Source organism: Legionella stuttgartensis (assembly GCF_977063405.2).
Map to the genome: position 1 here is coordinate 346,029 of NZ_CDRUHA020000071.1, position 115,343 is coordinate 461,371.

Genomic DNA, 115,343 nt, shown 5'->3' on the forward strand with positions numbered 1-115,343 from the left:
TAATACGCTCTTTCAATAATCTTGAGTAAATATCATATGAACGCTCACCACGTGAGGTTTGTTCAATAACCATTGGGACTAATCCACTGGCATTGCGAATTATGTTCTCTGAATAGCCCGACATATAATTACTCTCCTTTTTTCTCAGTCGCATCAGTCTCTGGCTTAGGATTCATGACTGAATCATAATCCTTATTCTTGTATTTAACTTTTGCATCCTCGGCAATTTTATCTGCAACCATCTCTTCCATAACAAGAGCTTCAATTTCCGCCATATGTTCTTTACTGCTTTGGTACCACGCACGTAACTCATCAGGATTTTCATAAGCGCTAGCAAATCGCTCAATAACTTCCTTAACTTTATCTTTATCAGCTACGATTTGGTGTTTTTTAACATATTCTGAAAAGAGTAAACCAAGATGAACACGACGTTTTGCTTGTTCTACGAAAAGTTCACGAGGGAAATCAGGAATTTGCTCGTTCTCATGATGTTCATGTCCAAAAAGACGATGATACATGTCATGTTTCAAATGTTCGATTTCTTTGTCAATTAAAGCCATTGGTAATTCAACAGTATTAACTTCCATTAATTTATCAAACAATTTTTCTCTATTCATCATGCTAACACGACGCTCTAATTCACGAGCCATATTCTCTTTAATATCTTTTTTCAGTGCATCTACGCCACCTTCTTTGATATTAAACTTCTCAGCGAATTCATCATTGAGCTCAGGAAGCTTTCCTTCCATTACATTATGAATAGTAATTTTGAATACAGCCTCTTTACCTGCTAATTCTTTATGACCGTAGTCTTCGGGGAAGGTTACTTTAATATCAAAAGCCTTTTCTTTCTTATTACCAATAATTCCATCCTCAAAACCAGGAATCATTGATCCAGAACCAATAACTAATTCATGGCCATTAGCACTTCCACCATCAAAAAGCTTGTCATCAAGAAACCCTTCGAAATCGATAACAACTTTATCGCCTTTTTTAACAGCTCGAGAAACATCATGCCATTCTTTATTTTGTTCACGAAGTTTATCCAGCATGTCATCAACATCTTTATCAGTGACTTCTGAACGTGCTAGCTCAACCACGGCTTGATTTAATTCAACAACCTCAAATACAGGCATTACTTCAAATATTGCTGAGTATCTGAAGTCTTTACCCTTCTCAAGTTGCTCAGGCTCTACAGAAGGATAACCAGCTGGAACCAATTCATTTTTTTGCAATGCTTCATATAAAGTAGATTGTACCATGTCGCGAGCGACTTCTTCACGGACACTTTGAGAATAACGACTAACAACAACATGCATCGGTACTTTACCAGGACGAAAACCATCCATTTTAGCTTTGCGAGCAAGATTCTTGAGACGTAAGCTCACTTCTTCCTCAACTTTCTCCGCAGGTACAGAAACTGTCACCTTACGTTCCAAACCTTCTAGGGTCTCAACAGAAACTTGCATTAATGTCACCTCTTGGAATTTATAATGATAATGGTGCGAAAGGAGAGACTCGAACTCTCACGGGTCGCCCCGCTGGAACCTAAATCCAGTGCGTCTACCAATTCCGCCACTTTCGCAAATCAGGTTGGATTATCAATCAGTAATTCGGTCTTGTAAAGACTCAGATAGAATCTTTAGCGATAAACCATTTGTTTCTCTCTCAAATGGGGTGAACGATGGGACTCGAACCCACGACAACCGGGATCACAACCCGGGGCTCTACCAACTGAGCTACGCTCACCATAAAAACTTTTACCAGAAATTCTTATGATAAATAAAATCTGGGCTGGCACGCCCGGCAGGATTCGAACCTGCTACCCTCGGCTTAGAAGGCCGATGCTCTATCCAGATGAGCTACGGGCGCAAATTTGGTCGGGGTGGAGGGATTCGAACCCCCGACATCCTGCTCCCAAAGCAGGCGCGCTACCAGACTGCGCTACACCCCGTTAACCCGTCCCAAGGACAGAGCGCAGATGATACTAGGTGCTTTCATCAAGGTCAATATCTTAAATCATTTAATTTTAATTAATTTTATTTTTGGGGGTTAGATATTTATTTGGCTTGAACAACTAGATTTTTTTTAAACCACATAGCCAATCATCGATACAAGTACCTTAATTTTCCCTACTCGTATCTTCATCACTTTTCAGCTAGCATTGGGAATTATAATTAACCTCCGAATGAATTTATGAAATTTAAACTGCTTCCTATCTTCGACAGCATGAATTTTCTTCATAAAAATCATGAACACGTCGTATTGCCTGATCCACGTTTTCGAAATGATTTTAATTATGCTTTGAATTTTCTGAAAAGTTATACTGGTAGCCAGGGAACATTTAATAGTTATCGCAGAGAAACGGAACGTTTGTTGCAATGGACGTGGTTAATAAAAAAAACCACATTAAATGAATTAAAACGTGACGATATTGAGCAATACATTCATTTTTGTCAGAACCCACTCAAATCCTGGATTAGTTTGAAAAAGGTGCCTCGCTTTATTGAAAAGGATGGGACTCGTATTCCCAATGAAGAATGGAGACCTTTTGTAGTTACGGTAAGTAAATCTGCAATAAAAAATGGCCATAAACCTGAAATAGACCAATTCAATTTGTCGCAAGGAGCCATTCAGGAAATCTTTGCGATTTTAAGTACTTTATTTAATTTCTTAATTGCTGAGGAATACCTGGTTTCCAATCCAGTTGCCCTTATTCGTCAAAAAAGTAAATTTATTCGTAAGAAACAACATAATGCCCCCATCCGTCGACTTAGTTTGATGCAATGGAGTGCCGTGTTGGACGCTGCTGAATCTCTTGCCGAAGAATCGCCTATGAAACATGAGCGTACTCGTTTTATGCTAAGCATGTTATTTGGTATGTATCTCCGTATCTCTGAACTAGCAGCCAGTGATCGGTGGATCCCCAGTATGAATGATTTCTCTAAAGATAGTAATGGCCACTGGTGGTTTACAACGGTAGGTAAAGGAAATAAAGAACGCCAAATCGCAGTAAGCGATGCGATGTTAGAGAGTTTAATGCGATGGCGATCTTTTCAAGGCTTATCCCCTCTTCCATCTCCCGCTGATAATAGCCCTCTTATTCCAAAAATTCGTGGCAACGGCCCCATGAGTGATACAGCACCAATACGTAGAATTATTCAAGGATGCTTTGACTTAGCTGGTGAGCAACTTCGAATAAAAGGCTATCAAGAAGAGGCAGATAATTTGGCTGCGGCCACGGTGCACTGGCTTAGACATACAGGAATCTCTGAAGATGTGAAAATTCGTCCCCGCGAGCATGTGCGTGATGATGCCGGTCACAGCTCCAGTGCTACAACTGATCGCTATATAGACATCGAGAAGCAAGCTCGTTATCAATCGGCCAGGAAAAAAACTATAGAGCCTGAGCCAAGTTAAACGGATTGTGATAAAATTCATAAAATGTTTGTGGTTCGTAGCCAGGATTAAGTATCTGTCTCTTGCCGTACTATCTACGCCCTGCCCACGACTTGTTCGCGCATTATCGCAGTTCATCTGGATTCCGCGGGCAAGTCGCAGAACGTCGGAGATCAAAATTAGACACTTTTTTTGAGACGTGTTTATTTTAGGTGCACTTGAGCAAATCTTTCCCTGCGAATTCATAATTTTTGTACCAACTCTATTTATGGCTAAAGATTTATCATGCTTACTCTTCGTCAAATTACTCTAAGTCGTGGCAATAAAGTTTTATTAGACAAAGTCAATGTCACCCTATATGAAAAACAAAAAATAGGTCTTATCGGTCATAACGGCTGCGGAAAATCAACATTATTTGATTTTTTATTAGGAAAATTGACTCCCGATACAGGTGAGTTTTTAATTAATCCGCAACTAAGCATAAGTCACTTATCTCAGCAATTACCTGACAGCGATGCAAAAGCATTAGATTTTGTCGTAGGTGGCGATGATGGTTATATGAAATTGCTCCAACGCTTACAGGAAGCAGAAGAAACAGGTAACGATGCTGAAGTATTAGCTTGTCATGAAGAATTAAGTCATACGGGTGGTTACAGTAAACCCGCTCAAGCAGCTACGATTATGTCTGGCCTGGGTTTTAGTAGTGCGCAGCAACAGGCTTCCGTAAATAGCTTTTCCGGAGGCTGGCGAATGCGTTTAAGCCTTGCGCGTTGTTTAATGAAGCCTGCAGATTTGCTTTTATTGGATGAACCTACTAACCATTTGGATATGGAAGCCATTTTTTGGCTGGAGCGTTTTTTAAAACAAAGCCCAAGTACGATTATTCTTATTTCTCATGACCGTGAATTTCTTGATGCCTTTGTCACGCATATTTTACATATTGAAAAACAAAATCTATCACTTTATGGTGGCAATTACAGTTGTTTTGAAAAAACGCATGCACAGCAATTGGCATTACAACAAGCTATGTATGAGAAGCAACAAACCCAAATTAATCATATGATGTCCTTTGTAAATCGTTTTAAAGCTAAAGCGACTAAGGCAAAACAAGCGCAGGGACGTCTTAAAGCCATAGAAAGAATGGAAATTATCGCCGCAGCTCAAGTTGACTCCCCTTTTTCTTTCGAATTCTTTCCATGTCCCCGTGCAGGAAACCCGCTAATACAATGCAACATGGTTGACGCAGGATATCAATCAGAAAAAACGATAATAAAAAGAATTAATCTTTCTCTCAATCCGGGTGACAGAATCGCGTTACTGGGTCCAAATGGCGAAGGAAAATCAACATTAATTAAGACCTTAACTGGCTCTTTAGCTCCATTAAATGGCATCATTCACCGTTCAGCTCATTTAAAGATTGGTTATTATGCACAACACCAATTGGAACAGCTTGATTGTAATTTAAGTCCAGTAGAAACGATCCAAGCCCTATCGCCAGAAATACGTGAACAAACCATTCGTGATTTTTTAGGGGGCTTCAATTTTACTGGTGATATGGCAGTTCAAACTATCACTCATTTTTCCGGCGGTGAAAAAGCACGCCTGGCTTTGGCCAAACTTGTTTGGCTCAAACCCAATTTGCTCCTACTTGATGAGCCGACAAACCATTTGGATCTTGGAATGCGCTCTGCTATTGAACTTGCATTACAAAGTTATGAAGGGGCATTAATTTTGATTTCTCATGATCGTCATATGCTTAAAACCACCGTAGATAATTTCTATCTTGTTTATCAGCAAAAAGTTCAACCTTTTGAAGGCGACTTAGACGATTATTATTCTTGGCTTCAAACTAAAGATTCAATTAAAGAAAATACAGTAACTGCGTCTACAAATGATTATAAAGAGAAGAAAGCATTACAAAATCGTCTGAAAAAATTGGAACAATTAATTGAACAATATCACAGTGAAATTTCCAAACTGGATCTACTACTCGGCGATGCCAGTCTTTATGAGGACAGCTCCCAACAAAATAAACTCAATCAGTTACTCCAAAAACGCACTGATTCACATACTTCATTAAACGAAGCTGAAGAAGAATGGTTAGAAATTAGTAGCAGCTTAGAAGATTTAAGTTAAATTTATAGCTTAAGTGTCGCTCTTTTGGGGCTTAGGATATCTAAATACCTTATTCCTAGACTCCAGAGCGCTGCATCAGACTAAGATTTGCCCCACAATTTGCCTTTTTAAACTAATCGATTTTTTATTACGCCCTGAAATTATTTTTTATAGCCTATAATTTAATCACATAGTATTTAATTGAGGCTATCATGGAAGCAAAACTACTCGAGAAACTCAAAAAAATAAATCCTTTAAATGAACATGGTATTCCCAAAAGCCAAGGAAATTGCCATTGGTGTGCTATTGAAGGGGCTCGCGTACTATTACAAGGTGTTGAACCCAGGGAAATACCCGATTATGAGGGGGGCAACGATCCTGTAGAAGGTCTAGTTCATAAAGTACATGACAGTGAGGAAGTAGAAGACTTGGATGAGTTTTTTAAGAAAATACAAGAATTAAATAAAGGTGAATTACTGTTGGTAAGTCTTGAAAGCACAAGTGAAGATGAAGATGACGATTTAGATCACACCTACATCATCTATGTAGATGCAAATAATGAGGCATATCTTATTGACGCAGATAGGCAAATTTTTGTTGAATTAGATGAGCGAGAGGATTTTCACCAACAAGTTAAAGGCTGGAAAAACATTAATACGATTAACTACTTAAATGGTCAGCTCAATTCCGATTTTTCTGACAATGTTAAAGTTTGCGTCTGCAAATTGACCAAAGAAGCTGTTCATGAGGTTCATGGCGAACCGTTACCTGAATATGGAACTGAGGTTCCAAGTTTTCGTTTTTACTAGATTTAATGAAGTTCATTTTCCAGCTAACTACTCTCCTTTTTAGTAGGTAGCTGGAAATCATCATGAGTGATTATAAATTTCAACGGCGACTCGGCTAACATCTTTTTGAATTAGAAAAGCATCCTCTAGCGTTTCCAAAGGCGTATTAGAGACTGCAATGATAAACGCAAGCAAATGCCCGTTCTTCGTTTCAATATATCCTGATAATACCTCTGAAAAAGAATAAAAACGTTGGTTTGCAAAGTCATATGATAGTGAGGTGCCTGTTTTTCCGTGAATTTTACCTACGGCAGGAATATTCTGAGCTGCTTTTGCAAGACTACCATCTACACCAAGTATGGGTAAGGCATTATAGAACACTTTAAATTGGTTATCCGGCAGCTTGTGCATATAGGTTAATAACTTAATAGCAGCCGAGGGAAGAATCCTGTTTGTATCCCCACCAGCACCGTCACCGAATACAAACTCATTTGCAGTCAATCCTACGGTATCACGCAAAAATTTTGCAATATGGGGCAAACCTTGAGCAAATGAAGTTTCGTTATAGTGTTGAGCTAATAAAAGCGGTAATAAATCGGCGCCTATGTTATGACTTAATTTTAGAATGACTTTAACATACTCAGAAAATGGTGGAGAAGTATATTGGGCAATGGGTGTAAGTCGATTATAGACTTCTGCGTTTGGTAACTGATTATTTTTATTATCGAGGTGTACAACAATACCTTGTTGTTTTAATGCTGCGATAAATGCCTGTCTGGCAAAAGAAGCGGGTTTAAGAATAGGCGATACTCTTAATAGTTCTTCGGAATTCGCAGCAATTTGTCCTTTTATAGTCAATACGGTGTCATCATTATTACTTGAGGTTTCAATATTGTTTTTTTCACCATCACTTACAGTTATAACCTGGTTATCAATAGAATAACCAGGAGCTTGTGGGCGCCATTTTATTAGGGCTTTCTGTCCCACAGTTGTAGGTTTAATTTGAAAATCAAATAAGTTCTCATTAATCATAATCGGAGAAATAATGTAATTGCGTAAATATTCAGTTTTGAATAAGCGGTTATCTACTAATACATCACCATTAATTTTTGTAATACCTTTGGCTTTGATTTGTTCAGCAAGACTAATCAATCCATTCAGTGGGTTTTCGGGAGTAATTCCTGCACCCGGTAAATCATTTGCATAAATATGATCAATATACCCATAAGTGAGTTTATCCTCATGAACACGGCCCCCTAATTCTAAATCGCCTTTACCAACGAGAATAAGGTTGCCGTTTAAGATGTTATTATCTTTCTGCCCTATAAAATAAACCGGTGTTTTAAAGCGATAGTCATTACCTAAAACATTCAAAGCAGCGGCAGAAGAGAATAATTTTGTAACAGAGGCGGGCATTAATAAATGGTTGGAGTTTAATTGGTAAATGTTTTCTTGGGTATTCAAATCTTTAACTTCAATCCACCATTGCGCATTTTGGTAACGGGGTTGGTGCATAACATTGAGCATGTCCTGCGGTAATAATTTAGTCGCGTTGGATGAAGTAACTGGTAACAAAATTAAAAGAATGGTGAGCTTGTTGAACAATATTTTTATTGTTTTAAGTTTAATGTGCACAATTTACTCCCTATCTAACTAATAGTCCTTTGAGAATAAATTGTCAGATATGAATCATTATATCAAGTTTCTTAGGATTTTCTTTTTCAACATCGTGTTAAAAATAAGAGGTTTTAGGATTTATCAAAACTAATTAAATGCATAGGAGTAAAGTAAAAATGAAAAATGAGCTTCTCTAATGCGGAGAGATCAGAACAATTAAGTGAGTTCCTCACTCAAGGTATGCCAATCCCAATGTTGGTTCTCAAATGACTTTGAGTCAAACTATGCAATGAAGTAAAGTGATTACGTAGAGCGTAATAGTTCCAACATTAATTTTGCAGATAATTGTTCTGCTTTTCTACGGTTAGAACCTTGGCCATAAGTTTGTTGTTTTGTCCCCATCACCGTACAAGTTATATAGAATATTTGATTGTGCTCATCTCCTTCCACCTTAGTCAAAGTGTATTCAGGAAGAGCCATTTTTTCAGCTTGCAAATATTCTTGTAATTGAGTTTTGGCATCTTTTAAACAATCGTTTAAATTAGAATCTTCAAGTCTGGAGCGATATAATTTTAAAATAACCTCTTTAGAGGCCTCTATTCCCCCATCCAGAAAAATTGCTGCAAAAACAGCTTCCATAGCATCAGAAAGGATCGAGGCTCGGCGAAAACCACCACTTTTCAACTCACCTTGTCCGAGAAAAAGGAAATCACCCAAATCAATTTCTTTAGCCAATTCAACCAGCATCTCGCCCCGAACTAAAAATGAACGCAAACGACTTAATTGGCCTTCGCTTTGTAACGGAAAACGATGAAACAATTCATTGGCGATCACAAAACTTAAAATTGAATCTCCAAGAAACTCAAAACGCTCATAGTTTACACTCCCAACACTACAATGCGTTAAAGCTTGTTTGAGATAGGCAATATTATTGAATTGATACTTTAATCGCCTGCATAACCTTTCTAAATCAACTTTCACTGCCAGCTACAACCTCTTCAGTATGATCAAAATCAAATAATAAGCTTATATTATATACTAAGGGCTTAATCACTTGATATTTCACTTTTACTCTAAATTTATTGGTCCCTATGGGCTCAACCATTAACTGATCATCCTTTAAACTTTCCACACCATTGATATTTAGGCGTTTATCCATGGTACTCTTTAGCACATTAACATCTGCCATGGGATCACCACTTAATGAGGACAGAGGCAATGCATTCAACCCTTTTACCGATTTGATAACTGAGTAATACTGCAAATAAACTGGAATAACACGCATTACAACGATTGCAGCCATAACAATCAAAGCTACTGTAAGTGTCATTCCTATGAAAGTCATTCCCTTTTGTTTCTGCATTTGCCATTCCTTTCAGCTTTATCGTCAGTGTTTTTGATCAGAACATAATTAAAAATACGATATTAATTTACGGGATCAATTTCCCTATTCTAGACCAACGAACGTTATCCGTTTTACCATTCCAACTCATCCAAACTAAAAACGCTCTACCTCGCAAATAGGATTCCGGTACAAATCCCCAGAATCGGCTGTCCGCGCTATCATCACGATTATCACCCATCATGAAATAATTCCCCTCGGGCACCACGATGTCAAAATCTACAGCTGGAACATCTGTTCTAACGAAAATATTATGTATTGTACCATTCAAGTCTTCTTGATATTTAGCTACAGCTTTTCCGGAGCTTTCATCAATAGTGTATTCAAGAAAAGTCTGTTTTGCTTTTCTTCCGTTAATGGTTAACACTTTATTATGATAACTAATTTTATCGCCAGGTACTCCAATTACCCTTTTAATGTAATCATATGAAGGATCTGGCGGCCAGCGAAATACTGCCACCTGTCCTGTTTTAGGGTCAGAAATCGAAACCACTTTCTTTTCCCAAACAGGAAGTCTTAATCCATAAATAAATTTATTTACTGCGACAAAATCACCAACAAGCAATGTCGGCTCCAATGAACCAGAAGGAATACGGAACGGTTCAATTAAAAATGAACGTAAAATTAATACAATGAAAAATACAGGAAAAAACGATCGTGAATATTCAATAATACGATTTGGTTTTTGATCCTCAGCACGTTTTCTTGCCCAAAAAAGCACATCTAAAAGATAAATAAAACCGCTGATGAACGATAGGACAACCAATATTAAAGCAAAATTCATAAATTATATCCTAAACTTAGTTTCGTAATAATACATCTACCAGCAATCATAATGCCCTTGTACTATTTCTTTTTATCTGTTTGGAAAACAGCCATAAACGCCTCTTGAGGTATTTCCACATGTCCCACTTGTTTCATACGTTTTTTACCGGCTTTTTGTTTTTCCAATAATTTTCGTTTTCGAGTCACATCACCACCATAACATTTTGCAGTAACGTTCTTACGTAATGCCTTTACTGTTTGTCTGGCAATAATATGGCTACCTAAAGCGGCTTGAATGGCTACATCAAACATTTGTCGTGGAATTAAGTCACGCATTTTTTCGGCGATTAATTTTCCACGAGTATGCGCTGAAGAACGATGAACAATAACAGAAAGTGCATCCACCCGTTCACTATTAATTAAAATGTCCATTTTAACTAAGTCGGCTTCTTGAAACCGTAAAAAATTATAATCAAGCGACGCATAACCACGGCTTACTGATTTTAAACGATCAAAGAAATCCGAAACCACTTCACTCATAGGAATATCATAAGTTACAGAAACTTGACGACCACTATACGTCATATTGACCTGTACACCGCGTCGCTCAACACACAAACTAATTATTGAGCCAAGAAAGTCCTGAGGCACCAGTATGTTTGCTCTCACAATAGGTTCATACATTTCTTTAATTTGTGGCAGTGGAGGTAATAGAGACGGATTATCAATCAACATAGTCTCGCCTTTTTGGGTCAAAATTTGATAAACCACAGTAGGCGCAGTAGATATTAAGTCAAGATTGTATTCTCTTTCTAAACGCTCTTGTACGATTTCCATATGCAACATACCCAAGAAACCGCAGCGAAAACCAAAACCCAATGCTTCTGAAGATTCAGGTTCATAAAATAAGGAAGCATCATTTAAGCTTAGTTTAGCTAGCGCTTCACGGAATGCCTCAAAATCATCAGAACTAATAGGAAATAAGCCAGCATAAACTTGGGGTTTCACACGTTGAAATCCCGGAAGCGGTTTATCTGCTTGAGTTTTTTCCAAAGTAAGTGTATCCCCAACAGGAGCTCCTTGAATTTCCTTAATTCCTGCTACTAAGTAACCTACCTCACCAGCGTTTAAAACATCAAGTTTCGTACGTTTAGGCGTAAATATGCCAACTTGGTCGACTTCATATGAGCGTCCAGTAGACATAACTCTCATTTTATCCCCTTTACGTATTGAGCCATTAACGATGCGTACCAAGGAAACAACTCCCAGATAGCTATCGAACCATGAATCAATAATTAAAGCCTGTAATGGTGCATGAATGTCCCCCTCGGGTGGAGGGATACGAGTTACTAAAGCTTCAAGGACATCGTCTACACCCAGTCCACTTTTGGCGCTGACTCGTATTGCATCATGGGCATCAACACCAATAATATCTTCAATTTCCGAGATAACGCGTTCGGGTTCAGCTTGTGGCAAATCAATTTTGTTAAGAACTGGCAAAACAGATAATGATTGGTCAATCGCGGTATAACACACAGCTACAGTTTGTGCTTCTACACCTTGGGCTGCGTCAACAACAAGAATTGCCCCCTCACAGGCAGCCAGGGAGCGAGATACCTCATAACTAAAATCTACGTGCCCTGGGGTATCAATAAAATTCAAGAGATAGCTTTTACCATCTTGCGCAGTGTAATTTAAAGAAACACACTGTGCTTTAATCGTGATACCCCGCTCTCGTTCTATATCCATCGAGTCAAGTACTTGAGCACTCATTTCACGTTCGGATAAACCACCACAAATTTGGATAAATCGATCAGCCAAGGTCGATTTACCATGATCAATATGGGCAATAATTGAAAAATTACGAATTCGCTTTAAATCACTCAACTGAAATAACCTTTTTGCAAATAGCGCATTCTAGCTTAAATATGCGCGACCTTAAAGTATTTGCTAATATAGTGCATTTTTAATAAGATTTATCATTTCATTTATTAGGGTGCGCTATGCGACGAATACCAGGTTTGGGGTTTATTGCAATAATACTGCTACTTTTTTCATTCTCAACTTATTCAAATAGCGCATTTACGCAAAGAAAAGATGTGCAGCTTTTTATCAAAAGTATGGTCAAAGAGCACCACTTTAATGCCAAAGAGCTTACAGCAATAATGAATCAAGTTGTTATTCAACCTGATATTATTGAATCAATGGAAAAACCATACGAAAAGAAAAATTGGGATGTCTACAGAGATTTGTTTCTCACTCCCGCACGTTTAAAAGGTGGATTGGACTATTGGATTGCTAATAGAGAAGCCTTAGACAGAGCACAAAAAAAATATGGTGTTCCACCAGAAATTATTATTGCAATTCTCGGGGTAGAAACCCTGTATGGAGAACGACAAGGGGATCATCGAGTTTTAGATGCATTGGCTACATTGGCTTTCAACTATCCCAAACGCTCCCCCTACTTCACAAAAGAGTTAAAAGAGTATTTGCTTTTATGTCGTGAACATGGCGTCCCTGCAACTCAATACAAAGGATCTTATGCTGGAGCCATAGGGCAACCACAATTTATGCCCAGTAGTTACCGTAATTTTGCTGTCGATTTTAATAACACCGGCAAACGCGACCTGGTTTCTAATAATGCTGACTCCATAGGAAGCATCGCAAATTACTTTCATAAACATGGTTGGAAACCAAATGATGGGGTTGCCCAAAATGCTAAATTAGTAGGTTCAATGCATAAACGCATTCAAATGAATCCTAAAAGGACAAATTATTATTATTCGCAACTCATTGCGCATGGAGTCAAACCAATAACCGCCGCGCACAATCATCCTTCTCGCGCTGCATTAATTGAACTGGTCACTGCAAAAGGAAATGAATATTGGATTGCTTATCCTAACTTTTTTGTTATAACTCGGTACAATTCCAGTCCTCAATATGCGCTTGTAGTCTATTTGTTAGCACAACAATTGAAGCAGCAGTGGACTGCCATGAATATAAAAAAACTTAGAGCATTTGCTTAGGAATGGACACTCTTTTTCTCTTTACAAAACATCTTGATGAAACAGGGTGTTTTTGCCTTAAACTAAATGAAGGTGGGACCTTAATTCTCCCACCTGCACAACGAAGTTTTGCTGAAATTAAATCATTGCAAACCGAATGTAACACGTTGGTGATTGAAACATGTGAGCAAGTTAGTCTTCTCAATCTGGAGCTCTCCTGGCTTCCTGAAAGAAAAGCAAGAGCTGCAATTCCTTATGCTTTAGAAGAAAAGGTAGCACAACCTGTAGATGAACTGCATTTCGCTTTTGATAAGGCAAGGTATCAAAACAATCAATACCTTATTACTGTGATAGGCAAACAGCGAATTCGATATCTGATGCAATTACTCAATGAACGAGACATTGAATTTATCACAATTACTGTAGATTGGTTTGCCTTGGAACCAGAGGAACTATGCATCAGTGAAACCACTTTACTCATTAATACAGAGGATTTCAAAGGTGCTCTTTCTGGGGAGTTAGCTGATATCTATCTAAAAAACCACCCACAGTACCACCCATTACTGTTTACAGATAGCGCAATTCAAATTGATACATCATCTACTAAAAACCAGGAAACATCGTATACCTGGATTGCTCAAAGACTATTAAGAGCAAAGTTGATGAATTTATGCCAAGGCGAAATGCAACATGGGAATAAAAGTGATTTAATTAAAAAAGGATATCAGCTCGTCGGTCTCCTTTTCTGTATCTGGTTAATTTCTCTACTCGTTGTTAATGGAATCAAGTTGCATTTATTAAATAAGCAAACTCAGAAAATTGATGAACAAATCGCAGTGATCTATCATGAGTTTTTCCCTAATGCGAAACAAATTATTAGTCCCAAATTTCGCATTACACAACTATTAAAAAGTAATAATGCAGAGGAACAGAATCGTTTTTGGTTTTTACTCAATCAATTGGCTAAAGTAATAAAGAATGATCGTAATACCGTAGAACAATTGCGATATCAAAACAAAACTTTATCTGTAACTATAATAAGCATGGATTTCGCCAGTTTAGAAGAGTTGGAAAATGAATTAAAAAAACTCCAACTCAAAGTAAAACAAACTCAAGCATCAACTCGTGAACAACAAGTTGCTGCCACTTTGGAGTTAATGTGAAGGCGTATTTAAGTACTCTTAATGAAAGAGAAAAATGGATGTTGATTGGAGCAGCCCTATGTCTTTTGCTCTATGTTTATTATTTGTTTTTATATAGCCCGTTGAGCCAAAAGGTATCCCAAAAATCAACTCAGCTCGTAGAAAAAACGGCTACATTGGCTTGGATGCAAAAAATAAGACAACAAAGTCAGGTTAAGCAAACAAAGAAACAATCAGTAGATAACAGTCAACTCCTAACTACGCTCGCAACCAAACTAAAAAATGATCCGACGCTTAAATTCCCTTATCAGTTACAACAAACTGGTTTAGGAGATATTCAACTTACGTTCGACGCCGTTGCTTTTAACTTATTTATTGCTTGGTTGGAAAAATTAAATCAACGCTACGCAATTACAGTGAAACAGTTTGAAGCAGACCGGTCAAAAACACCAGGCGTCACTCGTTTAATGATTCTGATTAGTTCTGCTTCTAAAGCAACATAGCCTCAATTGCCCCCAAATTAAGATATCAATTAATTTGGGGGCAATTGTTCCGCTTATTGTTGTACATTACTCCAGTTAATTACTGAAGCACTCCCTTTGATTTCAGGTGGTAATGAGTTTAACGCTTTTTGTGCTTCTTCTGCAGAACTGTAAGTTCCATATACACCCTTGTAACGTGTTTTGCCATCACGTTCATATTTGATCTGAGCCATCCGATCTTTTTTAGGAGCCTTATAAAGAACTTGTGCTACTTGAGATGGCTTTTCACCCTCTGTCAACTCAATAGTATAACCTTGTGGATTTTGGCTATTTACCCAAGTCTGATCTCTATCCTTAAAAGAAACAGGAGAATGTAATTCGCCAACATGATACGATTGAGGAACATTAACTTCACGTCGTTGTTGATACTTATAGTCATAATTAACCATACGGTAACTATTTATAGCATATGGTTCAGTAATGTCAGTGTATGAGTAAGCGGGATATGTGAGGTATTCACTGTCCTTGGCACAAGAAGACATAATAAAAGCACACACTACCATGAGTGCTAAGTTTATTTTCTTATCCATTGTCATTCCCCTAGTTTATAGTTCTTATTATTCACTTCTTGACTACTATATCTACATAATTAGAAAAAACTTTAGAAATTTGTGTTGTTAAAGAACAAATTTTGTCTTACAGTAATTATTTTTTTATTCCTATGGCAAAAACTTATGTGGACACATCGACGTTCTGGACAAACAAATCAAAGAGGGAACTTGGATCATCGAGATCCTTATGAACGAGATCGAACACGAGTAATTCACTGCCCAGCATTCAGGCGACTGCAAAGAAAAACTCAAATTTTAGGCACTGACGAAGGTGATTTTCATCGAACTCGTCTAACCCATTCTCTGGAAGTCGATTCTATAGGACGGAGCATAGTCCACAATCTATTGATGAACCAAGAAAAACACATTGGCCTGGCCGGCTTATTGCCCAATGATGATTTAATCTCTGTTATTTGTTTACTTCATGATATTGGTCATCCACCTTTTGGCCATGGTGGCGAAGTAGCGCTGAATTACATGATGCGCGATTATGGAGGATTTGAAGCAAACGGCCAAACTCTACGATTACTCACTAAAGTAGAAAGCAGCTATGGAACCTATGGTCTTGATTTAACCCGACGTGCACTGCTTGGTATTTTAAAATATCCTGTGAAACGTTCTACGGTTGTTGCCCCCAAACAAGCGCCCGTTCATGAATCCATCCATAAAACCATTAAGATTAACGATTGGTTACCGCCCAAAGCTTATTTTGATTGTGAACAGCCTGAGATCGATTGGTTGTTATCCCCTTTTTCCAATAGTGATAAAGAATTATTTCAATCGCTGTCACAAAAGCCTCAAGGCACAAAAACAGGAAAATCGGCTTATCATAGTTTTGATTGCTCTATTATGGACATCGCAGATGATATTGCTTATGGAGTTCATGATCTTGAAGATGCGATTCATTTACGTCTAATCAATCCCGCTCATCTAGATACACCTGAGTTTCGGCAGTTATTAAACAATACATTGTTAGCCGGACGTCAAAATCAATTAATTGAGTCATTATTTTCCTCAGATCTGTATTCAAGGAAACAAACGATCGGAGAAATGGTTAATTATTTTATTACTTCAACCCAAATCATAACAACCAATGAACACTTCGAAAATAATTTACTTAAATACAATCTAGCCCTTACTCCTGAAGCAAATGCACTTTTGAATTATTTAAAACAATGCATCTATAATAATGTCATCGACTCTCAAGAAGCCCGTACTTTTGAGTTTGGAGGCCAAACCGTGGTATTAAGGCTCTTCGATGCCATCAGTTCAAATCCCGGTAGTTTATTAGATAATAAAAACAGAGTTTTTTTTAAACAAGCTGAAGATGAAACGACTGCTTATCGAATCGTTTGCGATTATCTGGCTAATATGACAGATGAGTATGCCTATAGGATGCATGAGCGCTTATTTGGATTTAATACACGAACAATTTTCGAAAGACTTTAAAGCAGTATCAGAGTTGTTTTGTTCATATTAAAGGTGGACGAAATGACTCTTTGAACGCTTCAGAATAATTGAATAAAAAAAGAAACTATAGAATGAACAAATATGTGGCGTCCCCAAGGGGGTTCGAACCCCTGTTACCGCCGTGAAAGGGCAGTGTCCTAGGCCGCTAGACGATGGGGACCTGGATCTTTATATTTTATACTTCTTACTGCTAAACTACAACACCAATAATGGCGTCCCCAAGGGGGTTCGAACCCCTGTTACCGCCGTGAAAGGGCAGTGTCCTAGGCCGCTAGACGATGGGGACCTTGAACATTTCTCCCATCAACATCAGAGATGTTGATGGTGGAGCTAGGCGGGATCGAACCGCCGACCTCTTGCATGCCATGCAAGCGCTCTCCCAGCTGAGCTATAACCCCAAAATTAGGTTCGCAGTTTAATGAGCTACCTAAGATCTGTCAAGTAAATTTTGCACTTTTCCTAAAGAAGTTTATTTTGTAATTGAAAAAATTGAGGAATAAATTTTTTAAGTTGCTAATTAAAAGAAAAATCAAAACGCCTGGTTATTATAGACCGAATAAAAATGCGAACTTCTGTGCAATATAATCTTCTAAAATGCATTTATTAAAATAAAGCCCCTAATGAATAATTTATTTACATATCGCATTGTATATATTCGTTTTTTCTCACTATAATATGCCTCACTATTAGCTAAATAAAAAAATATTCATTGCATCTTTAACGCTTAATCTCCTGTTAATAATAACCATGTATTCTTTTATTTCTTTTAATTCTAGGAGTTTTGCTGTGCAACAATACTCACAAAACAAATACATTCAATCCTTACTAGAAAATCTAATTACTTCATACGAAACTGAAATAAACTACACTCCTTTACAAATTGAGCTTGATTCAAAACAAATCGTTGAAAATGATATTGATAGCCTGATCAATTTTCTTAACGATGATCGTAAACGACTATTTATTTTTAAAATTCCAGAAAACCAACAAACATCAAATCGACTCGGACTTCTTGCACGTCGAATAGTCTTAAATAAAACAGCAGAAACCTTGCTTAAAAACACATCAAGCGAACCCAAAATTAACCCATTAAAGTATGCGTTAAGTTCTAACTCCCCTGCCGTTCGTGCCCGCATCCAGATTCAAAAAAGCATTGTTTTACCTGCGCCCCCCAGTGCCCAAGAAGTGATTCATCTCGAACAGAGTGAACATGTAGGAGGCCCGGAGCTCAACCTTGTACCGATTGAATCAACTGAGCTTCCTGAATTAATCAAACAACTTAAGGCATTAGGGATTGACAACCTACAAGAATCCGCACTTCCTTTAATAAAAGAACATTCTTATGCCTTTGGTGACGGTATTATCCCTGGCAATCTTCCTAAAGGATTTCATATAAACAAAGACAAAAAAGCACTTTGTTATACTGATGCACCAAGAAAACTTCCCTCTGCTTTAGCTCCGGTACTAAAAAAACAAGAATCATTAACATTACCTTCAATTGAGGAAATAACCGCACTATTACCTCATCTTCCTCAAAATACTCTTTCTATGCTTGTGGAATCTAAGTATTCACCTGAACAAAAAAACACGCTTCTGAGTCTTGTCCCTGCAAATGAAAGCGAAATCAAAACGTTTTTACTTCAACTGTATAAATCAAATGGGTCGATCTCCGCCACGCAGCAGGATGAATTCATTATTCCATTACTTTGTAAGCAATATGTACTTGGAGGTGAGGCACATACTATTTTATTGGTCAGACTGCTTATTGCCTGTTTGAATAAAAAAATTGACATTGAGTTCCTTAAAAACCCTGAAACACAAAATTCACTTTTGAGTACACGTGGGATTAAAAATCTACAAAAATTAATTCAACTCCCTGCCGAACAAAAAGAATGGTGGAATACACTGGTTAAGGCGCATCTAGAGTATGACAAAAGCAGTTTTGATTTTAACACTTTTTTTGATGCCTATACTCAAACTGTTCTCCCTCGCATTGCAGAAAAAAGTCTTACACTCCCTAATCCGTGCCCGATTCATCATAAGGGGCATTTTCTCATTACATTAAATCGTGTATTGGATGTAATAGAACATGCTAAAAATCCACAAGAACAGTGTCTCTCTTTATCGGAACTTAATTGGGGCTCAACAGGCGTACATTATGCCATGTTACAAAAGCCAGCTTCAGAGCAATTTAAGCAAGTTGCTGGATGTATGTACATTGATAACCCTGAAGATACCATTACAGATCCTGAACCCATTTATCAGAAAATCGACACAGAACCCTACGATCTTAAACCTTGGCTATTTCGATATATGGGACAACATTGGAAGTCAGAAATAAGATTAACTGACATCCAGGCTCAACTTCGTGAAATTGAAAAACTTGCTTCGTGGACCTCAGTTCAGAAAAATCAATTAGCTTTTATTTTAACCTGTACTTTTGCAAATAATGCTACCTTAGAAGCGGTGCAATGGAAAGAAACTTTAAGTCACTGTATTCATTCATTACAAGGGCTGGATTCAAACGATCGTACTGATTTACTGCAAGCATTCTCTCGATGTTTTGCATTTAAACCTACCCCTTCATTGATGCAAATCAAAACATTAATGAAACAATGTATTGAATTTAAAACTGCGTCTCCTAATAAAAAACTCAAAGATGATTTCATTGTACCCCTGGTTTCCTGCTTGGAAAATGAAGGGTTTGAATTACTAAATACACTACAAGAGCGTATTCAAAAAACTGCACCAGACGAAGTAGATCAATTTTCTTTGGAAGTTACCGCATCCTTTTCTGCGATGCTGCAAAAAAATCGTCAAGACTTATCTCCTGAGATCATTAAATTATTTGCAAAACTTAATGAACCTGATTTAACTCAGGAAAATATTGATAAATTATTATTAACAATTAGAAGTATACAAGATAAGAAAGGCGACCTCTTTCATCACGTTGTATTAAGTACTTTAAGTCAAATTAATATTTCAAAGTCGCAAATATTACCTAAAGCAGAACAAATTCAAACTCTTCTGGAGTTACTGGCGAATTCAGCAGATGCAATCCCTCCTGAGTGTAAAACCTTAGAAAAGCAAGAAGCATGGTTAAAAGCACTCATCATTGAACACAATCCTTTTCCGGGCTGTGTCCTGGGAAATGGAGATATTTCTAAGCTCGATGATTTAATTGTTGATGCTTTAGTTGATGCAATTAAAAAAAGAAGTGCCGTATTCAAAATAGATGTACTTAAAGAGGCATTACAAAAAAACCTAAACAATTTCATTGTTCCTCAACAATTACGCGACCAACTGAATGCTGAACTAATACCACTTTTTGATGCAGTTAATGAGCTTGTCATTCTGCTCCAAACCCCCAACCCCAAATTTCCCGAGGTGATTGAAAAACTCCAATTTTTCGAAGAAAAAAAGCCTATATTACTCGAAGGAATGTATAAGCTATTCATTGGAGAGACTAAAGGGGAATATATTTTAAGTTTCCTCCTTACTGGAAAAAGAAAAGCTACCGATCAAACAACTAATAAAGCATTCGCTGCAGTTTTAGGCCCTGTGCATTCGCTGTTTGTATCTCAAATGAAATCCTTTTTTGACAATCCGCTGAATGAACAAATTGTCAAAGATTTAGATTTGAATACGTGTTTATCATGGATGGCCGCTTTTAATGATACTCACTCTTTAACGTTCTTCTTTAAAGAGGAACTGATTCAGAAAAAAGTATTACCTGCTCTGAAAAAAACATTGCAACAGTTAAATACCCAAGATGTTGAATTTGAAAAAAGCATCCTTGATGAAGCGGCTTTAATCGATGAAAATGCTCCGGCTGATCAAGCACTTCAAGGTTATAAAAATAAAATTGAGTCGATAGCAAATTATCTCAACTTACTTATTGAGATCAATGATCGCCTTCCTCAACAATTTATTAAAATCTACAAACAACTCAACACTGGAAGCCTAGCTCGTTTAAATTATCAGCAAAAGCATACTTTAGTTAATAAATTAATTAGTAACAATACGGAAAAACTCGATCTTTATTTAAAATTAGCAACCCAAACTTTAGAGGAACATCCTAATGCGGATAATGCTGCAATTGGACGGGCTGTAGATGGTCTAGTTGATCTCTTTAATCTTCCCGACCTTGAGCCCGAAACTCAAACAATGTTCTTCAAAATGAGCATGGCTCATAATTTGAAAAGTACTACATCGTTCCCACTTGCTGCATTAAATAAATTCAAGAATTCGGATCTCCCAGAACAGACCAAATCATTAATTATCAAGCAAATTATTCAGATTTTAGCGGGGCTATCCACTACAGACTCAGGACTCATTCAAGAGTTGGTTGAAAAGACCCAAGTTTTTTTAACTCATAATATCGATCAACCTGAACTTTGTATTGCTTTACTCAACAGAATCTCTCAGGATAACGCAGGACAAAACCTGAGCACCTACCCTCATATTCTCGAACAATTAGCCGAAATCAATCCTGGGGAAAAGAGAGCAAAAGTAGCTACGATTTTGACTGGCCTGGCTAAAAACAAAAAAGACTCAACCGTAAGTCTAGCTTCACTGTTGGAAATCACCAAGGGTTTAAAACGGCGTTTACCTGCTGATGTAGATCAAGTTCTTAAATTATTTACGACACCTCCCTACCCTAATGCACAGAGTCTCAACACTGCTTTGCTTGCACATGACTCAGAAAAAATTAATGCATATTACCTGAGCTTTGACACGAATCCTTTTGCTAAAACCGGTGAAAAAAGGGATTTGGTAAAGCAGTTTGCAACTGATCGAATAAAAGATGCCTTAATTAATCTGCAAGATTTGCTTCATGAAGAAGATTTACCTCACTCATTGCACATGAAGCTTGCCAAACAATTAACTTTTATAGAAACATTAGGCTATACCGATCCGCTAAACCCTGGTGATTTTACCGGTCTAAAAGGATTAACTGCTACCTCACGCCATGACTTAAAAGTAAAAGCTAACGCCTTACTCCAACAATTACGTACACAAGAATTAAGTCCCAAACAAAGAGAAGTAACTCATTTAGAACTTTTAGCGTATTTAAGAGAAATCTATTTCCGCACCACAGGCTTATTTCCAAACACAACACAAATGCTTGTCCTATTGCTCGCATTAGAAGATCCGTCCTCAAATTTATTAATGCGTATCAAAACGGGTGAAGGAAAAAGCATCAATACGCCAATGCTTTCTGTTCTACAATGGGCACAAGGTGGTACGGTAGTTCAATGGACCGCAAACCCAACGCTACTGATTCGAGATTATGAAAACAGCTGCGAACCTTTTTTTGATTTTTTAGGAATTAAATCAGCACTGATCAAAAGTAATAGCTCTATAGATACCTTCGTCCCGAATGGGATTAACTGTTCAACAGTTGAGGATATGGCCTGTTTTCACTTGACGGCAAATAATGGAAAACTTCTTGAAACTAATGGTCCAGTCCATATTGTGTTGGATGAATGTGACGATGCACTTTTAGATCAAGTAACGCTTTACAAGCTCGTCGCCGAAGCCGAAGCTGCGAATACGAACAATCCTGCACAGTGGATTTATCCACTTGCATATCAATTCATTAATCAGCCAGGATTTCGTAACCTCAATCCAGCCTGGGATGAAGATGAAGATCTGGACCAATTCCGACGCTTTCTCAACAAACAAATCAATGAACAATTTAATGGGGATGTTGACAAGCAAAATTATTTGATGGCATCAAGTAACACGCAAATGAAACAATGGATTCATGCCAGTTGTATCGCCGCAAAACTGGTTGAAAACAAGCATTTTATAATGCAACCACTCAAAGAGAAAAATGAAGCTGGCCACGAAATTACGAAGAAAATTGCCTGTGTCCCTTTAATTCGTAGTACTCCTAAAACAGGATCAATTTTTACTGAGTCAGTGCAACAAGCATTACAAGCTCGACTCAAAGCAGAACGCAAAGATCAAGCTCAATATATTTTTATTGATACAGTTCCCTCTGTACTTGGCAGCCAATCTGCACAAGGATTGGTCAAATTTTTCCAAAAAACCTTAGGACGTCTACTGGGAATATCAGCAACTCCGGGAGATAAACCTGAGCTGGAAAGTCTGGCTACATCAATAGGAACTCAGGCAATCAGTGTAGCTCCTTATGCAGGAGACAGACGCATAAATCATCCTCCGATCTTCACCCTTAATCGCGGAGAAACCATTAAGGCAATACATGAAACGCTTAAAAAGATTAAACTCCCTGTTACCAAGCCAACAATGGAAATTAATCCTGATGAAACAATTCTCCCCTATGATGAAACTTTAATTGTACAAAGAAAAATTGCCATTGAAAAATGGAGTCACACACAGACTCAACCCATTCTAATCGTTAATGAAGATTTTGATGAAGCACAAGCTATCGGCAACAGTTTAAAAATCTATGAAGAGCAAGGGTTCAAAATCCAGATTCTTACTGGCAAAGAATCCGCTGCTGAATTGGATAAAATCATTAAACAAGCAGGTCAAGCTAATACCATTACTGTAGGTACTTCAATGCTTGCAAAAGGGATAGACATCAATACGGGCGACCATCCTAAAGGTTTATTTGTGATTCAAACTTATCCTGATACCGAACGAATGACAACCCAAATTGCTGGCCGTGCTGCGCGTAATGGAAAACCTGGGGAATGGCTGCCAATTTATCAGGTAAAAGCGCCAGAGGATTTACTCAATAAGTTTTTTTATTATGTGTTCCCTTGGACTCGGCAACGTATCAATGAACATACAATTGAAGAAGTAAGAGATAAAATCAAATTACAAGCAACTGTTGATAGAACATACACTCAAGCTATTGATGAAGCACAACAAATTTTGATGTCACAAATTGAAGCGTGGGAAAGCTTACTCCTTGAACTATATCATGATGATCCTAAAATCCGATATGAGCTCTATCAATGGCGTGAGCTGCTTTTAAGTGAATTAACTCGTTCTCAAGACACCAGTGTATCTGAACACTCTCTCTATGAAAGTATTGCTCAGTTTAAAAAATCAGCATGCAAATTTTGGGAGTCTGCTCGCGAAGAAAAATGGGCCGCTAAGGCAGCAAAAGCTCCTATGACTAGTGAGCAAGGTCTAAGATTTAAGTATTTAAAAGAATTAGATTTTTTCCAAGAATTAAATATTCAAACCAAGCTGAAGCAGAAAAGTAAACACTTTACTGCAGGAACAACAGCATTAATGCACCAAAACATTGAAACCGTGATTGCTGATAAAGCTGGAGCAGTTCTGGAATATTCTAATCCCTCAGAGGAGGAAAGAAAAAATTTAGAATTAGCACAAAGCCGACAAATTTTACCGAATTTGATTGGAGAATTTTGTGCTGTTTGTCCCAGCGCAATAAAGGTGTTTTTCCCTAAAAATTCATCACAAAACGCTTCCTATATCCCCGAAATAGTTAGAAACGGAATTGACAAGCTCATTGAACAAAAAAATAAGGTACTCCATGGTGACGTACAACAAGAAGTTTCTCAAAGCATTATTCAGTTTTATCAAAAGAAACTAAAAGATGGTGACAGGGAGCAAATTAGAAAATTATTGACTCAGATGAAACCTTTAATTCTAAATCGTTTCTCCGACTTTACAAAGTTTTCACTGGTTGAACAATTTAAAATGCAGGGCCTAATCCTTTCTTTTTCCACTCTTTATCGAAATTTAGATATGCCTGCAGATGCCAATTTAAATGACCTGCAAATGAGCTATGATGCAGAAATTATGAAAAAACTGGCTGAATATTTACTCCATGAATTTGCATGGGTAAAGGAAAATCCAGTTCCTTTTCACGCGCTTTTTGAGCGAAGTGAAGCCAAAAAAGCAGCCTTGGATGTTTATAACTTAGCGAATAACTTAAAGGATTCGCCTCAAGACCAAGAGAAGATTCGTGATCTTTATACCGCGCTTCAACAACATAAAGTCAATTTAAAAGATAAGTATTTGTTTTCAATAAGTCACTCATCACCTCGAAAGGTAATTAATAATGCACTTGATGCTATTGACTCATTAAATAATGCCCCTCACTGTGATCTTGGTTTTCGACAAAACTGTCATGATAAGGTGGTCTCAGAGCATCAGATTGCTGCATTTCGTAAACTGTTAACGAATACCTCTCCTTATTTCTTTAAAACTGATGATCCCACTTGGGAGCATATGAAACAATCTCTACTCAAGATAAGTAATCAGAGCAAAGAGAATCCAAGTCATATTATTCATGAATTATATGAAGCAACCGTCCGCTTTAGCACCTATAAAGCATATCAGCCCTACTTAAATCAACTGAGTGCTTTGCAAAAACAACTTTTACGCTCTGTAGAGGAGTTAGGTAAAGACGATGGACTTAATCAAGACGTTCAGGAAAGTTTATTTACCCAAAAACAGTCTCAATTTGCTGCGTTACTAAAAGTTGATCCTCAAAAAATACGTATTCAAAATGGTACTGATGGCATTCAGTCTTATATAGAACTGCAAATTGAAGATGGAGCATTACAAGAAGGCTTTACTGGATATCAATCCTCTTTTCTAACCCGAGTAGATTCAGAACGAAATAAACTTAAAACCGCCCAATCCACTCTTGAAAGGAATAAAGATGCCCTGCTCAAATTAGCCGATGAAAAAGCAATTGAAGCTCTTCCTGAGCGAAAACATGCCGAATTTAATCAACTATTTAGATTAAAAGCTCTTTCAACTCAAAATTGGAATAATATAAATATTGATCGTGAAGGACTACCTGATTTAATTCGGCAAAAAATGAAATATGTCGATGAAATGAAACAATGGAATTGGAAAGAAAATCCTGTAGATCAAAATCGACTTAGAGTGATTTTTGGCAAAATACCTAACGAACGTTTTTCTATTCTTATGAATAAACAAGCGAGAATAAACGATGAGCTGAGTGAGATTCGCATTCGCATACAAGATATTAAAGAAAAAATCAGTGCAAAGGAAAAAGAAATTGCAGATATAGATAATACCATTAAAGATGCAGAAAAACGTATGAAAGAGAACACCTGTTCTTATCTGGAAAAAGGTAAATTAACCCTTCAAAACATGTCCAGAGAAAGATCCATAAGTTCAATGAGAGAGTATATCAGGGAATTAATTGAAGAGAAAAATTCTATTATTCGAGAAGAAGAAACGGAATGTCTGAATGCGTTAAAAGATCATAATGATCTATTAGATAAAAGTAGAGCACAACTCATAACTGAACTTCTAGAACAAACCAAACTAGATCTTGCATCCTACCTTGATCAAACCGCACAAGAACAAGTTGCTTTAATAGAAAAAGAATTCAGTGAAACTGAGCCTGTTATTGAGAGAATTGAAAAAGAAGAACGTCAAAAAACATGTTATCAAACACGTCGATTCTTCAAAACAAGTGAGTTGTTACGTTATGAGGCAAGCTTAGCTGAAGAAGAAGCCAAGATACTGCTTTCTGAACAACAAGAAGAAGCTCAAATCGTTGAGGCTCTTGTTTATTAATTGCTCTCTCTTTAAGCAACACATTAAAAGAGCCTGGTTGCACGCAACCAGGCTACCTTACTGTTTCTAGAGTCAACTAATTCCGATCTAACTGACGGATAAATCCCCTTTGTCTAATACCCAATACATTGCTAATATTAAATACTCTCTTTCGAGTAAAAAAATATGATCCAAAAAATCCTAATTATCATAGGAATTATTTTACTTATAATTGGTATTTTTTGGCCGTTTATAACAAAATTAGGTTTGGGTAAATTACCTGGTGATATCATCATTCACAAAGGTAACTTTACTTTTTATTTTCCTATTACTACATGCATTTTAATTAGTCTAATCATTACGCTTATTTTTTGGTTTTTTTATAAATAGTATTTTTTAAAACCATTGACAATGCTTTAATATCGATGTTACAAACTTCTCACCCAAACTGATTAGGCATAAAAAATGATAAAATTCTATACTTTTCTTTTAATGGGTTTAGTCGCAGGGACGTGTTTTGCAAAACCATGCATCAGTACTCATAGAAGCTGTTTAAAACTTAAAAATCAACACGCTCAATCGGCTAAAATAGAGTGTAACTGGTTGAATGAAGTGGCTTCTGCAGGTAGATCGCATGGATCAACCCAATTGGATCTTAGCTATGGGGACGGTCTTGGAGCTCCTGAACCCCGGCAAGTTTCGTGCAAGTTAACCACGGGACAAACCAAACAAGGCTTTGAATTTCATAATCCCTATTGGGGTTCATTAATTGAATTTAGTCTGATCTCTGAACGTCAGCTCGAAGTACACATTACAGATGGATGGAGCTCGAGAGAAACACGATATACATTTACCTGGTAATTATCAGAATTTCTACGAGGTATTCACTACTACGTCATCCTGAGGAGTTTACGAGGAAGGATCTCCTGATTTGAATCATACCCATCTGGAGATCCCTCACTGCGTTCAGGATGATGTATCCTCCGCCTGGATGAAGCGATGCGGAACGCCGACTACATAGCATAGGTTCTAAGCGGGTCTTGTCGATAAAATTGAGTAAGTAAATCATAAATATCAGGATAGTAATGCTTGATTACTTCAGGCTTTTCGAAAAATAATTCAGAAAATACTGCAAAAAATTCAGCTGGTGATGTAACCGCATAGGAATCAATTGGAATGGGATCATTTTGCTGGATAAGGCTTATCAAATTGTCATATCCATTGCTAAACGCTTCAGCCCAATGTTTCGCCGACATTCCTTTGTGGAGTGGAGGAAATCCATTCGCTCTACCATTTTGCATATCCAATTTATGAGCAAACTCATGAATTATCACATTTCGTCCTCCCCATCCACCATGATGCAAAGCATCATTCCAAGAAAGAATAACAGGTCCCTGTTGCCACGACTCGCCACTTAAATAAGATCTTCCTGAGTGTTCTATACCAAACTCATCGATTGTTTTGCTCTCACGTGCGTAAGCACCAGGATAGATTACAACCGAAACCCAACCCTCATACCAATCGAGACCCAGATTTAAAATGGGAAGACATGCTTGTAGTGCAATATTTAATTGCATATCAGGTGTTATTTGCAGGTCCCCTACCCCTTCCAATGATTTATAGTGAAGAAATAAAATGGCCAGGTGTTTAAGTCTTCTTTGTTCCTCATTACTCAAGCGTTGTAGTAAATGCAAGTTTTGAAATACGTCATTCCATTGCTCTTCGGTTATCGGTGAATGACGAATTATGCGGTTGTACCACCATTCCTTTAGCCAGTGAAACATTGTCCGTACCTTGCTGTAACTAAAAAGATAAAATTACTTTTAACAAGAATATCAATGGGTCGTTTGTCTTCATAGACAAAATGAAGTACTGCTCTATTTTCTATCCTTAATTTTTTTGGCATACGGTCCTTTACTGAATTACTGCATCAAAAGATTGTTTTGGTATGCCAAAAAAAGTAGCTATTCATCTAAATTAACATTCTATACCCATCTTCGCCAAGCCGATGCTCCTCTAATCGAGCAAAATTTACGTCCATATCTTGGCTATTAAAATGTGCGGACTCATTTCGGCCCAAAACATAAGTAGTCAAATCAGAGTATTCAAGTGGTTTATGATCCGATTGGAGTAGCTCTTTAATTGCAATAAATTGGGGTTGATTTAATGCAGTAACCAATGCGAGTCCAGAAGTGGTTGTGCTGTAAAAACTATAGCTGTAGCGATCGCGTTGTAATGCAACCGAGAGAATATCTCTGAGGATAAAACTCAGTCGTTCCTCATTATTAAGAGTAGCCTCAGGTTCTCGTTGTATACCATTTTTTATTTTAAGTAATAACCTTCCTTTTCCACCTTGTTTACTTGTATTAGTCATTTTATTTTCAATTAATTCAATTAAATCTACCAATACTGCTCTTGTTAACGGAGTGTTTTTCTTTTCCGAATACGTTCGCACTGGCTCTACTTTTAAGCAGAGTTCCTCTGGATCATCAGATTCCGTATCGAGAAGTTCACGATGTGTCTTATTTAAATATTTTGCTGAGTTCGAGACTGTGATCTTAGATTGATCCTGAGAATGTAAAGCTCTACTTCTAGGAATAATACTGGCAATAATTTCAGCTAAAATACGCTTCCATTTTGCTCCTTCTCGTTCGAATTCGTTGAGGAGCTCAGCTTGCTCTATATTCTCTCCGGAGTTTACTATGCTGCCAACCCTATCCAAAAACTGATACATAATCGCTTTGCTCAATTTTCTGATTACAGGAATTACATCAACTCCATAACGTAGATGAGGGGCATCATTTTCTTTATCAAGATCCTGGAACGCTTTTAAATGCGCGCCTAAAATAACTTCCTCTCTAACCTGACAATGTGGTGGATAAGTAGGTCTAATGGGTATATGGAATTTTGCAAGTATCTGATCAAGCAACTCTTCAGTATCCTCACCCACTTCAAGATAAGGATAAAGCGTTTCAACATAATTCAAATTTTTAGAGCTAGATAAATCAATTGAGCTATTGGTTAAGGTATAATTGAAGAAATCTAAAAAAGGAACATAAAATAAATTACCTGGTACGGGATCTAAAAGAAGTAAATTCGTTTCCAAGTGAAAACGATCAACATGAGCCAACTTGAGAGCCGCCATAATAGCAGCAATCCCACCTCGACTTAAACCAATGCCGTTAAACTTTACTTTATATCCGTCTTTAATTAACTTCTTGATCACTTCTACAACTTGATCACTCTGTTCTTTTACCCCCGCTCCGAATAAAAGCCCTTTTACCCCATAATCAACGCCGCATCCATTAAAACCCATTTTAAAATGAGTAGCATCTTTATGTTGCTCAACCTCATCAGCAGAGCTAATACGTACACCCTTACAATCTCTAGATAAAACTTGGTGCAAATGAGTATTGGGTTCTTCAATACTGTAAATCGTTCCTTCAAATATTGCGGTCAGAGTTATCTCTTTCATTAATTAAAAACCTTTTAAATACAGATTGTAAAAAAACGTATTCTAACAACATCGATCATGATGAGCAATTAACAACCAAGAAAAGAACTTTATTTATCCAGTTGTTTTATTTTTATAAGTCTGATTTAATCAGCATCTGTATTTTAAATGCAAACCATGGATAAAATGAAATCCTTGTGTTGATAAAGCAAGCGCTCTACGTACGTACGAAATTAATCGAGATCGAACGATAACCTCATAATGAACCCGTCTCTCACTTCTCTAATAGATAAATTAAACAGACAACTCCATGAACTGGACTTAGATTTATATTCAGCGCAATGTAAGAAACAAGAGCTCGAAGAACAAATCCAACATATTGAAGAACAGGTTAATGAAAGCACCCACTCTCTTATCGTTAATCCAGTAACTGAAATATCTTGGCTTAATTTCATCACCCAACAACAAGAAAAAAAAGAAGCGATAACTCTGGATCTTAAAAATTACCAAGATATAGAAAATAAATTAAAGGAAAAAATCAAACGCACTAAAATGGAATTAAAAATGTTAGCAAATTATTTGGAGCGGCGACCAACCAATCAGCAGAAAAGCTCCTTAGGTTAATGTCTTATTATAGGTACACTAACCTCTGAGCGTGTTTTTGTCTAGATGCATCGTAAAACACACTCATCTGTATCAGTCTCTGCTACCTCATCCTGAGCTGCCGGCGCATCAATGACATTGCCTGAACATAAAGCATCTATAGAAGCAGCAGAACGAGTAACTACAGAAATTAAGCTATGAGGAACGCTAATGATCGCCAATAAAGCACTCACAGCAGCTGTCAAAAGTGCAACTCCGACAAACTGTATCATAAACCCAGTAAATTCTAGTGCATCATCACGAAGCGTTGGAGCATCAAATAAAGCACTACCAGCGGCAACAAGCAAAGCTCCAATGCAAATAACGGTTGAAAGAACTGAAGCATATACAGAAAATCCAGCAGTCACAACTCCTGCGAATGGATATATACCTGGAGCAATTAATTCGCCTATAAATTCATACCTATTTTTATATGCAGTGAAAAAACCAGGACGACCCCTATATGTGTTAATTGCTCTACGGGCGATTTCTTCAATGGTTTCTCCTTCTAAAATGAAATTTACTTCTTTTTCACCTAATAAATAAAGCATAAGATCCTTCGTATTTCAGGGCCCATAAAAATAAAGTAGAATTTTTATTTCAACATACTTGTTTGTACTTCAGTAGTAGTCTCCATATTATTCATACATTCAAGTACTTCAGCACCGACAGAAGCCAAACTACGAGTGCCAAGTGTAACTAAAGCACATGGAATGCTAAGAGCTGCAAGTAAGAGACTCGCTGCTGTGAGTAAAATTGAATAGCCAGTTAAATACAAAAAAGTAGAAGCACCCGCAAGTGCTGTATTACACAGATTTGTGTTTCCGAACGCAGTAGCCCCCAGACCAACAACCAAGGCTCCAGCGCAGGCAAGCGGGGAAATAACACCTATAACAACTCCCATGATACCCAAAGCAGCAAACTCCAAGGGATGCACAACTGGAGCGAGCACACCACCAAGAAACTCTTTACGGTCTTGGTAAGGTTGAAAAAATCCAGGACGTTTTTTATATAACTCAATAAATCGTGCTCGTTCATAAGAACAAAATAAAGAATCATCTGGGTCCTTCATATCATTTAATACATACCAGATATCATCTAAACTTATCATTCCCAACATTTATATCCCTCATTTCGCCTAGTTTTTGCCCATGCTAAAGAGATGACGTAGGGATGTCAATCTATTTAATCCTCTGAGCACGGTCGTTAAAAATTCTTGTCATTCAGATGACGATGTTAAGTTTGTTGTCATTCCCGCGAAGGCGGAAGTCTATTCTTAAAAAGGTACTGCGATTACTGGAAATGGGCTCGCCTTCGCAGAATCGACAGTAATAGAGGATGTTTGTCACCACGAGGTAGTTAGTTTCAACTCAGAATGGAGAGAATACTCTCACTAAATATCAGATAATCTTATTTAAAAGGTAGCATCAAAGTTAGAGCATACTTTTTAAAATATAGCCTCATTCAAATTGAGATTAAGTTTTATACTTTGGTGGTAGATGGGCAACCCAACCGCCTCCTAATGCTTTAACCAACCCTACAGCAGAGGCCATTTGCAAACCATCTATTTGTATGGCAGCCTGCTCCAGTGTAAAAGCACTAATTTGTGCCGTAAGTACATTTAAATAAGGAACAGTGCCCGCTTTATATTGATTTATAACAAGTTTAAGTGCGTATCGCGCATCCTTTGCTGCTTTATCTTGGACTATGCTCTGATTTGTTAAAAAACGTAACGAAACCAGATTATCTTCAACATCCTGAAATGCAGTTAGGACTACTTGACGATAATTGGCAACTTGAGCCATATATTGTTCTTTGGCAGCCCTTACCCCTGCCGCCCGGTAACCCCCATCAAAAATAGTTTCTGCCAATTGCATCCCGGCAGACCAACTGATTGCAGGTTTATGAATCAATTGATGAAAACTATTTCCGGCGGCACTAACCGTTCCATTTAAAGTCAAATTGGGGAAATATGCAGCAATCACCACTCCAATTAAGGCACTCGCTTGTTGAACCAGACGTTCAGCTTGAGCAATGTCTGGCCTACGTTCCAACCAAACTGAAGGGACTTCCAAAGGAATCACCGGCGGTTTTAAATTAATAATGGCAGGTTTTAATGAAAAATCGGCAGGAGGACGCCCCATTAATACAGCAATTGCATGTTCATATTGGCCACGTAAGATTCCATTATTAATGGCTGATGCCTGCGCTGATTCGACCTGGATTTGTGCCTGAACCACATCAGCACGCGATACAACACCTGATGCATATTGATTTCGGGTGAATTGTAATACTTTGCTGTAAGCAGTTACCGTGTCGTCCAAATATTTTTGAACTCGATCCAAGGTGCGTAATTCAAAATAATATTGCGCCAAAGCCCCTTGGGCTGATAAACGAGTCACCCCAATTAACGCTTCATTGGATTGTGCTAAAGCCAGATCGGACTCAATGGTTCGCCGAACAAGTCCCCAAAGATCAGGTTCCCAACTCGCATTCAAAAATGAGGTATAAATTGTAGTGGTTGATGCTGAAGACACGATATTTGTCGTCGCTGTGCCCGTAGTACCAGAAGTGCTGATAATTGATGTAGATCCTCCGGCCTGTCGTTGTCGGAACAAGCTAAATGCACCCACTACAGTTGGATATAAATTTGCGCGTGCTTGGTCTACAATTGCAAGTGACTGCCTGAAATTTGCCTCTGCATTCACAATATTTTGGTTGAAATAATTTAACTGGCTTTCCAAATCATTCAATACTGGATCATTGAAAATCTTCCACCATTCGCCACGGTTCATATCATCTTGAGGCTGGATGGGTTTCCAATTTTTACGCTTAACCCCTATTACCTCTTTACCTTTGGCTTCTTTGAATTGAGTTGGAACTACAACTTTTGGAGGCACATAATTGGGTCCAACCATACAAGAACACACTAAAAAAGAACATAAAATTAAAAATTGTAATCGATTATGAGTGGCCATGGGCACCTCGTAACTTAAACCGTTTCATAAAATTGCGCAATCGTATTCCAGCATTATCCATTGCTAAATAAATCACTGGTGTCGTGTACAGTGTTAATAATTGACTCATAATTAGCCCGCCAACAATAGTTATACCTAATGGGCGACGCAATTCTGAACCTACTCCAAAACCAATAACCAGAGGCATAGCACCTAAAATAGCGGCCATTGTCGTCATCATAATTGGTCGAAAGCGTAATAATGCGGCTTCATAAATTGCTTCACGTGAGGATTTATTTTCTAACCGCTCCGCTTCCAAGGCAAAATCAATCATCATAATGGCATTTTTTTTCACAATACCAATCAGAAGAATCATTCCAATCAAAGCAATAATGCTCAAATCGGATTTAAATAACAATAAAGCCAATAATGCACCCACCCCAGCCGACGGTAGAGTAGACAAAATAGTTATTGGATGAATCAAGCTTTCATAGAGCATCCCCAGCACAATATAAACAGCCAAAATAGCTGTCATTATCAAATATTTCTCTTTTGCAAAAGATTCTTGAAACGCTTGTGCCGTCCCCTGAAACGTACCCCGCATGGTTGGTGGTAAATTCATTTTATTAATTGCACCAGTGATTTGTTTCACTACCCCCCCTAGCGATACTCCAGGAATCAAATTAAATGAAAAAGTAGCCGCCGGAGCAAGACCTAAATGATTTACGGATAATAAAGTAGAACCAGTCTCAAAACTGGCAAATGCGGATATAGGCACTTCGTCACCAGTTGAAGACTTAACGTAAATTTCATCCAATACAGCAGGATATTGCCAATATTTGGGGGCAACATTCAAAACCACATAATATTGATTCATTGGCATATACATAACCGAGATCTGACTTTGGCCAAAAGCATGATATAGCACTTGATCAATCTGTTGTGGGGTAATCCCAAAACGTGATGCAGTGTCATGATCTACATTCACATAAGTTTGCAAACCATGATTAAGCTGGTCATTATTTAAGTCAGTAATACCATGAATCTTTGCCAATTGCTCCATAATTCGCGGCGTCCACGTAGCTAGATCATTTAAATTATCAGCAGTTATAGTATATTGGAATTGAGCTGCTGTTTGTCGCCCACCTATTGTTAGATCTTGGGCTGCCTGCATATACAAAGTAGCACCCGTAATTAAAGATAATTTGCTTCGCAATCGTTCTATTACCTGGAAGGTAGTTATATTTTGGATAGGCTTCAACGTAATAAACATTGAGCCTGTATTGGCTGTATTATTGCTCGGACCACTGCCAATAAAGGCACCAACATTAGCTACAGCGGGATCCTTACGAATTTCTGAAACAAATTGAATTAATTTCCTTTGCATCGCTTGAAATGAAATATTTTGATCTGCTCGTAAAGAACCTGCGATTCGATCCGTATTTTGTTGAGGGAAAAATCCTCTAGGTATAACCGCAAACAAACTTGCAGTAAGTAAAACAGTTGCAAAAGTAAGAATTAACATGACTCGTGGGTGAAACAACGCCCAATGCAAGCCATTTGCATAACTCAAACGCACCTTTTCTGTAAAGCGCATAAAAAAATTGCTGTTATTGCCTTCATGCTCATGCAACATTTTGGAGCACATCATCGGTGTCAAAGTTAAGGAAATAACGAGTGAAATCAAAATTGCTACAGAAAGGGTCACCACAAATTCACGAAATAAACGTCCTACAATGCCACTCATAAGAAAAATTGGAATAAATACGGCAATTAATGAAATGCTAATGGATAACACCGTAAAACCAATTTCTTTTGATCCATCAAAAGCAGCCTGCAGCGGTTTTTTCCCCATAGCAATATGACGAGAAACATTTTCCAGTACTACAACTGCATCATCGACAACAAAACCTGTAGAAATGGTTAAAGCCATCAGCGATAAATTATCCAAACTGTAATTTAATAATTTCATTACTGCAAAAGTCCCAAGTAATGATAATGGAACTGCAATGCCCGGAATCATCATCGCCCTGAAACTTCCAAGAAAAAGGTAAGTAACAAAAATTACCAAACACATAGCAATAAGTAGAGTAAGCTCCACATCATGTAATGAAGTACGAATTGAGGTTGTTCTATCCAGCAAAATATTTAATTTAATATCCTTTGATATAGAAGCCTCAATTTGAGGTAAGATTTGTTTTATATGATCCACTGTTTTTATCACATTGGCGCCGGGTTGCTTGAATAAAACCAAGAGCACGGCTGGTTTCCCGTTTGCCAAGCCCGCAGTATGAACATCAGCAACTGAGTCGAATACATGAGCGACATCAGAAAGACGTACTGGCTGGTTATCGAAATAGCTAATAATTAGTGGGGCATACTCACTTGCCTTATTCATCTGGTCATTACTACTGATTACTGAAACAGTATCATCATGAATCAATTGTCCTTTTGCCAAATTCACATTGGCATTGTTAATTGTTCCAGCAAGTTGGTTTAATCCAATTCCATATTTATTTAAAGCTGTAGGATTAATTTCAACACGAACTGCAGGTAATGAGCTCCCACCCACGGCCACCTGCCCTAAACCTTCAATACGCAAAATCCTTTGTTGCAATATAGTTGATGCGACATCATACATCTGTCCTGGAGTATATTTATCCGAAGTCAATGCAAGAATCATAATCGGCGCGTCAGCAGGATTTACTTTGCGATAAGTAGGATTATTAGTTAAGTTAGCCGGTAATTGACTTAAAGATGCATTAATTGCTGCTTGGATGTCTCGTGCAGCGCCATCAATATTACGTGATAAATCAAATTGTACAGTGATGCTGGTTTGTCCTAAGGTACTTGAGGAAGTAAGTTGAGTGACACCTGCAATTCGCCCTATCTGCCGCTCCAAAGGCGCTGCAACTGAGGTCGCCATAATTTCTGGGCTACCCCCTGGTAACTGAGCTTGTACCATAATGGTTGGGAAATCAATTTGAGGTAAAGGTGCTACAGGTAATAAATCAAATGCAAGAATTCCTGCACAGCTTAGTCCAAATGCTAATAGGATTGTAGCAATGGGTTTTTTAATAAACAAAGATGATAAATTCACGCCCCACTCTCCCTAACATTGGGATTGTGTTTACCATAACTCATTACTTTACGTGATATGCGATCAAAAGTCAGATAAATAATAGGAGTCGTATATAAAGTCACCAACTGACTTACTATTAGTCCCCCAATTATCGCAATACCTAATGGACGTCGTAACTCACCACCTAGCCCATGACTAAATGCCAAAGGAACTGCACCAAGCATGGAGGCCATAGTGGTCATCAAAATGGGTCTAAAACGTAATAAAGCTGCCTCATAAATTGCATTTTCAGGTTTGAGTTTGTATTCACGTTCTTGCTCAAGAGCAAAGTCGATCATCATAATTGCATTTTTTAACACAATTCCAATCAATAAAATAATCGCAATCAAAGCAATGATACTCAGTTCATTATTTGTTATATACAATGCAAATAATGCTCCCATAGAAGCTGAGGGTAAGGTAGATAAAATAGTAAGTGGATGAATGTAACTTTCATAAAGCACACCTAATATGATGTAAACAACAACTACGGCAGCAATGACCAACCACCCTTCATTAGCGAGGGAGTTTTGAAAATTTTTTGTTGTTCCTTGAAAACCTGCCTCTATATTAAGAGGCATATTGAGACTATTTTTTACAGCGTCAACCTGAGTCACTGCATCACCCAAGGATGCATTATTTGCAAGATTAAACGAAAGCGTCGCAGAGGGAAACTGATCCTTATGCGTAATGACTAAGGGACCAACCGCTTGCTGCAAATGAGCAAACGTCTTAATGGGTACAGAGCCACTTGATACCACTCCCGATAAAGGATTAAGATTTTGTGAATTACTCGCTAAGTTATTTATACTATTATTATTTGTTCCAGTAGCATTCACAAAAGAGTTAGTAGCAGAGCTTGTAGAAGAATTAATCACCGAAGAATTAATATAAATGTTATCAAAAGCAATCGATTCTCTTTGTAGTGGAGGCAATACTTCCAATACAACTCGGTATTGATTTCGTTGCGTAAACATAATAGATATTTGCCGCTGACCAAACGAATCATATAAAGTTTCGTCAATCATTTGCATGTTAATACCCAGACGGTATGCCGTATCGCGATCAATATTCAATAATGTAACCAAACCCCTATTTTGCTGATCGGTATTTACGTCTTTCAAAATGGATAATTGGCGCATTTTCTCTAACATTAACTGTGACCACTTAGTAACGTCCTCCCTATCAGGGGCGCTAATACTGTACTGATATTGTGTGCGACTGGTTAACGTATCGATCGTTAAGTCTTGTACAGGTTGCATGTATAAAGAAGCCCCAAAAACTTGATTGATTTTGGATTGCAAACGATTCATAACTTCGATAACGCCTGGACGTTGTTCAAAGGGTTTTAAATTGATCAAAATACGCCCGCTATTGAGCGTGATATTCGTACCATCAATACCGATAAAGGACGATACATTTTCAACTGCCGGATCGGAAAGCACTGCATGCACTAGAGCTTGTTGTCGATTAGTCATTTCTTTAAATGAAACCGATTCAGAGGCCAATGATACTCCTTGAATAATTCCTGTATCCTGAATGGGGAAAAAGCCTTTAGGAATGAGATACAATAAAATGCCTGTGATTAATACAGTAATCAAAAAAATCAGTAAAATAAAAGGTTGGCGTGAAAGAACCCAATGCAGGGAGATTTTATATCGCTCACTAAGATAATCTGATTGACGCTTTAGAAAGCGCTCTAAATCGGTCACTTCATTTTCACTTTGCATCTTTAGAAGTCTAGAACAAAGCATGGGCGTTAACGTTAACGAAACAAATGCTGAAATTGCAATTGTCATGGTTAAGGTCACTGCAAATTCGCGGAATAATCGACCAACTATGTCCCCCATAAATAATAAAGGGATCAGTACCGCAATAAGAGAAATAGACAAAGAAACAATAGTAAAGCCTATTTGAGCGGCTCCTTTATGAGCCGCATCCAAAGGTTTCTCACCCATCTCGATATAACGTATGATGTTTTCAATCATCACAATCGCATCATCAACCACAAATCCTGCAGCAATAGTTAATCCCATCAAAGTAAGGTTATTAAGGCTAAACCCGAGTAAATACATTAGACCTAATGTGCCTACGAGTGCCAAGGGTACTGAAATACTAGGAATTATTGTTGCTGATAACCTACGTAAAAACAGGAAAATCACCATCACAACTAAAACAACTGATAAAAGTAATTCAAATTGGACATTTTCTACGGAAGAACGAATACTGGTCGTACGATCGGTAAGTACTTTGATCTCCATCCCAGACGGAATTGCCAATTTCATTTGTTTCAACAGATTTTTGACTCGTTCTGCTACCTCAATAACATTTGCTGCGGGTTGACGTTGAATATTGAGGATAATCGCTGGCTCTGTATTCATCCATGCCGCTTGCATTGTATTTTCTATACCATCAATAACATTCGCTACATCAGATAAACGGACGGGAGCTCCATTCTGATATGAAACAATTAAGGGACGATAATCTGCTGCAGACAAGAGCTGGTCATTGGAATTAATCGTATAGGCTAAACGTGGGCCATCGAAATTTCCTTTAGCAGCATTCACATTTGAAGCCACAACGATGGAACGCACATCTTCCATAGTTAATCCATACGCAGACAATGCATTTGGATTAGCCTGAATACGTACTGCAGGTCGATGTCCGCCGCCAATACTTACCAACCCTACACCCGATAATTGAGAAATTCTAGGGACAAGACGTGTTTCTGCATAATCCTCTACTTGAGTTAAGGGTAGAGTACTTGTAGTCAAAGCCAAGGTTAGGATGGGTGTATCTGCCGGATTGACTTTACTGTAAACAGGAGGATTGGGAAGATCAATCGGCAAATAATTACTTGCTGCGTTAATTGCTTGCTGAACCTGTTGCTCCGCTACATCCAAACTCATATCCAAATTAAATTGCAAAGTAATAATGGATGAGCCACCTGAGCTGTTTGAGGTCATTTGCTCCAAACCTGGCATTTGTCCGAATTGACGTTCAAGTGGTGCCGTGACTGTAGTGCTCATTACATCTGGACTTGCTCCAGGATAAAATGTTGATACTTGAATGGTGGGGTATTCCACGTCAGGCAGTGCTGAAATAGGTAATAGTTTGTATGAAAGGACGCCAGTTAGCAAAATAGCAAGCATCAATAATGAGGTGCTTATAGCTCTTGCGATAAATGGGCCTGAAATACTCATGAGAGACTGTGCACCTTTAAGCGAGACCCGCTTTTGCGAACTGAGACACTTGGTGAATGCTCTTTTTGGACAAGTACTCTGGAACCATTCATTAATTTATCAGCACCGTTTATTACTATTCTTTGATTGGGTAATAAACCACTTTTGATTACAGTATCATCTTCACTAGTAGGTCCAACAATTACAGTTTGAATTTTTACTGTATTATCTTCCTTAATAACATAAATAAAATCTTCTGTTGTTGTATGTTGTAGAGCAGCTGTTGGCACAACTGTCGCTAGGTGCAACGTTTCAGCTAATATTTTCACATTCACAAATTGATTAGGGAACAATGTGTTTTTTTCGTTATTAAATATCGCTCTAAGTCTTACGGTTCCTGTAGTAGTACTAATTTGGTTATCCAAAGCCAGTAATTTTCCTGTTGCGAGTAAATGGTTTTGTTGTCTATCAAAAACATTCACTTGCATCGCTTTACCACCATAAGCTTGGGGTGCAATAAGTGGTACATAATCTTCTGCTATAGGAAAAATTACCGTAATGGGATCGTGAGTAGTTATTACTGCAATACCTTGGGTATTTGAAGTCTGCACAAAATTTCCTGGGTCTACCAAACGCAAACCGATTCGTCCCTCAATAGGCGAAGTAATATTGCAATAAATAAGATTGACTTTGGTACTCTGAATGAGACCCAGATCTGTTTTAACATTTCCTTCATATTGCTCTACAAGTGACTGCTGTGTTGCTAATGTTTGTTGAGAAATAGAATCTTCTTTCCATAATTTTTGATAACGTTTTAAGTCAATTTTTGCATTCGCTAACAGAGCTGAATCCCGCTTGAGATCTCCTTCATATTGAGTCAGTAATGCTTCATAAGGACGTTGATCAATTTGGGCAAGTAACTGGCCTTTTTTAACCAATTGGCCTTCCTTGAAGAGAACCTTCATTAATAAACCATTTATCTGAGTTTGCACTGTAACAGTATAAACTGGAGTTACTGTGCCAAGTGCCGCGATATAAATAGGTACATCCCGAGTTGTAGAAATTCCCGCTACAACTGGAATAGGATTAGGACTCACAGTATGCGTTTTTTTAGTGGAGATATAGAACCATAATACAGCAACTAGGGTAACTAAAATGATGAGTAAACCTAAATAATTTTCTGCCGGGAAACGCTCTCGCCAACGTTCAATAATCACCATTTTTTTATTCCTGGTAGGTGATTTTTTTCCTTCCATAAACACTACGTCCCTTAAGCAAAAATAATGAAATTCATCATATCGAATTTTCATGTGGGTAGCAAAAAAATCTAGATTACTCCACAGCCCCCTTTATTTGATCAAAAACAACCCACTCAATCAAGAAAAAAGCCAAATTTAACACTATACTAATAAAAAACATTTTTTTCATTGTCCTACATAGCTACAAGGAGTGACCTATGGAAATAAAAGCCTTTCAATTCCTTAGAAATAAAGGATGGAGCTTGAAAGAATTTCCAGATCTTGATTCTATGAACACCCTGGTGCTTATTTTTGCAGCACCCGAGTTCTTGGAATATCAAGAGCCAATAATGCAATTGGCTAACTTTTATTCCAAATCAAAAATCATCGGTTGCTCTACTGCTGGAGAAATTTTTGGGGACAATCTTTTTGACAGCAGTATTACAGTGGCCGTAATCAAATTTGCTAAAACATCGTTAAAAATTGCTAAAGCTGAAGTAAATCATGGTAAAGACTCCGAAAAAGCCGGCAAGCTAATTGCCGAACAATTAAAAGCGGACGATCTGCATAGTATTTTCATTTTGTCTGATGGACTTAATGTAAATGGTTCCGAATTAGTGCAAGGATTAAATACAGTTAAGGGTAACCACAAACTCATTATTACCGGTGGCTTAGCGGGTGATGGCAGTCATTTCGAAAAAACATGGGCCATTTTAAATAATAAAATTCTTGACCATTATGCCGTTGCAGTAGGTTTTTATGGTTCTGATATACATATTGGACATGCATCTAAAGGGGGGTGGGATATTTTTGGTCCAATTCGTCGAATTACCCGTTCTGAATCAAATGTATTATATGAACTTGATTATCAACCGGCTTTACAGCTTTATAAAGAATATTTAGGTGAAAAAGCCTCTGAATTACCTTCTTCAGGATTACTTTATCCATTGGCTATTAATAATCCTCAGGCACATGATGATACCCAATTGGTACGTACTATCCTTGCAATTAATGAGAAAGAACAATCCCTGACTTTTGCAGGGGATATTCCAATAGGATGGTATGCACAATTAATGAGAGCGAATTTTGATCGATTAATTGATAGTGCTAATGAAGCAGGTCTGCTCGCAAATAAATTGATGCTCAATGATAACTTAGATCAGTTAGGGCCCGTTTTGGCGATTGATATCAGTTGTGTAGGCAGGCGATTGCTTTTGGGGGAACGAACAGAAGAAGAAATTGAGTCTACTATGTCTGCTCTACCCAAAGGCTCAACTCAAGTTGGTTTTTATTCATATGGGGAATTATCACCTTTTTCTGTGGGGAATTGTCAATTACATAACCAAACCATGACGATTACAACTATTTATGAGACATAAAAATTTAAGGTTAAAATAAGACAATATGGAAATTCATAAATTATTAAAGCGACAACTGGAACATTCAAACATTGCTGAAGATAAAAAACCAGAATCTGACGAGCAATGGAAAACTTTTCTCCAGCGCATCAATAATACGTATATGGAAGCAGATCAAGAGCGTTATTTGCATGAACGTTCAATAAAAATTTCTTCACGAGAAATGATGAGCTTGAATGAAAAGCTTGAATTTGCTCAACATATTGCAGGATTAGGATATTGGTCTTTTGATGGCAATACCGGACATACTATCTGGTCCAATGAGTTATTCAATCTTTTCCGCTTAAATCCAAATAATAAACCACCTTCTTTGCAGGAGTTTCTAGAGTTAGTTCATGAGCAAGATCGGTTTGAATTACTCCAAAAGGTAGAGTGTGCTTTAAACGATAATATTGATTATGAATGTGAAATACGTGTCAGAAACCCTAGTGGAAATTACCATTGGTATAGAACGATTGGCCAATGCCAAAAAGAAAATAAACAGCTTGCGGGCATTGTTATTGATATTCATAAAAGTAAAATTGCCGAAGAAAAAATCAAAGAATTAAATCAACAAATATCATCTACGGCTCGTCGTGCGGGAATGGCAGAGGTAGCAACAACTATTTTGCACAACATTGGAAATATCTTAAATAGCTCCAATGTTTCCATCACTTTATTAAAAAATAGTTTTAAACAAGATTATGATAAAAAATTATTAAAAATTATGGAAATGATGGAGAAAAATAAGCTCAATTTAGCTGATTTTTTATCCCATGATCCCAAAGGTAAAATTATTCCCCAATATCTATTAACCCTGGCCAAAATTATTTTGGAAGAAAATAAAAAAAACAATACAGAAGTAAATAACCTTCAAAATGATCTACAGCATATAAATCAAATTGTAGATACTCAAAAATCAATTAGTGGACTATCGAGTGTGAACGAAAAAGTCTATCTTCCAGAATTGATAGATACTGCAGTAAATATCACTATGAGTTCCTCAAAAAATGGTGGTATTAAGATAATTAAAGAGTTTCACCCAGCACCTTTAGTTATCGTCGATAAATCCAAATTACTGCAAATATTAATCAATCTAATTCAAAATGCCAAAGAATCGATATTGGAAAACAACTCTATTCCCATTAAAGAAATCAAGTTAATAGTACAAAAATCAGAAAAAAAATCAGTACAAGTTATAGTCGAAGATAATGGAGTTGGAATTAATGCAGATAATTTGCAACGTATCTTTGCTTTTGGATTTACAACAAAAACAAATGGCCATGGTTTTGGATTACACAGTTCTGCATTATCAGCCCGTGATATGGGTGGGTCTCTTTTGGCAGAGAGTAAAGGTGAAGGATATGGGGCGCAATTTGTATTGACTTTGCCGATCCGCGACAGCTTAGATAAATAGGGGGAGCCCATGAATGATATACCATTACATATTATGATCATTGATGATAATCCCTCAATTCATCAAGATTTTATTAAAGTCTTGACTGCTTCGAATCCAAAGTCAGAACTACATCATTTAGACCAACAATTATTTGATGATGAACTCTCTTTAAACGAATCCTATAGTCCCGATATCGAATTTTTTTTACCAAAATTTATTTTTAATACCGCGTGTCAGGGCCAAGAAGCAATTAAAAAAATTAAGGGTGATGTAGAAAAAGGAATACATTATGCCCTGGCCTTTGTCGATATACGAATGCCACCAGGGTGGGATGGGATTGAAACCATTAAACATATGTGGGAGATTGATTCTGATATTCAAGTGGTCATTTGTACTGCTTATTCGGACTACAGTTGGGAAGAAACGGTCAAAGAATTAGGTGTGGGAGATAATTATCTCATCTTAAAAAAACCATTTGACGTGGTTGCGGTAAGACAACTCGCTTGTGCATTAACAAGAAAATGGATTTTGGCCAATGATGCAAAACATCATGAGCAAATATTGCAACAGACGGTGAAAGAGCGCACCGAATCCTTGCAACAATCATTATCCCTCTTAAGATCCACCTTTGAATCATCCGCCGATGGAATTTTAGTCATCGATTTAAATAACAATTTAATCGATTGTAATTCCAAGTTTATCTCCATGTGGAATATCCCGAAATCCATGTTAGAAACTAATGATGGAAGCATCTTTTTATTTTATATGCTGAATCAGATTGTTAAGCCCCGTGAATATTTAGCGGATATAGAGCGTCTAAGAAAAAACATTAATGAAATCAGTAGAGAGATTATTACTTTTAAGAATGGCAAAATATTGGAGTGCTATACTCTTCCCCACCGATTAAATAAAAAAGTCATCGGTCGAGTATGGAGTTTTCGTGATATAACGGAACAAGCAAATCTTGAGAAACAACTAAAATATCAGGCCCTACATGATCCATTAACCAAACTACCTAACAGAGCTCTATTAATCGATAGGATACAAGCCAGTATTGATTATGCAAAGAAACATGGACATCAATTTGCCATCCTGTATTTTGATTTAGATCGATTTAAATTAATCAATGACAGTTTGTCACATGAAGTGGGGGATCAATTATTGCGCATGGTTGGACAACGATGGTCTTCTCTAGTTCGTAAAGAAGATACTTTAGCGCGTATGGGTGGCGATGAGTTCGTGATGATTTGTCATGTATCCGAAAATGAGGATATTAGAGCCATTGCTAACAAAATTATAGATTCTATGAAAGAACCATTCAAAATTTTAAAACGAGATATAACGATTACTACCGCAGCAGGAATAAGTATTTACCCTAAAGATGGAGAGACACCCAGTGATTTGTTAAAAAATGCAGATTTAGCAATGTATCAGTCTAAGGGATTGGGAGGAAATCAGTATTCTTTGTATGCTACTCAATTACATGAATATTCTGATCAATGCTTTAAACTCGAAACAGAGTTACGGAATGCCCTTAAAAATAAAGAGTTTTTTTTATTATATCAACCCCAGTTTAATCTTGATAAGGAAGACTTATTGTCTGTAGAAGCCTTGATTCGTTGGAATCATCCAGACAAAGGATTAATGCTACCTATGGATTTTATTCCTTTGGCAGAAGAAACGGGTTTAATTATACCTATGGGTGAATGGATTATTGGCGAAGTGTGTCAACAAATTAAAGCCTGGCGTAAAAAAGGTCTTCCCTATATACGCGTTGCCATTAATATTACTACTCGGCAATTACAACAGCACAATTTTATTTCCGTAGTAGAGACAATTTTAAAGGAACATTTACTTTCTCCTGAACATATAGAATTTGAAATATCTGAAAATGTGATCATCACGCACCGAGATATTATAAAAACACTGAATCAACTCAAACAACTTGGTATTCGAATCGCATTAGATGATTTTGGAACGGGAAACTCCAGCATCAATTATCTAAAACAACTTCACATTGATTGCCTAAAGATAGATCAATCTTTTATCCAAAATATATCGGCGTCTCGTAGCGATGAAGTAATTATTGAGGCGATCATTTCCATGGCGCGAAGTTTTAATTTTAAAGTTCTTGCTGAAGGTGTAGAAAGTAAAAAACAATTGGATTTTTTAAAACAACAGCGTTGTGATGAAGTTCAAGGCTTTCTTTTCAGCAAACCTTTAACACCCAGTGCGCTTGAGAAATTCTTAAAGCATCACATTTAATCTTCATTGGGTGATTTAGATATAGCGGTACTATTTCATGCTTAAACTACACAAACAAACCTGTCATTGGAATAAATTAGTTCCTTGAAATTAAGTCCCCAAAGTTCTGAATTCGTTTAGAACTTTGGGGGACATTATAAACATATTAACGTGAACAATTCGTTTCATCGCAATTGTTTAGGCTTCTGTAGGAAAGTCTTCAATAGGAGGGGCTATCCATAGACTGCAGTTGGGAGATGGCATGACGTAAGTCGTGACCACGTGTGAGTTCATGCTATTAAGCATCGCTCTTCTGGTAGAATGCATCGTATTTTTGACAGTACAGACCATATTTTTTTGTGCCAAAAAAGCTGCGCACCCACTATTTCCTGGAGAATTAGTGTAATCAATATCACGAGTTGTCATGAGATACACCCGTGTTTTTAAGGATGCTGATTCAGAAATAAGCTTAAAGCTGAAAGGCCCCGCGATGTGATGTTGTCCCCAAGAAGTAATTTGTTCTGAGGCAGCAACAACTACTTGTGGAAGTCCTTGCGCTGTCACTGTAACTGTTTCTGTACTATTTGGCTCGATTGGGAGATTGTTAATCGTTAACGAAAAATCTTGAGAAAGCAAGTTGGGAAATTCTTGGTTAAACACTACCGCCTGTGCTTCCGGGTCTCCTCGATACTGAGCCTTTACGCTATCGAAAACATGCCAGAGCTTATTATAAGCATTAGTACAAAGTTGAGCATCTTTTGCGCTAGGAAGCACTCCTGCGGAAACAGAATTTGAGGCTCCAGCAAGTAAACAAATGGATAGAAATGTATATTTCATAACAAACTCCTTGTTATTTAGTTAAAGAATCATTACCCAATTAAGGCCTTGATTCTGATAATGAAGCCTCTTCATTAACATTTTTGCCGTCAATGATTACAATTGTGACTTCACACGTGCCATTCCATGGCATTTTGTATAATTACATAGCTAAAAAACAATTGTCAAAAAAGCGGCGACTGTTTGGCGAGATAGTAGAAGTTGATGATTTTATTTTAAACCTGTGGGTGAAAAGTCCTTAACACTTCATTAGTGTAATGGCATATCTAATAATAAATAATGCACATTACACCGCGATACCACTAATAAGATCTTATCTCAGGTCTAATTTTCTGCCATTGATTTAATGGTGAGTAATCAGGCGTTGTCATTTTATCGACAGGCAAGTAGAACGTTTGTTCTAACAAATGCTGACCACTCAATGCTGCATGCGACACATGATCGGTAAAGACTATCCAGGTACTTTTAGCCGGAAAATCAATTTGCATCTTCTCAACATTTGCCTGATAACTATCATCCAGCTTCATCGTATCATGTAAATGCAGCATGTAATGATCGTAGGGAGGTCTTAAAGTTTTTGTTGCTTTAACCCACTTCAGCATTTTGGCTTTTATTTTACTGTAGGGTGCGATTTTAGGTGCAAACCGATTAAGAACATTTTCAAATGGCTCACCAAGATTCCAAACTCGAGGTTCACTAGGATTGATATTACAAAAAACCCGTAAAATTCTTAAGCCATGGACGGGACTGGCCGAAAAGGAATCCACATGCAAACGCGTATCATCTTTACGTTTTGAAGAAACACGACCGTTAATTTGTGCAGGCCTGAAACTGGTCCTTCCCCATTGCAAATGAGGTGCGTAAGAAGGAAGAGTAGTCTGAATTAATTGATGGGCAAATTCTGCATAACCATGCATCATATCCCTCAGTTTACCATCCAGATTACCAATATCTTTGTTAAAAGCGCTTAACTTTTTATTACGAATATCGTAACTTACATTTTTACGACTACCATCCAAGACATTTTCAGATAATAAAAGCGCGTCCACAGGAGCAAAAAAATATTCTGGAAAAAACAAAACCTTGCCTGCTTCTAATAGATTAACACTCTTTTGGTGGTCAATTTGCTCAATGTTTTGTGTAAATAAATAGGAATTCATTATTTTTACCTTAAATAATGTGTAATTTAGTAAAAATTTCATGCTACATCGAATATAATTCAAAAAACCCAATTTTTACTTTTAGCTGCTGGATCATACCATGTCACTTTGTCCTTGTGGATCACAAAATAAATATGAATTATGTTGTGGTTTATACCTTGAGAAAAAACAACACCCAGAAACTCCGGAGCAATTGATGCGGTCACGATATACTGCATACAGTATGGGCAATATTGATTACATCAAAAATACAATGAAAGGCAAAGCCTTAATAGGCTTTAATGAATTTGAAGCGGATCTATGGGCTAAAAGTGTAACCTGGATTAGTTTGGACGTGTTGAATACAAATACACCAGCTCCTGATAAAAGTTTTGTTGAATTTGCAGCACGTTATTCCGAGGGTAATAAAGTACAAATTATTCATGAGGTAAGTGAATTTCACAGGGAAAATGACCGTTGGTTCTATGTCAGTGGAGTACACAAACACAGTTTAGAGAAAATCAGAAAACCCAAAGTTGCCCGGAATGCCCCCTGCCCTTGTGGTAGTGGTAAAAAATTTAAGAATTGTCATGATAAATAACAATTAGAGTTAAAAATATGAATGGTCACTTAATGCTTAATATCTTCATCTTTCTTGCCGCCGCCAGCATTATGGTTCCTATTGCCAGTCGTTTCAAATTGGGCTCAGTTCTTGGCTATCTTACCGTGGGCATTCTTATTGGTCCTTTTGGATTAAAACTGATAGGAAACTCGCAACAAATTATGAATTTTGGTGAATTTGGCGTGATTATGATGTTGTTTCTTATTGGTTTGGAATTGGAACCGGCCATGTTATGGAAACTTCGAAAAATCATTGTAGGCCTAGGGGGGTTACAAGTACTCTTAACTACAAGCATCTTAACTGCCATTGGACTTCTCATTGGTTTTGATTGGCGAGCAACTTTAGCAGTAAGTATGGCTTTGTCGCTTTCATCAACAGCTCTTGTCTTGCAGATGCTGCAAGAAAAAAACTTACTCAAAACAGCAGAAGGTGAAACCTCTTTCGCTGTTTTATTATTCCAAGATATTGCAGTCATCCCGATCTTAATCATTATTCCCTTACTCGAGCAACATGCAAATATAAAAATCAATCACGAAACAGCATTTATAATGAATCTTCCCCGATGGTTACATGCAATTTTGGTGACTGGAGTAATTGGAGTGGTTATTTTAGTGGGCCATTACCTATCCAGACACTTGTTTTCAATTATTGCCAAAACCAATTTACGCGAAGTATTCACCGCCTTTTCTCTTGCTTTAGTAGTAGGCGTTACTTTATTAATGGAATCTATAGGCGTCTCTCCTGCTTTAGGCGCCTTTATTGCTGGTGTTGTATTGGCTAACTCTCAATACAAACATGCGGTTGATGCAGATATTCAACCTTTTAAAGGGATTTTACTTGGATTGTTCTTTATCTCTGTAGGAATGGGGATGAATTTCTCTCTTTTTTCTAATAAAGCCCTGCTGATTATTGTTGCTGTGCTTTCCTTAATTACCTGCAAAGCATTTATTTTGTTTCTGTTGGGACGTTTCTTTGATTTAACTAAATTACAAAGCTTAGGTTTTGCTTTTGCTCTATCGCAAGGAAGTGAATTTGCCTTCGTGCTCTTTGAATATGCGGGCGTGACCAAGGTAATCAATCAAGAAAGCGCAGCCTTTTTTACTCTAGTTGTCGCATTATCCATGCTTGCAACTCCCTTTTTAATGCTTTTTTATCATCGATTTGTCATACCCAAATTTCTAAGTTTTTTACCTGAACGTGAATACGATTCGTTTAATGAAAAAAATGGGATTATTCTTGCAGGTTATGGACGTTTTGGTCAAATCATTGGCCGCTTGCTTAACGGTGAAAATATAAAAATGACCGTATTGGAAAAAAATCCGGAGCAAATTGAGCTGCTCAGAAAATTTGGTTATGTCGGATATTTCGGAGATGCAAGCCGATTGGATATGTTAAAAAGTGCAGGGGCAGAACACGCAAAACTGCTGATAGTCGCCGTGGGAAATGTAGAAGCTAATCTAAAGATCGTGAAGTTAGCCAAACAACATTTTCCCCATTTAAAAATTTATGCCAGAGCCCGTAATCGGCGCCATGCTTATGAATTACATCGAGTAGGCGTGGATTATTTTATTAGAGAATTATTTGATTCTTCTTTGACTATGACCCAGGAGGTCATGAAATTCCTAGGATATAATCACGAGGACATTCAGAAAAAAGCGACAGCCTTCAAAAAACACGATGAAACAACATTAGTTCAATCCTTTGATTTTTTTGAAAAAGAAAGCGATTTAATTAGTTTCTCACGACAAGCAAAAGGTGAATTAGAACGCATTCTACAATCAAATTAAAAGGCATCCAGGTTACACCAAATTACATGGCGAACAGGAGTATTAACTACGCATGATTAATTTTCAGCAAATTTCTTTAGAAACGTTTCTTAGTGAATATTGGCAAAAAAAACCGTTAGTAATTCGCAATGCATTGCCAGAATTTATTAATCCCTTATCTCCCGATGAGTTAGCTGGTCTCGCTCTTGAAGAAGATGTTGAAAGTCGTTTGGTTTTTGAAACTCCCCATGAAAAGCCACATTGGCATTTAAAGCGCGGCCCATTCTCTGAACATGATTTCAACATTCTCCCCCCAACACATTGGACTTTGCTCGTTCAAGGAGTAGACCGATTAATTCCTGAAGTTTATGCGTTGCTTGAGCATTTCGATTTTATTCCTCAATGGCGCATCGACGATATCATGATTAGTTATGCTGCACTTCATGGTAGCGTTGGACCTCATTACGATAATTATGATGTTTTTTTATATCAGGGTGTAGGGCGTCGAGAATGGTTTCTTACCACTAAAAGATGCAATAATGAGAATTACCTCAAAGATCTTGAACTTCGTATCATGGAGCAATTTGATGTCGAAGAGCGCATCATTCTCGAAGAGGGAGATATGTTATATCTCCCTCCACATGTGGGGCACCATGGAATTTCACTTACACAAGACTGCATGACTTATTCTTTTGGTTACCGTAGCTATCAAGGACAAGAGTTATTAGATAGCCTTGGTGAATATTTAGCTGAAAAAGATACATTCAAAACATTATATCAAGATCCAGACTGGTCTCATTTACACAATACCTCTGAAATCACTCGCCCCGCCTGGCAAAACGCGCAAAGACTATTACAACAATTAATCAGTGATGAAACAATAATGAAATCATGGTTTGGATGCTTTGCAACACAGTTGGATCAACAAGCAGAGCATCAATTACCTTTACCCTTAGAGGAAGATGAATTAATTGATTTATCAAGTTTTATTAACGAATTAAAAACAGGATTAAATCTTACGAGAGATGCCTCATGTCGTTTTGCTTATCAAAGTCCAGATGAACAATCCGAATACCAACTGTATATTAATGGCTGTGAATGGGAAATTAATGGTGTCTCACACGATTTACTAAGCTATGTAGCAAATAATCGTTTCTTAACCCACAAAGTACTTACGACTCATTTAAATACTACACAAAATCAAATATTTATTTATAATTTATGGAAATTGCAATGGTTACAAATTGCAGGGGATTAAAGTTTGTTGGCTTATTTTTTCTCAAATTGAGAATAGTTAAAAGGTCAGGAAACTTGAATAATTGGTTAAACTTAAAATCGTAGAGTATAGTTAATATACATACCATAACAAGGATAGGTAATGAAAAAAATAATACTGGCTGTAATCCTAGTGTGTTCAACTGGGTTCTTAGTCAACTGTTCTAACGGTAACCCATGTTGTGGAACTTGTGCGAGTGATTGTGGGGGCTGCGGTGGTTGCAATGGAAGTTGGTATTAAAAATATCCGACAACTGCAGTATGTGTCGTAACCCGGGGTCTCTCGCAGATTTTCCCGGTTTACGGCAACACCATCATCCTGGCGAAACTAAGTATCTTAATAAGACCGTTTCACTTTCCAACCAATACTACCCAACATCTTCGCTGCGTCGCATAAGCTGAAATTTCAATTGGCCAAAATTAATTCTATGGCTAAATAAAGTAATAAGTGCACCAGTTAATACCAAAATAACTCCCGCAAGGCCCCACAGACTCACTTCTTCACCTAAGAGAAATACTCCAAAAATGACCACAAACACGGGTTCTAAAACAGATAAAATGGAGGCTTTTTCTGAACTGATGTATTTCAAGCTGTACAACAACAAAATAATAGGAGCTACAGTTGCAATAATTGAAATTCCAAAAAGATGATACCAAACATCCATAGAAGACGGAATTGAAAAGGAGTGATTAAAAAGAGAAACAATTAAACTGGTTACCATGCATCCCAAACAGACCATAAAAGTAGACATATTTGGAGAGAGCTCATTTCGTTTACTGCCGATCACATAACACGCATAAAAGAAAGCAGAAGCAACGCCTAACAGAATGCCCCATAAGTTAAACGACAATGCATTGAAGTCCACCATAAGCACCATACCAATTAAAATAACTAGAATAGCGAAATAATAAACGTGCGGAATAGACTGCTCATAAAAGAAATAGTTGAGCAACATAATCAGGACTGGATAAGTAAAAAAGATAACCATCGCCAATCCAGAACCTATGTATTGAGAGGCTAAAAAATATAGCCAGGTTGATATACCGTAAAAAAAAGCACCTGTTAAAAAGGCAATACATATATTTTTATATGAATCGGTTCTCTTTTTTATTTTGGGCAGCATAATAAGCAAAATAATCATGCTAGAAATTAAAAAGCGCCAAAATAACATTGTGCTGGCGGATAGGTTGCCATTAATCGCACTCAAACCAAAATAACCAATAAAACCATACAGGAATCCGGATAAAATGGCATAGATAGAACCACGATATTCTTGATTTATCATTATGATACTGCCTGAAAAAACTGACTTAAATAAAGCAGGTTAGATTATTAATCCAACCAGAAAGCATGGAGGTATATTCACCTGCATGAAAATATAAAAAATAGTGTATCATTTTTTCGACATAATATCATATTGAAAACAAAAGATACATAATGTATCATTTGTTCACTTTTTATTGAGATTTTTAACTATGTTTCGATTTTTGCTCTTTATCTCCTGTCTTTTTGTAATAGTTAATGATGGTTATGCTGATTCTGCTGTCTGTACTGAACATCAATGCATCGCCGTTGTAGATGCAGGGAGTACCGGCTCAAGACTTCATATTTTTGCTTATGATCTTGATGAAACCAATACCCCATTCGGTATTGCAGAAATATGGTCCAAAAAGATCAAACCTGGATTTGCTACGATTGAAGCAAACCAAAATACTATAGATGCATACCTCACTACCCTTTTCTCCGGAGCTCCAGCACAGCATATTCCTGTTTACTTTTATGCAACAGCAGGAATGCGTCTTGTACCACAAACCAAACAAAAAATTTACTATCAGGAAGTACAAAAATGGTTTAACCAGCAATCTGCATGGCAGCTTATAGATGCCAAAACCATTACTGGACATGATGAAGCATTATACGACTGGCTTGCTGTAAATTATCATATAGGCGCACTCAAATCGGCCTCTAGTACGCCCGTAGGAGTTATGGATATTGGCGGAGCTTCAGTACAAATTGTATTTCCAATACAAAAAAATACTGAAGAGAAAGGAACACAAGTTGAATTGGATCTTTACGGCCAACACATCAATTTATCCGTCCACAGTTTCTTAGGACTTGGACAAAACGAAATGGCCCATCAACTTCTAGATACTGCTTCTTGCTTTTCAGAAGGTTACCCACTTTCGGACGGACGTTCTGGACAAGGTGATGCCTTACTTTGTGAGCATGAGGTATCTCCTTTAATTAAAATGCATAAGGTCAAAAAAGAAGTACAGCCTATTCTTTCAGCGAGTCATATCAGCTCATGGTATGCCATTGGCGGTTTTCCAAATCTTGCAGAAAGCAAACCGTTTCAATTTCAAAACAATCAATTGACTATTCAAGATTTGTTTCAACAAGCAAATAATCTGATTTGTCATCAACAATGGGAAAGTCTCAGTAATCAGTTCCCAAACAATGAATACATTGAGTCATATTGTCTCTTACCTGCATTTTATTATGCATTGATGGTAGAGGGTTATGGTTTAACAGCCAGTCAACAGGTAAATTATGTTCCTTCAGCACAAAACCTGGATTGGACTTTAGGTGTTGTATTACATCATTGATGCGTAGCCTGGGTGAAAGCCAAATCTTAACCCAGGTTTAATTTGCCTCACATTTCCAAGTCCGCTTCATTGAGGCCTGTCTATATGGGTTCTATACGAAACTCATAGTTCTTCTAAAGAAAAATCCTCAATCCTTAAAACTTTTGATTGCCCATAAAAGGTACTTAGAGCATCATGAAATTTTTGTGCACGTGGTGATAATCCATGCTGACAATAATGAAGTACTTGTTTATAAACCGCTTGTTTAAAAGCAACAGTATCCGACTCTGCGCCATTTAAATTATCAATACTGATATGAAATTTATGCCCGGCAGCTTTTGAAAGAATCCACTCTATTGCTTGTGGCTTTACTTCAACCTGTTGAAATAAAGCTTGTTGCTCTGCACTACGCCCATCAGGCATATACCAATATCCGAAATCTACTTGTTTTCTGCGCTCTTCTCCAGCAATAAGCCAATGAGAACACTCATGCAACGCGCTGCTAAAAAAACCATGAGCAAAATATAACGCGTTATAGGAATGTTCTTCATTCGCAGGTAAATAGATTGGTTCATCATCACCTTTAACGAGCTTGGTATTAAATTCTTTGCCGAAGCATTGATCAAAAAGAGTTATTAAATCCTGATATTGATGCACAAACAGCTTTTCACTCATTAATTTACACATAATGTCTAATTTATACTAATATATTTAAAGAGTCATTATATTTTATGAGTTTCCGGAACTTGGAGTTTCGACGATAAATATGCAAAAAAAAGCACTGTCGTATCGATTAGGAAGATTTATAAATAAGCTTCGATGGCCAATAATAGGTTTATGGTTGCTTGCAATTTTACTCTGCATTCCCTTTTTACCGCACATTATTACTCCGTTTAAAACGACTGGTTTTGTGGATGAGAGTTCTCAAAGTGCCCGTGCCGAAGAGTATATGAATAAACAGTTGGGGTATAATGATAAAAATAAATTTCTTATCATGTACCACAGCAAAAAACTTTTAGCGACGCAGCATAAATTTAAAGAGAAAATTAAAAAATCATTGTCTGATTTAAAAGATTTTCCAATTAAACACAAAATAATTTACCCTGATGGTACACATCAAATTTCCAAAGATAAACATACAGCTTATGTTGGAGTGATCATCAAGAGCAATAAGCCGCTTAGTAATGATCTATTAAAGCAGTTTAAAGAATCTATAAAAAAACCGAGCAATATGACGATGTGGATTGGAGGTGAGCCGCTTTTCGTAGAAAATGTGAACCAACAAACACAAACTGACCTTTATAAAGCTGATATTGTCGCCACCCCGATAGCGATTATCACCTTAATTCTTGTATTTGGATCGGTAGTCGCTGCTACCCTTCCAATTATTCTGGGTGGCGGATGTGCGATAATCATCCTGACCACTCTTTATTTCTTTGGGCATTTATTCACACTTTCTATTTTCACCATTAACATCGCTTTATTGCTCGGTCTGTGTCTTTGCCTTGATTATTCATTGTTTTTTATTAATCGATTTAGAGATGAGTTAAAGAACGGACTAAATATTGAGGAAGCGATAGCAACAACTCAAGAAACTGCTGGCAAAGCGATTTTTTTTAGTGGTTTAGCCGTTTTTGTAAGCCTCAGTGCTTTATTTTTATTCCCGGTCAACATTCTTTTCTCAGTTGCTGTGGGTGGCTTGGCTGCTGTATTTTTTGCGGTATTAATCTCTACTATATTCCTCCCTGCGATTCTTGCCGTATTGAAATCAAAAATTAATTTTATGTCAGTACACATAATATTTAAAAACAAAAATCATTCCAGTTCCTGGCGATGGCTTGCGGAGCGAGTTGTTCATCATCCTTACTATTTTTTCTTTCCTATTCTTATTTTTTTATTAGTGCTTGGATATCCATTCTTAGAGGCAAAATTTGGCATATCAGACTATCGTATTTTCCCGGAGAAATCAGCAAATCGTGCTTTTTATGACAACTATGCAAAGAAATTTCAGATTGAACAATTAAGCCCTATAATCTTGGTGATTGAATCCCCCTCTTCATCCATCTTATCGCGTCATAACTTGTCCAAAATATATAATTTGGTCCAGAAATTGAAAGATAATCCACGCGTCAAAGAGGTCAATGGTATTATAAGTAGCAATTCCGACCTAAAAAAGAATCAATATTACACTCTTTATCATTTGAATAAAAAACTACTTGACCCACAGGTCAAACAACTATTGGATACGACAACAACCAAACATTTGGCAGTCATTAATGTAATTAGCAAGTATCCAGTTAATTCACAAGAAACTAAAAAACTGGTAAGTGAATTACAGGATATAAAATTAGGATCAGGATTAAAAGTACAACTTACTGGGGTAACGGTGAGTAACATTGATGTACTACACAGCATTTATCGTTATCTACCTTATGCCATCATATGGATTATTGTATTTTCTTATCTGATACTGCTTTTATTATTAAGATCTCTATTCTTGCCTTTGAAAGCAATTATAATGACTTTATTAAGTCTATGTGCCTCATATGGCGCATTGGTTTTTGTGTTCCAGCATGGATATTTATCCAGCATCCTTAACTTCCAACCACAAGAAATGCTCGACATCAGTTTATTGGTAATTATATTTTGTGCTCTGTTTGGTTTTTCGATGGACTATGAAGTATTTTTGCTCTCTCGAATCAAAGAAGCGCATCAATTAACTAAAGATAACAACAAAAGTATTATTTTTGGGATTGAAAAAAGCAGTCGTATTATTACCAGTGCTGCACTGATTGTTATTGTGATTAGCTGCTCGTTTTTGATAGCAGATGTCTTAATGGTCAAAGCATTTGGGCTAGGCATTGCAGTTGCTATTTTCGTCGATGCCTTTTTAATACGAAGCTTTTTAGTCCCAGCAACCATGGCCATCTTCAAAAACTGGGTATGGTATCTACCTAAATGGCTGGATCGAATTCTGCCTAAATTATAATCCTAAATGCTAATTTGAATATACCAAAACCGTCTACTATACTGAATTTAAAGGTTTTTTAATTATAGTAGATGAAGTAATTCAAATAATATTTGAAGCGGTGAACACTTCATCATAAATAAAATATAACGATAAGACGCTCAAATTCAGCATGAAATTTTAGTTTTAAACTATTCCTTAACTGCCGAATTTAGGATAAAAAATGGCGAATAAGAAAATAATACAAGCCTTATTTGAAGAGCATGCACATCATTTCCCTAATCATGTTGCCGTTCTAAAAGGGAATGAAAAACTGACTTATAGCGAGCTAAATCAAAGAGCAAATCAACTCGCTCATTATTTACAAAACTCGGGCTTAAAGCCGGACACCCCTATTGCGCTTTGTTTAGAGCGTTCATTTGATTTTCTTATTACGCTTATAGCCATTTTAAAAGCAGGCGGTGCTTATTTACCTATAGATGCATCCCAACCCGAAGAACGTTTATTATTTTTACTTCATGATAGCCAAGCATCGCATTTAATTACTAAATCTATATTCAAAGATAAATTTAAACCATACCAGGGCACTCTAATTGTATTGGACATCGATGATAAGGTTATCAACAAACAAGCAACGCATAATCCCTCTTCAACTAATGATCCAGAGCATTTAGCATATATAATTTATACATCAGGCACTACTGGAACCCCGAAAGGCGTATTGATTGAACACCGCTCTGTCGTCAATTACTGTCAGTGGTTTGCTAACTATACCCAATGCAAACCCCAACAACGAATCGATTTTTCTGCAAACCCTATTTTTGATATGTCAGTCACGACTACCATTGTTCCATTAATGCTTGGGTTAACTGTGGTTCTTTGCGAAGAGATGACTAAGAAGGAAGTTCGCTCGTATTTGCATTATCTAGCAAAATCACGCATTAACATTATGAAGTTAACTCCAAGTTACTTTAAAGTGCTTTTGCATGAAGCAAAAAATAATTTCATAATATTGCCACAGTTGCATTCTATTGTTCTCGGAGGAGAAAATTTATCTTCTGTTGAATGCCAATCTTGGCTTGCATCATACCCTAATCACGTTCTATTTAACGAATATGGACCAACTGAAGCAACAGTCGCTGTCTCAACTTATAAAGTAACTCATTTGAACTGTACCCATCTGGATACGAATGTTCCTATTGGCATTGCTGGCAATAATATGAGTTGCTTCATTCTCGATGCCAATAATCAACTTGTGCCCGATGGCGAAGTAGGTGAACTATTTATCGGTGGAGCTTGTCTGGCTCGTGGTTACTTAAATCAACCCAAACTTACGCAACAACAATTTATTACAACAAATAACATTCGTTTATATAAAACAGGTGATTTATGCAAAAAGCGTCCTGATGGAACAATTGAATATCTGGGACGAATTGACGAGCAAGTCAAAATACGTGGATATCGTATTGAGCCAAGCGAGATAGAAAAATACATGATGAGTCATCCAGGTATTAAAGAAGTTGCATTACTTGCTCAAAAAGACGCTTTGGGTGAACAACGACTAGTAGCCTACTACATCCAGAAGGATTTTGATGCCACTTTAAATGCGAATCAAATACGTCAGTATTTACAAAAAAATTTACCAGACTATATGGTTCCTACAGTTTTTGTACAAGTGGATGCATTTCCCATGAACATGAATGGGAAGTTGGATAAGACTGCATTGCCAGTACCTTTGTTAACTGCAAGCCATAATTATGTTGAGCCAGTTACGGCACTAGAAAAAAAGCTTGCGCAAATCTGGTCCGATGAATTGGGCGTTCAGCTCATTGGCATTCATGATGATTTTTTTGATTTGGGGGGACACTCCTTATCAGCAGCACGTATCATTTCAAAAATAAATGGTGAGCTAAACAGAAATATCAACCTACATGACTTTTATAAAGCCACAAACATTGCAACATTAGTCCCCATCATTAAGAATACAAAAAAGAACAAGAAAAAACGAACAAATAAAATCCCTAGTTATCATAAAGTAAGTAATCTTCCTCTGAGTGATTTTCAGTTTTTACTTTGGATGTCGAACACATTTGAACCCCGAGCCCAAAAGTTAAATATTGTCGCCAGAAAGCGACTCAGAGGTCACTTAAATGAACAGGCTTTAGAATTTGCTTTTCATGCGATTTTAAAAAAGCATGAAACATTAACTTATCAAATCTTCAAATTAAAACCCGCTCAAAAAACACAAAAAAATTGGTCGTTCAGACTGGAAGCTACTGATCTTAGTACGCTTTCTTCACAAAAAAGTGAGCAAGAATTGCAAGATTCAATGACACAATTAATTGATTTTTATCCGTGGCCGAAAAAAACCGCTTTAATTATTGGCAAATTATTTTACTTACATGAGAACGAATCCGAATTGCAAATTTGTATACCGCATCTCATTTCAGATGATCACTGCACTGATATTTTATTCGCTGAGCTATCTCATTTTTATGAACAATACACTCACTTAAGACTTGATGAAATTGAACCGGATTCACACTTTAAAGAACATATTTTTAATGAGCGAACCACAATGAAAATGCACATGGAGGAAGACATTTCATTTTGGGAAAAGTATCTCAGTGATACCCATTTATTTACTTTTCCTGAAGAACATATAATTCATGATATGCAAGCTGCACAGGTTCCTTATTCAACGTACTCGGTCATACCAGAGGACTCCTTAAATCATCTCAAGCTTTTTTGCGAACTAAATCATATTAGTATTAATAACGCATTAGGCGCTGTACTTGCGTTGGCATTACGGAATTGCTGTGGCAGCTATAAAAGCGAAACGCCTTATACGTTCATGAATATTATTCAATCAACACGCGACAACTCAATTTATGATAATACAATTGGCTGTTTCCTTAGAATTGAACCGACTAAAATTATTCTTGATGACAACGCAACTTTGACTGGCCTATCCCAACAAATACGTAATGCGATGATTGACACCAGTAGCTATCAGCACTGTTCAAATTTAATAAAACTGTGCTCCATAAGTTCTCTTAAACCCAATATACTTGAAAAATTAATTACCCATTTAATTACTCCGCTTTATGTAAAACTACTCAAAATACCTTCCATTTATCGTAAGATTCTAAAGCGATGTGGTAGCCACATGATTTCATTTAAGCGAAATACCAAATTTGTTATTAACCTCAACATACGAACTAATTTTATTGACCCGCCTAATAAAAACTTAAAATTATTTGGTTTGAATACAAAACAAATCACAAATAGTAATGATGATTTGCTATCTATTGATCATATTTTCGAAGCCAGTTTTATTCGAGATGACAATCAAAATGTTCACCACCTAGTTATTTCCGCCAATCTAAAACCCGAATTTCGTGAAAAAATTGCTCTGGAAGCAATTCAAATTATGAATTCAGTAGCAGTTGAAAAAAATGTACACGAAGCCTCGCTCAAATATGAACAGGAGGAACAATTGCTTTCATAAGTAATGAAATCAGAAATATTTTTGGAGTTTTCAATATTCATAGCATTAAAAATCAAATATTAATACCGATGTCTTTTGCAGCCAGATTAATTTTCTGATACAGTAACTTGCATAGAATTTCGAGTTAAATAGAGGATGTTAAAAAATGATACGAGGATTTTTTGCGGGTTTAATGTGCTTACTCAGTTTCTCTGCTTTTTCTTATGGTAGTTCTTGTGGGAATGCTGTTCCTACTAATGATGTAAATTTTTGTTCCTCATTTAAGAAAGTTGCAACCTGCTATTGTACTTCTTCAGGTTTGCCTTCTGGTATGTGCCAAGATATGAACATGCTTTATGCACGTATGGTGAGTGTCTATGGCTCATTGGATAAAGCTTGTGCAGCTCAACCCTATACGACAAAACAAGATTGTCTTGATAACTGGAATTGTTATCGTCTGGGAGGCTCTGATTCTCGAGGCAGAATATGTAGTTCTACCAAAAAACCCTGTCAGTAATTTATATTAAATTAGAGTTATAAAATGATTAAGGTTGGGCTACGGCCCAACAAAATGCTAATGATCAAAGGAATCTTGGTAGAGTAATTATTGTGCGTAATAAAAAATCTAAATTATTTTTATTCTCATTCTTATTTCTTTCTACGTCTTATTGTCTGGCCGAAACAGAGAATCTTCCCCACCACCCTTTTTATATTGGTGCAATTGGAGGGTTTGGCTCAACTACATGGACTGGTTTGGTTCCTACTAAGGAAAATCAAAATGTTGCCCTGATGTTATCCACACCTATAGATGTTGAGGAAGGTGGAAGTGTTTGGGGTGTACTGGCTGGATACGAGTTTACTCGATATTTTGCAATTGAAGTAAACTACACGCACTTTCCTGAAGCAAATGTTTTTTTCGATCCTATAAGTTTGTTCAGTTTCGAGCATGATGGTTTAGAAACGTTAGCATCTCAAACTGAGACCCTAACTTTGATGGGAAAACTTATGGTCCCTATTCCTCATTCCCAGATGAAAATTTTTTCTGGTGCAGGAGTGGCCGGTGTGCATCGCAAAGATATAGTTGTTGATGATTGGCGACCAGGACCGGCTTTTAGTGTGGGTGTAAATTATAATTTTACTGAGCGAATTATGGGTGAAATTGCTGGTAGCTTTACTGCTGGTTATGGAGAATCGCAGCTTAACCCAGCAGACGCATATTACCCATTTCTTTATTCGATCGCCGCTCACCTGATTTTTCGTTTTTAACGAATGATTTACCCTAAATATGTTCGCCAAATGTGGGGGATACCCTAACGGTAAAGCATAGATACTATCTAATAGTTACTGCTTACCTAAACGATATGTTTCGTAGTGTTTCTCTAATATAGATTTCAATTTCTCTTTATTATCCAATCCCAATTGGTGAACCAAACTTAAAGTATGGAATATATGGGATGCTTTAGCCTTGGTTGCCTTAAAAGAGACCTGTAAATGAGCATTTTTAGTATCATCACTTTCAGCTAGTAAAGTTTGTTTTGTAATTCCTTGAACGTGTCTACTTTCCTTTTCTTTTCTGGATAAAAAGTTTTTATCCTTTATCAAGCAACGTGTTATTCGATAATAAGTATTTATTTGTTGATAAGTAAGTTCGATTTCAACCATATTATTTTCATGATACATATCCATTGAAGAATTTCTAAGAAGAGAAGGATCATGTATTTGGGCTAATCCAGTGATGTTCTTGGATGATAGAGTCCCAGAGCTTTCAGGAAGCAACTTGTTCAACATATAATATCCAAATGGACGAACTGCATACGTGTAAGGAACCAACACGTAATAATAAATAAAGGATCTCACAATCGCATTCAATAAAAGATGATGTGTTTTACGTTGATAATTATCAGCTTCTGCAGAAATATATCGAAACTCAGTATCAGCAAATCCTGCATAATTTAAACAGTGATCAAAAAAAGCATTAGGACCTTGTTTATCTTGAGGGGGTACAACCTGAAGAATCTCCCAATCCTTTTTCCAAACTCCAAAAGCCGAAACAGGATCATTACCTTGTTTTTGCACTACCACCCGGGGTTTGTCTTTTAATTCATCCCAATGATCATAACCAGTTCTAAATAGAGGATCATAAAGCCCAGGAGGATTTAATGCATCCACACGTGATAGCTTATAATTTCCTTTATCAATGGCAAGTAATAAACTTAAAGCGCCCCCCAGACTGACCCCACATACATGAATAGCGTTTTTCTGTTGGTTTAACCACGCTCTAATTCGCTCGCGCCCACTACGATATAAAGAGAGACCAACCGTTTCAAACCCCTTAGAGTCAGTCTTTACTTGAGTAAGAAAACCTTGGCCTGCAGGATAAGTAGTACCCATAAAAATTAAATGGGATTCTGCATTCTCATGAAAAATTGGCTTAAGCCCATAAGCAAAAACACGATCATTATCATAGGTAAAAAAATTCTTCCACCAATGTCGCTCTGTTAATTCAATTGGAGTAACTTGGTATTCAACCAAGTCCCAATGACCATCAATACATTGGGGGATGGAAATAGATTCATAAGGAGTTAAATCACCATAAGGAAGCATAGACAAACAATTACTTAAAAAAAGCTGTACTTGTTCCCCCTCATCCGAACTTAAGTCTTTACCTTGCAATTGGTTAAAGAGTTCCAAAAATCCTTGTTGCATGGCAAAACGAACTTCTCTTAATAAATCAGTATCGCGTTGAAGAAAAAACGAATACAAAACAGTCGGGGTTAAAAATTGAGTCCAGGATTCTGTCCACCCCATAGTGAAAAAACGCAATATATTTCGCGCTAAAATAGGGGTTTGTTCAGAACGGTCGACACCCTCAAGAGATTCAAACTCTTGTTGGTCAAAAAACTTTAGTTCTAAACCCCCTTTAAAAACAGTTCCTTCTGTCAAAACTTATCTCCTTATTCCTAATAATCATTGAATGATATACCTGGTACAAAGAAGTGTAAGAGCAAATTCAGCTATGTGTGCTTGCCAATGCAATACTCAGTGTAGCATTTTTCTAAACTTGGCTTTAATTTTTCATTCTCAATTCCCATTTGTTCCACTAAAGTAAGAGTATGGCGAATATGAGCTGCTTTGGCTCGAGTCACTTTAAGCGGCAATACTAAATCGTGTTTTTTGGAATCTGAGCATTCTTGGAGTAGGGATTTTTTGGTAACTCCATCAATATGTTTGCTTTTCTTTTCTTCGCTCGGCAAAGAATGCTTATTTTTTACAAGACGACGCATTACATTATAATAAGTATGGATTTGTTGGTAAGTCAAACCTACTTCCACTGCATTACTATCATTATAAATATCCATAGTCGGGTTACGAGCAAGAGATGGATCATGTAGTTTAGCAAGCCCTTCTTTTTCTACGAGCTCAGCTTGGGCTGACGGCGCTTTTGAAATGCCATTTTTAGAAAAAAAACAAGAGGATATAAAAATACCAGCCAATATACTGCCAACTATGCCCACAAAAGCAAGTAGGGGTAAAACACCAGTAACTGTAAGAGGGGCACAAACTAAAACGCCTAAAACTGGTACAGTAATTTTCCAGTTTTGCGCGAAAAAATAAAAAAGTGGACGAACCAAATAAGTATAAGGAAGTAAGAATAGGCCGTAAATTAAGCTCCTACCGACATTATAAAGCCAAAAATTACGTGTTTTTCGTTTAACATTATCTTCTTCCGCGTCAATATAAACGAATTTTGTATCTGCAAATCCAGCGTAATTTAAAAAATGATCATAAAAACAATTAGGACCCTTTTTATCATTTGGAGGGATTACTTGAATAATATACCAATCATCCTTCCAGATCCCAAAAGCTGAAACCGGATCATTACCTTGCTTTTGCACGACAACCAATGGTTTATCGGTTAACTCATCCCAATAATCATACTTTCGTTTGAAATCATGAAGTCCTGCGGGGTTTAATGCGTCAACGCGTGAGAGTTTATACTCTCCTTTATCGATAGCAAGCAATAAACTTAAAGACCCTCCTAAACTAACCCCGCACACATGTATTTTATTTTTTTGTGTATTCAGCCATTCGTGAATTCTCTTCCGACCCATTATGTAAAGAGATTCACCAACTGTTTCAAAACCATTCGAGTCCGTATTAATCTGAGATAAGAAGCCTTGCCCTGCTGGGTAAGTTGTTCCCATAAAGATTAAATGCGACTCGGCTTTTTTTTGAAAAAGAGGTTCCAGTCCATAAGCAAAAACGCGATCGGCATCATGGATAAAGAAGCGTCGCCATCCTGAGCGTTCTGTTAATTCAATGGGCTTAACTTGATACTCGACAAGCTCCCAATTTCCATCAATACATTGAGGAATTTTGATTGACTCATAGGGAGTTAAATCGCCATAAGGAAGTAATGTTAAGCAATTACTCAAATAAAGATGAACTTGTTCTTCTTGCTCTTTAGTTAACTGTTTATTTCTTAATTGCTCAAAAAGCTCTAAAAAACCTTGTTGAAAAGCAAAACGTAATTCTCTTACTAATTCAGGATCACGTTTTACAAAAATAGCTTGAGCCACTGATGTGGTTAAAAACTCAGTCCACTGTTCCGTCCAGCCCATCATTAAAAATCGTACGGCATTGCGGGCAATAATAGAAGCTTGCTTGTGTTGGGCCACTCCTTCAAGGGGTTCAAATTTACTTTGTGACGAAAAATTTAGATCTATTCCACCCTGAAAAGTAGGTTTTATAGGCATATTTTACTTCCAAAAATAATTACAGTGGGTAATTATCTTATCCCTGAGTAACAATTGAAGAACGTTCGGATCGATACCGATAAAACACAAAAATGCAAAATACGAACGTTCTTAATATAGGATAAGTACTTATTATAATTGTTCCTGTTGCAGCGAAGTCACCACAGCTGGACGCTCTGCAACAACTTTTATGAATTGCTCTACATGTTTATACGCTGAAAGATCCATTTTAAAATAATGAGTCCAGCGAAGTATGACAAATAAATAAACATCTGGCAATGTAAAATCCTTGCCCATTAAATAAGGTCCTTTTGCAAGATGTTCATTAACAAACTTTAATTTCGTATTAATTACCGACATAAACATATTTTTTGTTTCTTCATTAAGATTAGGATTGAAAAACATTCCTAATGTCTTATGTAATTCAGTAGCAACAAAATTGAGCCATTCAAGAGTATGATATCTTTTTAAATCTCCCACTGAAGGTAGCAGGGTTTGACCCGGAGTGATATCCGCCAAATATTGTAAAATGACCTGATTTTCCGTAAGTAAGTCCCCATTATCTAGGCGAAGTGCTGGCACTGCACCTTTAGGATTAATGGATAGATAATTTTCGTCGGATTTTGTTTTTTTTGCTTTTAAATCAACTTCTTCATCTTGAAAATTACGACCTAATTCATTAAGAACAATACGTACAGCTAATGAGCATGCTGATTTAGCATAATAAAGTTTCATATCCACTCCTTTGATTAATCGTCAATTATCAGGGGCTATGATATGCTTTTTAGGTTCACAATAGAACACCTACAAATAAAATGCCCTAGCAATCTGGTGTCAGCGTTTGATTCCTCTCAAGCTCTGCTTCTATTTCAGTGATTAGTTTCATCGTAGACGATTGTCTGTGGATAAAAGGGAGATTATCCCAAAAATATGTTTTTCTTAAAACCTTTAAGGTATCTACATGTTGATCTTTCCAAGACTTAATTTCTTTAAGCAATTGATTAAGCGATAAATTCTTATTTGGTCCAACTATTTCTAAATATAACTCTTTCAATCGCAAAAATTTTTTCTGAGTATCAGAGGAGTATGGCTCAAGAAGTAGCATATTCTCCATTCTCTCATATAGTTTTGTAATTACTTTCTTCTTTATCTTATCTGATTCAAAAAACGCTGTTGGGGGCTGTGGAAGCACATAAAAAGGGATATCCTCGCTTGGCGTGCCAAATTCCAACGTTGTTTCATAAGGTAAGTCCATGAAAAAGGTAGAAGAAACCTTAGAAGATACCGGTGCATGCTGGGTTGCCTCAACAAGCGCTATTGCTGAATGCCTGCATGTATTACCAATATGCAACTTCTTAACACTACCTTTTATTCTATTTGCATCGATATTATTTGTTTTAATTTGAGTTACATCGAGGGGAGGTAAAACTTTCTCGCTACCCAATTTTAATGTGACTTCATCATCAGTTGTTGCATTTGGTTTGTAACATCTATATTTGTTATACAATGACTGTGAGGCTTCTAATACTTGCACAAACTCTACATATTGCTCATATGTAATATCATAAGCTTGATAAGTAATTTTAGTGCTTCTATTATTTTCGCGCCAGATTCTTTCGTCCATCAATACGCCCTTGTTAGCGAAAAAAAGCGCATTGCACAAAAAACCCATTTGCATGGAATAATCTGGTTCCATATCCTGAGTGTGACCACCATTTGATTCGATCATTTCCTCAACTTGCTTACCGCTAAGATGTAACCGGCTAGCCTTTTGCGGATTAATTTTATCTATATCCTCATCAAGTTGATGAAAATCAGCTATTTTAACTTCTTCAACGATCCCCAGGTTGTGTTTTCCATTTGCTGTAATGCACGAGTGAACTTCCTCAGTAGTGAGATGCCATTGGTTATCTCTTCTCTGTTTAATTTTTTTTAAATTATTCTCAAGTTGTTGAAAGCAATTAATTGTTACTTCTTCAGATGTTCCGTCTGACTTAATATAATATAACTTTTTAATGTTTCCATTTTTACAATAAAGATAACTTTCTTTGTATTTTTTAAGATTATCAGGTAAGACAGATAGTAAATGAAGGTCACATCCTGATTTAATGTAATACAGTTTTTTCTCATGAGAGTTATCATTATTGCAATAGATATAACTCCCTTTATATTGTCTAAGATCAACAGGTAAATGAGCCTTCAAATGGAAGTCACATTTTATGGCACCAGTATTACCAAACTTACCTACACGACAAAGTAAATGACGGACTTTATTTTGGTGATACACTCCCAGCATTACAAAAGAATGCGGCCCTTGTTTGTTAATTGAAACAAAAAAATGATCCGTTTTTTTATTAACTGTTAGCATCCTGGGTGGTGTTCTTTTTTCTTGCATAGATATCATCTTTTGATCTTTGAGCGCAAATAATACCACAGGAAATGTATAGATACTACAAATCCGCTAGGATCCAATTCATAATAGAATTTAAGACGTTTTTGTAAGCATAAGCCCCCCTCTTCAGGAAGAAGAAGAGAGGCAAAGAACAGGATTCAAGACAGACACTGTAATTCAGGATAATTTTTCAAAATTACTTTATATAAATTTTGGTTTGCTTTAATAATTTCATCACCCAGTTTAGACTGAGTATTTCCTTCGCCTCCCTTACCATTTAAAGCCACCACGGTAGTCACATTATTACAAGGTTGCCAAAAATACATGACACGAAACCCTAATGTACTACCTTTATACACCCAAAAGCGTTGCTTCAGTTCCTTATCGTAAAGCGCTCCTACTCCCAATCCAAATCCGTAAGGATCTTCTTCCGTCACTGTAGGAATAGTTTTTCCAGTTTTCATCGATACAACGGACTCTAACTCAGCTAAAATTCGTTCTCTAAAAATTGGCTTAATTAATGTGCCATGATAAAGTTGTTGGACCCAACGTACGACATCTTCTGTAGTACCAACAATAGCACCAGCAGCCCCTGCCCAGGATAAGTCATTGCTTAAGGTATCTATTAATTTGTTGTTTTGTTCATCATAAAAGTATCCATGAACCCTACGATCCTCAATCGATTTTCCTAGAGATTGACCCTCAGGACCTGCAAGATAAAACATATCATGTAACCCATTTTGAGAATTAATGATTCGCAATTTTAATTGATTGGCAAACGTATCATTGGTAACTTTTTCTATAACTAAGGCAGCCAAAATATAATTAGAATTCGAGTACTCATAAAGATTACCCTTTTTCTTTTCGAGTGGTTTTTCAGGATGAGCAAACTTTAGTAACTCTTCATCCGTCCAAACAGCATCTAAATGAGCCTCCATTTTCTCAGAAAAGGCATCATCCGCAGAATAATTTGGAATCCTGCTGGTCATATTTAATAACTGTCTTAAAGTAACATTTTTCCAATTGGGATATTGCGGCAACCATTTACCCAATGGATCGTTTAAGGACAATTTATCTTCGGTTTGCAGTTGCAGTATAATTAATGCGGTAAAAGATTTAGTAATACTACCAATATCAAATAAATTGCTTGGAGTAATAGCTTGGGATAAAGGAGGATATCCCATGGTACCATGCACTACAGTTTTAATTTCTTTTTTGTAATTGGTTTGATTCTGAGGAATCAAGACTGAAGCCGCAATAGCAGTGAATTTTTCCTTTTTACTATACTTCGTATAATAATCATCAATTACTTTCTGCAATTGATTTGTAATATTAGAAGAAGTCTCTGAAGCCGCAGCGCATATTGGGGAAATCAAAGAAGTAATTAACGCTAACCCCAGGAATTTTGATTTTAATTTCATAAGATACCATCCTTGTTACATAAAATTTTTTATCCCATAGATAGGACATGAGCTCACATCTGCAGGTTGTTACTCTAAATCAACCTGCAGTTCATGAGATAAATATTAGCTATTTGCTTGAGCTCTAATTTTTAACTGTTCTAAAGCATTTTTAAGGCGGGTTAATACCCTATCTTTGCCTAATAAAGTTAATGTCATATCAATTGATGGAGACATACTCGACCCTGTTACGGCTACCCGCAAAGGTTGTGCGATCTTTCCCATATTGATATCAAATTGTGCGCTCACATCATTAATACATTCTTGCAAATGATCTTTTTCCCAAGAGCTTACCTTTTGTAAATGTTCATAAAGGGCCGTCAAGGGCTCCAGAATCACTGGACGTAAATGTTTTTTAACCGCAGCTTCATCATACTCAATCGAATCAGTAAAAAAATATAAACTCATTTGACACATTTCAGTCAAAGTTTTACACCGTTCAGCTTGAATGGAAACCAAATCAGTTAACTTAGGTCCATTGGATAAATCAATACCCGCCTGTTCAAAATGCCAACGTAACGACTCAGCAACCTCCTCAACAGGATCATTTTTTTGATAATGTTGATTTAACCAATACAACTTCTCATAGTTAAAACTTGAAACACCTCGACTTACATTTTTTAAATCAAAGCGCTCTATCATTTCATTAATACTAAAAATTTCCTGATCTCCATAAGACCAGCCCAAACGCACTAAATAATTTAATAACGCATGAGGTAAAACACCTAACTCTTTAAATTGCAATACGCTGACGGCACCGTGTCTTTTAGACAAACGTTTACCATCTTCCCCTAAAATCATGGGTAAATGAGCAAAGACGGGAATAGATGCATTCAATGCGTGAAACAGATTAATTTGTCGTGGTGTGTTATTAATGTGATCATCCCCGCGAATTACATGAGTAATGTTCATATCCGCATCATCAATAACCACAGCAAAGTTATAGGTTGGGTGACCATCAGAACGCACCAAAATCAAATCATCCAACTCGCTATTTGCTACATGGATTTCTCCATATACCTCATCGTGAAACGATACGGTTCCTTGTTCGGGGTTTTTAAAACGTATTACAAAAGGCTTATCCGATAAAGGCAAGTTTTTATCGCGGCAATGACCATCATAACGGGGTTTTTCCTTAGCAGCTAATTGTTCGGTCCGCAACGCTTCTAAACGTTCTTTGCTGCATTCACAACGATAAGCCTTTCCTTCATCCAAAAATTGTTGCGCAACTTGATTATATCGCTCATAACGTGCGGTTTGATAAAAAGGACCTTCAGAATAATCCATACCCAGCCAAGCCATTCCATCCAGAATAGCTCGAACTGATTCTTGGGTAGAACGCTCCTGGTCGGTGTCCTCTATGCGCAAAATAAATTCACCTTGATGACGCTTTGCATAAAGCCATGAAAATAAAGCAGTTCTCACTCCACCTACATGTAAAAATCCAGTGGGGCTTGGTGCAAATCGGGTTCTAACTGTCATAATCTGTTCCACATTGTAAGGAATAAAATAATCGGGCTATAATAACTGACTTTGCAGCCTGGGTGAAGCAAGTCACTTGAGATATTGTACAAATCATTTCAGGTTACACTGTGCTCTACTCAGGCTAAAATAAAAGTATTATCCGAACTATTTGGTGAGTTATCTTGAAAAGCATTGGTATTAAGTATCAACTGAGAATTACCACCCTGATTCCAGCCTTTCTAGTCGCCCTACTTCTCGCTATTTTTTATAATGGACTGTTTGGTAATGACTTAAAACAACACATGTCCCGCTTAGGAGAAGCATACATCCGTCAATTACTACCTGCAGCACAATACGCGATGCTCCGGCGTGATGATCGTACTTTGCAGGGCCTAATTAATGCATCCACTATCAATCCCGAAGTAATCGCTCTAGCCTTCTACAGTAGTGATGGGCAATTGCTTGCTTATCGGGGTGGAAAACATTCTTTGAATAAACCGTTTGATCCGCCTAAATTTACGGGCGATTACATTGAAAGTAAGCAAATAAATCCTTTTACGATTAATTTCATCGCACCGGTCACCATTCCAAAATTCAATCTTTATTCAAATTCACCCTTCAAGAAGCTTCTAAGCCCCATGGCAACCCGTGCGGATGATATTTTAGGGTGGTTATCTATCGATATTGATACGCGTTCGATGATAATAAAGCGCTATCAAATGCTCATAGTCACCATCTTCATTACTTTGTTTGGTTTACTTATGGGATTAACAATTCATTACTTTCTTTCCAAACGTATTTATTTACCTATTTCCCGTTTACGTCGAAGCATGAAGCAAATTTTGCGAAATGAATTTGAAACAGAAATAAAAACAACAAGCCCAGGGGAATTAGGGATTATTGAGCAAGGCTGCTCTCATTTGCAAAAAAAATACCTCGAAACAATCCGGGATTTGAATCAACATATTGAAGTAGCCACTGAAGATCTACAACAAAGTCTCGAACTCCTGGAAGAAAAAAATATCGAGCTCTCACTTGAGAAGAAAAAAATAGAAGAAAAAAGTCGACAAAAATCTGAATTTATTGCCAATATGAGCCATGAAATCCGTACCCCTATGAATGGAGTGATTGGTTTCACCAATGTTTTATTGGAAAGCAAACTGGATCCATTACAATTGGATTATGTAAAAACGATCAAAGCCTCTGCTCAAGATTTATTAGGAATTATCAACGACATTCTCGATTTTTCCAAAATCGATGCTGGAAAACTTCACCTAGATTGCATTCCGTTAAATATTCGTCATTGTATAGATGAAGTGCTTACGCTTGCCGCACCAAATGCCCATAAAAAAGGAATTGATTTAATCCCCATAACCGATGTCAATGTTCCCAAAATTATTTTAGGTGATCCCTTCCGAATTAAGCAATTTATCACCAATTTGGTGACAAATGCGGTTAAGTTTACAGATCATGGTTATGTGTTAGTTCGTACAAAAGTAGAACAGGAAACGGATAAAGACTACACCTTAAGTATCACAATTACCGATACTGGTCTGGGCATTTCTCCTGAAGATCAAAGTAAACTCTTTACAGCCTTTAACCAGGCAGATACAAGCATTACTCGTCGTTATGGTGGATCCGGTCTTGGTTTGGTCATTTGCAAAAAACTTTGTGAGGAAATGCAAGGCCGTATTTCTTTTACAAGTGAACTCAATAAAGGGTCAAGCTTTACTGCTCAGGTCAAAGTTGAAAAATTGGCTGCCTATGAAATAGAAAGAAATCAAATACACCCTTTCGCTCATTTTAAAATGTTGTGCTTTGACGATAATTCACTGCACTTAGAAGCCCTATGCAATGGCCTAGGTTATTGGGGAATACAATGTGTCGCGGTAAACTCATTTAACCGCCTTGCGAAAGCTTTGGAAAATAACAAAGACTGTAAAATTGCTTTTCTCAACATCAACAAGGGCTATGAACAACAAATTTGCAAACTCATTTCAACACATAATTATTTCCCCTATGTATTGATTTCCAAATGGCTCATTAATGATTATACCGCTCTTGGTGCTCAGGGATTTTTATATAAGCCCATTAGTATTCAAAAACTTCAAGACGTGATTGAATCACTTACCAGCATGGAAAATGTTGAAAAACCAGTAAACCATGAATTGGATAGCCTAAGAGAACAACTGCGTTTTATGCGGCTTAATTTGCTTATTGCCGAAGACAATCCAGTGAACAAGATGCTTCTTAACTCTTTATTAGGCACTCATGCAAACATGACTGGAGTTGACGACGGCGAGATGGCTGTATCCGCTTGTAATGACAAAAAGTACGACCTTATTTTACTTGATCTACAAATGCCTAAAATAAATGGGCTGGAAGCATCTCGACTCATTCGCCAAAAATCACAACTTAATCGACATACACCCATCGTTTTAATTAGTGCAAATGGAAGTGATGTGAATAGTATTGATTTAAAAAAATCAGGCGTCGATTTTTGCTTGCAAAAGCCTATAGATGAAAAACAATTACTCACTCAAATCATCCGTATTGCCGATAAAGCAAAACATGCTGCGATCGATTGGCAATTGTGCGTACAAAAAGTATCAGGAAATCATGCGCTGGCTGAAGAGTTTCTTGCCCGCTTTGTCGAAGAGTTACATAAGAACCGTGAAGAATTCATTCAATTAATGCATGACAAAAATATTAAAAAATTAGGAGAGGCGGCACATAAGCTTCATGGAGCCTGTTGCTTTTCCGGCGTGCCAACATTACAGAAAAAAGTAGTGCATGTGGAAAAATTAGCTACACATGCTGCTTCAATCGAAGAATTAGCGACTCCTTTTGCAGAATTAATTCAAAGCATTGATGCAGTAATCAGTGAATACGAAAATCAAAAAATAAGAATTTAAAATGTCTCAGTCCCTATTTTGTAACGCCACACGAGGGTGATGGAGATGAGAATGACCTTTAACCAGGAGAAAGAATGACTATAAAAAATGCGATATATGCTCAATCAGGTGGTGTAACCGCCGTAATAAATGCATCTGCATGTGGTGTGTTACAAACCGCTCGGTTATATCCGCAACAGATTGGCAAAGTGTATGCAGCTAAAAATGGAATTATTGGTGCGTTACATGAAGAACTTATTGATACCTCGCTTGAAAGTGACGCAGACATTGCCAAATTATTGCAAACTCCTTCTGGAGCCTTCGGTTCATGTCGCTACAAACTCAAAGATGAAGGTGCAGAATATGAGCGTCTGATTGAGGTGTTTAAAGCGCATAATATAGGTTATTTTTTCTATAATGGTGGTGGTGACTCACAAGATACCGCTCATAAGATATCGCAGTTAGGAACCAAAATGGGATACCCACTCACCTGCATTGGAATACCCAAAACTGTTGATAATGATCTTCCCTACACAGATACTTGTCCAGGATTCGGCTCGGTAGCTAAATATGTAGCTGTCTCCACCAGGGAGGCGGGTTTTGATGTTGCTTCAATGGCAGCCTCATCAACCAAGGTTTTTATTCTTGAAGTAATGGGCCGTCATGCAGGCTGGATTGCAGCAGCAAGCGGATTGGCAAGTCAACAACCTGATGAGCCTCCCCACATTATTTTATTGCCTGAAGTTCCTTTCCACCAGGCAAAATTTCTGAATAAGGTTGATGAATGTGTCAAGACCTATGGCTATTGTGTGGTGGTCGTTTCAGAAGGCATTCGTAATACAGAAGGTAAATTCTTAAGCGATGCAGGGCTACGTGATGCGTTTGGTCACGCTCAGTTAGGTGGTGTGGCACCGGTCATTGCTCAGCTCATCAAAACCGAACTGAATTATAAATACCACTGGGCAGTTGCAGATTACTTACAACGTGCTGCTCGTCATATCGCTTCAAAAATGGATCTTGAACAAGCTTATGCTCTTGGCAAAGCTGCAGTAGAGTATGCCATCAAAGGGCATAACGCCATTATGCCCATTATTATCCGTGAGCAAGATGAACCCTACCAATGGTCCATCGGCCATGTTCCCTTGGCTAATGTTGCCAATCAGGAAAAAGCGATGCCTGCTGAATATATAGGGGCCGATGGAATGAGTATTACCGATGCATGTAGAAGATATTTGTCACCGCTGATACAAGGAGAGGCATACCCGGAGTACATAAATGGACTACCTGATTACGTCCGATTAAAGAATCAATTAGTCCCCAAGATTCTGAAATAATCGCACTCAAAATCCCTATTTTTAAGTTCAACAAACTCCCTTCTCTCCCAAGGGGAGAAGGTGCCCGTTCAGGGCGCATGAGGGACATTAGCCCCCCTAGCCCTCTCCCATTACTGGGAGTGGGGAATTTACTTTTAATTTAAAACCCGAGAGTTGAACTACGCATCACCAGACCACAGAGAAACAAATTATTAAAAATAGTCTTAGTTATATATATCAAGCAACCCACTACACATCTGCTACAATTAGTATAGAGGCAAGTAAAGAGGACTTCCTTTTCTAGCCATGGCAGGTTGTATTTGGCCTATTTGGGTTGTAAGCTATTGATAAATGGCATTTTATTTGCATATTTATCGTTGTACCAATCATTAGGAGCAGATAATGAAAGAAAAAGGCTTTACTTTAATTGAATTAATGATAGTGGTGGCAATCGTAGGTATTCTTGCAGCAATTGCTATACCTGCGTACCAGGATTACGTCGTCAGAGCACGAGTTACCGAAGGGTTAAGTATTGCCTCTTCAGCAAAAACTACTGTTTCTGAAAATGCATCGACTGGGGCTAACTTAGACTTGGGTTGGAATTTTGCAAACCCGACTGCTAATGTGCAAAGTATTATTGTTACTCCCGCTACCGGTGTAATCACAGTCACCTATACAGCTCAGGCGCAAAACGTGGTCCTTACCTTAACCCCAACAGCGAATGGAGCAGCCCTTGTTCCTGGAACACCACCAACAAGTCCGATTGAATGGACTTGCAGGGTAAATAATGCCGCCAATGATCGATACGTCCCTGCAAACTGCAGAGTTTAATCGTATCATATTTAAAAAGCCGCTTTATGGCGGCTTTTTTATTGTAAGTTTAATTTAAAAAAGAGTTGAATATGTCACGTAAAAATCGTATTGAACAATTAGTAAAGCAAGAGTTGGTTCCAATTTATTTAAATGTCGAAGATGAATCAGGGAATCATCATGTTCCTGAGGGGGCCCAAACTCATTTCAAACTTACTGTTGTTTCTTCACAATTTACCGATTTATCGCGAGTTGCACGACATAGACTTTTAAATCAATTGCTCAAAGAAGAATTTGAGCTTGGGTTACACGCCTTAAGCATGCATTTATTTACTCCCGATGAATGGAAAAGCAGAGGTAACAGTGTATTGAACTCTCCAGTATGTAAAGGTGGTTTTAATAAAGAAAGTAACAATACCTAATTTTGGTTTTAGTGATCTTAAAGAATCTATAACCTATGCTATTTAATCCAAATGCTTTATTTAAATCGAGATGAAAACGGCATGTTTTTTGCTTTTTATTCATGAGGTTAGGATACCTTCTTCATAATCTAAAAAGGATTAAACATGAAAATAGAAGCATATAAAGCGCAATTTATCGAATTTACCGAACAAGCTATGAAATTACGCGACCATTTCAAATCAACAGCTGATTTACAACAAAAAATAACGAAGCTCAGCGGCCAAGCCGTAGAGTTTTATAAAGAGAACAGCGATCACAAAGAATCCGATTATCAATTAAAAATAGAAATTTTTCTTGAGTTCGATAATTTTTTAAAAACAATTAAACGCGAGTTTTTATCTGAATCCAAAGAGAAAGGGAAATCCTTTTTTAATAGTACGAAACACCTTAAAAAAGATGATTCCCATGAGACGGTGTCCAGTTTAGAAAACTCTATAACGCTTTGAATTTAAATATTATTGACAGGTTTTTAGCTATTTATATCACTTAAATTTCAACTGTCAAAAACCTGTCAGTGACAATAAAAAAAAAAGAACAAAGTGTAATCCGAAGATATAAAAGAGTTCCATAGTTTGTTACTTTACATAAAAGTAACAAAGGTTAACTCTTTATGATAAAATAAACAGTAACGTCCTTCACCAACTTCCTATATAATGCCTTCCATTTTTAATAAGTCGTTTTAATTAATGAACAATTGGTCTTCTGAAAAAATATCTGTATTTGCTTTGGTCTTACTCATAACGGGTGCAATCGACAGCATTAGAAATCTGCCGGGAACCGCCCTATTCGGTTCTTCATTAATTTTTTTCTTTATCTTTTCCGCAATTGTTTTTTTAATTCCTGTTGCGCTAGTAGCAGCTGAGTTATCCTCAACCTGGTCTGATGAAGAAGGTGGAATTTATAGTTGGGTAAAACATGCCTACGGCGAAAATTTAGCCTTTTTTACCATTTGGCTACAATGGATCAATACATTAGTCTGGTATCCCACTATTTTATCCTTTATTGCAGGGGTGTTGGCCTATTTAATAAATCCTGAATTAGCCCAAAATAAATACTATTTAATCACAGTAATCCTAGTTATCTTTTGGTCATTAACTCTAATCGCCCTATCTGGCTTAAGGGCCTCGGCTCACTTTGCAGGTCTTTGCGCCATATTGGGAATGATATTGCCTATGGGCTTTATTATTGTTCTAGCACTGATTTGGGTCCTTAAAGGGAATCCAATAGCAATTGATATGAGTTTGTCCCATTTAATACCGCACTGGAAAGACAGCCAATCTTGGGTATCACTCACTGCTATAATGACTTCGTTTTTGGGTATGGAACTCGCTGCAGTGCATGTTCGTAACGTACATAAGCCACAAACTAATTTTCCGCGAGCAATGTTTTGTTCTGTGCTGCTTATCTTAACCACAATGATTTTTGGTTCTTTAGCTATAGCCTTCGTACTACCCAAAGAAAAAATTAGCCTTATTGATGGAGTACTCCAAGCCTTTACTAACTTTTTCCATGCTTATAATCTAGAATGGCTTTTACCAATCCTTATAGCCTTACTTCTATTAGGAAGTTTAGGAAGTATGATCAATTGGATAATTTCACCTGCTAAAGGGCTACTCATGGCAGCCAATCATAATTTCCTTCCAAAGTTTATGTGTCAATTAAATAAACGAGGCATGGCGTCGCGAATATTAATTACACAGGCTATTCTAGTAACGCTCCTATGTAGTGGCTTCCTGCTATTTCCTAGTGTGAATGCCATCTATTGGTTATTTACTGCTTTAAGTACCGAACTCTACATCATGATGTATGTTCTGATGTTTATTGCAGCATGGAAATTAAAAAGCAAATATGCCCACATTGAAAGACCTTTTGCGATACCAGGGAAAAAATTCGGTTACTATTTAACCTGTATTTTGGGCTTATCTGGATGTACTATGACTCTAATCGTAGGCTTCATCCCGCCCGTAGAATTTATGAACTTTGGTAGTGCCTCACATTTTCGCTTGGTTTTTTCTGTGGGCATCGTGATCATGATGATTCCTGCATTTTTACTGTACTGGCGTAAAAGATATATTACAAAATCATAAAATATGCATAGCCCGGGTTCTCCATGCTGCACCCGGGCTACAATGCTATAAAATTAAGCGATAATCTTCTGTTACAACTCATCCTTTTCTTCTAATGGAATAACTCGAGCTTCATGCTCCAACATCACAGGAATATCGTCGTGAATAGGAAAGGCCAAGCGATCGAATTTACAAATAAGTTCTTGCTTCTTAAGCAATAATTTTCCCTTACATAAAGGACACACTAATATTTCCAATAATTTTTTATCCACAAAATTCTCCTATGAGCTTAAGTCACTTTATTTCGTACATATACAGGCTGCGCTTGAGCAGCTGAAAGAGGTTTCAGTCCAGAACATTTAACAAACTGAATCATGGCTGCCGCAGAAGGATTAATCGTTATTTTATCACTTATTAGTGATTTAATTTCTGGGGTAAAATCATTCCAATATGCATCAATTCCAACTCCTGCAAGAATTACAGCGTGCTTCTCGGGGACGCGAAGTTCTTGCACTGAATTAACATGCTCCTCAGCGTTCCATTGATTCTCGTCAAAATAAGCCCAGTACATCTCGTGCATACGGGCATCTAGAACCGCCAATACGGCTACATTGTTCGTTTGCTTTTGTTGACGAACTGACCAAACAATCGCAGCCAGACTACTCACTGGAATCAATTGCAAGTCATTCGCATAAGCCAGACCTTTTGCAATACTGCATGCGATGCGTAAACCGGTAAAACTACCAGGGCCTCGACCAAATACTATGGCGTCTAGCTGGTTCATGTGTAAACCTGCATTCCCCATCAACCTATCGATCATCGGTAAAATAAATTGCGCATGTGTTTTTTGATTACTTTGTTCCTCACAAAGTAACTCTTCTCCAGTAAACAAAGCAACACTGGCTGTTTCTGTAGATGTATCAATCGCTAGCAGTTTCATAATCCAGCTCTAATTCTCTAATAAAGTTAAGCACTTTTTGTTCATCACGAGTTTTCGGTAATTGAGGCAAGCTGGCCAAGATACGACCACCATAATCTCTACTGGTTAGACGAGGATCCGCAATCATTAAAACACCTTTATCAGTATTGTCGCGAATTAAACGTCCTACCCCTTGCTTTAAAGCAATTACTGCTCCAGGTAAAGATAACTCATCAAAACCCGACAAACCTTTTTCCTTTAAATAAGCCATTCTCCCGCGAACCACCGGATCCGCTGGACTAGAAAAAGGTAATTTATCAATAATAACACACGAAAGAGCTTCTCCTTTAACATCCACTCCTTCCCAAAAAGTTGCTGTACCTAATAAAACAGCATTGCCAAGTTGCCTAAAACGCTCCAGTAAAATGGGTTTTGCCTCGGTACCTTGAATCAATAAGGGGTAGTTTAAGATATTGCCCATCATTTGAGCAACTTGTTTTAACGCTTTATGACTGGTAAATAGAAAAAAGCAGCGACCACCCAAAGCTTCAATTAGAGGAATCGCCCGAGAAACTAATAATTCATAATAAGTTAAATCCTTAGGATCAGGTAATCCCCTGGGCAAATACAGCACCGCCTGTTGTCGAAAATCAAAAGGACTCGGTAATAATAGAGTCTTAGCGTCAACCAAGCCTAAAGGTTTACAAAAGCAATCAAAAGAGTCAGCTATAGTTAAAGTTGCTGAAGTAAATACATAAGTACACTCTTGGCGTTTGAGTAAATCGCTAAATGGTTCAGCCACATCATAGGGAGTAACATGAAAAACTAAAGTATGTTTAAAACGCTCGAGCCAACGTATTCTATTATTACTTTCTTGAGTAAAAAATAATAAGACCCGCGTTAACTCCATCAATCGCTCTTTACAACGCGCAAGACCAGGAATTTCTGCAAGTGAGAGGTCACTGAAGCATTCCATCACTTCGTCTTTTAATGCCAACCACTCATTCCAAACACTCATAAAGGATTTGTTATATTTTATTTCTTCCCAGCTGATTCGGTCATCCATTCCGGGCAAATTACTCAATAACTCATCCATTAACTTATCTGCTTTATGGCTTAATGCTTTTAAAGGTTGATTTGCGAGATCTACAACAGGCCATTCTTTAATAAGATCATCCAATAAATCACGAAATTGGCGTGTGCCAATTCGCTCGCCATTAAAATGAGTGGCTATTTCAGCAAGCTGATGCGCCTCATCAAAAATAATTACATCCACTCCAGGCAATAACTCCCCAAAGCCCTCTTCCTTCAAGCGTGAATCAGCAAAAAAAAGATGATGATTAATCACAACTACATCAGCATCCAATGCACGTTTACGAGCCTTGAGTAAAAAACATGTATCATGATTGGGGCATTCAACACCCAAGCAATTATCTACTGTTGACGTCACATAAGGCCAAACCGGAGAATCTTCACTTAACTCAGGTAACTCCGATCGATCACCGTTTTTCATTTGCGATAATTTGCTGCGTACATGCGCAACTTCATGGGCACATTGTGGGCTTTGAAATTGCCCTTCCTCGGAATGTAACTCAACGCGGTATTGACATATATAATTCGAGCGTCCTTTGAGATTTTGGATCCGCGCAGAAAGACCCAAAGCTCTTACTAAAGTGGGTAAATCTTTTTGATAGAGTTGATCTTGTAATGTTTTGGTTGCTGTAGAAATCAGCGCTTTTTTTCCACTTAACAAACAAGGGAGCAAGTAGGCAAAGGTCTTACCGGTTCCTGTCCCCGCCTCAGCAATTAGAATTGATTTCTCTTCAATTGCCGTAGCAATTGCTACAGCCAAATCGGACTGTGGCTTTCGCGCCACAAATCCAGGAATGGCAGTGGAAAGTCGACCATTCTCACTAAGAAACCGCTGACACGATTCAGCAAGCGGCGTGATTTCTACCACTCTTTTTGTAAATATTGAAGTTTATCCTTAACCTCTTCCCAATCTTTGGCATCGGGCGGTCCATCTTTTTTAGCAGTAATATTAGGCCATGTTTTAGCAAGTTCAGCATTTAATTCTTTAAATTGCTGTTGGTCGGAAGTTAAATCATCTTCAGAAACAATCGCATTGACCGGGCATTCAGGTTCACACAAGGCACAATCGATGCATTCATCGGGATGAATCACTAAAAAGTTCGGTCCCTCATAAAAACAATCCACAGGACATACTTCAACACAATCAGTGTACTTGCACTTAATACAACTTTCTGTTACTACAAAAGTCATGATAACCCTTTCTTATACTGGAAATAATCAATATTAAATCATAAAACAGACTATTTAAGATAGTAGTTTTCTTAGTAATTAAATCATCTAAAATGGTCTTCATAAACTAAAATGCCCTTATGGGTTTAGATATAAATTTCGAAAAATCAGCATGTTGCAATTATCCCTCTTCTGTTCAATTGTATTTCTTGAAAGATATATAGGACTATGTTGTAATTTTACCCAATTTTTAAAATTACTGATGCGATTGATATTTAAAATCTCACTAATTTTTTTCTTAGCCAGAAAAAATGAAATCCCCTAGTGAAAATAAATATTAACTCCATTTTTCTGATTTTTGACGTCGGAGTACCCATGGGATTAAAAATAGAACCAATTAGTGCGAAACACCGAAAGCTAAGAAGACTGATACAGGAATTTAATAAAATATCGGACGAAGATGTAGTCCAGCGTTTATACTACTTACAAAAGATCAATTATGCCATCAATTCAACCCCTATATCTGAGGGGGAGTTTAAGTGGCTTTCAGCAAGGGATAAGGATAGTTGGCAAGCCCATCTGGAGGCCTATGGAATAAATCCTGATGGTTCGTTCCTTTTAAAAGGGTTCCAATTTGCAAACGCTGTAGCGAAGCAAATCGCAGCGTCTAAGTTTAGAGCAAGTGAAGGCGAAGACATCTATCAGTTAATGCAAAAGCGAGACGCATTATTAAAAAGCACCGAACCTTTTGAACAAGTGAAAAACGAATTTTTGGCCATAAGTTATCGTCTTAATCTATTGGCTGAGAAGAATGCCATTCTGAAAAAGGAACTGGATGAACATAAGCAAATTTTACACTTGGCTAAAGAGAAAATTAGTGCCATTAAAGGTGAAATTGATCTAAGTAGTTCCGAATATATGACTGAACCGCTCGGCGAAAAGCAAGTCAATAATCATAATTATAAATTCAAAATGAAACGTTGGGAAAAGTACCTGGTTTTTCGCGTAGAAGACCGAAATGATTTGAGTTTTGAACAAGACCTTCATTCTTTTCCAGTAGCAAAATATTTCGTCAATGATGCTGCTCTATTTATGATGCAATTCGAAAGCGAACACAGTAAAGAAATTGAATACAAGCCTGTAGTAATAAGCCAATTTGCCGAGCAAGGAAGTTTAGTGAATGTCGCAAAAACACTGAAGGGTGAGTCACAACAAAAAATCGCGGCAACAGCACAATTTTATTTTAAACAAATTAACAATTTTTTACTTGAACTCGAAAAAGCAAATGCTTACCATCCCGATATTAAATTAAGTAATTTTTTGGTGCACCAGAACAAATTACTGGTCAGTGATCGCAAAACGTTTGTCCGTTCCGCCCAACCACTTGCCAGCGACCTACGTAGTACTCCGCGTTATGCACCACCTCAGTATCTTGCTTGTCTCGATGACAAATGTGAGGATTACAGGCCTAAAGCACGTACAACGCACATCGACATAAAGCAATTAATGTCATATCAACTGGGGAAAATGCTCAAAGAATTTCTGATCGTGACCCAACTTGGTGAACTACCCACAAAGTCTGGCAAAGAACACCGTAATGTACTTGCACATTTTCACAAACCCAATCGTGCCATTACCAACTTTTCCATACTTATTGATGAACTAACACGTTTTGATGAGGGGAAACGGCTTACAATAGAACAGTTCAATAGATTACTCCCCTTTCTTAACCATAAAACTGACTTTTTCTATCAACAAATTGAACTGCAATTATCTTCAGAAACATTAGACATTGATGGTGAATTAAAAGAGGTGAAAAAACTCCTAAATTCCAATAAGTTCAAAGGTATAAACTATTTGGCGCGAGCAAATGTAATTTTTTCTGCCATTTCAGAACGCACTCCTAGTGAACCACGTCTAAACTATATTGCGGAAAAGTTAGCAACTAAATGTTATCAAAAATATTCGAAGAACTATTTTTCTGGAATTTCTCAGGAAATTGAAGCAGCCCTTCTTACAAATGATTGGAACTCTGCGAGCTGGTGGAGACAAATGGTCCAAACTCTCTCATGGGGCTTTTTCAGAGTTCCAAGAGTAACCACCGCAGACCAGATAAAGATTTCACTTGATTATAATGATCAAAACTTTCAAACTCATTTTCATCAATTTGAATTCTTGCCTGCAGAAGAACTTGATAGTTTGGGCATCACTGAAGCAGATAACTTTAAAGAGTACTTTAAGGTACATTTTGATGAGATAAGAGCATTAAATAACAAGGAGGCAAACCGTGCGGAAGAGGAGCTTGCTGCTCAAGCATCAGGAGTTTCCAAGGATTCAGGTACTATTTCCTCCTCCCGAAAAAAACAAAAGGAAGATGAGTCATCTGAGGAGTTCTTACCATCTGATACGATGGTTGTAAAGAACGTTACTGAAGAAAAAAATACTAAGACATCAGAAGAAGGATCCTCTCCTTTGAAAAGCTCTGCTGATGCCCCTCCTTCCACTGAGCCACAAAAAACCACCTCTCAAACTGAAGAGAAACCAGGACATCAAAGAAAAACATCAGTTACTCTTGCAGAAAACTATAGATTTTTTGCGGCGCTTGCAAACGGCTATAAGGACATAGATAACCCGGGAGTTAGAAGAAGGTCTATTCGTAAAGTCGGCCCCACTCTTTTCAGGGGAGAGATAATATCACGGGTTGACGAGATTTTTCAGCCCCCATCACATTCCAAACCCACTGAATCAGAAGCCCCAGGTATTGGCTTCTAATGAAGAGCTCAAGGAAGAGCGCTCACTTCCAGAACTTATTTTTTAGCCTTTAAACTTAATAAGAAAAATCAAGCACGCTAAGTGATTGTATTTTTATGTGGTTTTCATCTGTATTGGTATTGATTATTATACGTAAAATCCCTAATGTACTTTTTGACCAAAAATAAAAAAGTTGTCTATATTATAAATAGGTCAAATTGGTTTTATAAGGATATAACCAATGGAGTTGGAGCAAAAAAACAGGATTATTAAACGTTTTTTAAAAGAAAAAAGTGAAGATCCTGTTGCAGTAGAACTGCAAGACACCGATCTGGCTCTTTATGCCGATCTGGATAAGTTATTAGATCATATCGATCTTCATAATAATGGATTGTTTAACCTGCAAACTCTTGAAGCAGACCAGGACCAATGGCGAGATTTTTGTAGTGTCATTAAATATTCTGCTGCTTTTGAAAAAGGAGGATCCCCTCCTGTATTAAAAAGCGTTGATCTCAAAAAAGCAGAAGAAGGCTTACGTTATACTTTAAATGCACATGAAATTATTCAATTACCGAAAGATAATTACTACGACCGCCCAACCAATATACCTCAAGATATTGATGTTGAGTTGGATGATTTGATAGTTAATAGCAGAGCAAAGCTTTATACCCTGACCCAAACCTTTCCAGAAGCTAAACCCTTTGAGGCATCCAACTCAATACAAATTTCAGCATTAATTCAGCGCTATGAAGAAGAGATAGCACGGCTCGCTAATGATAATTCAGAACGAGAAAAGGCAGAAAAAAAATTAAATATCCTCTTGGATCTTAATAAAATAAACGAATTAAAGCGAATTAATATTCCCCAAGACAATGGACCAGACCTTTGCTATTGCACCTTACAAGAAAACGTAGGGGGCGTCACAGAAAAAATCTCCTTAATCAGTCTGGAAAGAGTAAAAAAACAATTGGGGCGTCTATGTAGTAATTTGGATGATCTCAGCATTGAGAACTATCATACTGGACGAGAGCAATATAAGCTCAGTACGCAAGCCATTATAAAATTACCCAAACGTGGCGATATTAAAGAAATACAACATGAAGCAATGGCACTCAATATTTCTCGACTACTGAAATTAGATACAACCGACGCGACTACAATTTGCCATAATGGACATCCTGCATTATTTATTCCTTTTGAAGAGATTCGTTTGCTTAGTGAATTTTCTTTAGGGAAAACATTTTACTCATGGTTAGCAGGGAAAACCTATACTCATTACTCAACCATTAAAGCCTTAGGTGAAGGGATTCAAGCTGATTGTTTTATTAATGATTTTGGCGATGTCCTTGGTTTGCTTTATCTATGTAGCGATACCGATACAATAGGCGGCAACTGTCAAAACAAGGCATTAAGAAATGCGAAATCACTTTTTATTTTTGACCAGTCCCTTATGGATACCCACAAATTTATTCTTGATTCACGATTATGTCTGATACCTGGGGAATTTCTTAAAAGACATACTCGCCATGGTTTGGGACGCAATCGCACCATCATTGAAGACTCGTCCATGTGTTCCAAATTTCATAGCATCATGCAATTACGCGCAATAGGCGATAAAATGATTCAATACATAACTCATATCGCATGGCAGCATCACAAGCAACAAGTCCGAATTAAACGACAATTTAAAAAGCAACTAAGTATTGAAAAACAAAGCCAATTAACTACATATTTAAGCGACTTGATCATTCTTGAAAAAGATGCAGAGCTACTACGAACTCGAATAACGGAGCGTCTTAAGTCTATCGACGAGGTGCTGCCACAAACAACAGGGAATATAAGTTTTCTTGATATAAGACAAGCCTTAATTTTTGAAAAACTACTGCATAACCCCATATTATTTAGTGACGATAGCCGCCCTTTTAAATATCCATGGACTTATAGACAGCAGAATAAAATTAAGAAAATAGAAGAGTTCGGGGATAACTTAATCCAACTGACTTTTAGTGACAAAGTTTCTTCGGCCATGCTGGATTTTATTAAACGCCGTGGTGGGGGTGAATCGATTACGAGTACCTCTGCTAAAACAATAACCCTAACTAAAACTCATTTGGCAGCCTTAAGAGAAGACTTACTTCATCCTGAGCATCAACTAGTCCTGGATCTTTCTACAAACTATTTAGATCCAGCTGATTTGGCGATAATCAAAGAAGCCTATAATGCCGGAAATAGAACTTATGTTATGAACGCGATTACAACTTATCGTGAAAAAATGAATTCTTCGATTTCCACTGATGAAAAATTGAAATGCATTGTTGAGACAGAGAAACAACTCAAAGAACTCATTGATGCGGCCTATGATAAAGGCTTTGGTATGCATGTCATTAAAAAATTCTTTTTTGACGCGCAACAACAATTACAAAAGATGATGCCTCCTTTAAAAACCCCAATGAATCTCAATGAAGCATTTATTGCTGCATTGAGGCTGGATAGAGTATCTGAATTTAATGCTGTAGTATTAGAAGCAGTAAGACAAAATAAAATAACAAATTTACAATTCACCGACTTTCTGGACGAATGCATTCTCAGAGTGGGAGCCGCGACAAATTACACTCAAGCACAACATGAAAGTCGAATGCTCTCAAGCTCTGCGAAAAAAGTACTACCCCAATTAGAGGCATTTTTAATGCCTTGGATGCAAGTTTTAACAACAAGTTTGCATAAAAATGGATTGAATCAGGCTGAATCAATAGATTTTACTGAAGCAAAGCAAGAGAGAAGAGAAGATGAGTGGATAGCAAAACCATCACCGAACTCATCATTGGATATGTTACAAGAAGAACAATTAAAGATATCATGTAATTGATAAGTCAAGGAGACTTTTTTACTAAAATGCAGTTAATGGAGCTACTATGCCTATACATGAGAGACGTCAACATTTTCGGGTAGAAGATCATATTTATTTTAACTACCGAATTATGGAACCGGGGGAACTGTGTCCTGATCGCGCAGTTGTGGACCAACTTTTAGGAAAAAATGGACAACGATATCTTGAGGCAGCACATTATTTTCAAGAAATTGATTATGAGTTGGCTGAATTGACCCAAGTCATTGCCCTTAAAGAGCCAACCATAGCCCATTACCTTAACCTGCTCAATGCTAAAATAGATTATTTATCACGACAAATGTTGATGACAAATACTATTCAGCTACGTAAGGTTAACATTAGTCTAGGTGGAATGGCATTTAAAACACCCGATCTCGTTAAAGAGAGAACCCTGTTAAAATTGGTGATCTATACTAAACCCAAAATGATACCCATTATCGTTGAAGGGACTGTAGTCTATAGTCAATACCAAAACGAACATAATTACCGAACAGCAGTATCTTTTAACGGTTTAACCAATGAACAGGAGCAAATTTTATCCCAGCATATTTTATTGGCACAGGCAAAACATCGTTCAGACTAAAATAAATATTTAACTACACAATTGCCGAATAACACGTAAACTATATAACGTTTATAGGTTGGAAATAAGAGGCAAAACATGAGCAGAATAGTACATTGTTGTAAGTTAAAACAAGAAGCCGAAGGCTTATTAAAAGCACCCTTCCCAGGCGCGTTAGGAGAACGAATTTATAATGAAGTATCAAAACAAGCTTGGAATATGTGGTTGTCCCATCAAACCATGATCATCAATGAATACCGTCTGAATTTAATGGAAGCGAAAGCACGTGAATTTTTAAAAGAAGAGATGCAAAAATATTTTTTTGGGGAAGGCTCCGAAAAACCAGCAGGTTACACTCCTGAATAAATTTAAAAACAAATAAATATTAAAAATCAAATAAAATGAGCTCGTATACCCTGAGGTATCACCAGTTTTATTCTTCATTATTTGTTAAATTTTCAGACTCCTATATCCCGCGGTTTGTCCGCGGGATCCAGAAATTCCCTAAAGTTGCACTCCATTTTGTTCTTAACGAGCTCATGGTTCCCGCGGGATGTGGCGAGAAGAGATTTAAGAAATCTAATTAGACTACTCAGTTAAAACTTAAAAAAATCAAAAAAAATAAAAAATTTTCAAAAAAACGATAAAAAACTGAACAAACACAATACAAATAAAAACATATCATCCAACTTGAACAAGTAAAACACATAAAGCATTGATTAAGAACTGAAATTATGACAAATATTAACCATTAGTGTATAAAAAGCATATGATTTAAACGAATGAATCCATTAGCACTTAAAAGGCAAATCCCATCAAAGCAAAAAATAATGTTTTTTTTAAAAAAAATTGCATTCAACACTTGACTCAAAACGCTTCTAGGAGTCTAATAGCAACCCTCGGGGCCAGATAGCTCAGTCGGTAGAGCAGAGGATTGAAAATCCTCGTGTCGGTGGTTCGATTCCGCCTCTGGCCACCATGTAAATCAAGGACTTACGTGGTGGTTGCCCAAACATCTGAAATCTCATTTAAAATCATCATATCAAACGTATTCTGGTTATTAGTTCCAGTTATCCTCTAATGCATCTTAAACAAATATTAATCTGTCATAACGCTACACCCTTCTACAATTTTCACTACCCCCCACAATTTTGTAGCTAATTGAACTGCCTTGAAAGTGATTTATTACTTCATCTTCAAAACGCAACTATATCTGATTGCACCCTATTTTCATTAATATCTCTCCATGACTCTTTTCTCAATAAGAGAAATAGTTCCTTAGATCTATATCCATATAAACATCAGGCTTTAGATTAACTGGAGATCCTTGTATCAGTTGGCCCATATTTTTATTTGTATGGAATTTATTAGTAACTCTATTGCGAGTTCATTCACAAAATAATTGAACAGAATTGATTTTCAATTAAACAAAGATATAGCCTATAATTAAAAAAGGCTCACCATGATTAAAAAATATGGCTAGAACAATATCAGTAGCGATTGGCAACACCCAATGTGGGTAATGGTTCAATTATTCGCTGGAATCCTTCCCCAGAAAGTAAAAAAATCACCAACGCCCCATCGCAATTGGTTTGGCTCATGAACTTTGCCATGCTTATTATAACGCTTTGGGCATGCAACCTGGAAGGCAAGATTCTGATGAGAGCACCGTATTGTTTGAGTTTTTAACTACTGGACTTGGTCCATGGAAATCCGTCGAAGTCTGCGAAAACAGATTCAGGGAAGAATGGAATGACATTTTGTCAAACATACCTAATGAAGATAAATTAAATAAAAAAACAGTCAAAGAAAGAATCTTTTATGACCTGGATGCCTCTTATAAAGGAGAAAAATATTCATGTACATTAATTTAAACCTAGTAATCATGTGACAAGACATCAAACTTGGTTTCATAAAGAATTTTTTCTTGGAACTTTGGGAGTAATTTATAGACCAGGGCCATTCTGCGCTTGCACTAAGTATTCAATGGATGGGTTCTCTATGGGAGATTTTTATGGGTAGATGGGATGATGTTAAGGACAGAGCACAAGCTTATGATGAATATCATAGTAATTTACGAGCGATTCTAGACGAAGAGAATGTGCCGGCACAGAAAAATCAGCTCGATTGTGCCGTAGAGATTCTAACTGCGCTGCGTCAACATATTGATAAGCAAATAAAACGTTATGGGAAAGGGGAAGAAAAATTTAACACTTACTCCAACTTAAAGCAGGATCTGGAGAGTGTATCGAGTAAGATTCTATTGACTAACCCTAATTCAGAAGAAAGGGAAGAAAATATAAACAGTGTTATTGAGATTATGAAAAAAACGGGGGAAGCGTCTCAACAACGCCGTGAAAGCTTTTGGGGTTCTGTTTATGAATTTATTTTTGGCAATAAGGTGGAAGTCAAATCATGGACCAACTTTAAAAATACAATAGACACTGTTAAAGACATGATTGCAGAAAAAAATGAAAAGCAAAGGGAGGTTAGCGGCCCCAGAACTCCAGACTATATAGCAGACTTATCTCAGGCTACGGATGAGGCCACCAAAGAAATTAATGAGGATAGTTCTCCAAAAAGACCGGTTTAAAAATGATACGGATTCTTTCAGTGACTTAATGTTATGTTAAGAATTAAGCCATACAATAGCTCAACTTAGAAGCTATTCAAGTAATAAATCATCAGGTAATTAAAAATCTGAGTGAGCGGAGGACTGATACAACTTAGTAATCTTAAATCAATAAGCTGGAGTTATGTTGAGACAGATTTTTTAAGTTATCAGCGCCATTAAAGGAACAATCTAAAAAATAAGAATTAAGATTAAGACTGTCGCAGTTTGTCACTTTATATTTAATTGAACTTTCATAATACCTCTCTGCATAACCAAAAAATAAATACCTACAGCGAATTTGAGAAGATTTCTTGGAAATTGGAAATTTATCAGCAATTTTTATTTCAAATTACTTAGTCGGATTACAGCATTTTGACTGAGCCCAACATCATCAATTTTTAAGTAGGTATCATATGAAAGACAAACAGGATCTGAATCAACGAGAGCAAATGGCTAAGATAAGAGAACAACGAGCCAGAAGATTTGCAGAACAAAAAGCAAAGGAAGAAGCAAAAGAACTCTTGATTGTTCCAACGAAAATTGAGGAAGACGAAGATGAGGATATGAATCAATCCAATCCGTTTTTAGCACTTCCTGATGAAATGATGATGTACATTCTTGGCCAAGTGTCTCCACAGAATTTGCTCAATGTACGATTGATGACGAAGTCAAAAAAAGGGGTTGTAGAGGCAACATTGGATAGGATAACTAGACCTCATTTTATTATCAAGCAATTGAGTCACATGGATGGGGTTACAGGGCATCAATTTACAGCCTTCTATCAGAAGACACGACGTTATCAAGAATTAAAACGTAAAGTTCTTGCAAAAGAATCACTGACTGCTGATGAAGTGATTTGTTATACACTTACACGAGATTGTAATGTGTTACCCGCTAACTTAAAACACATGATGCACAAAATAAAATTAGACAAGAATACCCGGAGGCATTTAGAGCTAATTATTACGATATCGGACGAAATTCATGCGTTTAACAACAAACTGATAGGAATGATGTTGGATGAATATTCTCTCGAGTACATCAATAAAATGATGAAGCAAGACATCGACAAGTTCATGGATCGCATAACACAGCATCACCCTGGTCGATTTGTCAATTTGCTCGCTGGAGCTGATTTTAGTAGCTTGCAATTCAGAGGTAAGGATTTTTCTTATCTCAATTTGAGGGGCGTGCGATTTAGTGATGCAGATCTTCGTGATTCGAATTTTAAGGGGGCTTTTTTAGCTGATGTGGATTTGAATGGAGCTTTATTGAGAGGAGCTGATCTTACGGATACCAGTCTAAGCGGTACCCAATTACTAAGAGCGAGTCTTGATGGAGTTGATTTATCTACAAACAATCTGGAAAAAACTGATTTTGAATGGACTTTTATTCGCAATGTCACATTCCTGCCTGTCGAGGCACTCAATAGTCCAGAAGAATTGCATGTTTTTTTATCTCAATTTGAAAAAAATAGTGCAAACCATTCAGCTGCAAGTCGGCGAAAGTTACAGGAACAAATGTTGCAAGATATTGCAAATCAGATTGAATTATCTACCGAGCATAGTTTAAAAGAAAAAATTGCGCTCTTAGATGTTGCTTTGTCTGTGATTAACCCAGAACAGATAACCGTAGGATTATTTTCTTTCCAAAATGCCTGTCATGTCCTAAAAGAACAACTCGCCCCATCACAGCTCAAACAAGCCCCAGATCATCCATTGAAAAAAGAGGCACAGGAAATTATTGAGCGTATTTTGGATCTTCTCAATGGAAAGGGACCCGTTTCAAGAAGGCAAATGAAACGAAAAAGACAGCCAGGTCCAATGCGTGTCAATGAGAGTGCTTTTTTTAATGAATATGAGCGCTTGGTGACATCCATTGCAAAATATCCTGAGTTAGATAATAGCATCAAGATTTCTGAAGCCTTAGGTATTAGTCTTGAAACGTGGCATATGCTCTATCTTATGTGCTTCAACCAAGATAATCGTCCTAAACAATTACCCGTTCTCGCAGATTTTCATTGTGCTACACACGAAAAAAATGACGGGGAAGAAAGGCATTATGCCAGTGAAGTATTTAATGGGTACTTGTTTGAAATTCAGCATCTTAAAAAAATACAGTTGCAGCACTTAGGCCAATATTTATATAAAGAAGAAGATTTCGTTATCTTCGAAGGAGCTGAAATACGCGTAAAATTAGGTGATTTATTTATGAGTTTTCGTCCAGGGAATAAAGGGGGTATTGATTCAACCATTGAAATTATTGACTTTTTGAAACGTGAACGAAAACCTGCTTTTCCTGTGAATTTTGCACGCTTTGGTAATATTCCATTTGAAGCATTTATTCCTCTTGAATCTTGCGTTAAATATGGAGGTGCAACATCCACGAATCAGGAATTAACTGTTGAGGATGTTAGGAATTTCGAAGAAGCTTATGTATTAAAGAGACAAATTATAGAAAGAATATTTGCCTTTGAGAAATTCAATCGTCAGCAAAAGGAAAATCTATTTTTTCCTTTTTTTGAACCGCATCAAGATCGAGGAAATAGCTATAAAGGATCACCTATGACTGGGGTGAAGACAAATAAGCGGAGCATGCCACCTCCCCTTGAAAAAGAGAAGGAATTTTCGAGAAAAGAAAATCAACACTCGAAGTCGTCAAAACTTGCTGCACCAAAAGGTCAAGGATTGTTTTCAGCAACTCAGAAGGAAGTCGCTCAGGAACGCACCGTCCTTGATGCATCTCCAAAAACGAATATCCCAGAGCAAAGAGGACAGCCATCAGTTCAAGATGAAGCGCAAGACAACTCTAGAATAAAAGGCTCTTCCTAAACCGATTGCAGTCGACGTGGCGAACTCTTATTAATTTCATAAATTACCCTCTGATCCAGTCGTATTTGTAAGTCATGTTTACAAATACGATTGAAAGCACATTAACTGTTGTCTACTAAAAGAGAAGAGTTCAAAACATATTTATATTTAATGAATTAATTTTTCTTAAGAATGAAGCAACAATGAAATCTATTTTTAAACTCTTCATGTTTGTTTCTTACATCATAGAGCAAAATAATAAAGCAGCTTTTCAAATTATTAGTTAAGTGTTTTAATACCCGCCCCAAATTACTAAGAGATAAGTCTGTCAATGAATTCAGTTTTTAAAAAAATGCTTCGTAAATATGTAGACAGCAAATATTCGCCCATTTCTGTTGAGGTTCCTCTTACTAAACGAGAAAAAGAAAAAGAGGTTGATGCTTTATTTGAAAAATATAAAGAACTTTTTTGCCAATTTAGTGGCGGCTCATATAAAAAAAGTGTACTTAAAAGTTCTTTTATTGAACAGGGGGCACCCAAGGATTTACCTGATTTTATAATAAAAGAGATGGAAAGTGGCCTTTATCCTGAAATTTTTGTAAAGGAACCCCCGTTACTTTTCTCTGCTCGGCCAGCACAGCAAACTTTTATACAGCTGAGAAGACGAACCGATGATGGAGACTCCGTACCTATTCCTGAAAATGATCCTTTTAATGATGTTTTAAAGCAAATTAGCAGTAATGAAGCATCCGCTGACCATTTAATTACAGATTCAATAACTCCTGCAGTGAATGAGCAAGAACTACCCCTTGAACTCCAAGTTAAATTTAGAGAGTTAATGGTCCGTTATGAGGCATTATACTACGAACAGTTGGCTAAGTTGGATATCTCAGATAATGAGGCGTTATTCAGTTTTAGAGAATCTTTAATCCACGGTGGCTATGATAAACATTGGTTTTGGCAATTTATAGATGATTTATCCTCTATTGTAGCAATACAAGATAATCTTCTTACTCAGCTTGAGTCTTGTGGCGTTATAGAGCACCGTAACCTTGCACAGCAACAGTCTTGGGAGAAATTCCATAATACAATTTTCAAGTATAGAATAACTGTAAATGCTATGGTGTCGGTATTTCTAACCTTATTCTCTCGTAATAGCGAGGTTCCACCTTCAGCTTTTGGGCCTATTTTCAACGCAAGTATGCTGCAAATGGCCCATGAAACAGATGTCTACCTACGAGGAATTCTGGATTTCTATAAAGGCGATGTTACGAGAGATTTTAGATATGTTATTCATGATATCGCTACTGTAATGACAAATTTTTTGCAAGAAGACTTAAAGAAAATTTCTGCCTGTTTTCCAAAATTAGATCAAGATGGGCATGTTTTTATGGATTCGAATTTATTCGATGATCCGGTATCCGTTGCACGGTTTTGTAAATCAGCTCAGGTTGTTTTAGGTGTTCTAAAAAACATTGTGAGTACTACAAGACCTGAGAACAAGATAGATGAAAGCACAAAGCAGCAGACTCAAATAGATACTGTGCCACAAAAAAATCATACAAGAAATCGGCAGCATAGCAGATCAATAAAGAAAAAAGAAAAAAGAAAAGAAACAGATAAAGGAAAAGAAAAGGTTTTACAACCGAAACCTACTCTTGAGACTCCTGCACGAACTTCTATGCGCTTTTTAAAAGATCGCACAAAACCTACCACTATGGATGAAGAAATAACGATGGAGGAGCCTTGGACTTTAGTTAAGTCAAAGCCCTCTTTGAATAAGGCAGAAACATTAAAGGACGCCTGGGCCCATCTAGAAAAAAAGCAATATGATGAGGCGATCTCTCTATTCTTAGCGGTTAAAAAGGCCTGCATAGATAAAACCTCTGATAATCATGCTGCGGCTCAGTATGGAATGGCGCGATGCTCCATAAAAAAAGGTGATTTTGCTACGGCAGCTAGCCTAATTGAAACGCTTCCTCATCATTGGGAAAAAGTTTACCATATACAACGCGACCTTCTTTATTGCTATGAGCATTTAAGCGATTTTTCAAGGGCAATAAAACTCGCTCAAAAAATGCTAACCATATGGAAAGATGATCCGGTTCTACTTCATTGCATGGCTAAATTTTATGCATCAATAGGGGATGTTTATACTGGACTGGCTCTCCATCAGCGATTATTAAAAAAAGAGTTAAATTCAAACTCAATTTTACACACAGTACAAGCTTATATAGGAGCAAATAAGCATCGAGAGGCCTTAGGTTTATTAGCTGAGTTAAACGAGTCATATCAACACGAAAAATCAGTGATTAATACTAAAGCCTATTGCTACATTATTATAGGAGAAAATGAGAAGGCTTTAACTATTCTTGAGAAAGGGTTAATTTCTTACCCCCATGATCTTTCTCTTCTGGATACCTATATTCCTTGCTTAATCAATGCTGGGAAAAATACAGAAGCGTTGAAGCGATTGGAAGACGCTCAAGTAAAATACCCTAATAATCCAACTATTTTAAGTCTTTTTGCACTTTATTATGAAAAACTAGATAAATCAAAAATGATTTATTATTTGAAAAGTATAAAAAATCAACCAGAAGTGAAACCCAATATCCTTCAAAGACAAACTCATCTGTGGAGAATGGCTAATCATTTTGAAAGAGCCCGACAATGCTGCGAGGTTTTAATAAAAAATTATCCTTCAATGCCGCAGGGATACATTGAGAAACAACGGTTGGAGGAATTAAGAGCACCAAATAATATTTCCCAACATCTTGCAAAATATGAAGTCCTTTTTAAACAGTTTCCAAACTCTTTTCTCGTTTATTTGAAAAAAGCAAAATACTTGATTGCTAATCAAGATAAGAGGGTTTCTACGGAAGTATTTCTTCGCTCTGCTATTGATAAATTTCCACATCAACCTAAATTGTATCAACTATTGGCTCAACATCTTGATGAACGTGGTGAGCATGATAAGGCGTTTTTTACGCTGGAAAAAGCCATGTCATTTTTTCACAATAACAGATGGTTACTTTTAGGTCTTCTGTTTCATTACATAAAAATCGGTGATTTAGATAAAGTAGAGCAAACTCGAAATAAAATAACCAAGTTATTTCCTGGAAACCAAAAAATAGCAGCAGAAATAGAAAAAACTGTTCCAGGAAAATTTAGATTATCCCTTAAAGATTATGTAAAATCAGATAAAAATGAAGATGAGAAGGCGATTGAGCTTCCTAGGGTAAAGCTTCCAGCAGTTATTTCCCATATTTTTGATCAACTAAAAGAAATTTCGGGGCATCATTATTTAGTAGGAAGTTCTGTTGTTAAACTTTTACAGGACCACCCTCAAACACTCACTGATCTTGATTTTACGAGTGATTGTGATCCTCAAGCATTACTTAGAATAGGTTTTAGAAAAGATAAATATATTCCTAATCTTTATACTAAAAAATTACTCTTTGATAATAAAGAATTTTCAGTGGATATTCATGTTACAAAAAATAGTGGTCAAAGTCCAAAAACATGGTTAGAAGAAAATGCTTCTCATCGAGATTTTACTATCTGCGCATTATTTTTAGATTGTGAAGGAACAATTCATGATCCTTTAAATCATGGCGTTGATGACGTACACCGTTTTTCTTTAAATACCCAGAGTAGCGCGGAACTTCTTTTCCGAGAAGATCCAGTACGTTTGTTAAGAGCTGTAAAATATATAACAGAAGGCTTTAAACCTACCCCAGAGTTAAGTCAAGCGATTCTAAATTGGAATGGTAATACTCATCTTTTTCCACATTATAGTCATATCGTAGCGGTAACAATCAGACATCTTGCTGCCGTGGAACATCCAGTTTCTTATGTAAAGGCTTTGTATGAGTATGGTTTATTAAAGAAAATATTTCCGGAGGTATTTGATAAAATCAACTCATCTGAAGAAATTAATGACCTTTTCGTCATGGATTTTTATCAAACTTTAATTAATGATAAGTTACTAATTTCAGACACGAATTCGTATTCTGATGCTGATGCTGATGCTGATGCTGATGCTGATGCTGATGCTGATGCTGAACCACAGTCTCCTCCAGTGAATCTTTTACCTCAAGAAGAGGATGAAAAAAATTGGCCTTTCCTACCTGCTACTCAAGAAGAAACTCCAAGGACGCTTGATAGTGCTCAGCGAGAAACAGTCCAAAGTTCTAATCCACACCTATTTTTTGGACAAAAGAAATATGGCGTTACCATACCAATTGTTGGCCATAAACGTACCTATAGTGCAGAGTTTTAATCGCTGAAAGGAAAATTACTCGAATTTAAGTTTAGAAAATTAGATTCGAGATAAAATAGTTGATATGTAAGCCACAATCATGAGTTTATATGGCCCAAATAAACTCATGATTGTGGCTTATATTCATTACTAAAATGATATAGAAATTTTTCGTAGCAACCAGTGCATAGCAGTCACGATAGACCGTACTCCAGTTTATAAAGATAATACATAGTTACTGGCTTTGGGGTGCTTGTTGTTTTTCATAAGATATTTAATATTTATAAAACCCAATAATCATTCTTTTGTACATACTATTTTGTGCGTAATGGAAAATTGTATGTTTTAAAACGAGATAAATTTTTTGGTTAAGTTACTTTCTTTCCCACCAATAACATTGAAGTTGAAAAAAAACCAGTTAGAATAACAACTTGCTTCTGGAAAACCTTAATGCAAAACATTTTGAGTATTTTCAGTAGCTAAAATCGACTTACGATTAAATTTCGATTTAATCTGCACATATGTTTATTTAAAAGGATTTTAAAAAATGGCAGGAACAACTTATTCTACTGTATTAGATCGCCTTCAAGCCCGAGCACCCCAGTCCTCCTCTGCCCATAGAAATGCTCAACGAGGAAACGCCGGATTAGCAGTGACCCAACTAACCGTACAAGCAGGTATGCAAATAGTTAACACGACAAGCCCGATTCCTTTAATTCCTATATCTTTTGCCCAGGTCCTCAACTCTGGTTATGCTCTGTGTCGCTCAGATACCCACCTTAATGAAAAAGTTATCCAAGGACTTCAGGCTATTTTTTCAGCCATTATGCTGGGGTTCGCGATAGCCTTGGTTTTTAATGATGAACAAATAGTTGGGCAACTCTTGTATTTATTTCAACTTCTCTACAGCGCACTACTTCTCGTTTCATGGGGCGGTAGTGAAGTTTCGAAAGAATCTACTCCAACAACTTCTACGACGAATGGAGTTGCTCCTCGTATGCTTAAAGGCATCATTAAAAATTCTGTTGAGAATGATGAAGAAAAAGGTGAGAAGAGCGAGCAAGAAGACGAAGAAGGAAGCGATGAAGAGATGCAGTTAGGTACAATGAAAAGCATAGGTGCCTAATACAAAAAGAAATGCACTTGGGGGAAAGCAAATATAATCCCACTTAAAAGCCCCCAAGAACATGTTGAGTCTATTTTAAAGTCAATGCCACTGTAAGGTGATAATAAATCTCCAAGCTTCATGCCATTAAGCGCTCAAATACCTCGTAGTTATTGGAGCTTTACTTGGTATTGGGTATAGGAATTTGGATTTCTTAATCCAAATCCAACAAGTGTTCATTAGTAGTAAAAAAATCGATGAATTTCCTAATTTTTGGCTGCAAATATCGGCTTTGTTGATAATATACATATACGGGTAATTGCTGGTCTTGAAATTCAGACAGCACTTCAATAAGGTGCCCATCTCTTAATGCATCTGCAATAATATAATCGTGTAATTTGACAATGCCCATTCCCAGTATGGCGCACTCCCGCATCGCACGACTATCATTTAGCCACAATATGGGATGTACAACGATTTCTTTGTTATCTTTAAACACAAGCACGTTATCTGGTGTGCGCATACTATGAGTAATGTAATGGTGTTTACTCAAGTCATGAGGAACCCGCGGTGTACCATATTTTTTTAAATACTCAGGAGATGCACAAAGCACATATCGTGTCATTGCAACACGTTTTCTCACTAGATGACCAGCGCCCTCTAATGAAACACCAAACAGAATGTCAATTTCCTCCATATCCATATCTGGGAAGCGCTCCGCTAATTCAAACATAACCTGCAAATTAGGATTCTTCGCCATAAAACTCGATAAGCCAGGTATTAAATGTTTGAGAGCAAAATAGCGGCTACTTACCACTTTTAACGTCCCTACGGCTTCGTTTTGACTCCCAGCAATGGCAATTTCTGCTTCTCGCAAGCCATCAATTGTTTTTTTACAATGTTGATAATAGGTAATGCCAATTTCAGTAAGCGATACTTTGCGAGTGGTTCGCTTTAACAATTCGACGTTTAGATCTGACTCAAGTCGAGTAACTAAGCGACTTATTGCCGCAGTGGAAACTCCCTGTTTTCTGGCTGCCGCCGCAAAACCATTTTCGTCTACTACATCAATAAAAGCAGCGATACGCTCCAATTTACTCATAATTATTGCATAAATGTTAACAGTTATTAACATATTATAATATTGTTAACTTTTAAGTCAATTTATATACTATTATCTGATTTATTTAGGATATTCTATGAAAACAACGATACAACTCCCTTTTACTACCTTAGTTTTGATGATTTCATTTGCGTCGGTAAATGCAGTGTTATTTTCCCCTGCTTTACCTAATATTGCTGAGTTTTTCTCTATCTCAGACATAACTGCTCAGCAAACCATTAGCTGGTTTCTCATTGGATATGCATTGGGACAACTGGTTTATGGTCCCATTGCTAATCGATTTGGTAGGAAGCCTGCTTTATACATAGGAATTAGTTTACAAATCACGAGTAGCCTTTTATGTGTTTTAGCAGGAACCATGCATTATTATCCATTATTAGTGCTGGGGCGATTTTTACTTGCCCTAGGAGCTGGTGTTGGCTTGAAAATGACATTTACCTTAGTGAATGAGTGTTATGCTCCTAAAGAGGCGAGTCAAAAAATATCTTATTTATTGCTAGCATTTGCTATTACCCCAGGACTAGGTGTTGCATTAGGCGGCATTCTTAATTCACATTTTGGCTGGATGAGTTGTTTTTTTGCCAGTGCTTTTTATGGATTGATACTTTTGTTGCTTGTCGGTCGATTACCTGAAACACAGAAAAATTTGAACTACGATTCGCTCAAACCATCTTATCTTTTGTCTGCTTATGGCAAGCAATTCAAAAATTCTCAATTGATTGCAGGCGGTTTACTGATGGGCGCATGCACTTCTTTTATCTATGCATTTGCTGCTATTGCACCGTTCATTGCTATCAATGCATTTGGAATGAGCAGTACTGAGTACGGTATAGCAAACATTTTACCATCCATTGGTTTAATACTTGGTTCACTCATTGGAGCCAAATTGACAAATAAACATACTCTTCAATCGATTATGTTTATGGGTTTATGTATCACGCTAGTTGGAGTCCTAGCTATGTTTCTTTGCCTATGTGCTAAAATGCCCATAATGTTCTCACTATTCATACCAACCATTACTATTTACCTTGGATTATGCTTTATTCTTGCCAATGCATCCTCCATTGCCATGAGTGGGTCAGATGATAAAGCGCATGCTTCCGCAGTGATGAATTTTATTAATATGGGTACAGCCACAGTGATCGTACTCTGTATGGGTATTTTTACTCTTAACACTTTTTTATTACCTGCCATTTATATCCTATTGAGTGTTTTTATGATGGGAATGTATAAATGGCTTATGCTAAGCAAATCTGATGCTGAGGGCCTCACATCTTAACTTATATACAGTCCTGGAAATTACGTATAATTTGTCGAGAATTTGGTGAGCCTAACCTAACGGATAGGTTAAGCAATGATCGAATTATCTTAGGATTGCCCTCAATAATTGGTTGGCCACTGGAATTAATGCCTAATTCTTATTCAGTTTGAACGCATTATTACCTTAAATAGTATATACTTAACGTACGAAGTTAGGAAAACCACTGACTGGACTGTCGATTCCACACCCGGTGTTTAAAGGAGAAAATATTATGCGCAAAATCACTCATAGCACCGCCTTATCTACGTTTTTAATTGTGGTGCTTAGCGTTGTACCCACTATGGTATATGCACATCATGCTGAATTTATGCGCGATGCTCCCTTTTTGCAAGGGTTAAGTATGCCAATTCATGGTGTCGACCATATGCTGTTCACCTTTGCAGTTGGGCTCATTGCAGCACAAATAGGTGGGCGGGCCTTATGGAGCATTCCATTGGTATTTAGTATGGCTATGTTACTGGGTGGCATTTTAAACCTCTCCGGTGTATCAATTCCTTTATTGGAATATGCCATTCTTGCTTCCATTGTTGTTTGCGGCGCCTTGCTTTCGTTGAATACAGGTATTTCATTGTTAGCCATTGTGGGTATTATTGCAGTCTTTACTTTCTTTAATGGTAATGGACTAATGGTAAATTATAGTTCTCTAATGAGCATGCCCGCTTTCATCCTCGGATGCCTAATTTCCTCATTATTCTTATTAGGTGTTGGAGTTGGGGCAGGACTGCTGATCTCGCGATTCCAAGCATCCATGTTCCGGTATGTAGGCGTAGGAGTGCTGGCCGCTGCGATTGTGATTGCTATTTTTCCCAATCTTAATGGCTTAGTAATTCATCTTCTAGAGGTCTAATAAAACTTAAATATTTAAAAAATTTCAAAAAAACTTAAATAATTAGGGGCGTTTACGCCCCTTTTGTAGTTTAATTACATTTTAACTTTAAGTCATAGATAAATGAGAGAATTATATAAGATAAGCAGATTCAGCTTATTCCTAACTGTTGTTTTTGCATACCCCAATATCGCTTTCTGTGAGGTCATCTCGCCAGAAACCGAAAATGAACCCCCAAGTATAGGAAATTTTGCTCTTCCTCCTTCCCAACAACCTGGCCCATTCCTCTCATTTGGTCAAAGTTTAATTGAAAGGATCAATTCCAATTTTATGTTGCACCCACTTATTTGCAAATTAGAAACGAACATTTTTTAAACGCACCAGTCTCTTTTGTTTATGGTTTATCGGATAAAGCCTCCCTTTTATTATCGCTCCCAATCGCTGCAAATTACGTAAGCGGTAACGAGCACTCCTCCGGCATAGGAGATATTTACATTCAAGGAGAATATGCTCCTTATGAAAATAGCAATTCAAAATATGCCGACCAATTGACTGTTGTAGGTGCACTGTCCGCGCCAACAGGTTCCTTTCAGAAAAACCCACCTACAGGTTTTGGCTCACCTAGTTATTTTTTGGGAAGTACCTTTAACCGCATGTCTGTAAATTGGTTATGGTATGCTTCTTCTGGGTTGACGTGGATAGAAAAAAATGGAAATGTTAAATTAGGTACCCAATATCTATATCAATCCGGCTTGGGTCGAAACATTAAAAGCGTAACGGGGAAATACATATTTATGGGTTTAGTTGAAGTCCATGGAACCTATGCAGAAAAAGATAGAATCTCAGGAGAGGCTGATCCAGACACAGGAGGAAATGTAGTATACCTTACCCCTTCTTTATGGTTTTCTACCAAAAAACTCTTCTTTCAGTTAGGATGGTCAACCCCAATTTCTCAAGTATTGAATGGGGATCAAAGCAAAATTAACTATAATATCACTGGTGTTATCGGCATGACTTTTAATAACTAGTTATGAAATGATGAATACCCCATGGGGGGACCGCTGCGTTTGGTTTGTCGCTATTCTAAATCCACACAGAACCTGAAAAAATATTGCAAGGCACTTAATTCAATAAGCGCTTTACCTGCTTATAAGCCTTTTAATATTGCAAGCCGCTCGTGATTCGCGCCAATTCTTTCAGCAACTTCCATGCCAGATAACACGGCCTCTTCATGTGAATCACCGTTGCCAGTCCAGGTACCAGCAAAAAACAACCCTTTTTTACCCTGAGCTTTTTTCACAGCTTTTTGTGCATCTACATAAGCTTGATTAACACGCAGGTGCATAAACCCATCTTCAGAGTAACAAGGCTCAGGCTTTTCATCGTGGGTAACCCATGTTTTATAGATTTTCACATCGTTATGTTTAAACATCGTCATGCGGGCGCTTTGCCTATCCTCTGCAATACGAATATTAATTGTTTTTCTGTCATCAGGATTTATTGGTAGAAAACTTTCATCACCATGTAGAGCAATCGTAGCAGGTACGTAGTCAACTTTGTTAATAATATCAACTAACTTCTCGCGCCCTGCCATTCCTTTAAGCATGCGAGCCGTAGACTTTGCATTGGTTGCCAAAACTACTTTATCGAACGATTCTGAACTCCCATCTTCTTTAATAACTCGATAACGGCCATTTTCTTTCAACTCTATAGACTTAACACCAATACCCGTCTCTATTTTTGTGCCATCCTCTTCGATTTCGTGAGCAATTTTATCAATATAACTTTTCAACCCCTCAGTAGCCTCCAGCCATTGAGTATTTTCACCAATAACCATATAACGCAGAGCATAATAAGCTTTCATGTTGCTTGCTGCTGTTGCATTAACACCAAAAAATGCACCTAGCGTTGCATATAAATACTGTTTAAATCCTGCTGTAAGCCATAATGAATCCAGAAATTCACTAAGGGAAAGCGTCGAATCCTTATTGGCAACTAAAGGGCCTGCTTTATATAGTACATATTTTAAACCCAGCATTTTTACTAAATTTCTTGGTCGAAAGGAATTCCATTCCACAGTACCGTCATGTACAGGAGGCACGACTAGCCGTTGATTATTATTTTGGTTATAAAAAATGGTTACTAAAGTAAAACCAGCCAGAGCCACGCCTAAATATTCCAATAATCGGAGAAAATGAGGGTATGCGGTGGTATTGAAAAATTCAGCCCCCGCTTCGGCAATATGAATCTTACCCTCTAAATGAACTTTTCTCGTTAGAGCATGACCACCTAACTGTCTCTTATCTATTAATGTCACCTCGTGTGCATTTCCTATTGACCATGCAGTGGCTAAGCCTGAGGCACCGGCTCCAACAACAGCCACTTTCTCGGAATGAACAGCCCCGGTGATAACAAACAAAAAACCACCAATTATTAATTTCTTGAACATTATGCATTCCCTGGCTGTCTTAGATAATATTTTATACTAAATATAAATATAATTTATTTCAATGAATATAAAAGTATTAATTAACTTAAGCGCAGGGAATATTGGTATCTAAAAGCATGCGAATCAATTTCACAGATGGCATGGGGATATAAAAGCTGTCGGCAAATTGACGGATTTTCGCATCAGTGTATTGATGTTTGCTTGCTTAATTTGGCTTGAATACCATCCAATACAAGTTCATTAGTGGCAAGACGGTTGCAATGATACCAAATATCATCCAAAACTTTTCAAGTTTCCAATACTCTTCGGAAACCTTTTGATTCGTTTTAAATTTCTTGGCAATTATATGCAATTTAATTTGCAAAGGAATTAGAATTGATAACCAAATAATACCGGATGCGATAAATAAACTTATCCCCCATGCGATCCATTTTAAGTGCAAGTAATTAGCATATTGTTTTGCCATCAGAATTCCAGTAATAGCTATTATTAAAACTCCAACAGTTGTAAAAAAAATATCAGTATATGTTACTAATTTTTGAGAGAAGGCAATAACTCTCCAATCTTTTGAAAGGTCCGCGAAGGTTTTCCAAAATGCTGTAACAATTATATTTCCTAAAAACAAGACGGCTCCAAAAATATGAAGCATTTTTAACATCAAGTAATATTGCATTATTCTTACCTCATGATTCTTTAATCGCGATAGGCTGGTCTAACTCAAGTAGTTTTAAACTTTTCCTGCACCAAGATAGTTCTGCCTCCGCCATGTCTATTCCATGGCTTAATGTAAGAAGCCAATATTTTAGGTGCGGGGAATTTTTGTGTTCGTCGATCAATTCATTATATAAATTTTTATAGCGCTCAAGGGTTAATTCAATTTCCTTTTGACGATGTATAACGTGATGAATGTTATCTATTTTATCAACGTTATGGCCATAAAATAATTTTAATAATAATTCATTCCTAATGATGGTAGCTTTAGGACTTTTTTTAAGCCATTCTCTTAAAAATCTTTTACCATCCTCGGTAATCGAATATATTTTTTTATTGTGGCCTATTTTATTGGCTGGTTGTGCTGTGCAGAAAGCAAACCCCTCCTCAACACATTTTGCAAGAGTTGGATATATTTGTCCTTCGCTTTCTGACCAAAAATATTCCGTGCTGGTTTGAATTAATTTAGTGATTTCATAACCAGATAAATCCCTTATTGCTAGCATACCTAGCAAGGTATATTTTGTTCGGCTACGATCTTTCATATATTATTACTTTTAGAGAGTATCTATTAGAGGCATGTTAACAAAAAAGTTATGTATGTCAAACCTTAAACTTTAACTGTTGTTCAAAAAAACATCATTTTAATCGGATTTGTATTTCTTAATGTATGCACTCAGTGACAAGCATTTACCATACCCAAGAAATCACAATATAATCTGGTGCTATTTTATGCGCATTATGTATCGTATCCTTATATTAATGCCCAAATTTTCATGTTATTCAAACAATTCAGTTCAATGCCAGAATCTTTTACCAAGAGCCGCTAACACCTTAGATTCTGTTACTCCTCTGGGATTACCAATTTTTTCTACGTGTCTAGCCTACTTCCTGGTTGAACATCCATAATGGCTCTTCGCGCAGGATCCTCAGACAATGAGTTACGAATGCTTCTAAAGTCAGTTGAGCTCGATTTACTAAACACTTCAAGAACAGCTTGGGCGTGGGAGTTGAGACCATTACTCTTGGTTGCGCTGATATTTTCCTTAATATCACAAATAGATTTACATATACTTGTTTCAGACTCAGGATCTATTTCCCCTACCAATTTTTTTATATCTTCAATAATCTTAGGAACCAAACCATCTTGGTTATTCATTAAAGGATCATTCAGTAAATTATAAACTGCTAAGATATTCGCACTGCGTTCATCTATGGGAATCTTGAGAATATTTACTTTCATTTGAAAGGTGCTGGTAGAAGCAGTGGCGTTGGATAGATCGCGTTGCGCCTCAAATAGCTTAATAATTTTTGGGTCATCCAGATCATTGGCTAAAGAAAGAGCGCTTTGGTATGCAATTTCTAAATTAGGATTGGCACCATGTCTTAACAGGCTTTCTATTGCTCGATAATTTTGCGCAGCAACTGCCTGTGTAAGTGGTGAGTATGGTGAAGAAGGCGTAGGATTATCGATTTTACTCTGGTCAAACACGACTTTTTTGTAAAAATTATCAACCTCTTCAGGTGACAAATATTTATCAATGTCTTCCATGTGCTGAGTGAATTTTGCTGGATCTAAAGGGCCTTCCTCGGACAATCTCAAAATCTCCCTCGTTGCTAATATACCGTTGATGTCTGTAAACGTTAGATATTTACCGGGTATAGCCTCTTTTTTATCAAAAGCATGGAAAGAAATAAAAAAGCGTTCAGGAGAACCTTTATTGACCCGATCATATAAACATTCACGAATTTCTAAAGCGCCTTCTTTAATTTCTGTGGGGTCTTTTAAATCAAAGGATTTTGTTAAAGGCGTATTTCCAAATTCTCCTGGGAAATTTGAATCGAAAAGTTCTAATATCCCATCGCGGTAAAAGCCAGCTATAACATGGGTTCTCGATTTAAAGTTAAATCCTTTGCCGTCATTTTCTGCAATGGCTAATTTCTAACATAGGTAAAGTTACCTCCTCCCCTCTTATTTCCCTTTCAAATTGATATTTCTTGCTATCCCACACTTTTTGCCAGTCGGTAGAGGGGGTCATAAAATCCTGTGCTGCCTCCAAATTAGATTTTGCAGTTTCAAACCGTGCTAGCTCAGCAGCCAGTTGGGCTTTTGCATCTACACTTTCAGCCTGTGCAAGTTGTTGTCTTAAAGCCTCCCCCTCTTTATAAAATTGTTCTCTTTCCTTTTGAAATTGCTCCTCTTCATGTTTAAGATGTCGAGGATTCATATGATAGGAACGAACAAGTTGTAGGGCATAGTCAAACTTTTTAACAAGTGCTTCAGTCAGGGTTGCTTCGGATTTATCCCAAGTCACAATATCGTTCATTAGTTCATAATATTTTTGATTTTCGCCGTTAAGCTTACAGTGTAACCAGATTGAACTAAAGCCATTACAGTGACCTTCTCGAAGAATATTGATTATCTGATTAACTTCTTCCTCATTATATTCATTTTTTTTTGTTGATAGCGTAAAAATTGTCTGAATTGCTCGAGAATAAATGATTGCTTCCAGGAAGCGCTCAACATTTCTCTGGCTTTATTTTTAAATGCAGTCTGCTCCTTAGGTAAATCAGCTATACAATCATATGGAGTTTTACCTAATTTGTTTCTTATTGATAAGCTTTCCTCAAAACCTGCTTCATAAGTACTTAATGTTCTCATAATCATAAAGTCGGCTTGCATTAAGGCATGATGTAAAATCGTACTCCCGTTCTCATCGGTCATGATTGGTAAATCTTTAAGACCTTTATCTCTGGCATGCCTTAATAAATCAGAAAGTTGATCCAAGTTTTTTGTCTTTATTGCGATTATTAGTGCAGAGAAAGTATCTCTTTCATTTAATTCTTCATATTTAAACTCCATGGGTTTATCCTTTTGTAAAAACTGATATATTAATTATAATGTATTTTTTTTATTCAATTATGGAGTGAAACTCTATAACATCAGGGTTTTCTTAGAGGCATATCTAATTATTTATTGATAAGCAATTTTATCAATGTTTTTATGTCAGGCAAATCGGAGATATTTTCGATCATATTTATAATTTTCTGAACTCGACCTCGGGGAAGATTTTTTTCAGTTATAAATAAAAATTTCTCTTGGACCTCGGCTGAGCTAAGAGGATTTTTAGGTATTCCTTTTGCCAGTAATAGTTCTTGCTCAATTAAACGACCATCGTTAAGCTCCATGATAAATGGGTATAATTGAGAGCGTATTGTGTTCTGATTGGAATCAACTAATATGCAGGATATCTTTTTTACAATGTTCAAAATATGTGGATTAGCTAAATCAACGGATAAATAATCCCAGAAGCCATTGCCACCTTCAACACCTTTTCCGCCATGCCAAAGTCTCATTGCCAGACTAAATGGGAGGCTAAATTGTGCACCCAAAACATCTTTAGGTTCTCTTATTGAACAAATGTGATGAAAAACATCAGGATTATCTATGTACAACGTAATGGATTTGATTTGCTCAGGGATAATTTCAATAGTAGAACGCACCCGATCTAATGTTTCCAAAAAACCATGGATGTAAAAACAGCAGCTATGTATTTTCAACCCATTTTCAAGTAATCGATAAGTAGAACCCAGTTCTTTGGTGATTTGTTCTCGATGATATTGATCTCCTGCGAACACATTACAAAAACCCCGAGTACCTTCGATAATCGCTTGAGGTCCAGTAATTCCTGCTTGAGCAAACATTGCGGCACGCACTCCGCCTTGAGCAGAAATTGCGCAATGCACTCGTTTAACAGAACCTCCAGACTGAGTATATTCAAGTAACCCTGAAGCATAACTGCCGGCTATGCCCAACGCATCAATAGTTTTTTGTTTATCAAACCCCAGTAAAACCGCTCCTGCAGCTGCTCCTCCGAAAGGCCCAACACCAGCAGGCGGGTGATGACCACGATTGATGAGATGGGGAGAGCACGCCGAAGCAATTCTAATTTGCACTTCATAAGCAGCGATAAGTGCTAACAGCAATTGTTTACCTGAACAATTGCAATACTCTCCCAGGGCAAGTGCTGAGGGGATAGCAATGCTTCCAAGATGTGTGGGACTGGCTAGATGTGTATCATCGCTTTCATTGGCATGTCCAAAGGAGCTGTTTAAAAATGCAGCCTCGTCAGGCGAATGTTTATCGCCGTAATAAATTACGGTGGAATGATGTCCGGAGCGCGTACTTTTAATCGTTTGATAGTAGCTTAAACTCCAAGGGAGTTTGGCACCTCCGATCATACATCCCACATTATCAAGAAGAAATAATTGAATCGATTCAATAACTGCGGTTGGCATAGATTCAAATGCAATCTGGGATACCCATTCAGCTAATAATTTAGTCTCATTCATATTATTTTTTCACAATTAGAAAAAACAAACATTTACCAATACGTACGTGACAACCAGATTGGCATAAGAACTATTTATTTTCAGAGCCCACCCAAAAAAGCCGTGAGCTTTTAATTGCATCAAACTAATAAATAAAAGGATAGCATAGAATGCACTCAATATCTGGGTCGTGAGAGCCAGTGTAGAAGCATCCTCCTATTTTAATCCATTTAAGGATTCATTTATGGTGTTGTAGTCAAATTCAAATCCATTCTCGAGTAACCTTTTCGGCGAGACTCGTTCAGAGTCAGTTAATACTACAGATGATTCGCCGATTAATAATTTTAAAACTGAACTTGGGACAGGTACTCCAAACATCGATTTACCCCATCGCAACGACTGTAATATTTCAGAATTAGTACAGGATTGCGGAGCAGTTATGTTTATGGGGCCCTCAATAATTTTGTCGGTTTTAGCAATAAATTCAATCGCTTTTGCGACGTCTTTAACATGCACATAAGGAACAAATTGATTACCAGTACCAAATCTCCCAGCTCCAAAAAATCCAGCGTATCGATAATAAGGCAAAAGACCACCATTGTTCGATAACACATGTCCCAGTCTTAAATTGACCACGTGACAATTTGCTTTATTTGCTCTATGTTCAATTTCCTTACAGACTTCCACTCTGAATTTTGTTCCAGGATCACTGCCTATAACTGACCCACTTTCTTCTGTCAAAATGGAATCGTCAGCATTTCCATAAAATCCGACAGCAGACGCTTGCAGATACTTTAATGGTTTTTCGCGAGCTTTATCAATGTTGTGAATTATTGTATCAATCACCCGAAAGCGTGATTCTGCTATAGTAGTTTTAACTGAAGAAGTCCATCTTTGAGCACCTGGATTTTCGCCACTTAAGTTTAATATGATTGTGTTTTTATCAATAAGATCTGACCAATCTTCATCAATTTGTCTGACTTTGACGCCTTCAATATTTATTTTTGTCTCTGAAGAGCGACTTAAACAATATACCTCATATCCTTTTTTGACGAACTCCAAGCATGCTTCTTTTCCGATCATACCCGATCCGCCTGCGATAATTACTCTTTTATTCGTCACAACATCCATTTTGTTCACATGAAAATGTCCATAATAATGCATCAAGGTGCCAATCATAGGAAAAGAAACTGTTCCATCAAATTTCCATCCTTGTTCTGTTGGTTTCTCGACCCACTCTGATTTGGGTAATAAAAATGTGGGTAATGGTATTTTGAATGAATCAAAAAATGTTATACCTTGAGATTCATATTTTAACGACTTATCGGCTTGTAGTTGTATTTTGTAAATAAATCGAAGCGCCTTGTCTAGTTTACCTCCCATACCTTCACTTAAATGCATTTGTTGATTAAAGCCTTTGTAGAGTGAATGTGTGGTTGAATAGGTCTTTTGTTGCGGAGTCTTATAGCCAAACACTCTGTTCCAGCGTTGTACATCTTTAGTTAAATTGATTACCTCAGCGTAAAACGGCTGCTGATTCATATCACTGGGAAAACCTGCAAAATATCCAATTATTTTTGCTAAAGAGCTTGGCTTTTCTACGGTAACCTCACCTATCCCATTACCTCCAATACTCGCCGTTTTAAACTCTTTTACCTGACTATCAAGTAAATGGGCCTTAGGAAAAGCTCTCCCAAAGATAGAGGATGATTCATTCTCAGTTATTGCTAATGTAGGCGCATGCCAGTAGGGTGACTTTGTTGATCCACCCAAGCTGTAAGATACTAAATATTCGAATACATTTCGTTGCAATGATGGAACAAGGTGAGTGGCAGTACGCATGGCGCCGTTTCTTAACATTTTTAGCAATGGATTTTGAGCTTGTCCTACGGAAGCCACCCAATCCGCAATATTCTGGACTGTTTTAGCTCGTGGTTTTCGTTCGGTTTCGTATTCAGATATACCCTCTAAATAATCAATTCGATCCATTTTAGATGCAAGGCACGCTGCATCCTCGATACACAAACCGGCTCCCTGAGCAATATTCGGTGCGGTAGCATGAGCTGAGTCCCCCATAAGCACTATTCGATTGTCTTTTGATGTCCAGGGGAATTGTTCCACCCCTTCAATTTTAGCTATATCTGTTCTGATTATTTTATTGGTCGAATTGATTAGTTCCACATAATCTACTGCAATATCACCAGAGTCGATGCGAATTGGTTTCCAATCTCTAACTAAGTCTTGCAAAAATTTCTTAGTATCCTGGTCCACTAACTGAACGCCTGTAATTGGCGATAAATACTTGTGATCCTGTTGTGTTTTAACTGCGATAAACCAAAAGGCATTTGGAGGTTTTAGCGGGACATAACCAAACCGAACCTCTTGGTTACCATATTTTTTGGATTGATAAGTTCCCCATGTTTCAAAGGATGAGGACCACCATTTATGTTGGGTATCGATAGGAAGCTGAACATTTGCACGAAAATAAGTATAACCAAGATCAGTTTCATGGACTGGTGGTCGTTTTAATTCGGACATCAGACAATTTCTGATCTTTGAATGAATGCCATCACAAGCAATGAGTAAATCCCCTCGATATGATTTATTCCCATCAAGAGTCACCACAATTTCATCTTTGTCTCTTTTATATCCATCGATTTTTTGTGATGTAATAATTTCAACATCATCTCTATTTTTTAAACCATCTAAAAGCATATTAATTAAATCATCGCGGTTTAAACATTGCACAGGAAATCGGTTTCCAAAATCGTCATTCGCTCTAGCTAATATCCTTCCATCCGAATCTCGATAACTCGGAAAAGGCATGAGATAACCAAATTCTTGAATAAAGTTTTGATAGTTAGGTATATTACTCAATACCAACTGACTGGGCGGCCATAGACCAATACCTCCACCGATACTTTCTTGATTGTTATTTAAATTGGGGCGTGAATCGAAGATTGTGACGTGAAACTTTACATCTTTACCAATACGAACTAATAAATTAGCCAAAGTTAAGCCCGAAATACCGCCACCTGAGATTAAGACATGAACTACTTTACCCATTCCTCACCCCCAAATACTATACGCGTTCTTATTATAAAAAATAACTTTGAATTGAACATAAGTTACCCAAAACTCAATGAGTTTTGCATAACCTCTCAGATTCTTGAGCAAATACATCGAGACAAAATGACGTTGAACACATGTGAGTTATGTGGCTGAATAATGACAATCAAATTTGAATCGTTCGTTTTGAGCAAAAAACTTTGGTTCCTAACCTTGTAATGCCCTTTACTCCTCAAAAAAAGCGACCTCTCCAGAGGATACATCATACAAACCACCAATTATTTTAATAGTTCGTTGCTCTGTCAGTTCTTTTATAATGGTACTTTTATTTAAAATATTTTGGATGCTGTTTTTGATATTAATTTTTGCCACCTCATTAACATAGGGAAGGTTACTCCCATTTCGATTTTCTTTATATGATTGCTCCAGATTGATTGCAGGTTTTATTTTTTCTAAAAGCTGAGTTAAAAAACCTAACTGAGCATCATCACACGCCCCTTTTATTGCACCACAGTTGGTATGGCCAAGCACCACAATTAATTTAGATCCCGCAGCCTTACACGCAAACTCTAAACTACCAAGAATATCGTCGTTCACAATATTACCGGCAATTCGGATACTAAAAATATCTCCAAGACCTTGGTCAAATATTAACTCTGCGGGTGTTCGTGAATCAATACAGCTTAAAATGGTGGCAAAAGGATACTGCCCGTCAGCTGTTTCATTCACTTGTTGGAGTAAATTTCGATTAAACCGTAAGTTTTGGACAAACCGTTCATTTCCTTTTCGTAGCAAATCAATTGCTTGATCTGGTGTAATATTATGCTGATCTTTCTTACTGATAGTTTTCATAAATGCTCCAATATTTAATAGACTTCCTTGCTTTTTTAATTTCCATTAATACCGAATCTATAACTTTTCCTTAAAGTATTATTTTAGTAAAAAAAATTGTGCCCATAACAATACTTAAGCAAAAATAATTATAAATAAGGTAAGTTATCCATATTGAGTGCAGGAATCGATTGTATCGCTTGCTCGCACAAGGCTTGATAAAAGCTCACTAATCTTGAGTAAAATAAACACTACTCCTTACTATCAAGGTGGCTTAAACCATCAACCTGCAATTGCCTCCTGATTACCACATTATCTCTCAGAAGCATACTATATTTTAATTAATCAGTATTTCCAATAATTGATCTTTTTTTGAGAGTGTCATGAAAAAAAATTTTGAAAAGTTAAAGCTTAAACTTAAAGAACTAATGAAAGAAAAAGAACCCATTGATTTACCTATTTATAATGAGCCTGGACGTGAGATTAATAGAGGGGATGTCAAAAGGGATGCGAGCGGTAATGCTCTAGCGAGTACTACAAAAAACTCTTCGGCAAATATACCCCAAGATAAATTGTTTGTATCTGAAAGTGGTTATGCATATCATATTGATGATATTATTCATAGCCTTGGAAGTCGTACCGAACCTAAACTGTTTGAAGATTTTTTAAATCCAGACAACAAAAAAGGGGTTGTGCTCTTTTCTCCCACCGACATACAAAAACTATTAGAATTTCCATCTGTAAAAGAAGCGATCTATAAATTTTCTAGTTCAAAAATCGAAGGAAAATTTGATCCAGAAGACATATTTACTCAATTAGCAGAAACAGCAAGTCTAATTAAAGAAACAACGGTTCAAGCAATGCTTAATATTTATGAAGCAGGTAAACCAATTCATAGGATCATTAAAATAGGAAATCCCGAGGTATATACTAAATTAATGGCACCATCTATGATCGCTTTAATGGAAATTATAGATAAAATGGATAAACGTGAAAAAATGGCTTTAAAATGGTTTATGGATACTATGCCTTATGAATATGGTAAGGTGCGTGCGGTATCATCCAGGGATGCAAATGTTTCTCTATTAGAAATGGATTTAGCGGACCAAATGCAAAAAGAAAAGTGTGGTTCAGGTTTTGAAACGGCGATGCAAACGTTATCAGCTATTATTCATTCTTTTAAACAAGCACAAAAGGCAATCGAGACAAGTCAGTTAGAAACCAAAGAAGAACGAAATTATTCTCCTTAAGTTTAGAGTAACCCTACTGAGCTACCATCGTGCTCCTGAGACTAATGATGAGTCAGGGTCTGAACCATAAAAGCTAGTTTGACACCTCTACACCTGCTTCATTTACTCAAAGCGATGATACTCGCCTAAATCATCATCATATTCCTCTTCCACCACTTTCCTGGAAATAGCACCATGACCATGGGCAATAACATGGTTTCGAAATCCTTCATCTGCAATAAGTGCACATTTACCTAAGGATGAATTGACGTCACTACTCCAGCATCCTACATTTAAAACACCTTGTTCCTGTTCAGATGGCCTCAACGCAGCTTGCAAGGCCTCATAACTATGAGCCCCCTTAATTTTATCGATTATCCCCTGCACTATGCTTACTTTTCGCGCAGTAACAACAGAGTTTCTAAGGTATTTTGTTCTGTCTGAAGGTACGAAATCTCCTTTATCGTTAATTGTACCTCGAGAATTAATATAATCTTGTAACTCTTTAAGGCAACTTTCCTTGGAATGTTTCAAATTAGGATGTAGCTGTTTATCAAGAATTTTTCTTCCTTGAGATACTAGAACTTCATCTTCGTCATCTTCAAAAGCCCCAGTTCCAGCTCTGCGGATAAAAGCTGAAAGATCATGCGAACTTACATCTTCCCTTTGTAACATCGCTCTTGTCTCTTCCACTCCATGTCCTCTCCTTCTATCGGGGACAGGCAGGCGCTCAGGACTAGGAGACACTTCAGGAAGATGACGGCCCGTTACAACATGCTCAGAAGGCCTGGGTACTCTTGCCCCCTCTAAGACAGGTGGTACAGAAGTAGACACTCGAACACTCGAAAGCGAAACAGCATGATCCGATGGACCTGGTACATGAGGCGTATCAACCCGAGCATGGGCATCTAATAGTCTGGCCATGCTGTGATCTCGTGCATCATAAGCTAACGCTAATTTTTTAAGCAGATCTGGATGGTGTCTGAGAAAACTGACATCATGCATATCGGGTCGTGTAGATTTAATAAATAACAAAGCCT

Annotated in this window: 82 protein-coding genes and 8 tRNA genes (2 of these 90 cut by a window edge); 42 read left to right on the forward strand and 48 right to left on the reverse strand. The window is 37.2% G+C overall.

The window, feature by feature from the left end:
- From clpP to ACWTEW_RS26225, 6 genes are all read right to left on the reverse strand, one after another.
- Window positions 1–124, reverse strand: the start of a protein-coding gene (clpP, locus tag ACWTEW_RS26200; RefSeq protein ID WP_454781027.1) for an ATP-dependent Clp endopeptidase proteolytic subunit ClpP. Its footprint begins 515 nt before the window's first position; 124 of the gene's 639 nt are visible here — the first part of the coding sequence; it begins with the start codon at window positions 122–124; its stop codon lies beyond the left edge, outside the window.
- 4 nt (window positions 125–128) lie between these two features.
- Entirely contained in the window at window positions 129–1,469 is a 1,341-nt protein-coding gene (tig, locus tag ACWTEW_RS26205; protein WP_454781028.1) for a trigger factor, read from the reverse strand.
- A gap of 31 nt (window positions 1,470–1,500) precedes the next feature.
- Window positions 1,501–1,585: transfer RNA gene (locus tag ACWTEW_RS26210), tRNA-Leu, on the reverse strand.
- Window positions 1,586–1,673: 88 nt separating this feature from the next.
- Window positions 1,674–1,749: transfer RNA gene (locus ACWTEW_RS26215), tRNA-His, on the reverse strand.
- A gap of 46 nt (window positions 1,750–1,795) precedes the next feature.
- A tRNA-Arg gene (locus ACWTEW_RS26220) sits at window positions 1,796–1,872 on the reverse strand.
- A 5-nt stretch (window positions 1,873–1,877) separates the two neighbouring features.
- Window positions 1,878–1,954, reverse strand: a tRNA-Pro gene (locus ACWTEW_RS26225).
- Between the two features lie 242 nt (window positions 1,955–2,196).
- Between ACWTEW_RS26225 and ACWTEW_RS26230 the strand changes: the two genes are divergently transcribed.
- From ACWTEW_RS26230 to ACWTEW_RS26240, 3 genes are all read left to right on the forward strand, one after another.
- Window positions 2,197–3,420 carry a tyrosine-type recombinase/integrase gene (locus ACWTEW_RS26230; RefSeq protein ID WP_454781029.1) on the forward strand — a complete coding sequence of 408 codons (1,224 nt, stop codon included), beginning with the start codon at window positions 2,197–2,199 and terminating at the stop codon, window positions 3,418–3,420.
- A 264-nt stretch (window positions 3,421–3,684) separates the two neighbouring features.
- On the forward strand, window positions 3,685–5,535 hold the full coding sequence (abc-f, locus tag ACWTEW_RS26235; RefSeq protein WP_454781030.1) for a ribosomal protection-like ABC-F family protein: 1,851 nt from the start codon (window positions 3,685–3,687) through the stop codon (window positions 5,533–5,535).
- Between the two features lie 191 nt (window positions 5,536–5,726).
- Window positions 5,727–6,323, forward strand: coding sequence for a hypothetical protein (locus ACWTEW_RS26240; RefSeq protein WP_454781031.1), 597 nt, complete (start codon window positions 5,727–5,729; stop codon window positions 6,321–6,323).
- Window positions 6,324–6,383: 60 nt separating this feature from the next.
- Here the strand turns inward: ACWTEW_RS26240 and dacB are convergent, their stop codons facing one another.
- The 5 genes from dacB to lepA form a co-directional block, all read right to left on the reverse strand.
- Complete coding sequence (gene dacB / locus ACWTEW_RS26245; RefSeq protein WP_454781032.1) at window positions 6,384–7,937, reverse strand: D-alanyl-D-alanine carboxypeptidase/D-alanyl-D-alanine endopeptidase; 1,554 nt, start codon at window positions 7,935–7,937, stop codon at window positions 6,384–6,386.
- A gap of 285 nt (window positions 7,938–8,222) precedes the next feature.
- A complete protein-coding gene (gene rnc, locus ACWTEW_RS26250) occupies window positions 8,223–8,900 on the reverse strand; it encodes a ribonuclease III (protein ID WP_454781033.1) in 678 nt (225 codons plus the stop codon).
- Complete coding sequence (locus tag ACWTEW_RS26255) at window positions 8,890–9,282, reverse strand: DUF4845 domain-containing protein (RefSeq protein WP_454781034.1); 393 nt, start codon at window positions 9,280–9,282, stop codon at window positions 8,890–8,892. The genes rnc and ACWTEW_RS26255 overlap by 11 nt, the downstream gene beginning before the upstream one ends.
- Before the next feature lie 67 nt (window positions 9,283–9,349).
- A complete protein-coding gene (gene lepB / locus ACWTEW_RS26260; protein ID WP_454781035.1) occupies window positions 9,350–10,105 on the reverse strand; it encodes a signal peptidase I in 756 nt (251 codons plus the stop codon).
- Between the two features lie 62 nt (window positions 10,106–10,167).
- Window positions 10,168–11,973: a translation elongation factor 4 gene (lepA, locus tag ACWTEW_RS26265; RefSeq protein ID WP_454781036.1), complete on the reverse strand. Its 1,806-nt coding sequence runs from the start codon at window positions 11,971–11,973 to the stop codon at window positions 10,168–10,170.
- A 116-nt stretch (window positions 11,974–12,089) separates the two neighbouring features.
- Between lepA and mltB the strand changes: the two genes are divergently transcribed.
- The 3 genes from mltB to lspM are packed head-to-tail and all read left to right on the forward strand — an operon-like array spanning window position 12,090 to window position 14,736.
- The gene (gene mltB / locus ACWTEW_RS26270; protein WP_454781037.1) at window positions 12,090–13,112 is read left to right on the forward strand and encodes a lytic murein transglycosylase B; all 1,023 of its coding nucleotides are present in this window, start codon (window positions 12,090–12,092) and stop codon (window positions 13,110–13,112) included.
- Between the two features lie 2 nt (window positions 13,113–13,114).
- On the forward strand, window positions 13,115–14,254 hold the full coding sequence (gene gspL / locus ACWTEW_RS26275) for a type II secretion system protein GspL (protein ID WP_454781038.1): 1,140 nt from the start codon (window positions 13,115–13,117) through the stop codon (window positions 14,252–14,254).
- Entirely contained in the window at window positions 14,251–14,736 is a 486-nt protein-coding gene (gene lspM / locus ACWTEW_RS26280; RefSeq protein ID WP_454781039.1) for a GspM family type II secretion system protein LspM, read from the forward strand. Before gspL ends, lspM begins: the two co-directional genes overlap by 4 nt.
- Before the next feature lie 53 nt (window positions 14,737–14,789).
- Here the strand turns inward: lspM and ACWTEW_RS26285 are convergent, their stop codons facing one another.
- Window positions 14,790–15,305, reverse strand: a complete 516-nt coding sequence (locus ACWTEW_RS26285; RefSeq protein WP_454781040.1) for an SPOR domain-containing protein — start codon at window positions 15,303–15,305, stop codon at window positions 14,790–14,792.
- A 144-nt stretch (window positions 15,306–15,449) separates the two neighbouring features.
- Here ACWTEW_RS26285 and ACWTEW_RS26290 point away from each other — a divergent pair, with 144 nt between their 5' ends.
- Window positions 15,450–16,775, forward strand: a complete 1,326-nt coding sequence (locus ACWTEW_RS26290; RefSeq protein WP_454781041.1) for an anti-phage deoxyguanosine triphosphatase — start codon at window positions 15,450–15,452, stop codon at window positions 16,773–16,775.
- 105 nt (window positions 16,776–16,880) lie between these two features.
- Here ACWTEW_RS26290 and ACWTEW_RS26295 read toward each other — a convergent pair.
- The 3 genes from ACWTEW_RS26295 to ACWTEW_RS26305 all read right to left on the reverse strand — a co-directional run bounded on the left by ACWTEW_RS26295 (window position 16,881) and on the right by ACWTEW_RS26305 (window position 17,194).
- A tRNA-Glu gene (locus ACWTEW_RS26295) sits at window positions 16,881–16,956 on the reverse strand.
- A 50-nt stretch (window positions 16,957–17,006) separates the two neighbouring features.
- Window positions 17,007–17,082 (reverse strand) — tRNA-Glu (locus tag ACWTEW_RS26300).
- Window positions 17,083–17,118: 36 nt separating this feature from the next.
- A tRNA-Ala gene (locus ACWTEW_RS26305) sits at window positions 17,119–17,194 on the reverse strand.
- Between the two features lie 388 nt (window positions 17,195–17,582).
- On the opposite strand from ACWTEW_RS26305, the gene ACWTEW_RS26310 reads away from it, so the two are divergent.
- The 3 genes from ACWTEW_RS26310 (at window position 17,583) to ACWTEW_RS26320 (ending at window position 27,167) form a co-directional block, all read left to right on the forward strand.
- Complete coding sequence (locus tag ACWTEW_RS26310) at window positions 17,583–26,327, forward strand: preprotein translocase subunit SecA (protein WP_454781042.1); 8,745 nt, start codon at window positions 17,583–17,585, stop codon at window positions 26,325–26,327.
- A 165-nt stretch (window positions 26,328–26,492) separates the two neighbouring features.
- Window positions 26,493–26,696, forward strand: coding sequence for a DUF2905 domain-containing protein (locus tag ACWTEW_RS26315; protein WP_454781043.1), 204 nt, complete (start codon window positions 26,493–26,495; stop codon window positions 26,694–26,696).
- A 75-nt stretch (window positions 26,697–26,771) separates the two neighbouring features.
- Window positions 26,772–27,167 carry a hypothetical protein gene (locus ACWTEW_RS26320; RefSeq protein WP_454781044.1) on the forward strand — a complete coding sequence of 132 codons (396 nt, stop codon included), beginning with the start codon at window positions 26,772–26,774 and terminating at the stop codon, window positions 27,165–27,167.
- A 152-nt stretch (window positions 27,168–27,319) separates the two neighbouring features.
- Here the strand turns inward: ACWTEW_RS26320 and ACWTEW_RS26325 are convergent, their stop codons facing one another.
- Both ACWTEW_RS26325 and ACWTEW_RS26330 read right to left on the reverse strand, forming a co-directional pair.
- Complete coding sequence (locus ACWTEW_RS26325; protein ID WP_454781045.1) at window positions 27,320–28,090, reverse strand: M90 family metallopeptidase; 771 nt, start codon at window positions 28,088–28,090, stop codon at window positions 27,320–27,322.
- Between the two features lie 188 nt (window positions 28,091–28,278).
- Window positions 28,279–29,781, reverse strand: a complete 1,503-nt coding sequence (locus tag ACWTEW_RS26330) for a hypothetical protein (RefSeq protein ID WP_454781046.1) — start codon at window positions 29,779–29,781, stop codon at window positions 28,279–28,281.
- A 240-nt stretch (window positions 29,782–30,021) separates the two neighbouring features.
- Here ACWTEW_RS26330 and ACWTEW_RS26335 point away from each other — a divergent pair, with 240 nt between their 5' ends.
- Window positions 30,022–30,384, forward strand: coding sequence for a hypothetical protein (locus ACWTEW_RS26335; protein WP_454781047.1), 363 nt, complete (start codon window positions 30,022–30,024; stop codon window positions 30,382–30,384).
- Between the two features lie 41 nt (window positions 30,385–30,425).
- On the opposite strand, the gene ACWTEW_RS26340 is transcribed toward ACWTEW_RS26335, so the two are convergent.
- The 6 genes from ACWTEW_RS26340 to ACWTEW_RS26365 form a co-directional block, all read right to left on the reverse strand.
- Entirely contained in the window at window positions 30,426–30,953 is a 528-nt protein-coding gene (locus ACWTEW_RS26340) for a hypothetical protein (protein WP_454781048.1), read from the reverse strand.
- A 44-nt stretch (window positions 30,954–30,997) separates the two neighbouring features.
- Window positions 30,998–31,522, reverse strand: a complete 525-nt coding sequence (locus tag ACWTEW_RS26345; RefSeq protein ID WP_454781049.1) for a hypothetical protein — start codon at window positions 31,520–31,522, stop codon at window positions 30,998–31,000.
- Between the two features lie 355 nt (window positions 31,523–31,877).
- Window positions 31,878–33,380: an efflux transporter outer membrane subunit gene (locus ACWTEW_RS26350; RefSeq protein ID WP_454781050.1), complete on the reverse strand. Its 1,503-nt coding sequence runs from the start codon at window positions 33,378–33,380 to the stop codon at window positions 31,878–31,880.
- Window positions 33,367–36,459: an efflux RND transporter permease subunit gene (locus ACWTEW_RS26355; protein ID WP_454781051.1), complete on the reverse strand. Its 3,093-nt coding sequence runs from the start codon at window positions 36,457–36,459 to the stop codon at window positions 33,367–33,369. The genes ACWTEW_RS26350 and ACWTEW_RS26355 overlap by 14 nt, the downstream gene beginning before the upstream one ends.
- Window positions 36,456–39,683: an efflux RND transporter permease subunit gene (locus tag ACWTEW_RS26360; protein WP_454781052.1), complete on the reverse strand. Its 3,228-nt coding sequence runs from the start codon at window positions 39,681–39,683 to the stop codon at window positions 36,456–36,458. The genes ACWTEW_RS26355 and ACWTEW_RS26360 overlap by 4 nt, the downstream gene beginning before the upstream one ends.
- On the reverse strand, window positions 39,680–40,918 hold the full coding sequence (locus ACWTEW_RS26365) for an efflux RND transporter periplasmic adaptor subunit (RefSeq protein ID WP_454781053.1): 1,239 nt from the start codon (window positions 40,916–40,918) through the stop codon (window positions 39,680–39,682). The genes ACWTEW_RS26360 and ACWTEW_RS26365 overlap by 4 nt, the downstream gene beginning before the upstream one ends.
- A 200-nt stretch (window positions 40,919–41,118) precedes the next feature.
- Between ACWTEW_RS26365 and ACWTEW_RS26370 the strand changes: the two genes are divergently transcribed.
- Genes ACWTEW_RS26370 through ACWTEW_RS26380 form a run of 3 tightly spaced genes read left to right on the forward strand, consistent with a single transcriptional unit; the run spans window position 41,119 to window position 45,961 of the window.
- On the forward strand, window positions 41,119–42,279 hold the full coding sequence (locus ACWTEW_RS26370) for an FIST signal transduction protein (RefSeq protein ID WP_454781054.1): 1,161 nt from the start codon (window positions 41,119–41,121) through the stop codon (window positions 42,277–42,279).
- Between the two features lie 25 nt (window positions 42,280–42,304).
- Complete coding sequence (locus tag ACWTEW_RS26375; RefSeq protein ID WP_454781055.1) at window positions 42,305–43,714, forward strand: ATP-binding protein; 1,410 nt, start codon at window positions 42,305–42,307, stop codon at window positions 43,712–43,714.
- Between the two features lie 9 nt (window positions 43,715–43,723).
- A complete protein-coding gene (locus tag ACWTEW_RS26380) occupies window positions 43,724–45,961 on the forward strand; it encodes an EAL domain-containing protein (RefSeq protein WP_454781056.1) in 2,238 nt (745 codons plus the stop codon).
- 177 nt (window positions 45,962–46,138) lie between these two features.
- Here ACWTEW_RS26380 and ACWTEW_RS26385 read toward each other — a convergent pair whose 3' ends face one another.
- On the reverse strand, window positions 46,139–46,777 hold the full coding sequence (locus tag ACWTEW_RS26385; RefSeq protein WP_454781057.1) for a hypothetical protein: 639 nt from the start codon (window positions 46,775–46,777) through the stop codon (window positions 46,139–46,141).
- 302 nt (window positions 46,778–47,079) lie between these two features.
- Window positions 47,080–47,937 carry a Kdo hydroxylase KdoO gene (gene kdoO, locus ACWTEW_RS26390; protein WP_454781058.1) on the reverse strand — a complete coding sequence of 286 codons (858 nt, stop codon included), beginning with the start codon at window positions 47,935–47,937 and terminating at the stop codon, window positions 47,080–47,082.
- A gap of 100 nt (window positions 47,938–48,037) precedes the next feature.
- Here kdoO and ACWTEW_RS26395 point away from each other — a divergent pair, with 100 nt between their 5' ends.
- The 3 genes from ACWTEW_RS26395 to ACWTEW_RS26405 are packed head-to-tail and all read left to right on the forward strand — an operon-like array spanning window position 48,038 to window position 51,562.
- Entirely contained in the window at window positions 48,038–48,517 is a 480-nt protein-coding gene (locus ACWTEW_RS26395; RefSeq protein ID WP_454781059.1) for a YchJ family protein, read from the forward strand.
- Window positions 48,518–48,534: 17 nt separating this feature from the next.
- Window positions 48,535–50,325, forward strand: a complete 1,791-nt coding sequence (locus tag ACWTEW_RS26400) for a monovalent cation:proton antiporter-2 (CPA2) family protein (RefSeq protein WP_454781060.1) — start codon at window positions 48,535–48,537, stop codon at window positions 50,323–50,325.
- 52 nt (window positions 50,326–50,377) lie between these two features.
- On the forward strand, window positions 50,378–51,562 hold the full coding sequence (locus ACWTEW_RS26405; RefSeq protein ID WP_454781061.1) for a JmjC domain-containing protein: 1,185 nt from the start codon (window positions 50,378–50,380) through the stop codon (window positions 51,560–51,562).
- 385 nt (window positions 51,563–51,947) lie between these two features.
- Here the strand turns inward: ACWTEW_RS26405 and ACWTEW_RS26410 are convergent, their stop codons facing one another.
- Window positions 51,948–52,865, reverse strand: coding sequence for a DMT family transporter (locus tag ACWTEW_RS26410; RefSeq protein WP_454781062.1), 918 nt, complete (start codon window positions 52,863–52,865; stop codon window positions 51,948–51,950).
- Window positions 52,866–53,055: 190 nt separating this feature from the next.
- On the opposite strand from ACWTEW_RS26410, the gene ACWTEW_RS26415 reads away from it, so the two are divergent.
- Entirely contained in the window at window positions 53,056–54,186 is a 1,131-nt protein-coding gene (locus tag ACWTEW_RS26415) for a multidrug DMT transporter permease (protein ID WP_454781063.1), read from the forward strand.
- Window positions 54,187–54,288: 102 nt separating this feature from the next.
- On the opposite strand, the gene ACWTEW_RS26420 is transcribed toward ACWTEW_RS26415, so the two are convergent.
- Complete coding sequence (locus ACWTEW_RS26420) at window positions 54,289–54,822, reverse strand: elongation factor P hydroxylase (RefSeq protein WP_454781279.1); 534 nt, start codon at window positions 54,820–54,822, stop codon at window positions 54,289–54,291.
- 109 nt (window positions 54,823–54,931) lie between these two features.
- Here ACWTEW_RS26420 and ACWTEW_RS26425 point away from each other — a divergent pair, with 109 nt between their 5' ends.
- The 4 genes from ACWTEW_RS26425 (at window position 54,932) to ACWTEW_RS26440 (ending at window position 61,889) form a co-directional block, all read left to right on the forward strand.
- Window positions 54,932–57,154: an MMPL family transporter gene (locus tag ACWTEW_RS26425; RefSeq protein WP_454781064.1), complete on the forward strand. Its 2,223-nt coding sequence runs from the start codon at window positions 54,932–54,934 to the stop codon at window positions 57,152–57,154.
- Window positions 57,155–57,356: 202 nt separating this feature from the next.
- Window positions 57,357–60,644: a non-ribosomal peptide synthetase gene (locus ACWTEW_RS26430; RefSeq protein ID WP_454781065.1), complete on the forward strand. Its 3,288-nt coding sequence runs from the start codon at window positions 57,357–57,359 to the stop codon at window positions 60,642–60,644.
- A 145-nt stretch (window positions 60,645–60,789) separates the two neighbouring features.
- Window positions 60,790–61,140, forward strand: a complete 351-nt coding sequence (locus ACWTEW_RS26435) for a hypothetical protein (protein WP_454781066.1) — start codon at window positions 60,790–60,792, stop codon at window positions 61,138–61,140.
- Window positions 61,141–61,232: 92 nt separating this feature from the next.
- Window positions 61,233–61,889: a hypothetical protein gene (locus tag ACWTEW_RS26440; RefSeq protein WP_454781067.1), complete on the forward strand. Its 657-nt coding sequence runs from the start codon at window positions 61,233–61,235 to the stop codon at window positions 61,887–61,889.
- A 75-nt stretch (window positions 61,890–61,964) separates the two neighbouring features.
- Here the strand turns inward: ACWTEW_RS26440 and ACWTEW_RS26445 are convergent, their stop codons facing one another.
- The 6 genes from ACWTEW_RS26445 to gltX all read right to left on the reverse strand — a co-directional run bounded on the left by ACWTEW_RS26445 (window position 61,965) and on the right by gltX (window position 70,714).
- Window positions 61,965–63,566 carry a hypothetical protein gene (locus ACWTEW_RS26445; protein ID WP_454781068.1) on the reverse strand — a complete coding sequence of 534 codons (1,602 nt, stop codon included), beginning with the start codon at window positions 63,564–63,566 and terminating at the stop codon, window positions 61,965–61,967.
- Between the two features lie 71 nt (window positions 63,567–63,637).
- The gene (locus ACWTEW_RS26450; protein ID WP_454781069.1) at window positions 63,638–65,380 is read right to left on the reverse strand and encodes a hypothetical protein; all 1,743 of its coding nucleotides are present in this window, start codon (window positions 65,378–65,380) and stop codon (window positions 63,638–63,640) included.
- 132 nt (window positions 65,381–65,512) lie between these two features.
- Entirely contained in the window at window positions 65,513–66,115 is a 603-nt protein-coding gene (gene gstA, locus ACWTEW_RS26455; RefSeq protein WP_454781070.1) for a glutathione transferase GstA, read from the reverse strand.
- Between the two features lie 85 nt (window positions 66,116–66,200).
- Window positions 66,201–67,775 (reverse strand): hypothetical protein, encoded by a 1,575-nt coding sequence (locus ACWTEW_RS26460; RefSeq protein WP_454781286.1) that lies wholly within the window; start codon window positions 67,773–67,775, stop codon window positions 66,201–66,203.
- A gap of 155 nt (window positions 67,776–67,930) precedes the next feature.
- Window positions 67,931–69,193, reverse strand: a complete 1,263-nt coding sequence (locus tag ACWTEW_RS26465; RefSeq protein WP_454781071.1) for a serine hydrolase domain-containing protein — start codon at window positions 69,191–69,193, stop codon at window positions 67,931–67,933.
- A gap of 105 nt (window positions 69,194–69,298) precedes the next feature.
- On the reverse strand, window positions 69,299–70,714 hold the full coding sequence (gene gltX, locus ACWTEW_RS26470; protein ID WP_454781072.1) for a glutamate--tRNA ligase: 1,416 nt from the start codon (window positions 70,712–70,714) through the stop codon (window positions 69,299–69,301).
- Between the two features lie 161 nt (window positions 70,715–70,875).
- Here gltX and letS point away from each other — a divergent pair, with 161 nt between their 5' ends.
- The 6 genes from letS to ACWTEW_RS26500 all read left to right on the forward strand — a co-directional run bounded on the left by letS (window position 70,876) and on the right by ACWTEW_RS26500 (window position 78,262).
- The gene (letS, locus tag ACWTEW_RS26475; RefSeq protein WP_454781280.1) at window positions 70,876–73,611 is read left to right on the forward strand and encodes a two-component system sensor histidine kinase LetS; all 2,736 of its coding nucleotides are present in this window, start codon (window positions 70,876–70,878) and stop codon (window positions 73,609–73,611) included.
- 74 nt (window positions 73,612–73,685) lie between these two features.
- Window positions 73,686–74,924, forward strand: coding sequence for a 6-phosphofructokinase (locus tag ACWTEW_RS26480; protein WP_454781073.1), 1,239 nt, complete (start codon window positions 73,686–73,688; stop codon window positions 74,922–74,924).
- Between the two features lie 381 nt (window positions 74,925–75,305).
- Window positions 75,306–75,734: a pilin gene (locus ACWTEW_RS26485; protein ID WP_454781074.1), complete on the forward strand. Its 429-nt coding sequence runs from the start codon at window positions 75,306–75,308 to the stop codon at window positions 75,732–75,734.
- Window positions 75,735–75,805: 71 nt separating this feature from the next.
- The gene (locus ACWTEW_RS26490; RefSeq protein ID WP_454781075.1) at window positions 75,806–76,135 is read left to right on the forward strand and encodes a BolA family protein; all 330 of its coding nucleotides are present in this window, start codon (window positions 75,806–75,808) and stop codon (window positions 76,133–76,135) included.
- 144 nt (window positions 76,136–76,279) lie between these two features.
- Window positions 76,280–76,621, forward strand: coding sequence for a hypothetical protein (locus ACWTEW_RS26495; protein WP_454781076.1), 342 nt, complete (start codon window positions 76,280–76,282; stop codon window positions 76,619–76,621).
- A gap of 240 nt (window positions 76,622–76,861) precedes the next feature.
- Entirely contained in the window at window positions 76,862–78,262 is a 1,401-nt protein-coding gene (locus tag ACWTEW_RS26500) for an APC family permease (protein WP_454781077.1), read from the forward strand.
- A gap of 71 nt (window positions 78,263–78,333) precedes the next feature.
- On the opposite strand, the gene ACWTEW_RS26505 is transcribed toward ACWTEW_RS26500, so the two are convergent.
- Genes ACWTEW_RS26505 through fdxA form a run of 4 tightly spaced genes read right to left on the reverse strand, consistent with a single transcriptional unit; the run spans window position 78,334 to window position 81,443 of the window.
- On the reverse strand, window positions 78,334–78,513 hold the full coding sequence (locus ACWTEW_RS26505) for a Trm112 family protein (protein ID WP_182390963.1): 180 nt from the start codon (window positions 78,511–78,513) through the stop codon (window positions 78,334–78,336).
- A gap of 17 nt (window positions 78,514–78,530) precedes the next feature.
- Window positions 78,531–79,181: a tRNA (adenosine(37)-N6)-threonylcarbamoyltransferase complex dimerization subunit type 1 TsaB gene (gene tsaB, locus ACWTEW_RS26510; RefSeq protein WP_454781078.1), complete on the reverse strand. Its 651-nt coding sequence runs from the start codon at window positions 79,179–79,181 to the stop codon at window positions 78,531–78,533.
- On the reverse strand, window positions 79,162–81,120 hold the full coding sequence (gene yoaA, locus ACWTEW_RS26515) for a DNA repair helicase YoaA (protein ID WP_454781079.1): 1,959 nt from the start codon (window positions 81,118–81,120) through the stop codon (window positions 79,162–79,164). The genes tsaB and yoaA overlap by 20 nt, the downstream gene beginning before the upstream one ends.
- On the reverse strand, window positions 81,114–81,443 hold the full coding sequence (fdxA, locus tag ACWTEW_RS26520) for a ferredoxin FdxA (RefSeq protein WP_454781080.1): 330 nt from the start codon (window positions 81,441–81,443) through the stop codon (window positions 81,114–81,116). The genes yoaA and fdxA overlap by 7 nt, the downstream gene beginning before the upstream one ends.
- Window positions 81,444–81,746: 303 nt before the next feature.
- Between fdxA and legK7 the strand changes: the two genes are divergently transcribed.
- The 10 genes from legK7 (at window position 81,747) to ACWTEW_RS26570 (ending at window position 98,433) form a co-directional block, all read left to right on the forward strand.
- Window positions 81,747–84,194, forward strand: coding sequence for a LegK7 family Dot/Icm T4SS effector kinase (legK7, locus tag ACWTEW_RS26525; protein ID WP_454781081.1), 2,448 nt, complete (start codon window positions 81,747–81,749; stop codon window positions 84,192–84,194).
- Window positions 84,195–84,414: 220 nt separating this feature from the next.
- Window positions 84,415–87,039 (forward strand): hypothetical protein, encoded by a 2,625-nt coding sequence (locus ACWTEW_RS26530; RefSeq protein ID WP_454781082.1) that lies wholly within the window; start codon window positions 84,415–84,417, stop codon window positions 87,037–87,039.
- A 46-nt stretch (window positions 87,040–87,085) separates the two neighbouring features.
- Window positions 87,086–87,643: a PilZ domain-containing protein gene (locus ACWTEW_RS26535; RefSeq protein ID WP_454781083.1), complete on the forward strand. Its 558-nt coding sequence runs from the start codon at window positions 87,086–87,088 to the stop codon at window positions 87,641–87,643.
- Between the two features lie 78 nt (window positions 87,644–87,721).
- Window positions 87,722–87,988: an oxidative damage protection protein gene (locus ACWTEW_RS26540; RefSeq protein ID WP_454781084.1), complete on the forward strand. Its 267-nt coding sequence runs from the start codon at window positions 87,722–87,724 to the stop codon at window positions 87,986–87,988.
- A gap of 537 nt (window positions 87,989–88,525) precedes the next feature.
- Window positions 88,526–88,601, forward strand: a tRNA-Phe gene (locus ACWTEW_RS26545).
- A 613-nt stretch (window positions 88,602–89,214) separates the two neighbouring features.
- Window positions 89,215–89,496, forward strand: coding sequence for a hypothetical protein (locus tag ACWTEW_RS26550; RefSeq protein ID WP_454781085.1), 282 nt, complete (start codon window positions 89,215–89,217; stop codon window positions 89,494–89,496).
- 140 nt (window positions 89,497–89,636) lie between these two features.
- Window positions 89,637–90,215 carry a hypothetical protein gene (locus tag ACWTEW_RS26555; protein WP_454781086.1) on the forward strand — a complete coding sequence of 193 codons (579 nt, stop codon included), beginning with the start codon at window positions 89,637–89,639 and terminating at the stop codon, window positions 90,213–90,215.
- 434 nt (window positions 90,216–90,649) lie between these two features.
- The gene (locus tag ACWTEW_RS26560) at window positions 90,650–93,067 is read left to right on the forward strand and encodes a pentapeptide repeat-containing protein (RefSeq protein WP_454781087.1); all 2,418 of its coding nucleotides are present in this window, start codon (window positions 90,650–90,652) and stop codon (window positions 93,065–93,067) included.
- 310 nt (window positions 93,068–93,377) lie between these two features.
- Entirely contained in the window at window positions 93,378–97,328 is a 3,951-nt protein-coding gene (locus tag ACWTEW_RS26565) for a hypothetical protein (RefSeq protein WP_454781088.1), read from the forward strand.
- Window positions 97,329–97,854: 526 nt separating this feature from the next.
- Window positions 97,855–98,433 carry a hypothetical protein gene (locus ACWTEW_RS26570; protein WP_454781089.1) on the forward strand — a complete coding sequence of 193 codons (579 nt, stop codon included), beginning with the start codon at window positions 97,855–97,857 and terminating at the stop codon, window positions 98,431–98,433.
- 193 nt (window positions 98,434–98,626) lie between these two features.
- Here the strand turns inward: ACWTEW_RS26570 and ACWTEW_RS26575 are convergent, their stop codons facing one another.
- On the reverse strand, window positions 98,627–99,514 hold the full coding sequence (locus ACWTEW_RS26575) for a LysR family transcriptional regulator (RefSeq protein WP_454781090.1): 888 nt from the start codon (window positions 99,512–99,514) through the stop codon (window positions 98,627–98,629).
- Window positions 99,515–99,611: 97 nt separating this feature from the next.
- On the opposite strand from ACWTEW_RS26575, the gene ACWTEW_RS26580 reads away from it, so the two are divergent.
- From ACWTEW_RS26580 to ACWTEW_RS26590, 3 genes are all read left to right on the forward strand, one after another.
- Complete coding sequence (locus ACWTEW_RS26580; RefSeq protein ID WP_454781091.1) at window positions 99,612–100,814, forward strand: MFS transporter; 1,203 nt, start codon at window positions 99,612–99,614, stop codon at window positions 100,812–100,814.
- Between the two features lie 253 nt (window positions 100,815–101,067).
- Window positions 101,068–101,703 carry a HupE/UreJ family protein gene (locus ACWTEW_RS26585; protein ID WP_454781092.1) on the forward strand — a complete coding sequence of 212 codons (636 nt, stop codon included), beginning with the start codon at window positions 101,068–101,070 and terminating at the stop codon, window positions 101,701–101,703.
- Between the two features lie 326 nt (window positions 101,704–102,029).
- The gene (locus ACWTEW_RS26590) at window positions 102,030–102,710 is read left to right on the forward strand and encodes a hypothetical protein (RefSeq protein WP_454781093.1); all 681 of its coding nucleotides are present in this window, start codon (window positions 102,030–102,032) and stop codon (window positions 102,708–102,710) included.
- A 119-nt stretch (window positions 102,711–102,829) separates the two neighbouring features.
- Here the strand turns inward: ACWTEW_RS26590 and ACWTEW_RS26595 are convergent, their stop codons facing one another.
- The 9 genes from ACWTEW_RS26595 to ACWTEW_RS26635 form a co-directional block, all read right to left on the reverse strand.
- Window positions 102,830–104,131, reverse strand: a complete 1,302-nt coding sequence (locus ACWTEW_RS26595) for an FAD-dependent oxidoreductase (RefSeq protein WP_454781094.1) — start codon at window positions 104,129–104,131, stop codon at window positions 102,830–102,832.
- Window positions 104,132–104,336: 205 nt separating this feature from the next.
- Window positions 104,337–104,804, reverse strand: coding sequence for a DUF2269 family protein (locus ACWTEW_RS26600; protein WP_454781095.1), 468 nt, complete (start codon window positions 104,802–104,804; stop codon window positions 104,337–104,339).
- A gap of 10 nt (window positions 104,805–104,814) precedes the next feature.
- Complete coding sequence (locus ACWTEW_RS26605; RefSeq protein WP_454781096.1) at window positions 104,815–105,387, reverse strand: PadR family transcriptional regulator; 573 nt, start codon at window positions 105,385–105,387, stop codon at window positions 104,815–104,817.
- Between the two features lie 326 nt (window positions 105,388–105,713).
- On the reverse strand, window positions 105,714–106,445 hold the full coding sequence (locus ACWTEW_RS26610) for a hypothetical protein (RefSeq protein WP_483099564.1): 732 nt from the start codon (window positions 106,443–106,445) through the stop codon (window positions 105,714–105,716).
- 316 nt (window positions 106,446–106,761) lie between these two features.
- Window positions 106,762–107,169: a hypothetical protein gene (locus ACWTEW_RS26615; protein ID WP_454781098.1), complete on the reverse strand. Its 408-nt coding sequence runs from the start codon at window positions 107,167–107,169 to the stop codon at window positions 106,762–106,764.
- A gap of 92 nt (window positions 107,170–107,261) precedes the next feature.
- Window positions 107,262–107,705, reverse strand: coding sequence for a hypothetical protein (locus tag ACWTEW_RS26620; protein WP_454781099.1), 444 nt, complete (start codon window positions 107,703–107,705; stop codon window positions 107,262–107,264).
- A gap of 107 nt (window positions 107,706–107,812) precedes the next feature.
- The gene (locus ACWTEW_RS26625) at window positions 107,813–109,195 is read right to left on the reverse strand and encodes an MmgE/PrpD family protein (protein WP_454781100.1); all 1,383 of its coding nucleotides are present in this window, start codon (window positions 109,193–109,195) and stop codon (window positions 107,813–107,815) included.
- A gap of 195 nt (window positions 109,196–109,390) precedes the next feature.
- Complete coding sequence (locus ACWTEW_RS26630; RefSeq protein WP_454781101.1) at window positions 109,391–112,240, reverse strand: TIGR01777 family oxidoreductase; 2,850 nt, start codon at window positions 112,238–112,240, stop codon at window positions 109,391–109,393.
- A 228-nt stretch (window positions 112,241–112,468) separates the two neighbouring features.
- The gene (locus ACWTEW_RS26635) at window positions 112,469–113,095 is read right to left on the reverse strand and encodes a carbonic anhydrase family protein (RefSeq protein WP_454781102.1); all 627 of its coding nucleotides are present in this window, start codon (window positions 113,093–113,095) and stop codon (window positions 112,469–112,471) included.
- Window positions 113,096–113,457: 362 nt separating this feature from the next.
- Here ACWTEW_RS26635 and ACWTEW_RS26640 point away from each other — a divergent pair, with 362 nt between their 5' ends.
- Window positions 113,458–114,324 carry a hypothetical protein gene (locus tag ACWTEW_RS26640; RefSeq protein WP_454781103.1) on the forward strand — a complete coding sequence of 289 codons (867 nt, stop codon included), beginning with the start codon at window positions 113,458–113,460 and terminating at the stop codon, window positions 114,322–114,324.
- A gap of 102 nt (window positions 114,325–114,426) precedes the next feature.
- Here the strand turns inward: ACWTEW_RS26640 and ACWTEW_RS26645 are convergent, their stop codons facing one another.
- Window positions 114,427–115,343: the 3' portion of a hypothetical protein gene (locus tag ACWTEW_RS26645; RefSeq protein WP_454781104.1), read on the reverse strand. It continues 541 nt past the right edge of the window; the window shows 917 of its 1,458 coding nt (coding positions 542–1,458); its start codon lies beyond the right edge, outside the window; the stop codon is at window positions 114,427–114,429.

Coding starts and splice junctions, on each gene's coding strand:
- tig (WP_454781028.1), bottom strand. CDS start 1,469: ATGCAAGTTTCTGTTGAGACCCTAGAAGGTTTGGAACGTAAGGTGACA.
- ACWTEW_RS26230 (WP_454781029.1), top strand. CDS start 2,197: ATGAAATTTAAACTGCTTCCTATCTTCGACAGCATGAATTTTCTTCAT.
- abc-f (WP_454781030.1), top strand. CDS start 3,685: ATGCTTACTCTTCGTCAAATTACTCTAAGTCGTGGCAATAAAGTTTTA.
- ACWTEW_RS26240 (WP_454781031.1), top strand. CDS start 5,727: ATGGAAGCAAAACTACTCGAGAAACTCAAAAAAATAAATCCTTTAAAT.
- ACWTEW_RS26255 (WP_454781034.1), bottom strand. CDS start 9,282: ATGCAGAAACAAAAGGGAATGACTTTCATAGGAATGACACTTACAGTA.
- lepB (WP_454781035.1), bottom strand. CDS start 10,105: ATGAATTTTGCTTTAATATTGGTTGTCCTATCGTTCATCAGCGGTTTT.
- mltB (WP_454781037.1), top strand. CDS start 12,090: ATGCGACGAATACCAGGTTTGGGGTTTATTGCAATAATACTGCTACTT.
- gspL (WP_454781038.1), top strand. CDS start 13,115: ATGGACACTCTTTTTCTCTTTACAAAACATCTTGATGAAACAGGGTGT.
- ACWTEW_RS26285 (WP_454781040.1), bottom strand. CDS start 15,305: ATGGATAAGAAAATAAACTTAGCACTCATGGTAGTGTGTGCTTTTATT.
- ACWTEW_RS26290 (WP_454781041.1), top strand. CDS start 15,450: ATGTGGACACATCGACGTTCTGGACAAACAAATCAAAGAGGGAACTTG.
- ACWTEW_RS26315 (WP_454781043.1), top strand. CDS start 26,493: ATGATCCAAAAAATCCTAATTATCATAGGAATTATTTTACTTATAATT.
- ACWTEW_RS26320 (WP_454781044.1), top strand. CDS start 26,772: ATGATAAAATTCTATACTTTTCTTTTAATGGGTTTAGTCGCAGGGACG.
- ACWTEW_RS26325 (WP_454781045.1), bottom strand. CDS start 28,090: ATGTTTCACTGGCTAAAGGAATGGTGGTACAACCGCATAATTCGTCAT.
- ACWTEW_RS26330 (WP_454781046.1), bottom strand. CDS start 29,781: ATGAAAGAGATAACTCTGACCGCAATATTTGAAGGAACGATTTACAGT.
- ACWTEW_RS26335 (WP_454781047.1), top strand. CDS start 30,022: ATGAACCCGTCTCTCACTTCTCTAATAGATAAATTAAACAGACAACTC.
- ACWTEW_RS26340 (WP_454781048.1), bottom strand. CDS start 30,953: ATGCTTTATTTATTAGGTGAAAAAGAAGTAAATTTCATTTTAGAAGGA.
- ACWTEW_RS26345 (WP_454781049.1), bottom strand. CDS start 31,522: ATGTTGGGAATGATAAGTTTAGATGATATCTGGTATGTATTAAATGAT.
- ACWTEW_RS26350 (WP_454781050.1), bottom strand. CDS start 33,380: ATGGCCACTCATAATCGATTACAATTTTTAATTTTATGTTCTTTTTTA.
- ACWTEW_RS26360 (WP_454781052.1), bottom strand. CDS start 39,683: ATGAGTATTTCAGGCCCATTTATCGCAAGAGCTATAAGCACCTCATTA.
- ACWTEW_RS26365 (WP_454781053.1), bottom strand. CDS start 40,918: ATGGAAGGAAAAAAATCACCTACCAGGAATAAAAAAATGGTGATTATT.
- ACWTEW_RS26370 (WP_454781054.1), top strand. CDS start 41,119: ATGGAAATAAAAGCCTTTCAATTCCTTAGAAATAAAGGATGGAGCTTG.
- ACWTEW_RS26375 (WP_454781055.1), top strand. CDS start 42,305: ATGGAAATTCATAAATTATTAAAGCGACAACTGGAACATTCAAACATT.
- ACWTEW_RS26380 (WP_454781056.1), top strand. CDS start 43,724: ATGAATGATATACCATTACATATTATGATCATTGATGATAATCCCTCA.
- ACWTEW_RS26385 (WP_454781057.1), bottom strand. CDS start 46,777: ATGAAATATACATTTCTATCCATTTGTTTACTTGCTGGAGCCTCAAAT.
- kdoO (WP_454781058.1), bottom strand. CDS start 47,937: ATGAATTCCTATTTATTTACACAAAACATTGAGCAAATTGACCACCAA.
- ACWTEW_RS26395 (WP_454781059.1), top strand. CDS start 48,038: ATGTCACTTTGTCCTTGTGGATCACAAAATAAATATGAATTATGTTGT.
- ACWTEW_RS26400 (WP_454781060.1), top strand. CDS start 48,535: ATGAATGGTCACTTAATGCTTAATATCTTCATCTTTCTTGCCGCCGCC.
- ACWTEW_RS26405 (WP_454781061.1), top strand. CDS start 50,378: ATGATTAATTTTCAGCAAATTTCTTTAGAAACGTTTCTTAGTGAATAT.
- ACWTEW_RS26410 (WP_454781062.1), bottom strand. CDS start 52,865: ATGATAAATCAAGAATATCGTGGTTCTATCTATGCCATTTTATCCGGA.
- ACWTEW_RS26415 (WP_454781063.1), top strand. CDS start 53,056: ATGTTTCGATTTTTGCTCTTTATCTCCTGTCTTTTTGTAATAGTTAAT.
- ACWTEW_RS26425 (WP_454781064.1), top strand. CDS start 54,932: ATGCAAAAAAAAGCACTGTCGTATCGATTAGGAAGATTTATAAATAAG.
- ACWTEW_RS26430 (WP_454781065.1), top strand. CDS start 57,357: ATGGCGAATAAGAAAATAATACAAGCCTTATTTGAAGAGCATGCACAT.
- ACWTEW_RS26435 (WP_454781066.1), top strand. CDS start 60,790: ATGATACGAGGATTTTTTGCGGGTTTAATGTGCTTACTCAGTTTCTCT.
- ACWTEW_RS26450 (WP_454781069.1), bottom strand. CDS start 65,380: ATGCCTATAAAACCTACTTTTCAGGGTGGAATAGATCTAAATTTTTCG.
- gstA (WP_454781070.1), bottom strand. CDS start 66,115: ATGAAACTTTATTATGCTAAATCAGCATGCTCATTAGCTGTACGTATT.
- ACWTEW_RS26460 (WP_454781286.1), bottom strand. CDS start 67,775: ATGCAAGAAAAAAGAACACCACCCAGGATGCTAACAGTTAATAAAAAA.
- ACWTEW_RS26465 (WP_454781071.1), bottom strand. CDS start 69,193: ATGAAATTAAAATCAAAATTCCTGGGGTTAGCGTTAATTACTTCTTTG.
- gltX (WP_454781072.1), bottom strand. CDS start 70,714: ATGACAGTTAGAACCCGATTTGCACCAAGCCCCACTGGATTTTTACAT.
- ACWTEW_RS26480 (WP_454781073.1), top strand. CDS start 73,686: ATGACTATAAAAAATGCGATATATGCTCAATCAGGTGGTGTAACCGCC.
- ACWTEW_RS26485 (WP_454781074.1), top strand. CDS start 75,306: ATGAAAGAAAAAGGCTTTACTTTAATTGAATTAATGATAGTGGTGGCA.
- ACWTEW_RS26490 (WP_454781075.1), top strand. CDS start 75,806: ATGTCACGTAAAAATCGTATTGAACAATTAGTAAAGCAAGAGTTGGTT.
- ACWTEW_RS26495 (WP_454781076.1), top strand. CDS start 76,280: ATGAAAATAGAAGCATATAAAGCGCAATTTATCGAATTTACCGAACAA.
- ACWTEW_RS26500 (WP_454781077.1), top strand. CDS start 76,862: ATGAACAATTGGTCTTCTGAAAAAATATCTGTATTTGCTTTGGTCTTA.
- tsaB (WP_454781078.1), bottom strand. CDS start 79,181: ATGAAACTGCTAGCGATTGATACATCTACAGAAACAGCCAGTGTTGCT.
- fdxA (WP_454781080.1), bottom strand. CDS start 81,443: ATGACTTTTGTAGTAACAGAAAGTTGTATTAAGTGCAAGTACACTGAT.
- ACWTEW_RS26530 (WP_454781082.1), top strand. CDS start 84,415: ATGGAGTTGGAGCAAAAAAACAGGATTATTAAACGTTTTTTAAAAGAA.
- ACWTEW_RS26535 (WP_454781083.1), top strand. CDS start 87,086: ATGCCTATACATGAGAGACGTCAACATTTTCGGGTAGAAGATCATATT.
- ACWTEW_RS26540 (WP_454781084.1), top strand. CDS start 87,722: ATGAGCAGAATAGTACATTGTTGTAAGTTAAAACAAGAAGCCGAAGGC.
- ACWTEW_RS26555 (WP_454781086.1), top strand. CDS start 89,637: ATGGGTAGATGGGATGATGTTAAGGACAGAGCACAAGCTTATGATGAA.
- ACWTEW_RS26560 (WP_454781087.1), top strand. CDS start 90,650: ATGAAAGACAAACAGGATCTGAATCAACGAGAGCAAATGGCTAAGATA.
- ACWTEW_RS26565 (WP_454781088.1), top strand. CDS start 93,378: ATGAATTCAGTTTTTAAAAAAATGCTTCGTAAATATGTAGACAGCAAA.
- ACWTEW_RS26570 (WP_454781089.1), top strand. CDS start 97,855: ATGGCAGGAACAACTTATTCTACTGTATTAGATCGCCTTCAAGCCCGA.
- ACWTEW_RS26575 (WP_454781090.1), bottom strand. CDS start 99,514: ATGAGTAAATTGGAGCGTATCGCTGCTTTTATTGATGTAGTAGACGAA.
- ACWTEW_RS26580 (WP_454781091.1), top strand. CDS start 99,612: ATGAAAACAACGATACAACTCCCTTTTACTACCTTAGTTTTGATGATT.
- ACWTEW_RS26585 (WP_454781092.1), top strand. CDS start 101,068: ATGCGCAAAATCACTCATAGCACCGCCTTATCTACGTTTTTAATTGTG.
- ACWTEW_RS26595 (WP_454781094.1), bottom strand. CDS start 104,131: ATGTTCAAGAAATTAATAATTGGTGGTTTTTTGTTTGTTATCACCGGG.
- ACWTEW_RS26600 (WP_454781095.1), bottom strand. CDS start 104,804: ATGCAATATTACTTGATGTTAAAAATGCTTCATATTTTTGGAGCCGTC.
- ACWTEW_RS26605 (WP_454781096.1), bottom strand. CDS start 105,387: ATGAAAGATCGTAGCCGAACAAAATATACCTTGCTAGGTATGCTAGCA.
- ACWTEW_RS26615 (WP_454781098.1), bottom strand. CDS start 107,169: ATGAACGATATTGTGACTTGGGATAAATCCGAAGCAACCCTGACTGAA.
- ACWTEW_RS26620 (WP_454781099.1), bottom strand. CDS start 107,705: ATGGAGTTTAAATATGAAGAATTAAATGAAAGAGATACTTTCTCTGCA.
- ACWTEW_RS26625 (WP_454781100.1), bottom strand. CDS start 109,195: ATGAATGAGACTAAATTATTAGCTGAATGGGTATCCCAGATTGCATTT.
- ACWTEW_RS26630 (WP_454781101.1), bottom strand. CDS start 112,240: ATGGGTAAAGTAGTTCATGTCTTAATCTCAGGTGGCGGTATTTCGGGC.
- ACWTEW_RS26635 (WP_454781102.1), bottom strand. CDS start 113,095: ATGAAAACTATCAGTAAGAAAGATCAGCATAATATTACACCAGATCAA.
- ACWTEW_RS26640 (WP_454781103.1), top strand. CDS start 113,458: ATGAAAAAAAATTTTGAAAAGTTAAAGCTTAAACTTAAAGAACTAATG.